Origin of the sequence: Streptomyces sp. NPDC058279 (assembly GCF_042881255.1) — a bacterium.
Classification (GTDB): Bacteria; Actinomycetota; Actinomycetes; order Streptomycetales; family Streptomycetaceae; genus Streptomyces.
In genome coordinates, this window is record NZ_JBHVYA010000004.1 from 1 (window position 1) to 111,671 (window position 111,671).

The window sequence follows — 111,671 nt, forward strand, 5'->3', positions numbered from 1 at the left end:
AACGGGGCTATCCAGGACGGCTCCGACGCCGTGATCACACCAGCCACACCAAGATCATCTCACCCGTGATCAGCAGTTTCGGGACAACCCTTAGGAATGGCTTCCGGCGCATCGCCATACAACCATCGGCGTACACGGAGTACACCCTCACTGAGCCCTTGGTGGCAAGGCGTTGCGGAATCTCGAATTCCTGCGACACGATGGCGATGCCGCGGCCCGGTGAAACGAATCCGGAGGCCACGGTGGGGACATGACCGACACCCGCACCGGAATCTCTGCCTCCGCGAATGTGCCGGAGTGCGCGGCACGCCCCCGGAAATGGGCACCGACCCTCTCACTCCCCTCATTCGAAACGGCAGGGACCGTAGAAATGGATGCTCAGGTGGAAAGGTTGCAGCAGACCACGAAGCTGATCTCCCAGACCCAAGTCTCCGAAGGCGGAGGGGGATGGCACCGCGCCGCCTTCGACGAGATCGCGGCACGGCTCGCCGGTCCGGACTTTCCCTGCGTCTTCTCCCGGAACGCGTTCCGCAAGCAGCTCCTGAGGTTCGCCTTCGTGGAGAGCGCCGACGGTGCGGGCTTCCGGCACCTGGCGGCCGCCCTCACCGAGTACGTCGAGCTCTCCCGCGACTGGGACGGCCAGCTCGACACCGCGTATCCGCTGCTCGTGCTGTTCTCGAAGGACGCCGTCACCGCACGCACCGTCGAGGAGTACCACGCCTTCGGCTGGCGGGTGCTCCAGGAACTGCACCACCTCGATCCCGCGCCCTGGCCGGCCGACGTAGGGCAGGACCCGGATTCCGCATCGTGGTCCATGTGCTTCAACGGAATGCCCTTGTTCTGCAACATGAGCAATCCCGCACACCGGAACCGCCGCAGCAGAAATCTCGGCGAGCATTTCACCATCGTCATCAATCCGCGGGAACGCTTCGACGTGTTCGCCGGCGAGACGCCGAGCGGCCGGAAGGTCCGTGCGAACATCCGCAACCGAATACACCGCTACGACGGAATGAAGCACTCGCCACAATTGGGTTCCTACGGCGTCGGAGCACTCGAATGGCTCCAGTACGGACTCATCGAGGAGAACGCCGAGCGAAAGGGAATCTGCCCTTTCCGGCCCCAACCGGCTTGTGAAAACGAACAGGAGATGCTGACCAAATGATCGAGCTCATCGTGTCCCAGGGTCGGGTGGCCGACCGGGAGCCCCGGATGATCGAGGGCGCCGCCCGCATCGCGCGGGCGCTGGAGGAGCGCTACGGCCTCACCGCCCGCTTCATCGGCGAGCCCGCGCCCCCCGCCGACGACGACTGGAGCGTCAGCCTTCCGCAGGCCCGGGAGACACTGACGGGGCTGCGCCGAGCGGTCACCGACAGCATCGCGAACGGCAGCCGGACGGTCATGATCTCCAACACCTGCTCGGCGAGCCTCGGCACCCTGCCGGTGGTGGCCGAGGAACACCCGGACGCCGTGGTGCTCTACATCGACGGACACGGCGACTTCAACACGCCCGAGACGACGGGCACCGGCTACCTGGGCGGCATGGTCCTCGCCGGCGCGTGCGGACTCTGGGACAGCGGCCACGGCTCCGGCCTGCGCCCCGACCGGGCCGTCCTGGTCGGCTCCCGGGACATCGACGAGGCCGAGGCCGAGCTGATCGCGAAGCACGGCGTCCGGGTCATCCCCCCGGCGCAGACCACGGCGGAGAACATCCTGGCCGCCATCGGCGACTCCCCGGTGTGGGTGCACATCGACTGGGACGTACTCGAACCGGGACACGTGCCGGCCGACTACACGGTGCCGGACGGCCTGCTCCCCGAGCAGATCCGGGCGATCTTCGACGCGATTCCGGCCGAGCAGCTCCGCGGGGTGGAACTGGCCGAGTTCAACGCCCCCTTGGACGACGAACTCAGCGCGCGGGCGGTCGAAACGATCCTCGACATGGTCGCCCCCGCCTTCGAGAAGACCCCGGCCGCGTAGGCCGTCTCGTTCGGAACGCGCACGACGGGCGCGGCCGGTCGCCTGACCCCTGCGGCCGGCCCGCCCGTCGCACCCGCCCTGTCGGAGCCGCCCGTCGAAACCCGCTCCGTCGAACCCGCCCCACCGGACCCGCCCCACCGGACCCGCACTCCACCGATCCCCGCGGACAGCACCGCGGCTCCGCCTGCCAAGGAGACTCTCCGATGCCCCTCCACCACAGCATCCTCGACACCATCGGCCGCACCCCGATCGTCAGACTGAACCGCATGGCTCCCGCGCACACCACGGTCTACGTGAAGGTGGAGTCGTTCAACCCCGGCGGATCGGTGAAGGACCGTCTCGCGCTCTCCGTCGTCCTCGACGCCGAGGCGAAGGGCCTCCTCAAGCCCGGCGACACCATCGTCGAGTGCACCTCGGGGAACGTCGGGATCGCCCTGGCGATGGTGGCCGCGGCCCGCGGCTACCGGTTCGTGGCGGTGATGGGCGACACGTACTCGGCGGAACGGCGCAAGCTGATCCGCGCCTACGGCGGCAAGGTGCTCCTCTTCCCGGGCCACCTCGGCAGCAGCGGCGGCAACCGGATCGCGGACGAACTCGCCGCGAAGCACGGCTGGTTCCGGGCCAACCAGTTCGACAACCCGGCCAACCCCGCGTACCACCGCGAGACCACCGCCTCGGAGATCCTCGGCGACTTCGCAGGCAAGCGGCTCGACTACTTCGTCACCGGCTTCGGCACCAGCGGCACCCTCACCGGTGTCGGGCAGATGCTGAAGACGGCCCGCCCCGAGGTCCGGATCGTCGCCGCCGAGCCGGACAACGCCGCCGTCCTCGCCGGACAGGAGTGGAACGTCCACCGGATCCAAGGCTGGGCCCCCAACTTCGTACCGGGCGTGATGGACGCGAGCGTCATCGACGACCTGGTGACCATCGACGAGGTCGAAGGGCGCGACACCGCGCGCCGGCTCGCCGCCGAGGAGGGCATCTTCACCGGCATCTCGGCCGGCGCCACCCTGGCGACCACGCTGCGCGTCGCGGAGACCGCGCCGGCCGGTTCCGTACTCCTCGCCATGCTCCCGGACACCGGCGAGCGCTACCTGTCCACGTTCCTCATGGAGGGGATGGTCGAGGGATCGGACGACGAGTGGCTCGCCTCCCTGGACACGGAGACGCACACGGACCGGGAGCCGGCCGACAGCGTGGCCTGAGCCGGCGGACGACTCGGCATCCACCACCACGGGCAACACCGCCCCACGCGGCACACCGTCACCACGCGGCACACCTTCACCTGGCAGGAACCAGATCCATGAGGGAATTCATCCCGCCCGCGGCCCGTTTCATCGCCCTCCCCAGCCCCTTCGCCATGCGGCGCGGCGGAGAACTGGCCGGCGCGCGCATCGCGTACGAGACCGTCGGACGGCTCACCCCGGAGCGCGACAACGCGGTCCTGATCCTCACCGGCCTCTCGCCCGACGCCCACGCCGCCTCCCATCCGGCGGACACCGACCCCGGTTGGTGGGAGGCGATGGTGGGGCCCGGCAAGCCCGTCGACACCGATCGCTGGTACGTGATCTGCCTGAACTCGCTGGGCAGTTGCAAGGGCTCCACCGGCCCCGCCTCCCCCGACCCCACCACCGGCGAGCCGTACGGACCCGGCTTCCCGGAGTTGTCGATGGAGGACATCGCCGACGCCGCCGCCCACGCGGTCGGCGCCCTGGGCGTCGAACGGTTGGCCTGCGTGATCGGCACCTCCATGGGCGGCATGAGTTCCCTGTCCCTGCTGGACCGCCACCCCGGCCTGGCCCGCGGTCACATCAACATCTGCGGCGCGGCGAGCGCGCTGCCGTTCTCGATAGCGATCCGCTCCCTGCAACGCGAGGCCATCCGGTGCGACCCGCACTGGAACGGAGGCCGGTACGACGACGGAAACTACCCGCAGCGCGGCATGTTCACCGCGCGCAAGCTGGGGATGATGACGTACCGGTCCGCCCTGGAATGGGACGGCCGGTTCGGCCGGGCCCGCATCGCCCCGCAGGACGGCGGGACCGGCGGGAACAACGGGCACCGCGAAGACCACCAGAACCACGGGAACCACGGGAACCACGGGGACTACCGGGACGGAGATGCGCCCCTCCCCCGTGACCCCTTCGGTCACGAATTCCAGGTCGAGGACTACCTGGAGCGCCACGCCCGCCGCTTCGCGCGCCGGTTCGACCCCAACAGCTACCTCTGCCTCAGCCGCTGCATGGACCGGTTCGACCTCGGCGAGTCCCGCGGTGGCAGCACCGAGGCGGCCCTGGCCCGTATCCGTCTGGAGAAGGCGCTGGTCATCGGTGTGGAGACGGACATCCTCTTCCCCCTGCGCCAGCAGCGGCAGATAGCCGACGGCCTCGCCGCCGGCGGCACCGACGTCACGTTCCTGGCCATGGACTCACCCGAGGGCCACGACGCCTTCCTGATCGACACCGTCCGTTTCGGAGCGCCCGTCGCGAAGTTCCTGACCACGCTCTAGCCACCCGTCCACCGTGCCCCTCTCCCTCCCTCCGTATCCCTCCTCCCTCCCCTTCTCGTGCCTTGGAGACCGCATGTCCGACCCCTCCTCCAGCATCGCCCTCGTCACCGGCGCCAACCGGGGCATCGGCTTCGAGACCGCACGCCAACTCGCCTCCACCGGCGTCCACGTGCTCATCGCCGGCCGCGACCACGCGGCGATCGGCGAGGCCGCGGAGAAGCTGTGCGCCGACGGCCTCGCCGCCGAACCCCTCGTACTCGACGTCACGGACCCACCGACCATCCGGGCCGCCGCCGCGGAGGTCGAGCGCCGCCACGGTCGTCTCGACATCCTCGTCAACAACGCCGCCGTCCGGGTCGAGGAGTACGGGAAGCAGCCGTCCGAGCAGCCCATGCGGCAGTGGCGCGAGACCTTCGACACGAACCTCTTCGGCGTGGTCGAGGTGACCACGGCCTTCCTCCCGCTCATCGGCAGGTCGGCGGCCGGGCGCATCGTCAACGTGTCCAGTCTGCTCGGCTCGCTGACCACGCACAGCGACCCGGACTCGTACGCGTACACCCCCATGTTCAAGTCCCTCCCGGCCTACAGCGCCTCCAAGAGCGCGGTCAACTCCTGGACCGTGCACCTGGCCTACGAACTGCGCGGGACGCCGATCAAGGTGAACGCCGTGCACCCGGGCTACACCAGGACCGCGATGAACGACGGGGCGGGCGACCTCGACGTCACGGACGGCGCCCGGACCAGCGTGGCCATGGCCCTGCTCGACGCCGACGGCCCGACCGGCACCTACACCCACGACGGCCGGACCGTCCCCTGGTAGCCGCCCCGGCCGCCCCCTTCCCACCGTGCTCCCCTCCTCCCCCACCCGTATTGGAGTCACCCGATGGGCAACCATCTGGCCCTGGTCACCGACGAGACCAGCCTCGTCATCGACTACGACATGCCACTGCTGCTCGAAGCCTGCCAAGCCGCCGGCATCCGGGCCGAGATATGTTCCTGGCGCGACCCGGACATCGCCTGGGACCGCTTCGACGCCGTCCTGCTGCGCTCCCCGTGGAGCTACGTGGAGAGCCTCAAGGAGTTCGTGGAGTGGTGCGAGTACGTCACCGACGTGACGTACCTCTTCAACCCGCTCCCGGTGGTGCGGTGGAACCTCGACAAGCACTACCTCGCCGATCTGGCCGAGGCCGGCGTCCCCGTCGTCCCCAGCGGCTTCGTGGCCCCCGGCACCGACCCGGAGGCCGCCCTGCGCTCCTTCCTCGACCGGCACGCGGGGGCCCGCGAGATCGTGGTGAAGCCCACCATCGGCGCCTACTCCCGCGACGTGCAGCGCTTCTCCCGGTCGTCGCGGGCCGAGGCCGCCGCCTACGTCGCCAAGCTGCTCGACCAGGGTTCCCACGTCATCCTGCAGCCCTACCTGGACTCGATCGACCGGCACGGTGAGACCGACCTCATCCACTTCGGCGGCGTCTACAGCCACGCCATCCGCAAGCGCGCGCTGCTCCTGTCGGACGGCACGGTCGACGAGCCGACGCAGGAGGCCCGCACCGCGCGGGACGCCGCCGAGGACGAACGCGCGGTCGCCGCCGCCGCGCTGGACGCCGCCACCGCCCACCTTGAGCTGCGCGAACCGCTGCTCTACAGCCGCGTCGACCTCATCCGCGACGACGACGGACAGCCCCTGGTCCTCGAACTGGAGCTCTGCGAGCCTTCGCTCAGCATGCCGTTCTCGGAACCCTCCGCCACCCGGTTCGCGCAGGTCATCTCCGCCCGGCTCGAAGAAATCGCCCACCACCGCAAGAACGGACAGTCATGACCGCACAACAGGGTTCCCTCGCCCCCGTCACCGCACCGGCGGTCTCCAGCGGCACGGTGTTCGCCGCGCTCGGCGTGCTCAGCTTCTCGTTCAGCTTCCCCGGCACGGTATGGGCCCTCGACGGGTTCGGACCGTGGAGCGCCATCGGCGTACGCGGCGTCCTGGCCGCCGTCATCGCGGTCACCGCGCTCCTCGTCACCCGCGCTCCCCTCCCGGCGCGCCGGGACTGGCCCGCGCTCGCCGTCGTCGCGGGCGGCTGCGCGGTCGGCTTCCCGCTGCTCACGACGCTCGCGCTGCAGACTTCGTCCACCGCGAACTCGGCCGTCGTGATCGGTGCGCTGCCGATGGCCACGGCGGTGTTCTCCGCCGTCATCACCCGGCGCAGTCCTTCGAAGGTCTTCTGGGCCGCGGCCGGAGTCGGAGCCGCGACCGTCATCGTCTTCACGCTGTCGCAGAACCACGGCCGGCCGACCGTCGCGGACCTCTACCTCTTCGGCGCCCTGCTGGTCTGCGCGGCCGGCTACGCCTTCGGCGGCCGGCTCTCCGCGGCCGGCATGCCGGGCTGGCGCGTCATCGCCTGGGGCGTGGTGCTCGCCGCCCCGGTCAACATCGCCGTGTCCCTCTGGGCGCTCCCGCACGAACCCGTGCACCTCACCGCGAAGGCCCTGATCGGCATGGCCTACATCGCCGGCATCTCACAGTTCGGCGGGTTCGTCGTCTGGTACAAGGGCATGGGCCTCATCGGCGTGGCCCGGGCCAGCCAGCTCCAACTGGCCCAGCCCCTGCTGACGCTGGTCTGGGCGGTCCTCCTGCTCGGCGAACACATCACCCCCGCCGTACCCCTCACGGCCGCCATCGTCCTGACCTGCATCGTGGTCACCCAACGCGCCCGCACGTCCTGACCCACCCCGGTGAACCCCGGCGGCCACCCCCGCCGGCTTCACCGCCCCCACCCCAAGACAAGCAAAAGCCCCAGGTCACGGCGAGTGAGTCCTGGGGCTTCCACAGAGCCGCCTTCGGGATTCGAACCCGAGACCTACGCATTACGAGTGCGTTGCTCTGGCCAACTGAGCTAAGGCGGCACCGCTGGTTCGACAAGAATCCCCCCGGAGAGGTGCTCTCATCAGCAGCGGCGCCAAGTCTACAGGGTTGAACGGGGTGCCCCGAACCGGGTTCCGCGGAGGGGGGCGGGGGCGGGTGGAGGGGGTCAGCAGCGCTTGGCAGGGGGTGGCGGGGTGCCGTCCAGGAGGTAGCGGTTGATCGCCGTGTCGACGCAGTCGCTGCCGCGCCCGTACGCCGTGTGCCCGTCGCCGTCGTAGGTCAGCAGGGTGCCCGAGTCGAGCTGCTGCGCGAGGCCCTGGGCCCACTTGTACGGGGTCGCGGGGTCACGGGTGGTGCCGACGACCACGATCGGCGCGGCGCCCTTCGCGGTCAGTCGGCCCGCCGTACCGGTGGCCTTGACCGGCCAGTACGCGCAGTTCAGCGAAGCCCAGGCCAGGCCCGTCCCGAAGACCGGCGATGCCTTCTCGAAGGACGGCAGCGCGGCCTCGACCGCCGCCGGGCCGTCGAAGGCCGGGGGCTGGTCCAGGCAGTTCACGGCGGCGTTCGCGAACATCAGGTTCGCGTACCTGCCGTCCGGCTCCCGCTCGTAGTAGCTGTCCGCCAGCGTCAGCAGGCCCGAGCCGTCACCGGCCAGCGCCGCCGCGAGCGCCTCGCGCAGCTGCGGCCACGCGCTCTCGTCGTACAGCGCCGCGATCACCCCGGTCGTCGCCAGCGCCTCCCCGAGCGGCCGCTTCGCGTCGCCCGTGGGCAGCGGCTGGGCGTCGACCTTGCGGAAGAACTCCTTCAGCCGCTCGGCCACCGCGTCCGGGGCGCCTTGGCCGAGGGGGCAGTCGGGGTGCTTCGCGCAGTCCTTCGCGAAGGAGCGGAAGGCCGTTTCGAAGCCCGCCGTCTGGTCCCGGTTCATCTCCAGCGCGGACCGGGAGGGGTCCATCGCACCGTCCAGGACCATTCGGCCCACACGACCGGGGAACAGGTTCGCGTAGGTCGCGCCCAGGAAGGTGCCGTACGAGGCTCCGACATACGTCAGCTTCTGATCACCCAGCACCGCCCGCAGCATGTCCATGTCCCGGGCCGCGTCGACGGTGGAGACGTGCGGCAGGATGCGCGGCGAGCGCGCCTCGCAGCCCGCCGCGAACTCCTTGAACGCCGCCACCAGCAGCGCCTGCTCCCCCTTGTCGTCCGGCGTCTGGTCCACCTGAGTGAACTTGTCCATCGCCGGTCCGGTCAGGCACTCGACGGGCGTGCTGCGGTCCACCCCGCGCGGATCGAAGGACACCATGTCGTACTGGGCGCGCACCGCCGCCGGGTAGCCGATGCCCGCGTACGCCTGGAGGTACCCGATGCCCGAACCGCCGGGGCCGCCCGGGTTGACCACGAGCGAACCGAGCCGCTTGCCGGGGCCCGTCGCCACCCGGCGGGACACCGCCAGGTCGATCGCCCGAGCCGAGTCGGGAGTTCCCGGGTCCGCGTAGTCCAACGGGGCCTTCATCGTGGCGCACTGGAAACCGGGCACACCGCAGTCGCGCCAGCTCGGCTTCTGCTCGTAGTACGGACGCAGCGCCGCCGGTACGGGGGCCGGTTCGGCGGGGGACGCGGAAGCCCGCGGCTCGCCCAGTCCGCCGGAGGTGCACCCGGAGAGCAGCAGCCCGGCAGCTGCGATCACGGTTCCGGTGGTACGCAGCAGGCGACTGGTGTCCATGCGGCGAGCCTACGACCTGTCGGGCGCCCCGGACGGCCCGGCCGGGGCGCTCACGGCCGGCCGGGCCCGCCGACCGCCCCGCCTCCCAGGGGGAAGGGGACCCGCCGACGGGGGCGGCCGGACCCCTCGTACGGGTGAACACGCAACCGGGTCGGCGTGCTCAGCCCGCCCGCAGCGCCATCGTCATGGCCTCCACCGCGAGGAGCGGAGCGACGTTCCGGTCGAGGGCGTCCCGGCACGCGATGATCGCCTCGATGCGCCGCAGCGTGCGCTCGGGTCCCGAGGCGCGGGCGATCCGGTCCAGGTCCGCCCGTATCTCCTCGTTCGCGATGGCCAGGCCCGAGCCGAGTTGCAGGGCCAACACGTCCCGGTAGAAGCCGGTGAGGTCGATGAGCGCCAGGTCGAGGCTGTCGCGCTGGGTGCGGGTGCGACGGCGCTTCTGCCGGTCCTCCAGTTCCTTCATCACGCCCGCCGTGCCGCGCGGCATCCGGCTGCCCGCGCCCGCTCCGGCGCCGAGCGCCGCCCGCAGCTCCTCGGTCTCCTTGGTGTCGACCTCCTCCGCCATCTGCTTGGCGTCCTCGGCGGCGGCGTCGACGAGTTCCTGGGCCGCTTTCAGGCAGCCGCCCACATCGTCCACGCGCAGCGGGAGGCGCAGCACGGCGGCGCGACGCGACCGGGCGGCTTCGTCGGTCGCCAGCCGGCGGGCCCGGCCGATGTGCCCCTGGGTCGCCCGGGCGGCGGCCGCGGCGACGGCCGGTTCGACGCCGTCGCGCCGCACCAGTACGTCGGCGACGGCGGACACCGGCGGGGTGCGCAGCGTCAGATGCCGACAGCGGGACCGGATGGTGGGCAGCACGTCCTCCAGGGAGGGCGCGCACAGCAGCCACACCGTCCGCGGGGCGGGCTCCTCGACGGCCTTGAGCAGGACGTTCCCCGCGCCCTCGGTGAGCCGATCGGCATCCTCCAGGACGATGACCTGCCAGCGCCCGACGGCGGGCGACAGCTGGGCCCGGCGCACCAGTTCCCGGGTCTCCTTCACACCGATGGACAGCAGGTCGGTGCGGACGACCTCCACGTCGGCGTGCGTACCGACGAGGCTGGTGTGGCAGCCGTCGCAGAAGCCACAGCCCGGCTCTCCCCCGAGGGCGCGGTCGGGGCTGGTGCACTGGAGTGCGGCCGCGAAGGCGCGGGCGGCGGTGGACCGGCCGGAGCCGGGCGGGCCGGTGAACAGCCAGGCGTGGGTCATCTTGGACGCGGCCGGTGGCGGCACTCCGTCCGAGACGGCCGTGACCAGGGTGTCCGCGTCACGGGCGGCGGCGGCGAGCTGCGCCTGCACCCGATCCTGTCCCACCAGGTCGTCCCAAACGGGCATCCCGCCCACCACCCTTCCCTGTCCGTGTGTGCGTACGTGCTTCACATTGTGGCGGTCGCCACTGACAATTCGGCCCGGACCGGCCCGGACCGGACCCAGCCGGACCGGCCTCGACAGGCCCCGCTCAGCGCCGGCGGCGCGGGCGGTCGTCGTCCTCGTCGTCCGGACGCGGTCCCAGCAGTTCGTCGGCCAAGGTCGGCAGATCGTCCAGCGGGGTGGTCTCCGCCCAGTCGGCGGGCTGCCGGCGCGGCCGGCCGTGCTCGTCCAGGGCGGGGAGCTCGCGCGTCACGTCGTTCCCGGCGTCCCGGAACATGCCCGGCGGCACCCGGTCGGCCGGGCTCTCCTGCGAGTGACGGGCCGTGGGACGCGACGCCGAGGGGGCCGACGGGACAGAGGGGGCCGAGGCAGCCGCCGGACCCGACGGGGCCCGTCCCCGTCCGGCGGACCGGTTCGGACGCGGGTCCTCGGCGCCTTGCCGCGGGTCCTCGGGACGGACCGGCGGCAGGACGGAGGTCTCGGCCGTGGGGTCGACCTTCGGCACCGGAACCGTCTGCGTGACGTCGTCCGGCTGGACGACCCGCTTGACCACCGGCGTCTCGATCGTGACGGCGTCGTCCGGATGCGGCCGGGGGGAGCGCGGCTGCTCCGGCTCCTTGCGCATGGACACCGCAGGCGCCTCGGGGGCCGGAGCGGGGGCCGGGTCCGGTCGCGGCGCCGGCTCGACGGCCGCCCGCGCGGCGGCTTCGGCGGCAGCCGCGGCGGCCGATGCCTCCGCGAGCCGACGGGCCTCCTCGGCCCGCAGCAGCGCTTCCTCCGCCCGTCGCTGCTTCTCCAGCCGACGCGCCTCCGCCTCGGCCCGCAGCCGGGCCTCCTCCTCCGCCTGCTTGCGCAGCCGCTCCGCCTCCACGGCGCGCGCCTTCTCCTCGGCTTCCGCCCGCAGCCGCGCGGCCTCGGCCCGGACACGGGCCTCCTCCTCGGCGCGCAGCCGCTCCTCCTCCGCCTTGCGGGCGGCCTCGGCCTCGGCCTTGATCCGGGCGGCCTCGGCCTCGCGGGCCAGGCGGGCCTCTTCCTCGGCCCGCAGCCGGGCCTCCTCGGCCTTGCGCGCCGCCTCTTCCTCAGCCTTGCGCTTGGCCTCCTCCTCGGCGAGCCGCCGGGCCTCGGCCCGGGCGGCGATCTCGGCCTCGGAGAGCGGGAGCATGCGGTCCAGCCGGTGCCGGACGACCGTGGTCACCGAAGCCGGGTCCTGGCCGGCGTCGACCACCAGGTAGCGCCCCGGGTCGGAGGCGGCCAAGGTCAAGAACCCCGCCCGCACCCGCTGGTGGAACTCCGTCGGCTCGGACTCCAGCCGGTCCGGTGCCTCCGTGAACCGCTCCCGGGCCGTCTCCGGCGACACGTCGAGCAGCACGGTCAGGTTCGGCACCAGCCCGCTCGTGGCCCAGCGGGAGATGCGGGCGATCTCGGTCGGCGACAGGTCGCGGCCGGCGCCCTGATAGGCCACCGAGGAGTCGATGTAGCGGTCGGTGATGACCACCGCGCCGCGTTCCAGCGCGGGCCGGACCACCGTGTCCACGTGCTCCGCCCGGTCGGCGGCGTACAGCAGCGCCTCGGCGCGGTTCGACAGCCCGGCGGAGGAGACGTCCAGCAGGATGGAACGGAGCCGCTTGCCGACCGGCGTGGCGCCGGGCTCACGCGTCACGACGACCTCGTGGCCCTTGCCGCGTATCCAGTCGGCCAACGCCTCGACCTGGGTGGACTTGCCGGCGCCGTCGCCGCCCTCCAAGGCGATGAAGAACCCGGTCGCCGCCGGTGCCTGGAGCGGCTCGCCGCCCCGCAGCGCCTCGCGCAGGTCACGGCGCAGCGGCACCCCCCGGCGGTCGTCGGCCTTGGCCAGGACCACCGCGGCGACCGGCAGCAGCAACGCGCCGACCAGCATCAGGGTGAAGGCGGCGCCGCCGTGGGCGAAGACCACCCGGCCGCCGCCCAACCGGTGCGGCCCGATGGCCGCGGCGAGCAGGGGCGCCACGACGGCCCCGGCGGCGACGGCCACCCGGGCGACGGCCTGGAGGTGCTCGGTGACCCGGGCCCGGCGGAACTCCTCGGTCTCCTGGTCGAGCAGGGTGTGGCCGGTACTCGCGGCCACCCCGGCGGCCAGCCCGGCCGCCAGCGAAAGGAACAGGACGGTCGCCGTGTCCGGGACCAGCCCGGTCAGCAGCAGCGCGAGCCCCGTCACCGCGATGGCGAGCGCCAGCAGTCGGCGCCGCGACAGCCCCGGCAGCACCTTGCCGGCCTGCGCGGCCCGGATTCCGAGGCCGGTCCCGCCGACCAGGGCGAGGACCAGCAGGGCGTACGTGGAAGGGCCCCCGCCGAGGTCGAAGGCGTGCAGCACCGCCACGGAGGCGGCGCAGGCCACGGCCGCGGCGACGGCGGCGCACGCCGTGACGAGCAGCGCGATGGCCCCCGTACGCCCCTTCTCGGTCCGGTCCCCCGCCTTGGGAGCCCGCAGGCCCTCCAGCGGCGACCTCGGACGCGGGGTCTTCGTATCGGGCAGTACCAGGGGCAGCAACAGGGACACGGAGGCGGCGAACAGGCCGGCGGCGACGTACGACGCCAGCGCCGACTCGTTCTCGGCGAACCACTCCACGCCCAGTCCGAGGGCCCGACCTATCAGGGTCGCGGCGAGCAGGACGGCCGCGGCGGCGGGCATCGCGACGAATCCCGTACGCAGCGTCAGGCGCCGCAGCGTGTCGAGGTGGTCGGGCAGCGGCCGTACGGTCGCACCCTCCGGCGGCGGCGCGGGCAGCAGGCCGGGGGCGGCGCTCTCCTTCGCCAGCGTCCACAGCCGCTCGGCGACACCGGAGACGAAGACGGTGGCCAGCAGCGCGGTCACGGCCTGCGTCGCGATCCAGTCCAGCCAGAGCGGGGCGACGACGAACAGGGCTATCCGCACCCCGTCGGCGCCGACCATCGTCCAGCGGCGGTCCAGCCCACCGCCCGGGGCGGTCAGCTTGGCCAGCGGGCCGAGGAGCACGGCGCCGAACAGCAGCGTGGCCAGGATCCGGACCCCGAAGACGGCGGCGACCGCGAAGGCGGCACCTCGGTAGCCGCCGCCGAACGCCTCCTCGGAGACGGTCGCCTGGAGCGTCAGCAACACGAGCACCAGCAGGGCGAGGGCATCTCCGATGCCGCTCACGAGCTGGGCGCTCCACAGCCGGCGCAGCCGGGGGGTGCGCAGCAGGGCGCGCACCGCTCGCTCGCGGGAGTCCGCTGCTAGGGCTTCGTCGTAGGTGGGGTCCTCGGGGGCGGTCACGACCGGTGGCTGCTCGGCTCGCGTCATCCGCCCAGCCTATCCGTAACGCCGAGCGACTGCCGGAGGCCTGTGGACAACCCGCGACCGACCCCCTGAAGCCCCGGCCCGCGCCGCCCTGTGCCGCGAAACCGACCGGCCCTCGGTGAACCGACCGGGCCCTCGGTGAACCGACCGGGCCCCCGGAAAACGACCGGACCGGAGAAACGACCGGCCCGAAGAAACGACCGGACCCCGGCGCCACAGCGCCGGGGCCCGTCCATACACTCCTCCGAGCGACCGGAGGCTACTCGTCCGTCGACGCCGGCGCCGTCACGGCCGCCTTCTTCGCCGGGGCCTTCTTCGCAGCCGCGGTCGTCTTCTTCGCCGCCGTCGTCTTCTTGGCGGCGGCGGTCTTGGTCGCGGCAGTCTTCGTCGCCGCGGCCTTCTTCGCGGGCGCCTTCTTGGCCGGTGCCTTCTTCGCCGGGGCCTTCTTGGCCGTCTTCTTCGCCGGCCCCTTGGCCCGCTTCTCCGCGAGCAGCTCGTAGCCCCGCTCCGGCGTGATCGTCTCGACGTCGTCGTCCCGCCGCAGCGTCGCGTTCGTCTCGCCGTCCGTCACGTACGGCCCGAACCGGCCGTCCTTGACGACCACCGGCTTCTCGCTCACCGGGTCCGTACCCAGCTCCTTGAGCGGCGGCTTGGCCGCGGCCCGCCCACGCTGCTTCGGCTGCGCGTAGATCGCGAGGGCCTCGTCCAGGGTGATCGAGAACAGCTGGTCCTCGGTCTCCAGCGACCGGGAATCCGTGCCCTTCTTCAGGTACGGCCCGTAGCGCCCGTTCTGCGCGGTGATCTCCACGCCCTCCGCGTCCACGCCGACGACCCGCGGCAGGGACATCAGCTTCAGCGCGTCGTCCAGCGTCACCGTGTCCAGGGACATCGACTTGAACAGCGAGGCCGTCCGCGGCTTCACCGCGTTCTTGCCCGTCTTCGGCGTGCCCTCGGGCAGGATCTCCGTCACGTACGGCCCGTAGCGACCGTCCTTCGCGACGATCTGGTTCCCGCTCACCGGGTCGGCACCCAGCTCGAACTCACCGCTCGGCTTCGCGAAAAGCTCCTCCGCGTAGTCCGTCGTCAGCTCGTCGGGGGCGAGGTCGTCGGGGACGTCCGCCCGCTGGTGGCCCTCGGCGTCCTTCTCACCGCGCTCGACGTACGGCCCGTAGCGGCCGACGCGCAGCACGATGCCGTCGCCCACGGGGAACGAGGAGATCTCCCGGGCGTCGATCGCGCCCAGGTCGGTGACCAGCTCCTTGAGACCGCCGAGGTGGTCGCCGTCGGCCGGTACGACCTCCGACGCGTCCTCCGCACCGAAGTAGAACCGCTTCAGCCACGGCACGGACTGCGCCTCGCCCCGCGCGATGCGGTCGAGGTCGTCCTCCATCTTCGCGGTGAAGTCGTAGTCGACGAGCCGGCCGAAGTGCGTCTCCAGCAGGTTGACGACGGCGAACGACAGGAAGGACGGCACGAGCGCCGTGCCCTTCTTGAAGACGTAGCCGCGGTCCAGGATCGTGCCGATGATCGACGCGTACGTCGACGGGCGGCCGATCTCCCGCTCTTCCAGTTCCTTGACCAGCGACGCCTCGGTGTAACGGGCGGGCGGCTTGGTCGAGTGGCCGTCCACCGTGATCTCCTCGGCCGACAGCGCGTCGCCCTCGGCCACCTGCGGGAGCCGCTTCTCGCGGTCGTCCAGCTCCGCGTTCGGGTCGTCCGCGCCTTCGACGTACGCCTTCATGAAGCCGTGGAAGGTGATCGTCTTGCCGGAGGCGCTGAACTCGGCGTCCCGGCCGTCCGCGGCCCGTCCGCCGATCTTCACGGTCACCGAGTTGCCGACCGCGTCCTTCATCTGGGAGGCGACGGTCCGCTTCCAGATCAGCTCGTACAGGCGGAACTGGTCGCCGGTCAGGCCCGTCTCGGCAGGGGTGCGGAAACGATCACCCGAAGGTCGGATCGCCTCGTGCGCCTCCTGGGCGTTCTTGACCTTGCCCGCGTAGACGCGCGGCTTCTCCGGCAGGTAGTCGGCCCCGTACAGCTGCGTGACCTGCGCCCGCGCCGCCGACACGGCGGTGTCGGAGAGCGTGGTGGAGTCCGTACGCATGTAGGTGATGAAGCCGTTCTCGTACAGCTTCTGCGCCACCTGCATGGTCGCCTTCGCACCGAAGCCGAGCTTGCGCGACGCCTCCTGCTGGAGGGTCGTCGTGCGGAACGGGGCGTACGGGGAGCGGCGGTACGGCTTCGACTCGACCGAGCGGACGGCGAACGACGTCTCGGCGAGCGCGGCGGCCAGAGCCCGCGCGTTCGCCTCGTCGAGGTGCAGGACCTCGCTCTTGAGCTGCCCGTTCGAGCCGAAGTCACGGCCCTGCGCGACGCGCTTGCCGTCGACGCTGTTCAGCCGGGCCACCAGGGTGGAGGGGTCCGACGGGTCACCGGCGCGGCCGGTGCCGAAGGTCCCGGTCAGGTCCCAGTACTCGGCGGAACGGAAGGCGATGCGCTCGCGCTCCCGCTCGACGACGAGGCGGGTGGCCACCGACTGGACGCGGCCCGCCGACAGCTTCGGCATGACCTTCTTCCACAGGACCGGCGAGACCTCGTAGCCGTAGAGGCGGTCGAGGATGCGGCGGGTCTCCTGCGCGTCGACCATGCGCTGGTTCAGCTCGCGCGGGTTGGCGACGGCGTCGCGGATCGCGTCCTTGGTGATCTCGTGGAAGACCATCCGGTGGACGGGGACCTTGGGCTTGAGGACTTCCTGCAGGTGCCACGCGATGGCTTCGCCCTCGCGGTCCTCATCGGTGGCGAGGAAGAGTTCGTCGGACTCGGCCAGCAGCTCCTTGAGCTTCCTGACCTGGGCCTTCTTGTCCGCGTTGACGACATAGATCGGCTGGAAATCGTGCTCGACGTCGACGCCGAGCCGGCGGACCTCGCCGGTGTACTTGTCGGGAACCTCGGCCGCGCCGCTGGGGAGGTCGCGGATGTGCCCGACGCTCGCCTCGACGACGTATCCCGGGCCGAGGTAGCCCTTGATCGTCTTCGCCTTGGCAGGGGACTCGACGATGACGAGTCGGCGGCCGCCCTTTGCGGTCTCGCTAGTCGGGGACAACTTGGCTCTTCTCTCCGGTCGGCACTCGGTCGCGGTACGGCGACGCTGCGGAGTGTGACGGTACAACCCGCCCCCGTGTCAAACGGCACAAGCCCGCAACGGCCACTCGAACGGTAACCCGACAAGTGCCACTTCTGCCGCCCGGATACCGCGCCGGGCCTTTGGCGATCACCGGGCCGAGTGGCCCCGGGGCCGTCTGGCCGCGCTCCGGGAGCACCCCCCGACCCGTGTGCCGCCGGCGTCCGTGCCCTGGTCAACGGCCTGTCCCCATGTCTCGCGAGGAGCCGGCTCAGGGGCGGTTCGAGGGCCGGTTCGCGGGCCGGTTGACAAGGCGGTCACCGGCCGGTTCGCGGGGTGGTTCACGACACGGCGCACCCGGGCCGCGGCAGCGCGTTCCGTCGTGCCGGCGAGTCCGCCCAGGCCGCCGTGACCGCGCCACAGCAGCCGTACGGCCCTGCCGGGGCACCGGCGCCGCCCCGGCACGGCCCGGCCGGGGCGCACTGCCGGGACCACCGGCGCGCGGCACTCGGCACACGCCCCCCCGGCACGCTCCGCGCGGCCGCCCGACTACCGTCCCGCCACGGTCCGGCTACCGTCCGGGGGCGGCGACGGGCTCCAGGAAGCCCTGCTCCACCAGCATCCGGATCGCCTCCGGAGTACGGTCGCGCAGCACGATCGGATCTTCCTGCATCAGCTGGGCGATCGCGTCCAGGATCCGACCGGCGCTGAGTGAGCCGTCACACACCCCCGCGAAGCCCGCGCCGACCGTGTCGACCTTGGTGGCCCGACGCATCCCGCGGTTCTGCCGCAGCACCACGTGCTCCGGATCCTCCGCCCCGGGCGCGCCCACCTGCTCCTGCACGACCTCCTCGGCCAGCGCGAAGTACCCCGCCAGCAGGGCCGCGTCATCGTGCTCGCGCAAGAAGTCCTGGCGGGCGAAGTGCGCCAGGACCGTATCGCCGAGCGGCTGCTCCACGGAGTGCGGCCACTCCTCCACGACGATCGAGGGCTCGGCCGCGTCCGTCCGGCGCAGGGTGATCCAGCCGAATCCGACCGCCTTGGTCTTTCGGGCCTCGAACTCGTCGAGCCAGTCCTCGTACCGTCGCGCGTACTCGGCGGGGTCGGTGCGGTGGTCGCCGGCGTCCCGCAGCCACAGTTCCGCGTACTGCGTCACGTCCTGTACGTCCCGCTGCACGATCCACGCGTCGCAGCCGCGCGGCACCCAAGACCGCAGCCGGTCGCGCCAGTCCTCGCCCTCCACGTGCTGCCAGTTCCCGAGGAACTGCGCGTACCCGCCCGGGTTGAGCCGGGCGCCGGCCTCCTGGACCAGGGTCCGGCACAGGTCGTCGCCGCCCATCCCGCCGTCCCGGTACGTCAACCGCGCGCCCGGGGAGATCACGAAGGGCGGGTTCGACACGATCAGGTCGTACGTCGCGTCCCCGACCGGCTCGAAGAGCGACCCCGCGAGCAGCTCGGCCTCCGGCGCCCCGGAGAGCGCCAGCGTCAGCCGGGTGAATTCCAGGGCCCTGGGGTTGACGTCGGTGGCGGTGACCCGCGTCGCGTGCTGGGCGGCGTGCAGGGCCTGGATGCCCGATCCTGTGCCGAGGTCCAGGGCGGACCCGACAGGGATGCGGACGGTGATCCCGGCCAGGGTGGTGGACGCGCCGCCCACGCCGAGCACCACGCCCTCCTCGCGGCTGCCGATCCCGCCGGCGCCGCCCACGGCGCAGCCCAGGTCGGAGACGATGAACCAGTCCTCCCCGTCGGGCCCGCCGTACGGACGCACGTCGACGGTGGCGCGGACGGTGTCCTCGCCGTCGGCGGCCCGCGCCGGCCGCAGCCAGCCGTCGGCGAGGGCCGCCTCGACGGGCAGCGCGGCTTCGGCCCGCGCCGCGGGCACCGGCTGCTGGAGCAGGAAGAGCCGGACCAAGGTGGCGAGCGGGGCTTCGGCGTGGTCCCGGGTGGCGCGCAGGGCCGGCACCGTCTCGCTGCGGGCCAGCGCGGCGTAGGCGGGGGCGCCGAGCAGGTCGAGCAGCCCGTCGGCGGTGAAGCCGGCGGCCAGCAGGGCGGTGCGGAGCTCGGCGGCGCGGTCGGGCGAAGGGAGGCTGGTGGTACTCACCCGCCCATTGTGGCCGGTGACTCCGACAATGCGTGTGCCGCGCGGCCGTGTAGCGGCCTGCGGTGAGGACGACGGCCCCACCGATGCCCCCGGGGCACACCGAGGCGCGGTGGTGGGTCCCATGCCCCGCGAGGCGACCGACACCCGGCCCGTGCGCCCGACACCCGGCCCGTGCACCCGGCCGCCCGTCCCCGGCAGCAGCCGGCCGGGACCGGTCGTCGGCCGGCGGGCGTGGTCGGGACGGGCGGCGAGGGCCAAGAGGGCGGCCGGGGGCCGCTTCCGACCCCGGCCGACCGGGTCGACGTACGACGGACAACCGGGGACCCGCCGCCACCGCGCCGGCCCCGCCCCGCGGGCGCTACTTCGCCGACGCGCTCGCCGACGTCTGGACCTGACAGCCCTTCTGGCCGTTCATCGCCTTGTCCAGGCCGCCCGACTTCAGCCGGTCCAGCGCCTCCTTGCCGCCCTGCGTCGCGGTCTCCAGGCCACCGGCGACGTCCTTGAGCCCGTCGGCGAACTTCGTCTGGTCCTTGACGTCGAGGGCGTCCATCTTGACCTTCAGGTCGGCGTAGCCCTTCGACGTCGACTCGAAGCCCTTCACCGCCGTGGTCTGGGTCTCCGCGCCGTTCTTGACGGGCGGAACCCCCGCCGCCGACAGGGCGGCCCCCATCGACTTGTACGAGTCGGACATGACCTGGAAGGCGGCCGAGTCGGTCTTCTGGACCTCCTCCGGCTTGCTGCTCTCCGTGGCCACCCGCTTGATGTCGACGTTGGCGGTCTCGATCTTCGTGAGCTCGGGCTGCCAGGCGTCACAGACCTTCTTGGCCCACGCGTCGGCCTTCTTGTCGCCGTCGTCCCCGCCGCACCCGGACAGCACGAGCATCAGTACCGCACCGCCGGACACCGCGGTCGCAAACTTCTTGTTCACCGGATTGGTCCCTTCGAAGGCTCTCGGCCCGGAAGATACACGCCGGCCAACGGGTGACATGCAAAGGCGGACGGACGGCGCGTCAGTCCGCGCCGCCCGTCCGCCGTTCGGGCGTACCTTCGAGCCGGTCGGCCCGCAGCCCGTCAGCGCAGCCGAGGAGGGCCGCTCAGACCCCCTCCAGGGGCCGGTGAGGCTCCGTCAGGAGACCGTCGCCGCGTCCGCGGACGGCTGCGCCACCCGCTCCGCCGCGCCGCTGTCCGTGTCGTCGCCGACCGCGATGCCGCGCCGCTTCGAGACGTACACCGCGGTGACGATGACGGCGATGGCGAGGACCGCGACGATCGCCCGCACCGTCGCGCTGGTGTCCGCGCCGTAGCTGAACTGCACGACCGCGGGTGCGATCAGCAGCGCCACCAGGTTCATGACCTTGAGCAGCGGGTTGATGGCCGGGCCGGCGGTGTCCTTGAACGGGTCGCCGACGGTGTCGCCGATCACGGTCGCGGCGTGCGCCTCGCTGCCCTTGCCGCCGTGGTGACCGTCCTCGACCAGCTTCTTCGCGTTGTCCCACGCGCCGCCGGAGTTGGCGAGGAAGACGGCCATCAGCGTGCCCGTGCCGATGGCGCCGGCGAGGAACGAGCCGAGCGCGCCGACGCCCAGCGAGAACCCGACCGCGATCGGGGTGAGGACCGCGAGCAGGCCGGGCGTGGCGAGTTCGCGCAGCGCGTCCTTGGTGCAGATGTCGACGACGCGGCCGTACTCGGGCTTCTCCGAGTAGTCCATGATCCCGGGGTGCTCGCGGAACTGTCGGCGCACCTCGTAGACGACGGCGCCGGCGGAGCGGGAGACGGCGTTGATGGCCAGTCCGGAGAACAGGAACACGACGGCCGCGCCGAGGATCAGACCGACCAGGTTGTTGGGCTGGGCGATGTCCAGGCTGAGGTTCATCTCCCCGGCCTTGGCGCCGACCTCCTTCACGGCGGTCGCGATGGCGTCGTTGTACGAGCCGAACAGCGCTGCCGCCGCCAGGACCGCCGTGGCGATCGCGATGCCCTTGGTGATGGCCTTGGTGGTGTTGCCGACGGCGTCCAGGTCGGTGAGCACCTGCGCGCCCGCGCCCTGCACGTCACCCGACATCTCGGCGATGCCCTGGGCGTTGTCGGAGACCGGTCCGAAGGTGTCCATGGCGACGATGACGCCGACCGTGGTCAGCAGGCCGGTACCGGCCAGGGCCACCGCGAAGAGCGCCAGCGTGATCGACGCGCCGCCGAGCAGGAACGCCCCGTAGACGCCGAGGCCGATGAGCAGCGCGGTGTAGACGGCGGATTCCAGGCCGACCGAGATGCCGGCGAGGACGACGGTGGCCGCGCCGGTCAGGGAGGACTTGCCGATGTCCCGGACGGGACGGCGGGTGGTCTCGGTGAAGTAGCCGGTCAGCTGCTGGATCAGGGCCGCGAGCACGATGCCGATGGCGACGGCGACGACGGCCAGGATCCGTGGGTCGCCGCTGTGGTTGGTGATCGCCGCGTTCTCCACGCCGACGAGCTCCTTGTAGGTGGCCGGCAGGTACACGTAGACGGCGACCGCGACCAGTGCCAGGGAGATCACCGCGGAGATGAAGAACCCGCGGTTGATCGCGGCCATCCCGCTGCGGTCGGAGCGGCGCGGGGAGACCGCGAAGATGCCGATCATGGCGGTGACGACGCCGATCGCGGGAACGATCAGCGGGAAGGCCAGGCCCAGGTCGCCGAAGGCGGCCTTGCCGAGGATGAGCGCGGCCACGAGGGTGACGGCGTACGACTCGAAGAGGTCGGCCGCCATCCCGGCGCAGTCGCCGACGTTGTCGCCCACATTGTCGGCGATGGTCGCGGCATTACGCGGGTCGTCCTCCGGAATGCCCTGCTCGACCTTGCCGACCAGGTCGGCGCCGACGTCGGCGGCCTTGGTGAAGATGCCGCCGCCCACGCGCATGAACATCGCGATGAGGGCGGCGCCGAGGCCGAAGCCCTCCAAGACCCTGGGCGCGTCGGCGGCGTAGACGAGCACCACGCACGACGCGCCGAGCAGGCCGAGGCCGACCGTGAACATGCCGACCACACCGCCGGTGCGGAAGGCGATCCGCATCGCCTTGTGGGAGACCTCGGTCAGGTCCTTGGCGGGTCCGCCCTCGACGGGGGTGGCCTCGCGGGCGGCTGCGGCGACGCGGACGTTGGCGCGGACGGCCAGCCGCATGCCGATGTAGCCGGTGGTGGCCGAGAAGAGGGCGCCGACGAGGAAGAAGGCGGACCGGCCGGCCCGCTGGGACCAGTCGTCGGCGGGGAGCAGGAAGAGCAGGAAGAAGACGACGACGGCGAAGACGCCGAGCGTGCGCAGCTGCCGGCCGAGGTAGGCGTTGGCGCCTTCCTGAATGGCGGCGGCGATCTTCTTCATGCTGTCGGTGCCCTCGTCGGCGGCGAGCACCTGGCGGACCAGGATCTGCGCGACGACGAGTGCGGCGAGTGCGATCGCGGCGATCACGATGACGATGAGGCGATTGTCATCGGTGAGCACTGCGGCTGCCAGATCGGGCTTGCCGATCGGCGCGTTGGGGGTGAAGAGCCCCGTCATTCGTCCTCCTTGACGTGATGAGCTCAAGATGTGGACGGATTGTAGGGAGCGCGACCTGATCAAAACAGTGGGCGGGAAACGGAATTGGCCTGCTCTCGCTCCTCACCAATAGATCGCGTCACTCCATTACCCCCGAAAGTAGTAATGGGACAAAGGCATTGACGATTGATCATTATTCGATCGCCGATCTGATCATTCTGCCGGATATTCACGAGACCCTCGCCGACGGCTCGTGCACGGCTCGCTCCGGAAAACGGAAAAGGCCCTGCTCAGCAGGGCCTTGATAAAGATCAGACGATACGATGGCATGCGCGCCCGGCACCACCCCGGCAGCTCGGCACCCCCCGCCCCGGAGCCCAAGGCCGAACGCCATCACCCCACGACCTCCGCCCCGGCGAGCCGAGACCCGCATCACGAGGAGACGGCCGACACCGCCCGGGCGACGCGGAACCCGCCGCGGCGGGCTCGGGACCCCCGACGGGATTTCGACGGGGCAGTTTCACCGCTGCCCGGAACTGATTCACGGGGGCTTGGAGCCGCTTCACGGCCGCTTGAGAGCGCGGCAAAGCGACGGCGCGCGGCGGCAAAGCGACGGGGCGCGGCAGAGCGACGGCAGGCGCGCGCCAGGCGCCAAGACCGCGCCCGGGCCGTGACGTGGCTACGGCAGCGCTACGGCACCGCTACGGCAGGGCGGAGACACGGGCCACCGGCCAGGTCATCCGAATGGTCCCGCCCGCTTCGCCGCTGGTCACCTCGACATCGTCGACCAACCCGCTGATGACGGCCAGGCCCATTTCGTCCTCGCCCTCGATATCGGGGTCCAGGACGGCTTCGATCCCCGGCACGGCTTCCGCCGGTCCGCCGGCCGGCCCGGGCACCTCGTCGCCGACCTCGATGGAGAACAGCTTCTCCTCCTCGGTCAGCACGACGCGGACGGGCGCGGTGAGCCCGTTGCTGCGGTGCAGCCCGACGGCACGCGAGCACGCCTCTCCGACGGCGAGGCGAACCTCGTCGAGGACCGCCTCCTCCACACCGGCCCGGCGCGCCACGGCCGCGGCGACCAAGCGGGCCGTCCGGACGTGTTCGGGCTGGGCGCTGAAGCGGAGTTCAACGGTGGCCATGCGCGTCCCCCTCGGACTACGGGCGCCTAGGAACTACGGCACCACGAACTACGGGCGCGGGCTCGGACGCCGAGCAGGCGTCCGGGCGTGCCTTACAGGGGCCCGGACCGCCCATGGTCCGGCACCCCCGCCCGTCGTCGGCTCCTTGACGGCCGGTCGCCGTCAGGGAGCGTCAGTCGGTGGCGTTGACGGCGTCGTCCACAGTGGTGTGGATCGGGAACACCTTCGTCAGACCGGTGATACGGAAGATCTTGAGGATGCGCTCCTGGTTGCAGACCAGACGCAGCGAGCCCTCGTGCGCGCGAACGCGCTTGAGGCCTCCCACGAGCACACCGAGGCCGGTGGAGTCGAGGAAGTCCACTCGCTCCATGTCGACAACCAAGTGGTAGCTGCCGTCGTTCACCAACTCCACCAACTGCTCGCGCAGCTTGGGCGCGGTATACACATCAATCTCGCCACCGACCTCTACGACCGTGCGGTCGCCGACAGTGCGAGTCGACAGGGACAGGTCCACGGATCCTCCAGCACCTTGCTATCGAGCGGCGCCCCCCAGGGGCCTCCTTACCCGAAGGTAGAGGAGGGATTGGCTGCCGCGATGGCATTCAATCACTTACCGGCAGGCGCGCACGACGCCTTGGGACCATTGTCCCGCACGCCAGTGACACACTCGTTCCAATGGCCAATACTCACGGTCCCGGTCGGCCCACGGCTCAAGCGGACACACGACCCACCCCCGGCACGGTCCTGGACCGGCTGGCAGCGGGGCCTTCCCGGGCTGCGCGCATCACCCATACGGAGCACTTGCCCCCTCGGGCGGGTCGTCATGCGGTCTGGCCGGACCGTATTCGATCAGATGTCGTAGCGGCCATCACGGCCGCCGGGATCCACCATCCGTGGGCCCACCAGGCAGAAGCGGCCGAGCACGCCCTCGACGGCACCTCCGTGGTCGTGGCCACCGGCACCGCCTCCGGCAAATCGCTGGCGTACCTGGCCCCGGTCCTGTCCACCCTCGCGGACGGCGCGCAGGCGCCCAACGGTCGCGGGGCGACGGCCCTCTACCTGGCCCCGACCAAGGCCCTGGCGGCCGACCAGCGCCGGGCGGTCCGGGAGCTGGCCGCGCCGCTGGGCAACGCGATCCGCCCCGCCGTCTACGACGGCGACACGCCGGTCGAGGAACGCGAATGGGTCCGCCAGTACGCGAACTACGTCCTCACCAACCCCGACATGCTGCACCGGGGCATCCTCCCCGCCCATCCGCGCTGGTCTTCGTTCCTCAAGGCGCTGCGCTACGTCGTGATCGACGAATGCCACACCTACCGGGGAGTATTCGGCTCGCACGTGGCGCAGGTGCTGCGCCGGTTGCGCCGATTGTGTGCGCGCTACGGCTCCGAGCCCGTCTTCCTGCTGGCCTCCGCGACGGCCGGCGACCCGGCGGGCGCGGCGTCCAGGCTGACCGGGGTGGCGGTCACGGAGGTCGCCGACGACGCCTCGCCGCGCGGCGAGGTGGTCTTCGCCCTGTGGGAGCCGCCGCTGACCGACCTCAAGGGCGAGCGGGGAGCCCCCGTCCGCCGCACCGCCACGGCCGAGACCGCCGACCTGCTGACCGATCTGGTGGTCCAGGGGGTGCGTACGGTCGCCTTCGTGCGCTCCCGGCGCGGCGCCGAGCTGATCGCGGTGATCGCCCAGGAGCGGCTCGCGGCGGTGGACCGTTCGCTGCCCGGGCGGGTCGCCGCGTACCGGGGCGGGTATCTGCCCGAGGAGCGGCGCGCCCTGGAGCGTGCCCTGCACTCCGGGGAGCTGCTGGGCCTGGCCGCGACGACCGCGCTGGAGCTGGGCGTGGACGTGTCGGGCCTCGACGCCGTCCTGATCACCGGCTACCCCGGCACCCGCGCCTCCCTGTGGCAGCAGGCGGGCCGCGCCGGCCGTTCCGGGCAGGGGGCGCTGGCCGTCCTGGTGGCCCGGGACGACCCGCTGGACACCTACCTGGTCCACCACCCCGAGGCACTGTTCCGCCGTCCGGTGGAGGCCACCGTCCTGGACCCCGACAACCCGTACGTCCTGGCCCCGCACCTGTGCGCGGCCGCGGCGGAGCTTCCGCTGACGGAAACCGACCTGACCCTGTTCGGCCCCTCCGCCGGCGAGCTGCTCCCCCAGCTGGAGGCGGCGAAGCTGCTCCGGCGGCGGGCGACGGCCTGGCACTGGACCCGGCGGGAGCGCGCCGCGGACCTGACCGACATCCGGGGCGGCGGCGGGCGCCCGGTGCAGATCGTGGAGGCCGCCACGGGTCGGTTGCTCGGCACGGTCGACGAGTCCGCCTCCCACACCGCCGTCCACGACGGGGCCGTCCACCTCCACCAGGGCCGCACCTATCTGGTGAAGCACCTGGACCTGGAGGACTCCGTGGCCCTGGTCGAGGAGGCCAGCCCGCCGTTCTCGACGACCGCCCGGGACACGACCTCCATCTCGGTGCTGGAGACCGAGCACGAGGTCCCCTGGGGGCGGGGACGGCTGTGCTTCGGCTCCGTGGAGGTCACCAACCAGGTCGTGTCCTACCTGCGGCGCAAGCTGCTCTCGGGCGAGGTGCTCGGGGAGGCCAAGCTGGACCTGCCGCCGCGCACCCTGCGCACCCGGGCCGTGTGGTGGACGGTCACCGAGGACCAGCTCGACGAGGCCCGGATCAACCCGGAGATCCTCGGCGGCGCCCTGCACGCCGCCGAGCACGCCTCCATCGGGCTGCTCCCGCTGTTCGCCACCTGCGACCGCTGGGACATCGGTGGTGTCTCCGTCCCGCTGCATCCGGACACCCTGCTGCCGACCGTGTTCGTCTACGACGGCCACCCCGGCGGCGCCGGCTTCGCGGAGCGGGCCTTCCACACGGCCCACGCCTGGCTGACGGCGACCCGCGATGCCATCGCCGCCTGCGAATGCGCGGCCGGCTGCCCCTCCTGCATCCAGTCCCCCAAGTGCGGCAACGGCAACGACCCCCTTCACAAGCGCGGCGCGATCCGTCTCCTCACCCGCCTCCTGACGGAAGCCCCCCAACCGGCCGCCCCCCTCGCGCCCGGCGAGCCGCGGGAGCCACGCGGGCCGGGCCGGCCGGAGGAGCCACAGAAGCCGGTTGAGCCGGGCCGGCCGGGCCGTTAGGGAGGCTCAGCCACCCGAACCCGCCGGGAACCCCACCTCCCCCGCGCGTCGACGGGATCCCCCCGAGCCGGGCCCACATCACCCCCGGCCGGTCCGCAAGGGCCTGCGGCGTCAGAGGCGGCCCCGCACGGGCGGTGACGGGCCGGAGCGGCGGCCCGGCACGGGCGGTGGCCGAGGGAGCGAAGGGGCCCATCGGGACGCGGGCTTCGACGTCCACCACCTCCCCCCGCAGCCGGCACCCCGCCAACGTCGCCCCCTGGGCCCGGGCCACCCGGGCCGCCGCGCCGCACGCGACCTCCGGGCCGTGCGCCCACGCCGTCGCCGCCGCGAGGGACGCCAGATCCGCCGCGGCCGCCGCACGGTGGCGGGCCACGACCGCCTGCCCCAGCATCAGCACACCTCCGAACACCGCCCCCAGCACGGTGGTCACCAGCGCGGCCCACACGGTGGCCGAGCCCCGGTCCCGGCTCACGGCGGCGGCCCCACGCTGTCCTCCGCCAAGGCCACCGCCCGCGCCCCCAGCCGGACCGGCAGCCCGCCCGGTCCCGGAGCGGGCGCCGACACACGGACCCGCCAGAGGTCGCCCTCCCGCTCCAACCCCACCTCCGCCCCCGGCGGGGCGGCGGCCTTGACCGCCGCCACCGCCACGTCCGCCGGTTCCGACCGGGCGGCGGCCCTGGCGCCGGCCCGCGCCGCGTCCACGCACCGGATCTGCGCCGCCGCCGCCATCAGCGCCCACACCAGCAGCGCCGCGAACAACACCAACGCCGGGATCACCAGTGCCGCCTCCGCCGTCACATATCCGCGGTCTCCGAATCGCCGCGGATTTTCCTCAGAAGGGCACATCGAGAGCCTTCCCGATGGTCGACTGGAGCGCCGTCGAAACCACCTCGCTCGTCACCACCTTGTACAGAACGGCGGCGAACGCACAGGCCGCGATCGTGCCCATGGCGTATTCGGAAGTCGACATCCCGGCATCACGGTGACGACCGCTCAGCGCCGCCCGTACCCGAATCCACATGATCTTCATGACATGCTCCTGTTGATTACGTTCTTGATCTGTTTTCTGTCGGTGATCTCAACTGCCCGAAAGGAGACCGGAAGCCATACCGATCACCACGGGCGCCACTCCCAGGGCAAGAAACGCGGGGAGGAAACACAGCCCCACCGGGGCGGTGATGAGCACCGCCGCCCGCTGCGCCCTGGCACCGGCCTGCCGCGCCCGGTCCGCCCTCAGGGCCGCCGCCAGTCGGGAGACCGGCTCCGCGGCCGGCGACCCCGTGCGGGCGGCCCGCTCCAGACACTCCGCCAGGGCGCGAGCACCCGGTATCTGCGCCAACCTCCCCCACGCCGAGCCCGGTTCGCCGCCGAGCCGCAGCTCCGCCCCGGCCAGGGCCAGCCGCTCGCCGACCGGGCCGCCCAGCGACTCCCCCACCACCTCGGCCGCTTCCACGGGGGCGGCCCCGGCCGCCAGGCACGCGGCCAGCAGGTCGGCCGCGAACGGCAATTGCCGTTCCGCCTCCGCCGGATCCATCCCGGCCTTCGGGCGGCGCCGCAGCACCCGTCGCACACCGAACGCGGCGCCACAGCCGAGCAACGCCCCCGTCACCCCGCCGACCAGCACCCAGCACGCCACCACCGCTCCGGCGGGCCCGGCCCACTCGACGGCAACGGCACGTATCCGCGCACCCCTCGCGGGCTCCGGCCGGGGCGCCGCCACCGCCAGCAGCGCCACGATCCGACGGCGGGCGGCCCGTTCCCGCATCCGCGCCGCCACCACCGACCCCAGGTACAACACGGCCACTCCGAGGCAGACCGCCATCCCCAGCCGGTGAACCACCGGCCCACCCATCACCGCTCCCCCATCCGGACGATCCGCCGGCACCACACCAGTCCCAGCGCCTCCAACACCCCGCCGGCCAACAGGCACCCCCACCCCATCGACGTGTGCAGCAGGACCTTCAGCGGATCGGCGCCGAGCGCCGTGCCCATCAGCAGTCCCACCAGCGGCAACAGCGCCAGCACCACCGTGGTCGACCTGGCTCCCGCCAACTGGGCCCGCAGCGACTCCTCCCGGTCCCGCTCGGCACGCAACGCCCCTTCCAGTCGCTCCAGTCCGGCGGCGAGTCCCGCGCCACCGTCGACCGACACCCGCCAGCAGGCCGCCAGCCCGGCCAGCCCCTCCGCACCCGGCTCCCGCGCCGCCTCCCTCAGCGCCGCCGTCACATCGCCGCCGAACGCCGCTGCGGCCAGCACCCCGGTTTCCGCCGCGCCGACCCGGCCTTCCGCCGGCGCCGTCCGCCGGATCGCCGCGGTCAGGGCCTGCCCCGGCTGTGCGCCCGCCCGCAGCTCCCCCACGACAGCCCCGCACAGCGCCACGACATCGGCGGCCCGCCCGACCCGGGCACGTTCCCGCCCCCGGATCCGCAGCCATCGCCGCACCACCGGCACCGAGGCGGCACCCAGCACCAGGGGGATCACCGAACCGCCGAGCAACGCGACCAGTAGGCCCAGCCCCAGACCGGCCCACTCCCGCCAACGTGCGGCCCTCACCCGCACCGCGATCACCAGCCGCTCCCAGCGCACCGGGCCGCCCGGCACGACCGGGCCGACTCCTCCCAGTACCAACCGGGCCCGCCGCGACACCTGGTCACCGCCGGCCAGCAGCCACGCCGCGGCCCCGGCACACAACAGCCCGGCGAACACCGGCACCGAGCCCACGACCCCGGCCACCCCGGCGCTCACCGGGTACCGCCCAGCAAGGCGCCGAGCCGGTCCCAGCCGTGCTCCCGCAGGAAACCCCGCTCGCCCCAACGCAGCGCGGGCACCGTGACCACCAGACCGGCCCGATCCCGCTCCAGCACATGCACCTCGGCAACCCGGCGCCGACCCGAGCGATCCCGGACCAGGTGCACCACGAGAGCCAACGCGGCCGCCAACTGACTGTGCAGAGCGGCCCTGTCGAGCCCCGCCGCCGTACCGAGCGCCTCCAGCCGGGCCGGTACATGTGCCGCGGCATTGGCGTGGACAGTGCCACAGCCACCTTCGTGGCCCGTGTTCAAGGCGGCCAGGAGGTCCGCCACCTCGGCTCCCCGGACCTCGCCGACCACCAACCGGTCGGGGCGCATCCGCAGCGCCTGCCGGACCAGGTCCGCCAGGGTGACCAGCCCCGCCCCCTCCTGATTGGCGGGCCGGCTCTCCAGCCGCACCACATGCGGATGGTCGGGACGCAGTTCGGCCGAGTCTTCCGCGAGGACGATCCGCTCTCCCGGGCCGACCAACCCGAGCAAGGCACTGAGCAGGGTGGTCTTGCCCGTCCCGGTCCCTCCGGAGACCAGGAACGAGAGGCGGGCCTCCACCATCGCCGCCAACAGCGTCTGCCCGCCCGGCGGCAGGGTGCCGGCAGCCACCAGCTCGTCCAGCGTGAACGCCTTGGGCCGCACCACCCGCAGGGACAGGCACGCCGATCCGACCGCCACCGGGGGCAGCACGGCATGCAACCGGGTGCCGTCCGGCAACCGGGCGTCCACCCACGGCCGGGCATCGTCCAGGCGCCGTCCCGCGACCGCCGCCAGCCGCTGGGCGAGACGGCGCACCGCCTCCGCGTCGGCGAAGGTCACACCGGTCAGTTCCAGCCCTCCGCCGCGGTCCACCCACACCCGGTCCGGGGCCGCCACCAGCACGTCGGTGACCTCCGGGTCGGCGAGCAGTGCCTCCAGCGGGCCCGCGCCGACCAATTCGGACCGTAACTCCGCGGCCACACCGAGGACTTCCGCGTCCCCGAGCAGTCGACCCTGTGCCCGAAGCGCCGCCGCCACCCTGGCCGGGGTCGGTTCCGCACCGCTCTCCGCCAGCCGCCGGCGCACCGCGTCCAGCAACACCGCGCTCATGCCGGCACCCCCTGCGCGGAACCGAGCGCCCGCTGCCAGAAGCCGTCGCAGAACCGGGCGAGCGCGCTACGCCCCCGCGCCCCCGGCGGTTCGCCCTCGGCCACCCGACCCGGCAGCCCCACCTCGACCGGCACCACTCCCGCCAACGGCGCCCCCAGCAGGTCCGCCACCACTTCGGCGTCGAGCCCGTCGGGGCAGCGGCCCCGTACGACGACGCGGACGTCCCGGGCCACCATCCGCACCCCGGCTGCCACCCGCCGCGCGGCTGCCACGGCCCGCAGCTCTCCCGGCACCACCATCAGCACCAGGTCCAGCTGGGCCAACACCTCGGCGACGGCTTCGTCCACCCTCCGGGGCAGGTCGACCACCACCACCCCGCCGCGACGCCGGGCAGCGGCCACCACCGACCGCATGGCGGCGGGCGGCACCACGACCCGGTCCCCACGGTCCCAGCTCAGCACCCTGAGGGCGTGCAGCTCGGGCAGGGACTCCTCCAGCGCCCCCGCGCCCACCCGGCCCCGCGAACCGGCGAAGTCCGGCCAGCGCAAGCCCTCGGCGCCCTCGCCGCCCAGCAGCACGTCCATCCCCCCGCCGAGCGGATCACCGTCGATGAGGATGGTCCGCTCACCGGCCCGGGCGGCCCTGACGGCGAGGGCGCAGGCCAGGGTGGACGCCCCGGCCCCCCCGCTGCCGCCGATCACTCCCACGGCGAGGGCGGGCCTGCCCGCCCCTTCCACCACATCGGCGATCCGGTCGACGAGCCTGCTCTCGGCATCGGGCAGTCGCAGCACTTCCTCGGCGCCGATCTCCACCGCCCGCTGCCACACTCCGGGATCGTCCAGATCCCGGCCGACGAGGAACACCCCGTCCCGCCGCGGCGCGCCACGCACCCGTCGGGCGGCGTCGTCGCCGACCAGGACGAGGGGGGCCGATTCCCACCCGGTGTCGCCGCTGGAGCGGCCCGTCTCCTCACCGCCGACATCGGCGCTGTTGACGACGTTCGAGCCCTCGTCAGTCCGACCGCTTTCGCCGCTTGCGCCACTTGTGCCACTCACGGCCCATCCGGCTCGCCGGGCACTCACGTCACCGGGCGTTCCGCTTTGCTCGGGCACCGTGTGGTGCACATGCGGTTCGGCGCCCGCCGCGGCGCACAACCGCAGCAGGTCATCGAGCAGCAGCGGATCCTCGGTGATGATCAGGGGCCGCCCGCCACCGGGCACGGGGCCGCCCTCCCGGCTCGGCGCCCTCGTCCCACCCGCCACCGTGAACTCCGGAACTTCACACGACTTCGATCCAGCCACGATCTCCGCCCCCTTCTCACTGCAAATCCGTGAACCGCGGACTTCGCGGCCGGAATCACAGTGCGGCGATCGGGAAAAAGAAGTGGATCTTGCTCGATATCTGTGGACAAGAAAACGCTTGTGGATATCCCCGCCACCCCATCGGGTGAGTTCAGAGCGCGCCGGAACTACTACACACAGTGACGAGTTCGGAGAGGTGAGGGCCTTCTTCAGGCGGGCCCACCGAACGGGAGGGGCCGGGAAGATGTCGATCCGAGACCGGAGGCAAGGGGCGCGAACCGCGTCCGGACATGCGACGACCCCCGCCGGGGGGGAGAGCGGGGGTCGTCCCCACGGTCCGACTCGGGGGGGGAGGAGCCAGACCGGGTTAGCACGGTCGCGAACGATCCGTGACTTCCATGGTGTACCCGAGAGCCTTCTCAGGCAAACCCACGCGCCACACCTTACGCCGAATGGTGGGCGCATATGCTCGGGGCGTGGAAAATCAGCCCTTGCCGCACTCCTCGCCTCGGACCGCTGCCTTCTTCGACCTCGACAAGACCGTCATTGCGAAGTCAAGCGCCTTGACGTTCAGCAAGTCGTTCTACCGGGGCGGCCTGATCAACCGGCGGGCCGTCCTGCGCACCGCGTACACCCAGTTCATCTTCCTGGCCGGCGGCGCCGACCACGACCAGATGGAACGGATGCGGGAGTACCTGTCCGCCCTGTGCAAGGGGTGGAACGTCCAGCAGGTGCGCGAGATCGTCGCCGAAGCCCTGCACGACCTCATCGACCCGATCATCTACGACGAGGCCGCGTCGCTGATCGAAGCCCACCACACCGCCGGCCGTGACGTGGTGATCGTGTCCTCTTCGGGTGCCGAAGTGGTCGAGCCCATCGGCGAGATGCTCGGCGCCGACCGCGTCGTGGCCACCCGCATGGTCGTCGGCGAGGACGGCTGCTTCACCGGAGAGATCGACTACTACGCCTACGGCCCGACGAAGGCCGAGGCCGTCCGCGAGCTCGCGGAATCCGAGGGGTACGACCTCGCCCGGTGCTACGCGTACAGCGACTCGATCACCGACGTTCCGATGTTGGAGGCGGTGGGACACCCGCACGCCGTGAACCCCGACCGGGCGCTGCGGCGCGAGGCGGTGGCGCGGGAGTGGCCGGTGCTGACGTTCAACCGGCCGGTGCGGCTCAAGCAGCGGGTGCCCGGGCTTTCGATGACCTCGCGACCGGCGTGGGTGGCCGCGGCGGCCGTCGGAGCGGCGGCGGCCACCGCGGGCTTGGTCTGGTACGCCAGCCGCCGCCGGGCCACCGCCGCCGCCTGAGCCGGTCGCGCCGCGCCGGCGGCGCCGAGTCGGCGCCACCCATGCGCCGGCCCGGCCCCCGGCCCGGCCCCCGGCGCCACCCCCCGGGTGACGCGACGCAATACCCCGCCCTGTCCCGATATCGGATGTCCGGATCATCCGTAAATGCGAGGAAAGGTAAAGAAGTGAGGCCAGGGGTTTCGCTCCTCTCGGAAGCGGAGTACAAAGGAGTCAACGGCCCGCGAGACCAAAGAACATCCGAGAGGATCATCTTTAAAACGCAGTAAGGCCCACGGACCGAAGCAGGAACGCCGAGCACCCACGCGACGTCGACCCGTCGATTACGGGCCAGCCGCACCAGGCCACGGGCAAAGTTCCCGGCCTGATGGGCAACATCGAGGACGCTTGGTAACCCGGCGGGAATGCCAGCGGCGACACCAAAGCAAGACGGTGTCGCCGCAACCCTGCCCGGCCTGCGCCGCGTTGGCCCCCGGGTGAGTCACGCCGCGCCGCGCTGGAGCGCCTCGCAGACCGCCGTCGACTCGCGCACTCCCAGTTCGACCGCCCGACCGCAGTGGGCGATCCAGGCCGCCATGCCCTCCGGGGTGCCGGACAGGTAGCCCTCGAAGGCCGCCAGGTACGCCTCCCGACCCTGCTCGGCGTGCCCGACCTCCGCCGGGCAGATCGCCTTCGGGTCGAGCCCGCTGTTGATCAGCACGATGCGCTCGGCCGCCCGCGCGACCAGGCCGTTGTGCGTGCCGAACGGGCGCAGGGCCAGGAGCTCGCCGTGCACCACCGCCGCCGTGATCAGCGCCGGGGCCGAACCTCCCGCGATGACCAGGCGGGACAGGCCGTCCAGCCTTCCCGCGACCTCCTCGGCGTCGGGCAGTGGGGCGTCGACCAACGGCTCGTCCACGGGCTCGCCCGCCAGCCGGGGCCGACCCACCGTGTCTCCGCCGCGCCCACCGGCCGTCGTCGCGCCACCTTCCGTCAAGCCCCCCACACCGGGCTCCGCCGCCGGGCTGGAACCCGAGGCGACCAGATGCAGGCGCGCGAGGACCCGTAGCGGCGACTGCCGCCAGATGCTCAGCAGTTGCCCGGCCTCGGCCGTCAGACGCAGGGCCGCACCCACGGTGCGCGCCTGCTCCTCCGCGCCGAAGTCGGTCCGGCGGCGCACCTCCTCCAGGGCCCAATCGGCCCCGGACAGCGCCGCACTCCCCCTGGCCCCGCGCAGGGCGGCCTCCGAGGTGATCTCCGCGGCGCGCCGACGCATCACCCGGTGTCCGTAGACGCGGTCCACGGCCTTGCGTACGGAATCCACGGAATCGGCGACACCCGGCAGCCCGGCCAGTGGGGCCAGCGGGTCAGCAGCGCTACTCATAAGTAAGGAGCCTACGCACTGCGGCCCCCTGGCACCGACCCCTCCTTGGAGTGGTCTTCTTCACTCACCCAAGGCACGGAAAGCAACCGATCCACTACGCTTGGTGAACATGAAGATCGCTTTCGTGGGAAAGGGCGGCAGCGGGAAGACCACGCTGTCCTCCCTCTTCATCCGCCACCTCGCCGCCAATGAAGCCCCCGTCGTCGCGGTGGACGCCGACATCAACCAGCACCTCGGCGTCGCCCTCGGGCTCGACGAGGACGAGGCCGCGGCGCTGCCCGCCATGGGCGCCCACCTGCCGTTGATCAAGGACTACCTGCGCGGCTCGAACCCGCGCATCGCATCCGCCGACACCATGATCAAGACGACACCGCCCGGCACCGGCTCACGGCTGCTGCGGGTCACCGAGGACAACCCCGTGTACGCCGCGTGCGCGCGCACCGTGCTGCTCGACGGAGGGCCCGTACGACTCATGGTCACCGGTCCGTTCACCGAGGCCGATCTGGGCGTGGCCTGCTACCACTCCAAGGTCGGCGCGGTCGAACTGTGCCTGAACCACCTCGTGGACGGCCCCGAGGAGTACGTCGTCGTCGACATGACCGCCGGCTCAGACTCCTTCGCCTCGGGCATGTTCACCCGTTTCGACATGACCTTCCTGGTGGCCGAGCCGACCCGCAAGGGCGTCTCCGTCTACCGCCAGTACAAGGAGTACGCCCGCGACTACGGGATCGCCCTGAAGGTGATCGGCAACAAGGTGCAGGGCCCCGAGGACATCGAGTTCCTCCAGGACGAGGTGGGCGAGGACCTGTTGGTGACCGTCGGACACTCCGACTGGGTGCGGGCGATGGAGCGGGGCCGTCCGGCCGCGTTCGAGCTGCTGGAGGCGACCAACCGGCTCGCGCTCCAGGTGCTCCAGGACGCCGCCGAGGACTCGTACGCGGACCGCGACTGGGTCCGGTACACCCGGCAGATGGTCCACTTCCACGTGAAGAACGCCGAGAGCTGGGGCAACGCCAAGACCGGGGCCGACCTCACCGAACAGGTCGACCCCGGCTTCGTCCTCGACGAGGCGCGCCCCGCCGGATCACAGGAGCAGCCGGTCAGCCCTCGTCCGAACCGGATTCGGCCGGCTCCGCAGCCGGCTTGACCTCGGCCGGGGCGGCCGGCTTGGCCGGCGGCCCCGCCGTCAGGAACTTCGTCCAGCCGTCCTTGGGCGTCTCGCCCACGTCGAGGTGGCGCATCCACTCCAGGACCTTGGGGTCCTGGGCGTCCAGCCAGTCGGCCAGCTCGCGGAACGGAACGCAGCGGACCTCCTTCTGGGTGCACATCGACTTGATGGAGTCCTCGACGGCCTTCATGTAGGTGCCGCCGTTCCAGGACTCGAAGTGGTTGCCGATGATCAGCGGCGCCCGATTGCCCTGGTAGACGCGGTCGAACGCCTTCTGCAGCCCGTCGCGCATCTGCTCGCCCCAGTACGCGTGCTGCGAGGGGTCGCCCTGCGTGGTCGTCCCGGACTGGTTGACCATGTAGTTGTAGTCCATGCTCAGGGTCTCGAAGGCCCGGCCCGGCATGGGCACCAGCTGGAGCGGGATGTCCCAGAGGCCGTCGGTCTTCTTCGGCCAGATCTGCTTGCTGATACCGCTGGAGTCGTACCGGAAGCCCATGTCCTTGGCCGCCAGCATGAAGTTCTTCTGGCCTTCGAGACAGGGGGTGCGGGCCCCGATGAGCTCCTTGTCGTAGTCGAAGGGCAGCGCCTCCATGCCCTTGAGTTCGGGCGAGTTGGTCTTCCAACTCTTGACGAAGGTCTTCGCCTGGTTGATCTCGCTCTTCCACTCCTCGACGGACCAGGTGCCCACGCCGCCGTCCGGTCCGCAGAAGTGACCGTTGAAGTGGGTGCCGATCTCGTTGCCCTCCAGCCACGCCGCGCGGACCTGGGCGGCGGTGTCCTTGATGCTCTGGGGGTCGCCGAAGCCGATGTCCGAGCGGCCCGGCGCATGCTGCGGGGCGGTGTAGAGGGAACGTTTTTCCTCGGGCAGCAGGTACAGGCCGCTGAGGAAGTAGGTCATCCGCGCGTTGTATTCCTTGCCGACTTCGCGGAAGTGGGAGAACAGCTTCTGGCTGTCTTCGCCGGCGCCGTCCCAGGAGAAGACGACGAACTGCGGCGGCTTCTCACCCGGCTTCAGCTTCTGGGGTGGCTGTACGTTCGGCTGCCGGCCGGTGTACGCGGTCGACCCGTCGCCGATCAGCCGGTTGACGCTACCGGGAGCGGCCTCCGGCACCGGGTCCTTCTTGGCGTTCGGACCCCCGAGCGCGGGGGGTTTGGCATGTTCGGGGCTTCCACACCCGGCGGCGCCCAGGACCAGGACCGTGGCGGCCAGGCCGCCGGCGATCTTCTTCGTAGCGGCGATCATCCGCACACCTCTCCCTCGCAGTTCCCACGTGGCACTTCCGGGCGCACCGTCCCACGCGGTCTGCTTTGAAGAAGATGTGACAAGCCGTACAAAATGCTTAATCACCCCTCAGGGGGAATTCCTAGGCTGTTTGCCCCCATTCCCGCCCTTCATTCTTTACTCTCCATTACCATCCATTTACCGAATGTTGACTCCCGCCGCTTCATCCCTCCTCAGAGGAGACGGGAACCATGACAGCCACCTCCGCCACCCCTTCGTCCGCCGCCCACCTCCCCACCACCAGCCCTTCCAGCCGCTCGGACGGCCATCGGGACGGCCGCCCGGACCGACGGCCGGGCAGACGCCTGCCTGACGGTCTTCCCGCCGATCTCTCCGCCTCCGTCGCCGTCTTCCTGATCGCCCTGCCACTGTCCCTCGGGATCGCGTTGGCCACCGGGGCGCCGCTACAGGCCGGCCTGGTGGCGGCGGTGGCCGGCGGAATCGTGGCCGGGCGGCTCGGTGGCGCACCGCTCCTGGTCAGCGGGGCGGCCACCGGACTCACGGTGGTCACCGCCGAGTTGATCCAGCGCTACGGGTGGCGCACCACCTGCGCCATCACCGTGCTCGCCGGCTGCTGCCAGCTCGGGCTCGCGTTCCTGCGCACCGCCCGGTCGGCCCTCATGGTGAGCCCGGCCGTCGTGCACGGCATGCTCGCGGGCATCGGCGTGACCATCGCACTGGCCCAACTGCACATCGTGCTCGGCGGCACCCCGCAGAGCTCCGCCCCGGCCAATGTGCGCGCTCTGCCCGCCCAGTTGGCCGACCTGCATCCGGCCGCGCTCGGCATCAGCGTCCTGACGCTGGTCGTGCTGCTCGGCTGGCCCCGATTGCCCGGGCGGACCGGCCGGGCCCTGCGCAGGGTGCCGGCCGCGCTCGCCGCCGTCTCCGCGGCCACCGCGGTGGCGACCCTGGCGGGGCTCAGCCTGCCCCGGGTGGACCTGCCGTCCTGGCACAGTCACGCGTTGCCCGAGCTGCCCGAGGGGCCGGTGCTGGGCATCGTCGCCGCCGTTCTGACGGTCACCCTGGTCGGCAGTGTGGAGTCGCTGCTGTCCGCCGTCGCCACGGACAAGCTGATCGCCACCGGACGGGGCCGGGACAACCGCCCGCCGCGCGCCGATCTCGATCGGGAGCTGCGGGGGCAGGGCGCGGCGAACATCGTCTCCGGTGCACTGGGCGGGCTGCCCGTCGCGGGCGGGGCGGTGCGCAGCGGGGCGAACGTGCGGGCCGGAGCCGTCAGCCACCGGGCGGCCATACTGCACGGCCTGTGGATCATGCTCGCCGCCGGCCTGCTGGTTCCCGTACTCGACCTGATCCCGCTCGCCTCGCTCGCCGCGCTGGTGATGGTGGTCGGGGTGCAGATGGTCAGCGCGACGCACGTGCGCACCGTCACCCGGCACCGCGAGATCCTGGTCTACCTGACGACGATCGTGTCCGTGGTCCTCGGCGGGGTCCTGGAAGGGGCCGCCATCGGCATCGCGGTGGCCGTGGCCGTCGCGCTGCACCGACTCGCCCGCACCAGGATCACGCTGGAAGAGCTGAACGGCGTCCACCGTGTCTGGGCCCGGGGCCAATTGACCTTCCTCGCCGTCCCGCGGTTGAGCCGGGTGCTGAACCAGATCCCGTACGACGCGCAGGCGGTGATCGAGCTGGACGGCTCGTTCATGGACCACGCCGCCTTCGAGACGCTCCAGGACTGGCGGGACTCGCATGTCGCGCACGGTGGTTCGGTCGAGGTGACGGGCCGCGCCGGCAGCCGGACTCCGGAGAGCGGCCGGGCCGACGGCGGTGGGCCGGCCCAGCGCGGGGCGCACCACTGCTGCCGCCCCTGGACGCCTTGGAAGAACCACTGCGACCACCGCGCCACCGGGCGCGGGGAGGACGGTACGCTTCCCGGCCCGACGGCGGCCGCGGCCACCGCGGCCGAGCCGCGGCGGCGCGGGGCAGGGCAACTGGCCAGCGGGATCACCGCCTTCCAACGCGACACCGCACCGCTCGTGCGGGACGAGCTGGCCCGCCTCGCCCGCGAGGGGCAGCAGCCCTCCCAGCTGTTCCTCACCTGCGCCGATTCCCGGCTCGTGACCAGCATGATCACCGCCAGCGGTCCGGGCGACCTGTTCACCGTCCGCAACGTCGGCAACCTGGTCCCGCCGCCGGGAGCGGAGGCCACGGACGATTCGGTCGCGGCGGCGATCGAGTACGCCGTGGACGTGCTTCAGGTGGACAGCATCACCGTGTGCGGGCACTCCGGCTGTGGCGCGATGCAGGCGTTGCTGAACTCACACCCGGAGGCACCGATGACCCCCCTGCGACGCTGGTTGCGGCATGGGCTGCCCAGCCTGGAGCGGATGCGCAGCCGGCACCACCCGTGGGCCCGGATCTCCGGCCGACTGCCGGCGGACGCCGTGGAGCAGTTGTGCCTGACCAATGTCGTCCAGCAGTTGGAACACCTGCGGGCGCACGAATCGGTGGCGCGCCGGCTGGCCGAGGGGTCCCTGGAGCTGCACGGGATGTACTTCCATGTGGGCGAGGCCCAGGCGTACCTGCTCTCCGAGGGCGACGACTTCTTCGACTGCCGCATCTTCGACAGCGTCGGAGGCCACGCCTGACTTCGGGCGGCGGGGTAGGGAACCGGCCACGCGGGGACCGATGGTGCGCGTGAACCGATAACCTCCCGTATCCGTGCCACCCGGTGGCCCCTTCCCGCGCCCGCAGCGGGGAGGGGTCATTGGCATGGGCCCAGCCGTGCTATAGGTCTAAACCAATTTGCGGCTACCCCTTGTCACCTGGGCCGCTGACTGATGAGCTATGCCCGGGGACACAACGGACACCCTGGGAAAGGGAGATGTCGTGAGCAACGAAAGCCTGGCCAATCTGCTCAAGGAGGAGCGGCGGTTCGCACCGCCCGCCGATCTGGCCGCCGCCGCCAATGTGACTCAGGCTGCGTACACACAGGCCGATGCGGACCGGCTGGGCTTCTGGGCCGAGCAGGCCCGGCGGCTGACCTGGGCCACCGAGCCGACCGAGACGCTCGACTGGAGCAACCCGCCCTTCGCGAAGTGGTTCGCGGACGGCAAGCTGAACGTCGCGTACAACTGCGTCGACCGGCACGTGGAGGCCGGCAACGGCGATCGCGTCGCCCTCCACTTCGAGGGCGAGCCCGGCGACAGCCGCGCGATCACCTACGCCGAGCTGAAGGACGAGGTCTCCAAGGCCGCCAACGCCCTGACCGAGCTCGGCGTGCGCGCGGGCGACCGGGTCGCGGTGTACCTGCCGATGATCCCCGAGGCCGTCGTCGCGATGCTCGCCTGCGCCCGCGTCGGCGCCGCGCACTCGGTGGTCTTCGGCGGTTTCTCCGCCGACGCCGTCGCCTCCCGCATCCAGGACGCCGACGCCAAGCTGGTCATCACCGCCGACGGCGGCTACCGCCGCGGCAAGCCCGGCGCGCTCAAGCCCGCCATCGACGAGGCCGTCGCCAAGTGCCCGCAGGTCGAGCACGTCCTCGTGGTGCGCCGCACCGGTCAGGACACCGCCTTCACCGAGGGCCGGGACGTCTGGTGGCACGACATCGTCGACCGCCAGTCCGCGGAGCACACCCCGCAGGCGTTCGACGCCGAGCACCCGCTGTTCATCCTCTACACCTCGGGGACCACGGGTAAGCCCAAGGGCATCCTGCACACCTCCGGCGGCTACCTGACGCAGGCCGCCTACACCCACCAGGCGGTGTTCGACCTCAAGCCGGAGACGGACGTCTACTGGTGCACCGCCGACATCGGCTGGGTGACCGGGCACTCCTACATCGTCTACGGCCCGCTCGCCAACGGCGCCACCCAGGTGATGTACGAGGGCACCCCGGACACCCCGCACCAGGGCCGGTTCTGGGAGGTCGTGCAGAAGTACGGCGTCACCATCCTCTACACCGCCCCCACCGCGATCCGGACGTTCATGAAGTGGGGCGAAGACATCCCCGCGAAGTTCGACCTGTCGAGCCTGCGGATCCTCGGCTCGGTCGGCGAGCCGATCAACCCCGAGGCATGGATCTGGTACCGCAAGCACATCGGCGGCGACCGCTGCCCGATCGTGGACACCTGGTGGCAGACCGAGACCGGCGCGATGATGATCTCCCCGCTGCCGGGCGTCACCGAGACGAAGCCGGGCTCGGCGCAGCGCGCGCTCCCCGGGATCAGTGCCACGGTCGTCGACGACGAGGGCCGCGAGGTCCCGAACGGCGGGGGCGGCTACCTGGTGCTCACCGAGCCGTGGCCGTCGATGCTGCGCACCATCTGGGGTGACGACCAGCGGTTCATCGACACCTACTGGTCGCGCTTCGAAGGCAAATACTTCGCGGGCGACGGCGCGAAGAAGGACGAGGACGGCGACATCTGGCTGCTCGGCCGGGTCGACGACGTGATGCTGGTCTCCGGCCACAACATCTCGACCACCGAGGTCGAATCCGCGCTCGTCTCCCACCCCTCGGTCGCCGAGGCGGCGGTGGTCGGCGCGAACGACGAGACGACCGGGCAGGCCATCGTCGCCTTCGTCATCCTGCGCGGCAGCGCGTCCGAAACGCAGACACTGGTCGCCGAACTGCGCGACCACGTCGGTGCCACGCTCGGCCCGATCGCCAAGCCGAAGCGCATCCTGCCGGTGCAGGAACTGCCGAAGACCCGCTCCGGCAAGATCATGCGCCGGTTGCTGCGCGACGTGGCGGAGAACCGGGCGGTCGGAGACGTCACCACGCTGGCCGACTCCTCCGTCATGGACCTGATCCAGAGCAGGCTGCCGGCCGCCGGCAGCGAGGACTGAGCAGGGCGGTACGGGTCCGATCCGGGCCCCGGGGGCCATTCGGCGCGACGCGCCGGATGGCCCTTTCGCGCATAAAGTGAAGATCGCCGGATACGCCCTTGCGCACCGCCTGTAAAGTATTGAGAACGTAAAGAAATACTCAGGGTGCGCCGGGAAGTCTGGTCGGCAAAGAGCTTCGCCATGCCGTCCAACCGACCCGGAGGTCCCCCCGTGGCCGCGCCCAGCCCCACCGACCACCAGAGCCGCAAGCTGCTCGGCCGGCTCTCGCTGCCCGAGCGCCGCTACGTCGCCGACGCCCTGCGGACCGAAACCGTCGGTGGCGTGCTCCTCCTGGCGGCCGCGATCGCCGCACTCGTCTGGGCCAACATCCCCGCTCTCGCGAGCAGCTACGACAGCGTCCGGTCCTTCCATCTCGGCCCCGCCGCGCTCGGCCTCGACCTCTCCCTCCAGCACTGGGCGGCGGACGGCCTGCTCGCCGTCTTCTTCTTCGTCGCCGGCATCGAGCTCAAGCGCGAACTCGTCGCGGGTGACCTGCGCGACCCCAAGGCGGCCGCCCTCCCGGTGATCGCCGCGATCTGCGGCATGGCGATGCCCGCGCTGGTCTACGTACTGGTCAACCTGCTCGGGAACGGCTCGACGGACGGCTGGGCCGTCCCGACCGCCACCGACATCGCCTTCGCGCTCGCGGTCCTCGCCGTCATCGGCACCTCCCTCCCCTCGGCCCTGCGCGCCTTCCTGCTGACCCTCGCCGTCGTCGACGACCTGTTCGCGATTCTGATCATCGCGGTGTTCTTCACCAGCGACATCGACTTCCTGGCGCTCGGCGGCGCCGCGGTGGGGCTGGTGCTCTTCTGGTTCCTGCTCCGCGTCGGCGTCCGCGGCTGGTACGTCTACGTCCCGCTCGCCCTGGTGATCTGGGGCCTGATGTACAACAGCGGGGTCCACGCCACCATCGCCGGTGTCGCGATGGGCCTGATGCTGCGCTGCACCCGCAAGGAGGGCGAGAGCACCTCTCCCGGGGAGCACGTCGAACACCTCGTACGCCCTCTGTCCGCGGCCCTCGCCGTCCCCCTCTTCGCCCTGCTCTCCGCCGGCGTGTCGCTATCCGACGAGGCCATCACCCAGGTCTTCACCCGGCCGGAGACCCTCGGCGTGGTGCTCGGCCTGGTCGTCGGCAAGACGATCGGCATCTTCGGCGGGACCTGGATGGCGGCCCGCTTCACCAAGGCCGAACTGAACGAGGACCTCGCCTGGCCGGACGTCCTCGCGGTCGCCTCGCTCGCCGGCATCGGCTTCACGGTGTCCCTGCTCATCGGCGAACTCGCCTTCGCGGGCGACGAGACCCTCACCGACGAGGTCAAGGCGGCCGTGTTGATCGGCTCGCTCATCGCCGCGATCGTCGCGGGCGTGCTGCTCAAGCTCCGCGACCGCAAGTACCGGGCGCTGACGGAGGCCGAGGACCGCGACGAGGACCGCGACGGCATCCCGGACATCTACGAACTGGACAACCCCGAGTACCACCTGCGCATGGCACGGATTTACGAGGAGAAGGCGGCCGAACACCGCCGCCTCGCGGCAGCCGCCGCGACGCTCGCGAACGACGAAGCCGCGGCCGGGTCCAGCGCAGAGCGCGACCGTCCGGCATGATCTGACTGACGGAGGACAGCCGTCGACGACGGACGACGTAGGGAGAGAGCGATGAGCGCGTTGGACCAAGGGGCGCAAGGAGCCGAGCGCACACTCGGCCGGCTGGTCGCCTCGGCGACCGCGGAGATGTCCGCCCTGGTGCACGACGAGATCGCCCTCGCCAAGGCGGAACTGCGCCAGGACGTCAAGCGCGCGGGCATCGGCGGCGCCGCGATTTCCGTCGCGGGAGTGTTCGCACTCTTCTCCCTGCCGGTGTTGAGCTTCGCCGCGGCGTACGGGATCCACAACCTGGGGCTGGGGCTCGCCTGGTCCTTCCTCATCGTCGGCGGAGCGTTCCTGCTGCTCGCCGGCGTGCTCGCGCTGCTGGCCGTCTCGAAGTTCAAGAAGGTCAAGCCGCCGGAGCGGTCCATCGCCTCCGTCAAGCAGACGGCGGCGGTCATCGGCACCGTCAAGCCGCATCCCCGACCGGTCAGTGACACGGCTGTGGGTGTGGCACGCTCGTCCTCATGACAGCGCCCTCGCCGGCTTCCGGCACCCCGCCCACGGCCGCCTCGGCGGTACGGCTCGACATCCCCGGCGGGAAAGAGGTGACGCACCGGGACGTCGCCGCCAACGGCGCGCGGTTCCACGTCGCCGAGCTGGGTGACGGGCCGTTGGTGCTCCTGTTGCACGGCTTCCCGCAGTTCTGGTGGACCTGGCGGCACCAGCTGACCGCACTCGCCGACGCCGGTTACCGCGCCGTCGCGATGGACCTGCGCGGGGTGGGCGGCAGCGACCGCACACCGCGCGGCTACGACCCGGCGAACCTGGCGCTGGACATCACCGGTGTCATCCGGTCCCTCGGCGAGCCGGACGCCGCGCTCGTCGGGCACGACCTGGGCGGCTACCTCGCCTGGACGGCCGCCGTGATGCGGCCGAAGCTGGTCCGCCGGCTGGTGGTCTCCTCGATGCCGCACCCGCGCCGCTGGCGCGCGGCGATGCTCGCGGACTTCGGGCAGACCCGGGCGAGTTCGCACATCTGGGGCTTCCAGCGGCCGTTCGTCCCCGAACGGCAGCTCGTCGCCGACGACGGGGCGCTCGTGGGCCGACTGATCCGGGACTGGTCCGGTCCGGTGCCGCCCGACGACGCCGATGTCGAGGTGTACCGGCGCGCGATGTGCATCCCGTCCACCGCGCACTGCTCGATCGAGCCGTACCGCTGGATGATGCGCTCGATGGCCCGGCCCGACGGTCTCCAGTTCAACCGGCGCATGAAGCGACCGGTGCGGGTGCCGACGCTGCACCTGCACGGCTCGCTCGATCCGGTGATGCGTACGCGGAGCGCGGCGGGCAGCGGGCAGTACGTCGAAGCCCCGTACCGTTGGCGGCTGTTCGACGGGCTGGGGCACTTCCCGCACGAGGAGGACCCGGCGGCCTTCTCGGCGGAACTGGTGAACTGGCTCAAGGACCCCGAACCGGACCGCTGAGCGGACCACTGAGCGCGCCGTCGCGCGGGCGTTGTGCGGTTGTTGCGCGGGCGGACCCGACAGTCGGTCGATCATTCATACGACCGTGTGATGGTTGTTCAATTGCCCGGCGCATAGGCCAATTGGCCGCCGAGTACGGGATTACCGACCTTGGGGCCCGGGCACAGCTCGGAGTATGGGCTGGACGCACGACTACCGTGACACCGCATACGAACGCCGCTCGGCCACCGCGCCGGGCACCCACGAGGGGGAAGGCCGCGACGGCCACGACCCTCGACTCGGGATTCCGCGCATCCTGCGCCGCCGGGCCCGCTGGGTATCGGCCCGGCTGCGCCATCCGCGGATGTAGAACCCCCCAGGCCCCCGCGCTGCCGCCAGGACCGACACCCCTTACAGGGCGCAGCCCTGGCTGTCGACGCGCCGTTCGGCGGTCTTCCCACTCTTGATGTCCTCGCGGATCTCGTCCGCCGTCAGGGCGTAACCGGTGTTGGGGTCGTCCAGTGACTTGGCGAAGACGACCCCGTACACCTTGCCCTCGGGCGTCAGTAGCGGCCCGCCGGAGTTGCCCTGGCGAACCGTCGCGAACAGGGAGTACACGTCGCGTCGGACCGTGCCGCGGTGGTAGATGTCCGGGCCGTTGGCGTCGATCCGGCCGCGGACGCGCGCCGCACGGATGTCGTACGCGCCGTTCTCCGGGAAGCCGGCGACGATCGCGTCGCTGCCGCTCGCCGCGTCCTTCTCGGTGAACTCCAGCGCGGGCGCCTTCAGCTTGGGCACGTCCAGGACGGCGATGTCCCGCTCCCAGTCGTAGAGCACCACCTTGCCGTCGTAGAGCTTGCCTTCGCCGCCCACCTGCACGGTCGGCTCGGTGACCCCGCCGACGACGTGCGCGTTGGTCATCACCTTGCCGGGAGCGAACACGAAGCCCGTGCCCTCCAGCACCTTGCTGCAACTGGGGGCGGTGCCCACGACCTTCACGATCGAGCGCTTGGCCAGGTCGGCGACACCGCTGCGGGCGAGCGCCGGGTCGGGCGCCTTCACATCGGTGATCGGCTCGTTGGCGAACGGGGTGAAGACCTGCGGGAAACCGTTCCGCGTCAGGGTCGAACTGAAATCCGAGAACCAGGTGTTCGCCTGCGCCGGCATCACCCGCGACACGCCGAGCAGCACCTTGGAGTTGCGGACCTCCTTGCCCAGGGTGGGCAGCGAGGTCCCGGCGAGCGCGGAACCGATCAGCCAGGCCACCAGCAGCATCGCGACGACGTTCACCAGCGCCCCGCCCGTCGCGTCGATCGCGCGGGCCGGGGACCAGGTGATGTGCCGTCTGAGCCGGCTGCCCAGATGGGTGGTGAGGGCCTGGCCGATCGAGGCACAGATGATGATCACGACGACGGCGATCACCACGACGGTGGTGGACACCTGGGTGCCGTTGTCCGTGACCCGGTCCCAGATCAGAGGCAGCAGGGACACGGCGATGAGACCACCGCCCAGGAAGCCGATCACCGACAGGATGCCGACGACGAAGCCTTGGCGGTAGCCGACGATCGCGAACCACACGGCGGCGACCAGCAACAGGATGTCCAGCACGTTCACGTGGGCCACCGTCTCATGCGCGCCAGTCGATCGTGACCTCACGTGATCGGTCCCACTCGCGCTCCCACCCCGCGAAGTGCAGCAACCGGTCGATCACCCCGGCGGTGAAACCCCAGACCAGAGCCGATTCGACCGTGAAAGCCGGGCCCAGGTGACCGCTTGGATGTACGGCCGTCACGCGGTGCGCCGGATCCGCGAGATCCGCGACCGGCACCGTGAAGACCCGGGCCGTCTCCGCCGGGTCCACGGCGCCGACCGGGGTCGGTACCCGCCACCAGCCGAGCACCGGCGTCACGACGAACTCGCTGACCGGGATGTAGAGGCGGGGCAGCGCCCCGAAGAGCTGGACCCCGGCGGGGTCGAGGCCGGTCTCCTCCTCGGCCTCCCGCAGGGCGGCGCGCAGCGGGCCCGTGGTCTGCGGATCGCCGTCCTCGGGGTCGAGCGCGCCGCCCGGGAAGGACGGCTGGCCCGCGTGCGAGCGCAGGCTCCCCGCGCGTTCCTGGAGCAGCAGCTCCGGACCCCGGGGACCCTCGCCGAAGAGGATCAGCACCGCGGACTGGCGGCCCCGCCCGTCCTCGGGGGGCAGGAACCGGCTCAGCTGGTGGGGCCGTACCGTACGCACGGCCTCGACCACCGGATCCAACCAGCCGGGAAGCCCCCGGGTGCTCAGGGTCACGCCGTCGCGGGGGCCGACGTAGGACTCATGGCCCCGGACCCCCGACGCGCCCACCGGCGCGCCCGTCACGCTCTCGTCCCTCGTACCCCGCGTCATAGGCACCCCTGCTCCCCGCATCCGCATCCCATCCGCATCCGTGCTCCACCTCGGCGACCGTGACACCCGCTCAACGCGGGCCGGCGCCGGTTTCGTTCCTCCGCGAGCCACCCCGCGGCGCCCGCGACCGTACTCAGGGCGCCGGGGCGCCCAGCGGTGGCGCGGGCAGGCCCGGGTAGTCCGCCGGCGGGCTCAGCCGCTGGCCCGGTTGGCCGCCCTTCTCGTACTTGAGCAGCTTCCGCGCCTTGTCCGGGTCGGTCTCGCCCTCCCCGTACGACGGGCAGAGCGGGGCGATCGGGCAGGCACCGCAGGCGGGCTTGCGGGCGTGGCAGATCCGACGGCCGTGGAAGACGACGCGGTGCGAGAGCATCGTCCACTCGCTCTTGGGGAAGATCGCGCAGATCTCCTCCTCGACCTTCTCCGGGTCCTCCTGCTCGGTCCACTTGAAGCGGCGCACCAGCCGGCCGAAGTGGGTGTCGACCGTGATCCCCGGGACGCCGAAGGCGTTGCCGAGCACCACGTTGGCCGTCTTGCGGCCCACACCGGGCAGGGTCACCAGGTCCTCGATCCGGCCCGGCACCTCGCCGCCGAAGTTCGCGCACAGGGCCTGCGACAGGCCGAGGAGGGACCGCGACTTCGCCCGGAAGAAACCGGTCGGCCGGATCAGCTCCTCCAGGTCCTCCGGCGCCGCCGCCGCCATGGCCTCGGGCGTCGGGTAGGCGGCGAAGAGGGCGGGCGTCGTCTGGTTCACGCGCAGGTCGGTGGTCTGCGCGGAGAGGACGGTGGCGACCAGGAGCTCGAACGGGTTGCGGAAGTCCAGTTCCGGGTGGGCGTACGGGTACACCTCCGCCAGTTCCCGGTTGATCCGGCGGGCCCTGCGGATCATCGCGAGGCGGGATTCCGGCTTCGGGGCCCTGACGGGCTTCGCGGACGCGACCTTCGCCGGTACGGCCTTCGCGGGCGCGGCCTTCACCGCCTTGGCGGCCTTGGCCGTCTTCGCCGGTGTGCCCGGCTTCGCGGCCCGCCCGGGTGCTTGTTTCTTGGTCGAACCTTTGCCCTCAGGGCTCGGAGGAACCTCCGAGGGAGACGTTCCGGGGCCTTGTTCGCCCACGGCTGAATTCTGGGCCGCCGTCACTCCCGCGGACCCCATGGCCTGTGCTCTCACCGGCTTATTGGACACCCGGCCAGCCTAAGGCCGGCCGCCGACAGCCGCCCGGACCTCTGGTAACACCACCCCGATGGGGCTCTCGCCACACAGCACACCCGTACGTCCGGCATCCTTGTGATTGATCGCACTGTTTCAGCCGTCCGGCAAAATGGGGAGCGGTCCCCTGAGCCGGTCGACATAGGAGAGAGACTCGTGGACGACGTTCTGCGGCGCGCCCCGCTCTTCGCGGCGCTCGATGACGAGCAGGCCGCGGAGCTCCGCGCCTCCATGGGCGAGGTGACCCTCGCACGCGGTGACGCCCTGTTCCACGAGGGCGACCCCGGTGACCGGCTGTACGTCGTCACCGAGGGCAAGGTGAAGCTGCACCGCACATCCCCCGACGGCCGCGAGAACATGCTGGCCGTCCTCGGTCCCGGCGAGCTGATCGGCGAGCTGTCGCTGTTCGACCCGGGCCCGCGCACCGCCACCGCGACCGCGCTGACCGAGGTCAAGCTGCTGGGTCTGGGCCACGGCGACCTCCAGCCGTGGCTGAACGCCCGGCCCGAGGTCGCGACGGCGCTGCTGCGCGCCGTGGCGCGGCGCCTGCGCAAGACCAACGACCAGATGTCCGACTTGGTCTTCTCCGACGTTCCGGGCCGTGTGGCCCGGGCCCTCCTGGACCTGTCGCGCCGCTTCGGCGTGCAGTCGGAAGAGGGCATCCACGTCGTGCACGACCTCACGCAGGAGGAGCTGGCCCAGCTCGTCGGCGCCTCCCGCGAGACCGTGAACAAGGCGCTGGCCGACTTCGCCGGCCGCGGCTGGCTGCGGCTGGAGGCCCGTGCGGTGATCCTGCTCGACGTCGAGCGGCTGGCGAAGCGCTCGCGCTGACGCCACCCGCCACAGCCGGTGCGAAAGGGTCCTGCCCCCAGGGGGCGGGGCCCTTCCGTCGTTCGCCGTGCGCGGCGGGGCGGGGTCGTTGGCGGGATCACCGGCCGGACCGAGGCGTGACCCGCCCGGGGCCGAGGCGTGACCGGCCCGGGGCCGAGGCGTGACCGGCCCGGGACCTGGGCCGGGGGCGGAGCGGGGGCTCGGGTCCGGCCGGGTTCTGAGCGGCCCGGGGCAAGGGGGGTCGCTGGTGCTGTGGCCGGGAAGGTGTGCCGGATCGCGGTTCCCCCGGCTACCGCCGGGAGGTGCCCCCAGGTGCGGTGCATCGCAAGGCGGAGGGCCGCGGCTCGTACCGGAGGTACTTTGCGTGGTCCGACAACGCAGGGAGGTGCCGTGCCGGGCGCCGCGACCCGGTGGACCTTTCCGGTCACAGCGCTAGGACGCCGGCCGGTCCGTGAGGGCCTCGACCGCCTGCTTGGCCTCCGCGAGGCCGGAGCCGGTGGCGCGGCGGTGGGCGCGGATGGCCTCGATCGTGCGGCCGTCTCGGGCCAGGGCCCGTACCGCGTCCATCCCCGCCGGCTCGGGTTCCTCGATGCCGAAGTGGTCCAGCACCAGGCCCAGGCGGTGCTCCAGGCGGTCCGCCCGGCGTTCGAGGGCCTTCATCCGCAGGGTCACAGTCGAGGTGATCCACGCGGCCGTGGCGATCAGTGCGAGCAGCAGGAAGAGCGTGGTCATTCGGGTCCCCCCGGGATCAGTCCGTGATCTTGAAGGTACTCGAGCTGGGCCCGGACGGACCACTCCGCTATCGGCCAGAGTGAGCGGTCCACATCGGCGTAGACGTACGCCACCACCGCCTCGGGGGTGAGGAAACCGTTCTCCACCGCGGTCTCGACCTGGGCCAGCCGGTGGGCGCGGTGGGCCAGGTAGAACTCGACGGCCCCCTGCGCGTCGTCCAGGACCGGACCGTGGCCCGGGAGCACCGTGTGGACCCCGTCGTCGACCGTGAGGGAACGCAGCCGGCGCAGGGAGTCCAGGTAGTCGCCGAGCCGGCCGTCGGGGTGCGCGACGACCGTCGTACCGCGCCCGAGGATGGTGTCCCCGGTCAGGACGGCCCGGTCGGCGGGGAGGTGGAAGGAGAGCGAGTCGGAGGTGTGGCCGGGCGTCGCGACCACGCGCAGCTCCAGGCCGCCGACGTGGACGCCCTGGCCCGCCGACAGGCCCTCGTCGCCCAGCCGCAGCGCCGGGTCCAGGGCGCGCACCTTGGTGCCGGTGAGTTCGGCGAACCGGCCGGCGCCCTCCGCGTGGTCGGGGTGGCCGTGGGTGAGCAGGGTCAGGGCGACGCGCTTGCCGGCCTCCTCCGCGGTACGGATGACGGCCCGCAGGTGCCCCTCGTCCAGCGGGCCCGGGTCGATGACGACGGCCAGGTCGGAGTCGGGCTCGGAGACGAGCCAGGTATTGGTCCCGTCCAGGGTCATCGCGGAGGCGTTGGGGGCCAGGACGTTGACCGCGCGGGCGGTGGCGGGCCCGGAGGAGACCACTCCTCGGGGCTGCCCGGGCAGGGCTGCGGCGTCGGTCATGCGGTGGCACCTCCGGGGCGTCCGAGGCGGACGCGCTTGGTGAACTCATCGTGCCCCGGCCAGCTGAGCACCACATCCCCGCCCTCCAGGGCGGCCTGCGCGAGGACCGGGGTCAGGTCCTGGTCCACCGCTCCGGCCAAGGCGTGGGCGGCGCTCTCGTACGGCTCCAGGGAGCGCAGCGTGGAGATGGTGGGCGGCATCATCAGCAGCTCGCCCTTGTCGTAGCCGGCGGCCGCCTCCTCGGGGCGGATCCACACCGTCCGGTCGGCCTCGGTGGAGGCGTTGCGGGTGCGCTGACCCTCCGGGAGGGCGGCGACGAAGAACCAGGTGTCGTACCGGCGGGGCTCGAACGCGGGGGTGATCCAGCGGGCCCAGGCACCGAGCAGGTCCGAGCGCAGCAGGAGGCCGCGGCGGTCCAGGAACTCCGCGAACGACAGCTCCCGGGCGACGAGGGCCAGCCGGTCGGCCTCCCAGTCGTCACCGGTGGTGTCGCCGACGACGGTGTCGGGGGCTTCGCCGGCGAGCAGGACGCCGGCTTCCTCGAAGGTCTCCCGGACGGCTCCGCAGATGATGGCCTGGGCGGTACGGGGGTCCGTGCCGAGCCGGTCCGACCAGTCCGCGAGGCTCGGTCCGGCCCAGCCGATGCGGTGGTCCTCGTCGCGGGGATCGACCCCGCCGCCGGGGTAGGCGTAGGCGCCCCCGGCGAAGGCCATGGAGGTGCGGCGGCGCAACATGTGCACGGCGGGACCGGCGTCGGTGTCCCGCAGCAGCATCACGGTGGCCGCGCGTCTGGGTTCGACGGGGGTGAGGGAGCCGTCCGCGAGCGCGCGGATGCGGTCGGGCCACTCCGGGGGGTACCACTGGCCCCCGACCGGGGTGGCCTCCTGCGGGTGCGACTGCTGTTGTCCCTGCTCACCGTTGGGCATGGCCGGATGCTACGGCCATACGTGGCGATGTTCGAGGGGCACCCGCCCCGGAACGCCCGGCGCGGCTGCCCCGGGCGCCGGGCGGGGGCGCTCCCTCGGGAGCGGGCGCTACGAGTGCCCCTCGGCCGGAGCCCGAACCGGGGTTGCCGAGTAGGCGAGCGGCCGGGCTGCGCCCGGACCCCCGGAACTCCGCCGGGAGCCCGCGCCTCGGCGCCGGCGCACCCGGATATCCCGGGTGCGCGGTGCGCGGAACCCGTGGCCGGGGCCGCCGGGCGTTCGGAAGACCGAGACCGGCAGCCCCACGGGGTCGGAAGGCCGGGCCCGGGGGCGCGGCGGGGATCAGGCTCCGGCGACCAGTTCGACCTGGATCTCGACCTCGACCGGGGCGTCCAGCGGCAGCACCGCCACGCCGACCGCGCTGCGGGCGTGTACGCCGCGCTCACCGAGCACCTCGCCCAGCAGCTCGCTCGCACCGTTCAGCACGCCCGGCTGCCCGGTGAAGTCGGGGGCGGAGGCCACGAAGCCGACGACCTTCACGACCCGCGCGATCTTGTCCAGGTCGCCGATGACCGACTTGACGGCCGCCAGCGCGTTCAACGCGCAGGTCGCGGCCAGCTGCTTGGCCTGCTCCGCCGAGACCTCGGCGCCGACCTTGCCGGTGACCGGCAGGCTGCCCTTGACCATCGGGAGCTGTCCGGCGGTGTACACGTACGCGCCCGACCGCACGGCCGGCTGGTACGCGGCCAGCGGCGGCACCACGTCCGGCAGGGTCAGGCCGAGTTCGGCCAGCTTCGCCTCGACCGTCCCGCTCATGCGGACTTCTCCCGCTTCAGGTAGGCCACGAGCTGCTCGGGGTTGTTCGGCCCGGGCACGACCTGGACGAGCTCCCAGCCGTCCTCGCCCCAGGTGTCCAGGATCTGCTTGGTGGCGTGGACCAGCAGCGGGACCGTCGCGTATTCGAACTTCTTGGTCATGGGAGCGAGGGTAGTGCCTGTCGCGGGGGCCTCTCGCGCGGCCTCGTTCCCGGCCCGGAACACGAACCGTCCGGCCGACTCGTTAGGCTCGGACGCTGTGAGCAGGCTCCAGGTGGTCAGCGGCAAGGGCGGCACCGGCAAGACCACGGTCGCCGCCGCACTCGCGCTCGCCCTCGCGCGCGAGGGCAGACGGACTCTGTTGGTGGAGGTCGAGGGCAGGCAGGGCATCGCGCAACTCTTCGGGGCGGAGCCGCTCCCGTACGAGGAGCGGAAGATCGCCGTCGCGCCCGGCGGTGGCGGTGAGGTGTACGCGCTCGCCATCGACGCCGAACGCGCGCTGCTGGACTACCTCCAGATGTTCTACAAGCTCGGCTCGGCCGGCCGCGCGCTCAAGAAGCTCGGCGCGATCGACTTCGCGACGACCATCGCACCCGGCTTGCGCGACGTCCTGCTGACCGGCAAGGCGTGCGAGGCGGTCCGGCGCAAGGACAAGGCCGGCCGGTACGTCTACGACCACGTGGTCATGGACGCCCCGCCGACCGGGCGGATCACCCGCTTCCTGAACGTGAACGACGAGGTGGCCGGGCTGGCCAGGTTCGGGCCGATCCACAACCAGGCGCAGGCCGTCATGAAGGTCCTCAAGTCGCCGGAGACGGCCGTCCACCTGGTCACCCTGCTGGAGGAGATGCCGGTCCAGGAGACGGCGGACGGGATCGCCGAACTGGAGGCGGCCGGGCTTCCCGTGGGCCGGGTCGTCGTCAACATGGTCCGACCGCACCACCTGGACGAGGAATCCCTGGGCGCGGCGGCCGGCGAGCGCCGCGCCGACGTGGCGAAGGCCCTGTCCCGCGCGGGCCTGGGCGGGGCGCGCCGGGGCGGTCTGGCCGAGCGGCTGGTGGACCCGCTGCTCGCGCAGGCCGCCGAACACACGAGCCGGGTACGGCTGGAGCGCGAGCAACGGACGGTACTGGAGGGGCTGGACGTGCCGACGTACGAACTACCCCTGCTCGGCGGCTCGGGCATGGACCTGGCCGGGCTGTACGAGCTGGCGACGGAACTGCGCAAGCAGGCGGTCGACGCATGACCGAGCGCGACACGGCGGCGGAGGAGCGGACGGCCGCATCGCCCATGACCGAATCGCCCACGACCGAGAAGCTGGTGGCTGACGAGATGGGCCTGGACACTCCGCCCGTGCTGGCGGTCGACGCCCTGCTGGACGACCCGGACACCCGGATCATCGTGTGCTGCGGGTCCGGCGGAGTCGGCAAGACGACCACCGCGGCGGCTCTCGGCGTACGGGCGGCGGAACGCGGCCGGAAGGTGGTCGTGCTGACCATCGACCCGGCGCGCCGGCTGGCCCAGTCGATGGGGATCGCCTCGCTGGACAACACGCCGCGCAAGGTCGCCGGCGTTTCGGGCGACGGCGGTGAACTGCACGCCATGATGCTCGACATGAAGCGCACCTTCGACGAGATCGTCGAGGCGCACGCGGAGGGCGAGCGGGCCCGGGCCATCCTGGCGAACCCCTTCTACCAGTCCCTGTCGGCCGGTTTCGCGGGCACGCAGGAGTACATGGCGATGGAGAAGCTGGGCCAGTTGCGGGCCCGGGACGACTGGGACCTGATCGTGGTCGACACCCCGCCGAGCCGGTCCGCGCTGGACTTCCTCGACGCGCCGAAGCGGCTCGGGTCGTTCCTGGACGGGAAGTTCATCCGGGTGCTGATGGCCCCGGCGAAGGTCGGCGGCCGGGCCGGCATGAAGTTCCTCAACGTCGGCATGTCGTTGATGACCGGCACGCTGAGCAAGCTGATGGGCGCTTCGCTGCTGAAAGACGTACAGACCTTCGTGGCGGCGATGGACACGATGTTCGGCGGCTTCCGCACCCGCGCGGACGCGACCTTCCGGCTGCTCCAGGCCCCGGGCACGGCCTTCCTCGTGGTCGCCGCGCCCGAGCCGGACGCCCTGCGCGAGGCGGCGTACTTCGTCGAGCGGTTGGCGGCGGAACGGATGCCGCTGGCCGGCCTGGTACTGAACCGGGTCCACGGCAGTGAGGCCGAACAGCTCTCCGCGGAAAGGGCGTTGGCCGCCGCAGAGAATCTTGAGGACGCCGGCATTGTGGATCAGGAGTCCGGGAAAGCTGGACTTCGTGACTCGGACGCGGACACCGGCACTCCCGAGACGTGCTCCCCCGGCGCCGTCGACGCCGACGTGGACGAGATCACCGCGGGACTGCTGCGTCTGCATGCCGAGCGGATGCAGGTGATCGCGCGCGAACAGCGCACGCGTGACCGCTTCACCTCACTGCACCCCGAGGTGGCGGTGGCCGAGGTGGCCGCCCTGCCCGGCGATGTGCACGACCTCGCCGGGCTACGGGCCATCGGAGAGCGACTCGCGACCGGGGTTCCGGCCGGAGCGTAGGCGTTCGTACGTGCGGCTGGGGCGGTTTACCCGGCTGCCGCGTAGGTCTCGTACGGAACGTCGATCTCCGCGTCGACATCCATGGTGAGGATGCCCGTACTGCGCTCGTACTCCGTGCGGGCGGTTTCGAGCAGCCGTCGCCACGAGGTGACGGTGGGACGCCGGCGCAGCAACGCGCGACGCTCCCGCTCGGTCATTCCGCCCCATACTCCGAACTCGACACGGTTGTCGAGCGCGTCGGCCAGGCACTCGGTCCGCACCGGACATCCGGTGCACACCGCCTTGGCCCTGTTCTGTGCCGCTCCTTGAACGAACAGTTCATCCGGATCGGTAGTGCGGCAGGCTGCCTGCGCACTCCAGTCGGTAACCCAGCCCATCCCGGCGCCGTCCTCTCCCGAATCGAGGCTCCCCCACGGCGGTAGCGGCATATTCACCGCTGCCAGTTGAGGACGTTACGGAAGGCGAGCACAGCGCAACACCCCCGACGGGCCCAATCTTGAATGGTCCGAACGGACTATGGGTAAGCGGCAGATCACCCGACGGAGTGATCGGACGACATGCCCGACCATTCCGGCGATCCGGGTGAAATCGGGGAATCATCACCGGGCGCCGTCCGAGCGAACGGCGGGATTCGGACATCAGTCCACCGCATTCGGCAAGGGTGAAAATCAAGCCGAGGGGTTGATGTCGCGCCGCACTGCTGTGACAGTTGGGGCCAGCTTAGGCCAAGGCATTCGCGCGTGTCCGGTGAATGAGAACGTAGGCTGCCCTCCATGGGAAAGAAGCGCTCGGGCGGCGGGCTCACGGGGCCGCAACAGGCCGCCAAGTTCCTCGGGGTGTCGGTCCTCTCCGGAGTCGTACTGGCCGGCATCGCGATCCCGGGCGCCGGCGCCCTGGGCCTCGCCGCCAAGGGGACGGTCGAGGGATTCGACGAGATCCCGGCCAATCTCAAGACACCTCCGTTGAGCCAGCGCACCACGATTCTGGACGCCGAGGGTGGCCTGATCGCCACGGTCTATTCGCGCGACCGCCAGGTCGTCCCGCTGACGGCCATCTCCCCGTACATGCAGAAGGCGATCGTCGCCATCGAGGACTCGCGTTTCTACGAGCACGGCGCGGTCGACCTCAAGGGCATCCTGCGCGCGGTCAACCGCAACGCGCAGGAGGGCGGCGCCGCCCAGGGCGCGTCCACGCTGACGCAGCAGTACGTGAAGAACGTCTTCGTCGAGGAAGCCGGTGACGACGAGTCGAAGGTGCGCGAGGCGCAGGAGAAGAGCCTCGGGCGAAAGATCCGCGAGCTGAAGTACTCGATCCAGGTCGAGGAGGAACTCGGGAAGAAGAAGATCCTCGAGAACTACCTCAACATCACCTACTTCGGCCAGCAGGCGTACGGAATCGAATCCGCCTCCCAGCGCTACTTCAGCAAACCCGCCAAGGACCTGACCCTGGAGGAGTCCGCGCTGCTGGCCGGCGTGGTGCAGTCGCCGACCCGCTTCGACCCGGTCAACGACTCGCAGGAGGCGATGAAGCGCCGCAACGTCGTCCTCCAGCGGATGGCCGACATGAAGGACATCTCGCAGGCGGAGGCCGACGAGGCGAAGCAGAAGCCGGTCACGCTGAAGGTGACCCGACCCAAGAACGGCTGCATCACCGCCGTGAAGGGCGCCGGTTTCTTCTGTGACTACGTGCGCAACACGTTCCTGACCGACCCGGTGTTCGGCAAGACCCGCGAGGAGCGCGCCAAGCTCTGGAACCGCGGCGGTCTGACGGTCCGTACGACGCTCGACCCGCAGTCGCAGGACTCGGTCAACGAGTCCATCAAGGAACACGTCCACCAGGACGACAAGGTCGCAACGGCCGTCACGCTCGTCCAGCCCGGCACCGGCCGGGTGCTCGGGATGGGCCAGTCCAAGCCGTACGGCTTCGGCAAGGACGAGACGCAGATCAACTACTCCGTGGACAAGCGGATGGGCGGCTCGAACTTCGGCTTCCCGACCGGCTCCACCTTCAAGCCGTTCGTCGCGGCCGCGGCCATCGAGCAGGGCATGCCGCCGACCAAGATGTACGCCTCCCCGCACGACATGGAGTACCCGAGCGGCGTGCAGACCTGCGGCGACAAGCCCTGGGTCAACGACAGCAAGCCCAAGGACCGGGTGGAGAACGAGTCGGAGTCCGAGGTCGGCCCGTACGGGATGAGGGAGGCGATGGCCAAGTCGGTCAACACCTACTTCGTCGAGATGATCAGTGACATCGGGCTCTGCCCGGTCACCGAGATGACCACGAAGCTCGGCGTCGTCCCGGCCGACGGCGCCAAGCTGCCGGAGGTGCCCGCCATCGCGCTCGGCACCCAGGGCATGTCCCCGCTGACCATGGCCAACGCCTACGCGACCTTCGCCAACCGGGGTGTCCGCTGCACCCCGATCGCCATCGAGTCGATCACCGACGCGCACGGCAAGGCGCTCTCCGTCCCGAAGTCGCAGTGCGAGCGGGTGATGTCGGAGAAGACCGCCGACACCATCAACACGCTGCTGCTCGGCGTGGTCGACTCCGGTACCGGTGCCCAGGCGGGTCTCACCGACCGGCAGAGCGCGGGCAAGACGGGTACGACCGAGAACCGCTACAACGCCTGGTTCGTCGGGTACACCCCGAACATGTCCGGCGCGACGTGGGTCGGCTCGGCGGGCCTCAAGCAGGTGTCGATGGAGAACATCACCATCGGCGGCGAGTTCTACGACAAGGTCTACGGTGGCGGGCTGCCCGGCCCGATCTGGAAGCAGGCGGTGACGGGCGCGCTGGCGGGCCGGGAGAACCAGAGCTTCCAGACGGTGTTCGTCGGGGACACCGCCTCCCCGTCCGGGGGCGCCCGCGGCAACCAGCCGACGCAGCCGAGCAACCCCGCCCCGGCCAAGCCGCGGAAGCCGGGCAAGCCCGGCCGTGACGGCAAGCCGGGCGACGGCGATCCCGGGGCGACGGTCGCCGGGGCCACCGGGGGCGGCCTTCCCACCGACCCCTTCCCCGGCGTCCCCATCCCGCCGGGCGTGATCGGCGGCGGCGGCGACGTCCAGTAGCCCGCGCGGGGAGCCCGCGTAGAGAGGGAGAGGCCCCCGCCGGATTCCGGCGAGGGCCTCTTTTCCGTATCCAGGACCCCCAATCCCGGCTCCTTGGAGCGGGACCGGGACCTGTCGACCTAGACGAGCCGCTGCTTGACGGCGGCGGCGACGCGGCCGCCGTCCGCCAGGCCGGCGACCTTCGGGTTCACGATCTTCATGACGGCGCCCATCGCGCGCGGCCCCTCGGCCCCCGCCGCCTTCGCCTCGGCGACGGCCTGCGCGACGATCTCGCCGAGCTCCTCGTCCGTGAGCTGCTTGGGCAGGTACTTGTCGAGGAACTCGCCCTCCGCGAGCTCCCGCGCGGCCGACTCGGCGCGACCACCCTGGCTGAACGCCTCCGCGGCCTCGCGGCGCTTCTTCGCCTCCTTGGCGATCACCTTGAGGACTTCGTCGTCGGACAGCACCCGTGCTTCCTTGCCCGCGACCTCCTCCTTGGTGATGGCGGCGAGGGTCAGTCGCAGCGTGGACGAGCTGAGCTCGTCGCGCGCCTTGATGGCAGCGGTGAGGTCTTCCTGGAGCTTGGCCTTGAGCGTGGTCATGCACCGAGTCTGCCAGGTGCGGCGGCGTCGGCGCCCGCCGGTTTTCCGCCGGGGGGACGCGGGGTGCGACGATGGGGTCATGCGCGCGCGTTACGGAGTACCCCTGAAGGTCGGTGCCGGGATCGCGGCGGTGGGGGCCGCTGGTGTGGCCTACGCGGCCGGATTCGAGGCACGGTCGTTCCGGCTGCGCCGGGTGACGGTTCCCGTCCTCCCCACCGGCATGCGACCCCTGCGGATACTGCAGGTGTCGGACATCCACATGGTGGGCGGGCAGCGCAAGAAGCGCGCCTGGCTCCAGTCGCTCGCCGGGCTGCGCCCGGACTTCGTGGTGAACACGGGCGACAACCTGTCCGACACCGAGGGCGTGCCGGAGGTGCTGGACGCCCTCGGGCCGCTGATGTCGTTCCCCGGCGTGTACGTCTTCGGCTCGAACGACTACTACGGGCCGCGGCTGCGCAATCCCGGGCGCTATCTGATCGAGAAGGCCCAGGGCAGGCACGGGTTGAACGGCAACAAGCCGGTTGTCGGCGCCGTCCACAACCCGTGGGAGGAGCTGCGCGACGCCTTCGACGCGGCCGGCTGGCTGAACCTGACCAACACGCGGGCCCGGATGAAGCTGGACGGACTGGAGATCGCCTTCACCGGTCTGGACGACCCGCACATCAAGCGGGACCGCTACGCGATGGTCGCGGGCGGCCCGGACGCGGACGCCGACTTCTCGATGGCGGTGGTCCACGCCCCGTACCTGCGCGTCCTCGAAGCGTTCACCGCCGACCGCTACCCGCTGATCCTGGCCGGCCACACGCACGGCGGGCAGCTGTGCGTCCCGTTCTACGGGGCGCTGGTGACCAACTGCGACCTCGACACCGACCGGGTCAAGGGCCTGTCCACGCACACGGCGAACGGCAACCGCGCCTACCTCCACGTCTCGGCCGGCTGCGGCACCAACCGCTTCACCCCGGTCCGCTTCGCCTGCCCGCCGGAGGCCACCCTGCTGACGCTGACCGCGCGGCAAGCCGGCTGACCATCGCGCGGGGCACCCCGCGGGCCCGGGCGCCCCGCGAAAACCGGATTTCGTCTCCGGCCGACGGTCCGCTAAAGTAATCGATGTCGCCAGGACAGCACACGCTGCACAGGCGGCGATCGGGGTGTAGCGCAGCTTGGCAGCGCGCTTCGTTCGGGACGAAGAGGTCGTGGGTTCAAATCCCGCCACCCCGACTTCGTAAGCAGACAAGGGCTTGATCCGCATCGCGGGTCAAGCCCTTCCTGCGTCTCCGCTTCTTCTTCGCGCGCCCGGTCGTCGGTGGGGTGCGCCCGAGCCCGAGGTTCGTGTCGTCCTTGTCTTCCTCAGCCGTCTCCGTGTGCTCGCGCCTGCCCGGTCTCCTTCGGCCGGGGTGGCGGCCCGTCCGGATGTCGCCGACGGTGCTGCGGACCGAGGTGCTCGGCGGGCTCGTGGTCGCGCTGGCGCTGGTTCCCGAGGCGATCTCCTTCTCGATCATCGCCGGGGTCGACCCGGCCGTCGGCCTGTTCGCCTCGTTCACCATGGCGGTGGTGATCTCGATCGTCGGCGGCCGGCCGGCGATGATCTCGGCCGCGACGGGCGCCGTCGCGCTCGTGATCGCACCGCTCAACCGCGAGCACGGCTTCGGCTATCTGATCGCCGCGGTGATCCTGGCCGGTGTCTTCCAGATCGTGCTCGGCGCGCTCGGGGTGGCGAAGCTGATCCGTTTCATACCGCGTTCGGTGATGGTCGGCTTCGTCAACTCCCTCGCCATCCTCGTCTTCATGGCGCAGGTCCCACAGGTGCGTGACGTGCCGTGGGCCGTGTATCCGCTGGTCGCCGGCGGGCTCGCGCTGATGGTGTTCTTCCCGAGGGTCACCAAGGTGGTCCCGGCCCCGCTGGTGTCCATCGTCATCCTCACGGCGATCACCGTCGCCGCCGGCATCGCGGTGCCCACCGTCGGGGACATGGGCGCGCTGCCCACCTCCCTGCCGGTCCCGGGGCTGCCGGACGTGCCGTTCACCCTGGACACCCTGACGCTCGTTGCCCCGTACGCGCTCGCCATGGCGGTGGTCGGGCTGATGGAGTCGCTGATGACGGCGAAGCTGGTCGACGAGATCACCGACACCCGCTCCGACAAGACGCGCGAGTGCGTCGGCCAGGGCGTCGCGAACATCGTCACCGGCTTCCTCGGCGGTATGGGCGGCTGCGCGATGATCGGCCAGACCATGATCAACGTGAAGGTGTCCGGCGCCCGCACCCGGCTGTCGACCTTTCTCGCCGGCGTCTTCCTGATGGTCCTCTGCGTCCTGTGCGGGCCCGTCGTGTCCCGGATCCCGATGGCCGCGCTGGTCGCCGTCATGGTGATGGTCTGTTTCGCGACCTTCGACTGGCACTCGGTGGCCCCGAGGACCCTCAAACGGATGCCGGCGGGCGAGATCACCGTCATGGTGCTCACCGTCGCCTGTGTCGTCGCCACCCACAACCTCGCGGTCGGCGTCGTCGCCGGGTCGATCACCGCGATGGTCATCTTCGCCAAACGCGTCGCGCACCTGGCCACCGTCACGTCCGTGACGGACCCCGACGGCGGGGAGGTCGTCTACCGCGTGGCGGGCCAGCTCTTCTTCGCCTCCTCCAACGACCTCGTGGGGCGGTTCGACTACGCCGGAGACCCGGAGCGGGTCGTCATCGACCTGTCGTCCGCCCACATCTGGGACGCCTCGTCCGTCGCCGCCCTCGACGCCGTGGAGGTCAAGTACCGACAGCGCGGCAAGACCGTGGAGATCACCGGTCTGAACGAGCGCAGCGCGCGGCTGCACGGGACGCTCAGCGGCGAACTGTCGGCGGGTCACTGACGCCGCCGCCCGCCGCGATCCCCGTCGCGCCCGCCGCTGATCGGCCGGGGCGGCTCAGGTCGTCGGTGCGGCTCAGGTCGTCGGGTCGGCGAGGGCGGCGAGTTCCGCGCGGGTCAGGGCGAGCAGGTCGGGCGAGGGGTGGTCGGGGTCCACGCCGCGGGCGCGGGCGAGTTCGGTGAGATGGGTGAGGACCGTTTCGACCGAGGGGAAGGGGCCGGGCGGGCGCAGGAGCCAGACGCGGCCGCGTGGGCGGGGAGGGAGGCCCAGGGCGGCGATGACCTCGGCGGCCTCGGCTTCGAGGAGGTCGAGGTCCGGTCCCGCGAGCGGGGCGCACTCCACCTCCACGACGTGGCCGTGCCCGTCCAGGCGGGTTTCGACCGCCCAGCGGGTGCCGCGGTCCGGGACCCAGGTGCGGGCGGTTGGGGGCCATACGTACGGGAGGAAGATCCAGGCGTACGTCTCAGGCGCGGGCTCCCAGCCGAGCGCCTCCAGCTCCCGCACCTCGGGCAGCCGGTCGGGTTCCTGCTCGCTGTGGCCCGAGCGGCGTTCCGCGAGGGGGTGCGGCGGGCCGCTCTCGTCCCAGGACATGCGGGCACGCTATCCGACGCGAGAGGGGATCGGGGTGACCTCCGGGAGGCGTCGCGCGGACGGCATGTGGACGACGTCCACATGCCTTTGTAGGCTGCTCGGAAGTAGACGCCGTCCACATCACCGCCCACGCCAGGGGGCAACGCCTCACATGTCGGCACCCGACACCGGGCCGCCCCGGCCGGAAGCACCGCGGAAACGCAGCACCTACCGGCACGGCAACCTCCGCAACGCCCTCCTCGACGCGGCCCTCGAACTCGCGCGCGGGGGCGGCCCCGACGCCGTGTCGCTCCGCGAGGTGACCCGGCGCGCCGGGGTCTCGCCCAACGCCGCCTACCGGCACTTCGCCGACCGAGGGGCCCTGGTCCGCGCCCTGTCGCAGGCAGCCATGGCGCGGGTGGCCCTCGCGATGGAGGCCGAGCTCGACGGCCTGCCGGCCGCCGAGGACCCCGTCGCCCGCGCCCGGGCCCGCTTCCGCGCCGTGGGCACGGGGTACGTCCGCTTCGCCGTCACGGAGCCGGGTTGGTTCCGTACGGCCTTCCACGTCCCCGCAGACATGACCTACGCCACCGACGCCACGGCCGCCGGGGTCGCCGGGCCGACCCCGTTCGAGCTGCTCGGAGCCACGCTGGACGCCCTCGTGGAGACGGGCGCCCTGCCGGCCGAGCGCCGGCCCGGGGCGGAGCTCCTCGCCTGGTCGGCGGTCCACGGGCTGGCGGTCCTGGTCATCGACGGACCGCTGCGCGGGGTGACGCCGGAGCAGGCGCACGCCGCCGGCCAGGACGTGATCGCCATGATCGAGCGGGGGATCTGAGTCCCGGCCGGACTCAGCCGCGGTGGTCCAGCGGGTTCGCCGCGATCCGGGCCGCCGCGCCGCCCGCGACGTAGGCCGCCGCCGCGCAGTCGGGCTTGCGCACCGCCTGGTCCTCGACCAGCGTCAGGAACGCCTTGCCGAAGTCGAGCCGCGGATACTCCGCGAGGAGGTCGGCGAGGAACGACTCGGGGAACTCGCCCACCCGCAGCCCCGACACGTCCGCGCTCGTCCCGACCTGGAGGAGGTGGCTCTCCACGTCCCGGGCGGCCGTGACGTCGTCCCGCATGTGCAGGACGATCACTTCCTCCGCCCGCGCCCGCCGGGCGACGGGCCAGCCCAACCCCGCCGTCAGGACGCGCGCGACATGGCCGCCCGCCTCCTCGAACGGCAGCGTGTGGCTGTCGAACGGGGCGGTCAGGCCCAGGTCGTGCAGCAGCGCGCCGACGTAGAACAGCTCGGCGTCGTAGGTCAGGTCGTGCTGCCGCGCGTACCACGCACCGAAGGCGTACGAGCGGATCGAATGGTTCAGCAGGGTCGCGTCCGCGTACTCGGACGCGATCTCCAGCGCGGCGCGCCCTGCATCGGTGTCAAAGGTCCAGGTCATGAGCGCAGCGTAGGGCCCCGGCATCGAACTCCCTTACTACTTCCGGGTGAAGTCCACTTCCGCCGGCCCCTCCTCCCCCGGCCAGGACAGCAGCCGCGTCACCGCGGGCGGGCTCTCGGCGAGGACGCTGCCGCGCGCGACGACGTACCGGGGGCGGACCTGGCGGCGGATCGCCTCCTGCGGCGACTCGGCCGGGAGCAGCAGGAACGAGGCCGCGGCGCCCGGCGCGATGCCGTACTCCGCCTCGGACAGGCCGAGCACCCGCGCCGCGCGGTCCGTCACCATCGAGAACGCCACCGGGATCTCGTCGGCGCCCGTCAACTGGGCCGCGTACAGGCCCACCAGGGCGGTCTGCAGCGGGTTGGCGGTCCCGAGGGCGTTCCACGGGTCCATCACGTCGTCGTGGCCGAAGGCCACGTTCACGCCCGCCGCCAGCATCTCCTTGACCTGGGTGAGGCCGCGCCGCTTGGGGTAGCCGTCGAAGCGGCCCTGGAGGTTGAGGTTGGCGAAGGGGTTCGCGACGAGGTTGATCCCGGAACGCGACAGCAGCCGTTGCAGTTTGAAGCTGTACCCGCCGCCGTAGGAACCCATCGCCGTCGTGTGGGAGGCCGTCGCGCGCTCCCGCAGGCCCGAGCGCAGCGCGAGCGTGGCCAGCACCTCCACGAACCGGGACTGCTCGTCGTCGATCTCGTCGCAGTGCGCGTCGACGCGCAGCCCGTGCTCCTCGGCCAGCGCGAAGGCGGTCGCCAGCGAGGCGATCCCGTCCTCCCGGGTGTCCTCGAAGTGCGGGATCGCGCCGACCACGTCCGCGCCGCGCCGGACCGCCTCGCGCAGCAGCGCCGCGCCGTCCGGGAAGGAGACGATGCCCTCCTGCGGGAAGGCCACGATCTGGAGCGTCAGCACGTCCCGCACCCGGTCGCGGACCTCCAGCAGCGCGTCCAGCGCGGTCAGCGCCGGATCGGTGACGTCGCAGTGGGTGCGCACGTGCAGCACGCCCTGGGCCGCCTGCCAGCGCAGCACCTCCGTGGCGCGGGCGATCACGTCCTCGCGGGTCAGGGTCTTCTTGCGCTCGCTCCAGCAGGCGATGCCCTCCCAGAGGGTGCCGGACGCGTTGGGCCGCGGCTCGCCGGCGGTCAGGGCGGTGTCCAGGTGGATGTGCGGTTCGACGAAGGGGGGCGTGAGCAGCCCGCCGTGCGCCTCGATCAGCACACCGGTCGCCGGTGGTTCCTTCTGATCGTCGTACGGGACGACCCGTGCGATCCGTCCGTCCTCGGACACCTCCACGTCGGACAGGCCGTGTGCGTTCAGCAGCCGGGCGCCCCGGACGATCATCCGCATGAGGCCAGCGTAGGGGCGCTCGCGTGCGCCGGCCACGATGCGCCCGTTCGGCCTACTCGGCATCCCGGCGCCCGGTACGGCAAGGTGGGGCCATGACCAGCGACACCGATGTGACCTGCGCACCGTCCCCCGAGATGCCCGATTGGGAGAAGCGCTTCCGGGCCCCGCGCGTCGGGCTCCCCGAATGGGCCGAGGACGCCCCGGACCGCTCGCTCTTCGTCTCCAACGTGACGGGGACCTACGAGCTGTACGCGTGGGATCGCGCCACCGGCGCCCGGCGGCAGGCCACGGACCGCCCCAACGGCACCACCGACGGCACCCTCTCCCCCGACGGCGAGTGGATCTGGTGGTTCTCCGACACCGACGGCGACGAGTTCGGCACCTGGGTGCGCCAGCCCTTCGCGGGCGGCCCCGACGAGCCGGCCACCCCCGGCCTCGAGCCCTCGTACCCGGCCGGCCTGGCCATCGGCCGGGACGGCACGGCCGTCGTGGGCCGTTCCACGGACGAGGAGGGCACCACCCTCCACGTCGTGCGGCCCGGCGGGGGCGAGCCGACCCTGATCTACCGGCACCGCGAATCGGCGGGCGTCGGCGACCTGTCCCGGGACGGCACCCTGATCGCGATCGAGCACACCGAGCACGGGGACGCGATGCACTCGTCGGTGCGGGTGGTCACCCTCGACGGCGCCACCGTCGCCGAGCTGGACGACTCCGCGGGCGGCAGCAAGGAGCTGGGCCTCGGCGTGCTCGGCTTCGCACCGGTCGCGGGCGACACCCGGCTGCTCGTCGCGCACCAGCGGCGCGGTCGCTGGGAGCCGATGGTGTGGGACGTGGCGACCGGCACCGAGGAGGAGTTGGCGATCGACCTGCCGGGCGACGTGGGCGCCGAGTGGTACCCGGACGGGTCCGCGCTGCTGATCCACCACGGGTTCGAGGCGCGCAGCGAGCTGTGGCGGTACGACCTGGCGGCACGGGAACTCGTCCGCGTGGACACCCCGCCGGGGTCGGTCTCGGGGGCGACGGCCCGGCCGGACGGGACGGTGGAGTACCAGTGGTCCTCGGCCGCCGAGCCGGCGACGATCCGGTCCACCGCGGGCGGGATCGTGCTCGACCCGCCCGGTTTCCGGCCGCCGGGCTCGGTCCCGGTGGAGGACGTGTGGGTGGAGGGCCCGGGCGGGCGCGTCCACGCGCTGGCGCAGCGGCCCGTCGGCCACGGCGACGGGCCCTTCCCGACGGTCTTCGAGATCCACGGCGGCCCCACCTGGCACGACAGCGACGCCTTCGCCGCCACCCCGGCGGCCTGGCTCGACCACGGCTTCGCGGTGGTGCGGGTCAACTACCGCGGCTCGACCGGGTACGGGCGGGAGTGGACCGACGCGCTCAAGCACCGGGTCGGGCTGATCGAGCTGGAGGACATCGCGGCGGTCCGCGAGTGGGCCGTCGACTCCGGCCTCGCCGACCCGGCCCGGCTCGTGCTGTCGGGCGGCTCGTGGGGCGGGTACCTGACCCTGCTGGGCCTGGGCACGCAGCCGGACGCCTGGGCGGTGGGCCTGGCCGCCGTACCCGTGGCGGACTACGTGACGGCCTACCACGACGAGATGGAGGCCCTGAAGTCCCTGGACCGCACCCTCTTCGGCGGCACGCCCGAGGAGGTCCCCGAGCGGTTCGAGGCGTCCTCGCCGCTGACCTACGTGGACGCGGTGACGGCGCCCGTCCACATCGCGGCGGGCGTGAACGACCCGCGCTGCCCGATCCGGCAGATCGACAACTACGTGGAGCGGCTCGCGGCGCGCGGGGCGGTGCACGAGGTGTACCGGTACGACGCCGGGCACGGCTCGCTCGTGGTGGAGGAGCGGATCAAGCAGGTCCGGATGGATCTGGAGTTCGCCCTCAAGCACCTTCCCGCCTGACCCGACACCGGTGATCCGGTGCGCCCCCCGTACGGTGGTGGGGTGCACCGGTTTCTCCTGACCCCGCGCTGGTGGGGGATCAACGTCTTCGTCGCGCTCGCCATCCCCTTCTGCCTGTTCATGGGCACCTGGCAGCTCGGCCGCTTCGAGGACCGCGTCGGCGACCACCGGGAGGCCACCGACCGGCGGCCCGACGAGCAGGCCGCCGCGCCGCTGGACTCGCTGCTCCCGGTGGACAAGAAGACCTCCGGACGGCTGGCTTCCGCGGCCGGGGTGTACGGGGAACAGCTGCTGGTCCCCGAGCGCGATCTCGACGGCAGGAACGGCTTCTACGTCCTGAACCTGCTCAAGACCGACTCCGGCAAGGCCCTCCCGGTGGTCCGGGGCTGGCTGCCGGGCGACGCGGACGCGGCGAAGGCGCCGGCCGCGCCGGGCGGTCGGGTGGAGGTCACCGGGGCGCTCCAGGCGTCCGAGAACTCGGGGACGAAGGGCGTCCACGCGCAGGGCGGCCTGCCGGCCGGGCAGCTCGGGGTGATCGGCGCGGCGACGCTGGTGAACCTGGTGCCGGAGCCGCTGTACGACGCCTGGCTGACCGTGCGGACCCCGTCGGACGGGATGCTCGCGGTGCCCGCGAAGGCACCGGACAACACCGGGCTCGACCTGAAGGCGTTCCAGAACCTCGGCTACACCGGGGAGTGGTTCGTCTTCGCCGCCTTCGTGCTGTTCATGTGGTTCCGCTTCTACCGGCGCGAGGTGGAGACCCTGCGGGACGCGCAGGCCGGCCTGGTGCCGGAGCGGCCCCGGCCGGCGGCTACGGCTTCGACGGCGTCGGCAGGGGAATGACGCCCGTCCGGTAGACCGTCCCGCCGCAGGCCGCCGGGATCGTGGCCTGCGTCGTGGGGGCGCCCGCCGCCGGCGTGTGGGACACCTCCACCCCGGTCGGTACCGGGTCGGGGCCCGCGCCCAGCGGGTCGGAAGCCGGGGCACCGGCGCCCGCGGTACCGGCCGCGCCGCCGTCGCTCCCGGAGGGCTTCGCCGACGGGTCGGCGGTCCCCGCCGGGCAGGAACGTTCCGAGGGCACCCAGGCGAACCGGACCTCGTACGCCGCGTTCGGCTGGAGCACGACCACCGGGGACTCCGCGGACGGGTCGGGCAGCAGCGCGCTCGCCGGGTCGCCCGCGGTGTGGTCGACCACGGCCACCGCCGCGCTCCGCCCGGGCGGCCGGGGGGTGGTCGCGGGGGCGGCGGTCACCGTGTCCGGGCCGGAGGCCAGGCAGCCCCGGTCCGAGACGTTGGTGACCTTGAAGCTGCCGTACACCGTGCCGTCGGCCCCGGGCGTGCGGGCGCCGCCCCGGACCCCGAGCTGCGCGGCGGTGCACTCGGGAACGCCCTGCACCGCGCCGATCGGGGGCAGCTGGGAGTTGCGGCTCTCGTGGCCGGTGGTACCGGCCGAGGCGCCGCCGGTCGGGCCCGCGCCCGCGCGGTCCGTCGGGGAGCCGCTCGGGTGCGGGGCGGGACCGCCGCCGGTGTCGCCCGCCCCACGATCGCCGCCGGTGGGGGCCTTGGAGAAGGCGTGCGTCCCCGAGCCGTTCTGGTGCGGGTCCGAGGAGCCGCCCGTCTTGCCGCCCTGGGCCTGCCCGTGCCCGGCCATGGCCGGGTGTCCGGCGGCGCCGCTGCCCGCGGTACCGGTCAGGCGCAGGACCGTCGGGACGGCGGCCCCGGCCAACAGCACGGCCGCGGCCGCGCCGACGAGGGCGCGACGCTTGCGGGCGCGGCGGGCGGGGACCGCGTGGCGCAGCCGCTCCAGCGCGTGCTCGGAGGGCTCCAGGCCCCCTACGGCGCCGCTCAGCAGGGCGCGCAGTTGCCGCTCCGCCATGGCGTCGGGGCCGGCCGGGCGGCTGGTGTGGTCGTCCGTCATGACTGCGCAGCCTCCATCGCCACCCGCAGCGCGGCAATGCCCCGCGAACCGTACGCCTTCACCGAGCCGAGCGATACGCCGAGCGTCTCGGCGACCTGGGCCTCGGTCATGTCCGCGAAGTACCGCAGTACCAGTACCTCGCGCTGCCGTCGCTGGAGTCCCCGCATCGCCTTGATCAGGTCGTCGCGCTCCAACCGGTCGTACGCGCCCTCCTCCGCGCTCGCCATGTCCGGCATGGGCTTGGAGAGCAGCTTCAGGCCGAGGATGCGGCGGCGCAGCGCGGAGCGCGACAGGTTGACGACGGTCTGGCGGAGGTACGCCAGCGTCTTGTCGCGGTCGCGGACCCGGTTGCGGGCCGAATGGACGCGTATGAACGCCTCCTGGACCACGTCCTCGCAGGACGCGGTGTCGTCGAGGAGCAGCGCGGCGAGCCCGAGGAGGGAGCGGTAGTGGACCTGATAGGTCTCGGTGAGGTGGTCGACCGTGGTGCCCGCGACGACGGCTTTCCCGGCGGGCGACCCGGCGGTCTCTCCCGCGGCCCGCACGGTCGCGCTCCCGGCGGATTCCGCGCTCTCGCGGGGCGCGGGCACCCGACCGCCCCGGGTCGGCAGCGCCGCCGCCGGTACGCCGGTCGGCGGCACGGGAAGGATCATCGGGAAGCCGCCGGGTGCGGGGGAGCGACGTCGCGCGGGAGCGGTGCGCGCCGGAGCGACGGTGAAGTCGAGCAATGCCTCTGCCACGCCCGTTGGACACGCGTGGCCCCCCGGGGGTTGTACGCGCGGGGCGCGGTGGTCGGCCAATTCCCCGTTGCCCTCATGCGCACCTGATCTTCCCGTTCGCCCCGTTTATCCAGGCGGCAGTCGGGCCATCACCTTGATCAAGGGATCGTCACCGATCCTACAAAGCGATTTACGCGAATTCACCCGCGATCAGTTCCGAGATCTGCGTCGCGTTCAACGCCGCGCCCTTGCGCAGGTTGTCGGCGCAGACGAAGAACTCCAGGGAACGGTTGTCGTCGAGCGACGCCCGCACCCGGCCCACCCAGGCCGGATCGGTCCCGGCCGCGTCCACCGGCGTCGGGAACTCCCCCGCCGCCGGATCGTCCACGAGGACCACCCCGGGTGCCGTTTCCAGCGTCTTGCGGGCCTGCCCGGCGTCCACTTCGCGCTCGAACCGGGCGCGTACGGTCAGCGAATGCCCCTCCAGCACGGGAACCTGTACGCAGGTCACCGCGATCGGCAGCTCCGGCAGGTCCAGGATGCGCCGGGTCTGCGACCGCACGGCCAGCTCGTGCGAGGACCAGCCGCCCTCGCGCAACTCACCCGACCAGGGCACCACGTTCAGCGCGAGCGGCGCCGCGAAGGGCCCGGTGTCGTCGCCCACGACGCGCCGCACGTCCCCGGGTTGCTCCCCCAGCGAGGTCCCGGCGACCAGCGAGAGCTGGCGGCGCAGTGCCTCCGTACCGGCCCGGCCGGCGGCGCTCGCGGCCTGGTACGAGGAGACGGCCAGGTCGACCAGCCCGTAGTCGGCGTGCAGCGCGCCCACGGCGGCGATCATGGTGGCGGTCACACAGTCGGGCCCCGCGACGATGCCGCGCGGCCTGACCCGTACGGCGTGCCCGTTCACCTCGGGCACCACCACCGGCACATCGGGGTCGTCACGGAAGGCAGCCGACTGGTCCACGGCGACGGCACCGCGCGCCGTCACGGCGGGAGCCCACTGCGCGGACACCCCGGCCGGTGTCAGGAACAGCACGACATCGCCCGTCCCGAGGCCGTCGAAGGCGTCCTCGTTGAGCGCGAGCACCTCGGTCTCCCGGCCGCGCACGGCCAGCACCCGGCCGGCGGAGCGCGGCGAGGCGATCAGGCGGATGTCGCCCCAGACGTCGGCGCGCTGGGACAGTATCCGCAGGACGACGGAGCCGACCGCTCCGGTCGCCCCGACCACGGCGAGCGCCGGGGCCGGGGCCGACCGGGTGCCGGTCATCGTCCGGTGCCTCCGTAGACGACGGCCTCGTCGCTGTCGGAGTCGAGGCCGAAGGCCGTGTGCACGGCGCGGACGGCCTCGTTGACGTCGTCCTGGCGGGTCACGACCGAGATCCGGATCTCGGAGGTCGAGATCAGCTCGATGTTGACGCCCGCGTCGGACAGCGCCTGGAAGAACGAGGCGGTGACGCCGGGGTTCGTCTTCATGCCCGCGCCGACCAGGGAGATCTTGCCGATCTGGTCGTCGTAGCGCAGCGAGTCGAAGCCGATCGCGCCCTTCGCCTTCTCCAGGGCGTCGATGGCCTTGTGGCCCTCGGCCTTGGGGAGGGTGAAGGAGATGTCGGTGAGCCCCGTCGAGGCCGCCGACACGTTCTGCACGATCATGTCGATGTTGATCTCGGCGTCCGCGATCGCGCGGAAGATCGCCGCGGCCTCGCCCGGCTTGTCCGGGACGCCCACGACCGTGATCTTGGCTTCGGAGACGTCGTGCGCGACTCCGGAGATGATGGCGTGCTCCACCGGCTCGTCCCCTTGCGGATTCTCGTTGCTGACCCAGGTGCCCGGCAGTCCGGAGAAGGACGAGCGGACGTGGATCGGGATGTTGTAGCGGCGCGCGTACTCGACGCAGCGGTGCAGCAGCACCTTGGAGCCGGAGGCCGCCAGCTCCAGCATGTCCTCGGAGGAGATCCAGTCGATCTTCCGGGCCTTCTTCACGACGCGGGGGTCCGCGGTGAAGACGCCGTCGACATCGGTGTAGATCTCGCAGACCTCGGCGTCCAGCGCCGCGGCCAGCGCGACGGCGGTGGTGTCCGAACCGCCGCGGCCCAGCGTGGTGATGTCCTTGCTGTCGGCCGACACACCCTGGAAGCCGGCGACGATGGCGATGTTGCCCTCGTCCAGCGCGGTGCGGATACGGCCCGGCGTGACATCGATGATGCGCGCTTTGTTGTGGACCGAGTCGGTGATGACACCTGCCTGGCTGCCGGTGAACGACTGGGCCTCGTGGCCCAGGTTTTTGATCGCCATGGCCAGCAGGGCCATGGAGATCCGCTCTCCCGCCGTCAGCAGCATGTCGAACTCACGACCGGCAGGCATCGGGGATACCTGCTCGGCGAGATCGATCAGCTCGTCCGTCGTGTCGCCCATCGCGGATACCACGACGACCACCTGGTGGCCGTTCTTCTTGGCATCCACGATCCGCTTGGCGACACGCTTGATGCCCTCGGCATCGGCTACGGAGGAGCCTCCGTACTTCTGCACGACAAGGCCCACGTGCGCTCCTCGCTCAATCCATTACTGCGGTCAGTCACGCAGTCTAACGAGCGACCGGAATCCGACCGCCACGTACCACATCATGAGACCACCCGGAAGCGGCCGGCCCGGTGGCCCCGGCCCGGTCATGATCCGTCAGGCCCCCCTAGGCGCGCCCGATGCCGCCCAGTTCCTGCGCCATGACCTCGCCGGCCTGCTCCGCGAGGTCGTCCTCGGCGAGGTCCTCGTCCGTGTCCAGGCCGTCGAGGGCGTCCAGCGGCTGGTCGAGGCGCACGTGGGCGACCAGCGACTGGAGCGCGCGCAGGGTGGCCGAGGCCGTCGAGCCCCAGTTGGAGAAGTAGGAGAACTGCCACCACCACAGCGCCTCGGCGGTCCGGCCCGCGCGGTAGTGCGCGAGCCCGTGCCGCAGGTCGGCCACGACATCGGCGAGGTCGTCGGAGATCCGGTGCGCGACCGGCGCCTTGCGCGGCTCGTAGGGGTCGAAGACCTCCGAGTACACGTCGACCGGGTCGAGCATGTACGCGAACCGCTCGCGCAGCTCGTCCACGTCCGGCTCGGGGCCCAGGTCGGGCTCGTACCGCTCGTCCGGCAGGACGTCCTGGTACGCGCCCAGCCGGCCGCCCGCCAGCAGCAGCTGCGAGACCTCCAGCAGGAGGAAGGGCACCGCGCTGTCCGGGTCCTCGCCCTTGGCCACCTCGGTGACCGCGACGATGAAGGAGTCGATCTGGTCCGCGATCTGGACGGCGAAGTCGTCCGGATCCTGGCCCAGAGCGTGCAGCGTTGCGTCAGACATCGAGAAGTCGCCTTCCTTCAAAGGCCCGCCCGAGCGTGACCTCGTCCGCGTACTCCAGATCTCCCCCGACGGGGAGTCCGCTGGCCAGGCGGGTGACCTTCAGGCCCATGGGCTTGATCATGCGGGCGAGGTAGGTGGCGGTCGCCTCGCCCTCGAGGTTCGGGTCGGTGGCGAGGATCAGCTCGGTGACCGTGCCGTCCGCGAGGCGCGCCAGCAGCTCGCGGATGCGCAGGTCGTCCGGGCCGACGCCCTCGATCGGGCTGATCGCGCCGCCGAGGACGTGGTACTTCCCCCGGAACTCGCGCGTCCGCTCGATCGCGACCACGTCCTTGGGCTCCTCCACGACGCAGATCACCGACGGGTCGCGGCGCGGATCGCGGCAGATCGCGCACCGCTCCTCCTGCGCCACGTTCCCGCACACCGCGCAGAACCGGACCTTGTCCTTCACTTCGAGCAGCGCGTGCGCCAGCCGGCGGACGTCGGTGGGCTCGGCCTGGAGGATGTGGAAGGCGATCCGCTGCGCGCTCTTGGGACCGACGCCGGGCAGCCTGCCCAGTTCGTCGATGAGGTCCTGGACCACGCCTTCGTACAACGGACTGCCTTCTTTCGATGTCTGGCTTTGCGTTTACTTCGATGTCTGCGTTTACACGGGCTGGAGGGTTACAGGGCCTGAGGGGTTACAGGGGCTGAGGGCGTCAGAACGGAAGGCCGGGGATGCCACCGCCGCCGAAGCCCTGGGCCAGGGGGCCCAGCTTCTCCTGCTGGAGGGCCTGCGCGTTCTCGTTGGCCGCCTGGACCGCGGCGACCACCAGGTCCGCGAGGGTCTCGGTGTCCTCGGGGTCCACCGCCTTCGGGTCGATGACGAGGGCGCGCAGCTCACCGGAGCCGGTGACCGTGGCCCTCACCAGGCCGCCGCCCGCCTGGCCCTCCACCTCGGCCTGCGCCAGTGCCTCCTGGGCCGCGGCGAGATCCTGCTGCATCTTCTGGGCCTGCTGGAGCAGCTTCTGCATGTCGGGCTGGCCACCACCGGGAATCACAGGGCACTCACTCCATAGCTACGGATGCTTCTCAACACTCGGTCAATCCGAGCCTACGTGCTCCCCGCGCGCAGCGCCCTACGCCGTGAGGACCAACTCTTTCGAGTGAGAGAGCCGGGGTGCGCGCACCTGCTGGAGCCCTCCTTGTGAGCGGAAATCGCGGGATTCGTTGTCCATCGCGCGTCATTCGAAGGTAGGAAGTGCATGCGCACCATTGCGCACACGCGCACCACCACACGTCAGCGCAGGCAGAGGGAGTGCCGGTGAGTCAGCCGGAGATGCAGCCCGAGGGCCCACCCCGGGATCCCGCAGAGGACGGCGACCTGACCGGCCGGCCGTTTCCTCTCGGGGACTGGGGCGAACCCGCCGAGCGGCTCGACGAGCTCTACCGGCGGGTCGAGGCCGACGCCCTGCGCACCGCCGAGTGGTACCTGGTGGATCGGACCTGGAAGCGGCGCGGCGCGCGCACCCTGCGGGTGGGCGCGGCCCTGGGCGCCGTCGCGGGCGCCTCGATGCCGCTGCTGGAGGTGACGGGCTCCGCGCCGGGGGCGGCCTCGTACGGCTACCTGTGCCTGCTGCTCGGTGCGGCCTGCCTGGCCTGCGACCGGTTCTTCGGCCTGACCTCGGGCTGGATGCGGGACGTGGCCACGGCGCAGGCCGTACAGCGCCGGCTCCAGACCCTCCAGTTCGACTGGGCCTCGGAGAACGTACGGGAGGTCCTGGGCCCGACCGAGGGCACGGCGAGCGAGGCGGCCGAGCGCTGCCTGACCGTCCTGCGCCGCTTCTCGGAGGACATCACGGAGCTGGTGCGCTCCGAGACCGCGGACTGGATGGTCGAGTTCCGGGCCGGCCCGGCCCCGCTGGTCATGCAGTCCCTGGGCGCCGCGGCCGGCCGGCCGGAGCCGGGCATCCCCCCGGCGCGTTTCGCCCTCCCCCCGGGCACCCGCCCGAACATGCCGCGCCAGCGTCCCCCGGAACAGCCCCGCTGAGGCCGGGCCGGGGGCACGACCGGCGCGCTCAGCTGAAGATGATCATCGAACCCTGGCCCAGGCTCCGGGTCGCCGCGGCGTGCAGTCCGAGCCACACGTGCCGTTCCCGGGCGAAGGGACTCTCGTCGTACGGCATCGGTCCCGCGGGCTCCTCCAGGGACGTCGGACGGCCCGGCGGCGCGGGCGCGGCCGGCGGATTGCCCGGGTCTATCCCGATGGCGGGCGCCACGAAGGCCAGCTCCCGCAGCAGCCCCTGGGCGGAGCCCAACGGTCCGCCCCCGGCCAGCAGCTCCTCGTTGGCCAGCGGAGCGGGGAAGTCCACGGGCACGTAGGCCCCCGCGTGGTCGTAGTGCCACACGAGGTGCGACTGCTGGGCCGTGGGCTCGAACATCTCCAGCAGCTGCTCGTAGTCACCGCCCAGCTCGTCCACCGGCGTGACCGGGAGCCCGCAGATCCGGAGCAGGTACGCCCGGCGCAGGAAGTGCAGGGCGTCGTAGTCGAAACCGGCCACCGGGGCGACGTCGCCGCTGAGGCCCGGCATGTAGGCGAACACCGGGACGGACGGCAGGCCCGCCGCGCCCAGCGCCTTGTCGTACGAAGCGATCTCTTCCGCGAAGGGGTTGTCGGGGCTGTGGCACAGCACGTCGACAAGGGGGACCAGCCACAGGTCACAGGCCACGCGGGCTCCGATCAGTCGTTGCCGCCGATCGGGCCAGCGTAGTGCGCCGAACACGCTCCGCGAAGGGGTCGGTGGGCACCGGCCCACGGCGGGCCGGCGGGGTGGGGGGTGCGGGGGTGTGCGTGGGGCGTGGGCAGGGCGGGGGTGGGCGTCGGCGGGGTGGGCGCCGTTACAGCCCGGCGGCCCAGTCCAGCCCGTGCTGGTTGTAGGCGTGCACGATGCGGCGTACCTCCCGGGCGTCCGACCGCGTCACCGCGTCCACCAGCTCACCGTGGCCGTCCCACAGGGCCCGCCGCATCTCCGCCGCCGTCGCCTTCTGGAGGTGGGGCACGGAGAAGACCCAGCACTGGACGCGGATGCGGTGCAGGAACTCGGTGATGTAGGTGTTGCCGACCAGCCCGCTCAGCTCCCGCCAGAAACGCAGGTCGTAGCCGATCAGGATGTCGAGCGAACCGCTCCGCGCGGCCCGCCGGGCCTCCTCGGCGCGGCGGCGCACGGAGACCAGCGGCTCGGCGGAGCCGACCGCGGTGCCGCGTTCGACGAGCCGGCGGAAGATCCCGTCGACGACCAGGACCCGGGCCTCGACCATGCCCCGGAAGTCCTCGACGCTGTAGGTGCGCACCCGGAACCCACGGTGCTGCACCGACTCCAGCAGGCCCTGGGCCGAGAGGTCCACCAGCGCCTCGCGCACGGGGGTGGCGGAGACCTCGTACTTCTCGGCGATCTGCTTGACCGTGAACTCGGTGCCGGGAGGCAGGCGCGCCGCGAGCACCTCGTCGCGCAGCGCGTCCGCTATCTGCTGACGAAGTGTGTTGCGGGTGACAGCTCCGCTGCCTGGCATAGGGGTCCGTCTCCTCCGTGGGACTTCGGACACCTTAGACCGGCCGGTCCGGCCGAAACCGATCGGTGGGCAGGCAATAAACGGACATAGCGCCCGAACATCGGACGCCATGTCACGCGGATCGCGGGCGGGGGCGCGGGGGTGGGCCCGGGCCCGGGCCTGGGCGTGTGCGGGGGCGTGTGCGGGGGCGCAAGGTCGCGTGCGCCAGGCCGGGTGCGCCGGGTCCTGTCGCCTAGCCGGCCGTCGTGTGGCGGTCGGCGACCTCCAGCGCCGCGTCCAGCAGGGCCAGACCCTCCTTCGCCTCCGTCTCCGTGACGGTGCAGGGCGGGACCACATGCGTCCGGTTCATGTTCACGAAGGGCCACAGACCGGTGGCCTTGCAGGCGGCCGCGAACTCGGCCATCGGCGCGTTCGCGGCGCCGGCCGCGTTGTACGGGACGAGCGGCTCGCGCGTCGCCTGGTCCCGTACGAGTTCGACGGCCCAGAAGGCACCGAGGCCCCGGACCTCCCCGACCGACGGGTGCCGCTCGGCGATCGCGGCGAGCCCGGGGCCGATCACGTCCTCCCCGATGCGGGCGGCGTTCTCGACGATGCCCTCCTCCTCCATCGCGTTGATCGTCGCGACGGCGGCGGCGCAGGCCAGGGGGTGGCCGGAGTAGGTCAGGCCGCCCGGGTAGGGGCGGGTGGCGAAGGTCTCGGCGATCGCGCCGGAGATGGCCACGCCGCCGAGCGGCACGTACCCGCTGTTGACGCCCTTGGCGAAGGTGATCAGGTCCGGGGTGACGCCCCAGTGCTCGGCCGCGAACCAGGTGCCGGTGCGGCCGAAGCCGGACATGACCTCGTCCAGGACGAAGACGATCCCGTACCGGTCGCAGAGCTCGCGCACGCCCGCGAGGTAGCCGGGCGGCGGGGTCATGATCCCGGCCGTGCCCGGAACGGTCTCCAGGATGATCGCCGCGATGGTCTGCGGTCCCTCGAAGACGATGGTGTCGGCGAGGTGGGCGAGGGCGCGCTCGCACTCCTCGGCCTCGGTCGTCGCGTGGAAGGGCGAGCGGTAGAGGTAGGGGCCCCAGAAGTGCACGACACCGGCGGCGGCCGTGTCGGAGGGCCAGCGGCGCGGGTCACCGGTGAGGTTGATCGCGGCGGCGGTGGCGCCGTGATAGGAGCGGTAGGTGGAGAGCACCTTCTGCCGGCCGGTGTGCAGCCGGGCCATCCGGACGGCATTCTCGACGGCCTCGGCGCCACCGTTGGTGAAGAAGATCTTGTCGAGGTCGCCGGGGGTGCGCTCGGCGATGAGGCGTGCGGCCTCGGAGCGGACGTCCACGGCGAAGCCCGGGGCGAGGGTGCAGAGCCGGGCGGCCTGCTCCTGGATCGCGGCGACGACCTTGGGGTGCTGGTGGCCGATGTTGGTGTTGACCAGTTGGGAGGCGAAGTCGAGGTAGCGGTTCCCGTCGTAGTCCCAGAAGTACGACCCCTCGGCGCCGGCGACGGCCAGGGGGTCGATCAGGGCCTGGGCGGACCAGGAGTGGAAGACGTGGGCGCGATCGGCGGCCTTGACTGCCGCGCCGGTGACATGAGGGGTCATGCGGTCACGCTAGAAGTGCGCAGGTAGGGCGGTACATCGGCGGACTGTATGGGGGTGGCCGTCCGTCCTCGGCAGTCTGTCGGCGTCGCGCGCGGGGATGGACAGCTTCCTGCCAAGATGACAGCATGTTGTCATATCGGCTGGGCTCCGGTCCCTTCCGGTCCTTGCGCCAGTGCATGCGAGGGGCCGATGCATGCGAGCACCCGGCCACAGCGCGTGGCGGCCCAGGGGAGTCGGGGCCGCACTCACCAGGAGGCGAGCACCATGAGCGACACCTCGCGCGGGACCCCGCGCAAGCCGGTCCACCTGGCGGTGTACGACACGTACGCCGACTGGGAGAGCGGCCACACCACCGCGCACCTCGCCCGGCGCGGCCACCGGGTCCTGACGGTCGGTCCCGCCGCCGGGCAGCCCGTCACCACCATGGGCGGCCTCCGGATCCGGCCCGACCTGCCCTTGGCGGACCTGCGCCCCGAGGACTCTTCTCTGCTGATCCTCACGGGCGCCGACCTCTGGGACACGGGGGACGACCTCGCGCCGTTCGCCGCGAAGGCGCGCGAGTTCCTGGCGGCGGGAGTACCCGTCGCGGCGATCTGCGGAGCGACGGCCGGTCTCGCCCGCGAGGGCCTGCTGGACGGGCGTCGACACACGAGTGCGGCAGCGGCGTACCTGGCGCCGCAGCCCGGTTACGCGGGCGGCCCGCACTACGTCGAGGCCGACGCGGTCACGGACGGCGACCTGATCACGGCGGGGCCGACCGAGCCGGTGGCATTCGCCCGCGAGGTCTTCGCCCGGCTGGAGGTGTACCCGTCGGAGGCCCTGGACGCCTGGTACCGACTGTTCCACGACTCGGACGCCAGTGCGTTCCCGGTCCTGATGGCCGCCACGGCCTCCACAGCCTCCACGGAAGCGAACTCCGCCGATGCCTGAGCCGGGGCACGTCGGCGCGCCGGTCGCCCCGGAGCTTTCCGTACGGGGCCGGCAGGACCTGCTGAGCCGCGCCGCCCTCGGCGTCTTCCGGCTGAACGGCCAGTTCCTGGCCGTTTCGGAGGATCTCGCGCGCCCGGCCGGTCTGACGGCGGCGCGCTGGCAGGTGCTGGGCGCGGTGCTCCGCGAACCGCTGCCGGTCGCCGGGATCGCGCGGGTCATGGGCATCACCCGCCAGAGCGTCCAGCGCGTCGCCGACCTGCTCGCCACGAACGGGCTCGCCGAGTACGTGCCGAACCCCGCCCACCGGCGCGCGAAGCTGCTGCGACCCACGGAGGAAGGGCGGGCGGCGATCGCCCGTATCGCGCCCGGGCACGCGGCGCTGGCCGGGCGGCTGGCCGAGCAACTCGGCGAGGACGCCTTCGCGGAGGCGGTCCGCGCCTTGGAACGGCTGTCCGCCGCGCTCGACGTGCTCGACGCACTCGATGCCGGGGGCGCACGGGGCGCACGGGGTGCGGGCGGCGCCCCGGAGTAGTCCGACGCCTATTGTGTCGAAGTCAATAAGCCTGCAGGCAAAGCTTGTTGCCTGCCGGGACCCCGTCGCAGACTGCCGCACATGGAGCCGTTGAACGTAGTGGCACGACTGTGGGAGCGGATCGAGGCACGCGACTGGGACGGCATCGGCAAGTTGGTCGCCGAGGACGCGGTGATCGAATGGCCGGTCAGCGGTGAGCGCATCGTGGGCCGGGCCAACTTCATCGCCGTCCTCGCCGAGGACGACGACGGGGACGACGACGGGGACGGGGTGGCCGTGGAGGTCCTGCGCCTCCTCGCCGACGGGGACCTCGTCGTCACCGAGGTGGAGATACCTCAGGACCACGTGGTCTACCGGGCCGTCTCGCTGTGGACCGTGCGGGACGGGGAGGTCGTCGGGGCCCGGGAGTACTGGACCAGCCCGGGACAGGACCCGGCGCCCCGCTGGCGGGCGGGGTACGTCGAACCATTGGTGGCGGACTGAGACGCGAAGACGGAGCCACGGTCGGCATGGCGGGCCGAGTCGAGGTCGCGCCACGGGCCGGCTCGGAGGTCGAGGTCCGGGCCGAGTCGCGGTCGAGTCGGAGGTGCCAGACTGGCCGGGTGTACCCCCAGCTCCTCACCGCTACCGGCGTACTGGCCCTTTTGACCCTCGTGCCCGGGCCGGACATGGCGATCGTGACGAAGCGGGCCGTCTCGCGCGGTCGCGCCGACGGGCTGCGCACGGTCGGCGGGATCGCCCTCGGCCTGCTGCTGTGGGGCGCCCTCACCGTCGCCGGGCTCGCGGCGCTGCTGGCCGCCTCCGCCGAGGTGTACCTGGTGGTCAAGCTCGCGGGTGCGGGCTACCTCTGCTTCCTCGGCGTCCAGTCGTTGCGTCACGCGGGCGGCGGGCCGGCCGTACTGCCCGTACCGGACGAGGCGGCGGCGCCGGGCGGCGGGCGCTCGGGCGGCGGGCGGGCTGACGGGCGCTCGGGCGGCGGGCGGGCTGACGGGGGCGGCGGAAGCGCCTGGCGCACGGGCCTGATCAGCAACGCGCTCAACCCGAAGATCGCCGTCTTCTACACGGGCCTGCTGCCCACGCTCGCCCCGGCCGGTCTGCGCCCGGCGGCGGGCATGGCGCTGCTGGTGGGGGTCCACGTCCTGCTGACCCTGCTCTGGCTGGGCACGTACGTCTACGTCCTCTCCCGCGCCCGGCACTTCTTCGCGCGCCCGCGTGTCCGCAGGACCCTGGACCGGGTGACGGGTGCGGTCCTGATCGCCTTCGGCGTCCGGGTGGCGACGGCGGCCTCGTAACCCGCCGCCGGACCGGCCGAGCCAAGTCCCGTGCTGTCGGTCGACGCTGAGGGGCCGTCACCAGGCAGGTCACCGGTCCGCAACATGGCTCGCAAGTAGCCCGTCTCATACCTGAGAGCTACCTGGGAAGGCCGCTCCACAGCGGGACGCCGACGAGGCAGGTCGGTTCCTAACTTCGGCACCAGAGAAGAGCACCAGGCTCTCCGGACTCCGAAGGACACCCTCATGAACACCACTGTCAGCCGCCTGCGCCGCACCCTGCCGGCCGGCCTCATCGCGGCGGCCGTGGTGTTCCCCGTCTCCGCCGCCGCCTCCCCCGACGTACCGGCGCCGAAGCCCGCACCCTTCACCGCTACGGCCACCCCGCACACCCGGTACGCCGCGAACCTCGACAACATCGCCGTGGCGGCCCGGATGGCGCAAGGCGCGGGGCGTACCGGCCGGGCCGCGAAATTGCGTGCCATGGCTGCGGGTGCGGGCGGGGGCGGGTTCCTCGCCTTCGACGGTCGGGGCAAGGGCCGGGCCGTCGAGGTGCTCGGCGATCTGGAGAGCGCCGACCGCGTCACGGTCCTGGTACCCGGGTCCGACACCACGCTGGACAGCTACCAGAGATTCCGTGCCGGGGCGGTCGCCCTTGAGCAGCGCCTCCAGGCCGAGCACCCGAACTCCGCCGTGGTCGCCTGGCTCGGGTACGACACCCCCGGCACGGTCAGCACCACGGTCCTGACGACCTCCCGCGCCGACGAGGCCGCCGCCCAACTGGGTCCCTTCCTGTCGGACATGGAGGCCCTCAGCCGCCCGGACACCCGGATATCCCTGCTCTGTCACTCCTACGGTTCCGTGGTCTGCGCCCGCACGCGTACCGGCCCCAAGGTCACCGACCTGGTGCTCTACGGCAGTCCCGGTACCGGGGCCGATTCCGCCGCCGCGCTGCCCACCCGGGCCCAGGTGTGGAGCGGGCGGGGCAGCCGCGACTGGATCGGCCGTGTCCCGCATGTGCGGCTCGGCGGCGTCGGGTTCGGCACCGATCCCGTCGACCGGGCCTTCGGCGCCCGCTCCTTCAACGCCGGGGACGCGGGACACAGCGACTACCTGAAACCGGGCACCGCGTCCCTCGACAGCCTGGCCCGCATCGTGCTGGGACCGCCTCCCACGGCAGTCCCGCTCCCCGGGAACGCGACCACGCCCGCCACCATGCCGGAGGTCCGTCATGCGTAACGCCTACGCACGTTGGTCCCGGCTCGCGGACCGCGTTCATGCCGAGACCCCCGCTTCCCGAGACCGCTCCGTGGACGCGTTGCGCGCCCTGGCCATCCTCGGTGTGGTGCTGGGCCACTGGCTCGTCACCGCGCTGACCGCGGCCGACGGGGGACTGAGCACCACGAGCCCGTTGACGCGCATGCCCTGGCTGGCCCCGGTCTCCTGGGTGTTCCAGACCCTCGCCGTGTTCTTCCTCGTCGGCGGCCATGTCGCCGCCCGGGGGTACGCGTCGGCCCGGGGGCGTGGGATTCCGTACCGCACCTGGGCAGGGCAGCGGCTGGGCCGGCTGTTCCGGCCGGTGGCCGCGGTACTCACACTGTGGGGCGTCGCCTCCGTCGGGATGCTGCTCGGCGGGGTGGCACCGGACACCCTCCACACCCTGCTGAAGCTCGTCTTGTCCCCGCTGTGGTTCCTGCTGGTCTTCGCGGCGCTCACCGCCGTGACGCCGCTGGTGGCGCGGCTCAACCCGGTGTGGCCCTTGGTCGTGGTCGCCGGGGTGGATGTCTGGCGGTTCGGCTTCGGGAGTCCCGAATGGATCGGCTGGGTCAATGTCCTCGCCGGCTGGCTGGTTCCCTTCACACTGGGCGCCGCCTGGTCCAGGGGCGCGTTCTCCCGCCGTGCCCCCGCCGTGGTCTTGCTCGCGGGAGGCTCCATGGCCACGGCCGCACTGGTCCTGTGGGGTGGGTATCCCGCGTCGATGGTGGGGGTGCCGGGCGCCGCGATCTCCAATTTGAACCCGCCCACGCTCGCCGCCGTGAGCTTCGGCCTGGCCCAGTGCGGGCTGGCCCTGCTGGTCCGTGCGCCGCTCGCCCGGACCATGCGACGGCCCCGGGCGTGGGCGAAGGTGGCCTTGCTGAACCTGTCCGCCATGACGGTCTTCCTCTGGCACCAGACCGCGATGATGGCCGTCACCTCCCTCGGGCTTCTCGTCTCGGCGGACCTGCCCGGCCTGCACACCGTGCCCGGCTCTCCGGAGTGGATAGCGAGCCGGCTGCTGTGGCTGCCGCTGTTCGCCGCCGCGCTCGCCGTCTGCCGGCTGGCGTTCCACCGGTACGAGCAGGGCGCGTCCCGGCGCCGCGCCCCCGTCGTCGGAGCCCCGCCGGTCTCCCGCGGTCTCCGAGGGGGTCCGATCAAGGAAGTCAGCCATGCCTAGGCTGGCCGGTGTGAATGCGCAGAGCGAGTCTTCGGGCCCGGCCCCCGCGACGGCCGGCCGTGCGCGGGACGGTCTGGCACGGGAGTTGTTCACCTTGCGGAAGGATCCGCTCCCACCGATGGCGCGGCCCCGTTGGCTGGCCCGGTTGCCCCACGTCCTCGTCGTGTACGTGGCGGTGTTCTTCGGCGCGCTCACCTCGGCACAGCTCCAGGACCACTACGACGTCCACGACCCGAGCATCGTCCTGCTGTCACTGTTCACCGGCTTCGCCATCGTGATCGCCATGTTCCGACCCATCGCCGCCTGGTGGCTGGGCCTGATCAGCGCCGGTTTCATCGCCTGGACGATCCGCGACCACGTCGGACAGGGTCAGACCTGGCCCTGGACGGGCATCGGCCCGTTCGCCTCGGCGTCGCTGATCCTGCTGGTCGCCCTGCGCGTACCGCCCCGCGTGACCATCGCGGTCACCGGTGTCTCCGTCGCCTGCACCATCGTGGCCGAAGGCCTCTTCAAGCCGGAACACAGCCGGAGCAGCATCGTCATGGCGCTCCTCGTCTTCGGTTTCGCCGCGCTCCTCGGTTACGCGCTCCGGGCGACGCGGCTGGCCCGTCGCCAACTCGTCGCACAGGAGACCCTGACCGAGGAGGAGCGGGCGCGGCGCACCCTGCTGGAGGAGCGCAGCCGCATCGCCCGTGAGCTGCACGACGTGGTCGCCCATCACATGTCGGTGATCTCCATCCAGGCGCAGGTCGCACCGCACCTGGTGGAAAACCCGTCGCAAGAGCTGAAGGAGAACCTGGCGGGCATCCGGGAGAACGCGCTGGAGGCCCTCACCGAACTGCGCCGCGTGCTCGGTGTGCTGCGCTCGGAACACCCCGACGATCCGGCGAACCCGCACCATCCGCAACCCACGCTCGCCGAACTCGACGCCCTCGTGGACAACGTGCGCGCTGCCGGGTTGGAGGTCACCACGGAGATAGCGGGCATACGCCGGCCGCTGACCCCGGGCACCGAGCTCACCGCGTACCGGATCGTGCAGGAGGCGTTGAGCAACTGCCTGCGCCATGCACCGGGTTCCCGGGTCGAGGTGGGGATCGCCTACGGGCCCCGCGAGTTGCACCTGTGCGTCGCCAACAGCGCACCGACGCGCGCGGCCGCGCCGTCCCCCGGGACCGGACACGGGCTGCTGGGAATGCGCGAACGGGCGGGCATGCTGGGCGGTGAACTGGCCGCCGGCCCGCGTCCCGGCGGCGGGTACGAGGTGAGCGCCGTACTGCCCATGGATCTGCCCGGGAGCGCCGCGTCCGGGACCGACGAGACGGAGAGCACCTCATGACCGCCCCGATCAAGGTGATGATCGCCGACGACCAGATGATGGTGCGGCAGGGTTTCACCGTGCTGTTGAACGCCCAGCCCGACATAGAGGTCGTCGGCCAGGCCGTGGACGGCGCCGAAGCGGTGGCGAAGGTCGCCGAGCTTGGCCCCGACGTGGTGCTGATGGACATCCGCATGCCCGGCATGGGCGGCATCGAGGCGACGTCCGTCATCACCGCCGACTCCGCGTCCGCCGTGAAGGTGCTCGTCCTGACCACCTTCGACCTGGACGAATACGTCTACGAGGCCCTGCGCGCCGGGGCCTCGGGGTTCCTCCTCAAGGATGCCTCGGCGGACCAGCTCGCGGAGGCGGTACGGGTGGTGGCGGCCGGTGAGGCACTGCTGTCGCCGAACATCACCAAGCGGCTGATCACCGAGTTCTCCCGGCTGGGGGCACCCCGGGCGCCGTCCCGGGCGCGGATCGACGAGCTGACGGAGCGGGAGACGGAGGTGCTCTCACTGATCGCGCAGGGCCTGTCCAACGCGGAGATCGCCCGGCATCTCGTCCTGGCCGAGCAGACCGTCAAGACGCATGTGAGCCGCGTCCTGGTGAAGCTGGGCCTGCGCGACCGGACACAGGCCGCGGTGTTCGCGTACGAGACGGGTCTGGTCCGTCCCGCGGGCTACCGATAGACCGCCGTAGTACTTGAGAGGGAGCTCCGGAGATCCCCATCAGCGGCGACGCTGATGACGGGGACGCGGACCTACGGTTCGTACATGACCGAGACGACCGCCGGGGGGACAGCCCGGACACCGGAACTGACAATGGCTTCGGGACTCCTGAAGATCCTGCGCCAAGACCTGATCAGCGGCGCGTTCGCCTACCGGCCCCTGCCGCCTATGCGCACGGACGGCCCGCTGCTGCGGCTGCTCCCGGCGGGCATACGCGCGAAGGCCGGGTACCTTCCGCACGCCCTGGTCGGGCTCGTGGTGGTGGTCGTGCTGCTGAGCAGCAGTTTCAACACCTACGGTGTGCCACACGCCCTGCGCCTCTTCATAGGTCTGATAGCGGCGGTGCCGGTCGTGATGACGCTGGTGCGACCCATGGGGGCGTTCTGGGTGGCCTTGGGCACGACGGCGGTCCTCGCGGTCGTCCAGGACCGCGACATCACCTGGCCGTGGTCGCCGGCGAGCTTCGTCGCCTACCTCGCGGTGGTGACGGTCGTGGCCATGCGGAGCCGGCCGCGGGTGGCCTGCTGGCTGTGGGTGATCACCATCCTGTTCGGGACGGCGATGCCGGTGCTCACGAGCACCTACGAGTCGGTCAACGTGGGCCCCATGGCGTTCGTATCCGCTCTCACCCTGCTCACGGTCACCGTCCGCAACACCCGCCGCCAGGCGCAGCGGGAGGTCACCGCGCAGCAGCAGGTGACGGCCGTCGAGCGGGACCGGCGCACCTTGTTGGAGGAGCGTACGACCATCGCGCGCGAGCTGCACGACGTGGTCGCGCACCACATGTCGGTGGTGGCGATCCAGGCGGAGGCCGCGCCGTACCGGGTGAAGAATCCGCCGGCCGAGCTGGAGGCGGCGTTCGTCACCATCCGGGAGAACGCGGTGGCGGCGCTGACGGAACTGCGGCGGGTACTGGGGGTCGTGCGCTCCTCGGACTACGAGGCGCCGGACGCGCCGCAGCCGACGCTGGCCTCGCTGGACGGGTTGCTGGCCAATGTGCGGGAGGCCGGGCTGAGCGTGGAGAAGACGGTCACCGGAGCGGTACGGGAACTGCCGCAGGGGGTGGAGCTGTCGGCGTATCGGATCGTCCAGGAGGCACTGAGCAACTCGTTGCGGCACGCCCCGGGCGCGGCGGCCGGGGTGGAGGTGTCGTACGTGCTCGGCGGCCTGGGGATACGGGTCGTCAACGGCCCGTCGACGGAGAAGGTGCTGCGGTCGCCGGGCGCGGGGCACGGGATCACAGGGATGCGAGAGCGGGTGGCCATGCTGGAGGGTGAGATGACGGCCGGGGAGACGGAGGCCGGCGGGTACGAGGTGGCGGTGTTCATACCGGTGCCCCGGACTCAGGAGCGACCGGAATGACGATCAAGGTGCTGATCGTCGACGACCAGATGATGGTCCGCGAGGGTTTCTCCGTCCTGCTGAACGCGATGGAGGGTATCGAGGTGGTCGGCGAGGCGGTCGACGGCCTCCAGGCCGTCGCGCGGGTGAGCGCGCTGCGGCCGGATGTGGTGCTGATGGACATCCGGATGCCGGAGATGAACGGGCTGGAGGCGACGCGCCGGATCGTGGCCGCCGACACGGGCGCGAAGGTGTTGGTCCTGACGACCTTCGACCTCGACGAGTACGTGTACCAGGCGCTGCGGGCGGGGGCGTCGGGGTTCCTGCTGAAGGACGCGTCCGCGCGGCAGCTGGCCGAGGGGGTGCGGGTGGTGGCGGGCGGTGAGGCACTGCTGGCGCCGTCGGTGACCAAGCGGCTGATCTCCGAGTTCTCGAAGCTCGCGGAGTCACCGAAGCTCGCGGATCCGGCGGGGGTCGCCCAGCTGACGGAACGGGAGACGGAGGTGCTGATCCTCATCGCCCAAGGGCTGGCGAACGCGGAGATAGCGGCCCGGTTGGTCGTGGCGGAGTCGACGATCAAAACCCATGTGAGCCGGATCCTGGTCAAGTTGGGTCTGCGGGACCGTACCCAGGCGGCGGTGTTCGCGTACGAGACCCGGCTGGTGACACCGGGCTGAGGGGAGATCGGGCGGAGGGAAGGGGGCCGGCGGTCGCGGCGGCGAGGGTGCGGGAACGTGATCTCGATCTAGGCTGCGGGGATGCGCTTTGATCCGTGGGATGCCGCGTTCGTAGCCGACCCGTACCCCGCCTACCGGGAGTTGCGGGAGTCGGGGCGGGCGGTGTGGTCGGAGGCGACCGGCCAGTGGTTGGTGCCGCACTACGCCGATGTCAGCGCGCTGCTGCGGGACCGGCGGCTGGGGCGCACGTACCTGCACCGTTTCACGCACGAGGAGTTCGGTCGGCAGGCCCCGCCGCCGGAGCACGAGCCGTTCCACGTCCTCAACGGCAACGGGCTGTTGGACTTGGAGGACCCGGCGCATGCGCGGGTGCGGCGGCTCGTGGCGAAGGCGTTCACGCCGCGCACCGTGGAGGGGCTCGCGCCCGCCGTCGGGCGGCTGGCCGGGGAACTGGCGGGCGCCCTGCTGGCCGACGGGGGCGGCGACCTGCTGACCGCCGTCGCGGAGCCGCTCCCGGTCGCGGTGATCGCGGAACTGCTCGGGATCCCGGAGTCCGACCGCGCGCTGCTGCGGCCCTGGTCGGCGGACATCTGCGGGATGTTCGAGCTCCGCCCCGACGAGGAGACGGCGCGGCGGGCCGTCCGGGCGAGCGTCGAGTTCAGCGACTACCTGCGCGCCCTGATCACCGAGCGGCGGGGGCGTCCCGGGAGCGATCTGATCTCCGGCCTGATCGCCGCGCATGACGAGGAGGGCCGGCTCAGCGAGCAGGAGATGATCTCCACTTGCGTCCTGCTGCTCAACGCGGGCCACGAGGCGACGGTCAACACCACCGTCAACGGCTGGTGGGCATTGTTCCGCAATCCGGGGCAATTGGACGACCTTCGACGCCATCCCGAAAAGTTGTCCACAGCTGTGGATGAACTGATGCGATACGACACACCCCTACAAATGTTCGAACGCTGGGTGCTGGACGAGATCCGGATCGGGGACTCCGTGATCCCGCGCGGCGCGGAGGTGGCGTTGCTCTTCGGGTCGGCCAACCGGGACCCGGCGCGCTTCGAGGACCCGGACACGCTGGACCTCGTACGCGCCGACAATCCGCACCTGTCCTTCGGCGCGGGAATCCACTACTGCCTGGGGGCGCCGCTGGCCCGACTGGAGCTCCGGGCTTCCTTCGGCGCCCTGCTGGCGCCCGGAGCCCCGCCGCTCCGGCTCGTGGAGGAGCCCCGGTGGCGGGACGGCTACGTCATCCGGGGTCTGCGGGAGCTGCTGGTCACCTTCTAGCGCTGTGGCCGGATACCCGGCCGCCGAGCCGCCCCCGCCGGGTCAGCGCGGCACGGTGAGGGACCAGGCAGCCGGCCGCAGCGTCCAGGTGCGGCGGCGCAGCGGGCCCGTCACCGTCGCGTGATCGGCGCGGTAGCGGAAGTCCGCGCCCGATACCGTCACCGTCACGGCCCGCCGGGTCAGCGCCGCGCATCCCGCCAGCCGGACCACCACCTCCGCCGGGCCGCCCGGCTCCCGGGTGACCAGCGCGACGTCCTGCACCGGGTGGTCCACATCCGCCAGCACCACCCCGTCCGCCTCCACCCTCAGCCGGTGCACCGGGCCCACGCCCGGCTGCCCGACCGCCGGCGGGCTCGGCAGCAGCATCCGGAGCAACGAGCGGTAGCTCCGTACGGGTGGAACCTGCTTCCGCACGGGCGGCGGAATCCGCAGACCGCCCAGCACCACCCCGTCGCTGTCGTCCACCAGCAGGTCACGCACCTGCACCACCCCGTCCAGCGCCGCCCGCGCCGCCATCACCGCCGACAGCGGCACGCCCAGCGAGCCCGCCAGCGCGAGCGAACCGACGGGCCCCACCGGGATCAGCGACAAGGGCTCCCCCGACAGGTCACGCGAGCGGTGCAGCAGGGTCACCGTCCGTAGCAACGCCCGATCGTCGCCCACGATCACCGGGCGCCGATGACCCCGGCGGGCGAGCGCCCGCGCAAACTCCTCCGGCGAGTCGGGAAGAGAAACTTTCGCCGTCGCGCCGGCGCACAACACATCTTTCGCGATCCGCACGGACTCGCCGTCAAGACGGCGGGCGACCGGGTCGACGAGCACGAGCAGGCCGCCTACCGGCGCGCCCGCATGGCTCATGGTGGGCTCTGGAGCCGACACCTCGGTCCTTCCTCGGGTAGCATCTTTGTGCAAGAGGCCCTTGCGCTATTGCGCCAGGGCCTTCGTCTATTCCGGGGTACCGGTCCGACGGCTCAGCCTGCGGTGTACATCGTCGTACGCCCCCTGACCTTGGACATGCCCCATCCGGAAGAGGTGTACGCCTGTGCCCGCTCTTGTGCTGCTCGGAGCTCAGTGGGGTGACGAGGGCAAGGGAAAGGCCACCGACCTGCTCGGTGGATCCGTTGACTATGTGGTGCGCTACCAGGGCGGCAACAACGCCGGCCACACGGTCGTCGTAGGCGACCAGAAGTACGCGCTGCACCTTCTCCCTTCCGGCATCCTCTCCCCCGGATGCACCCCGGTCATCGGCAACGGCGTCGTCGTCGACCCGGCCGTACTCCTCTCCGAGCTGCGCGGGCTCAACGAGCGCGGCATCGACACCTCGAAGCTGCTGATCAGCGGTAACGCGCACCTGATCACCCCGTACAACGTCACCCTCGACAAGGTGGGCGAGCGCTTCCTCGGCAAGCGCAAGATCGGCACGACCGGCCGCGGCATCGGCCCGACGTACGCCGACAAGATCAACCGCATCGGCATCCGCGTCCAGGACCTCTACGACGAGTCGATCCTCCAGCAGAAGGTCGAAGCGGCGCTGGAGGGCAAGAACCAGCTCCTCGCGAAGCTCTACAACCGCCGCGCGATCGACGCCGCCGCGATCGTGGAGGAGATGCTCCAGTACGCGGAGCAGATCAAGCCCTACGTCGCCGACACCACCCTGATCCTCAACGACGCGCTGGACGAGGACAAGGTCGTGCTGTTCGAAGGCGGCCAGGGCACCCTGCTCGACGTCGACCACGGCACCTATCCCTTCGTGACCTCGTCGAACCCGACCGCGGGCGGCGCCTGCACCGGTACCGGTGTCGGCCCGACGAAGATCAGCCGGGTCATCGGCATCCTCAAGGCGTACACCACGCGCGTCGGCGCGGGCCCGTTCCCGACCGAGCTGTTCGACCAGGACGGCGAGGACCTGCGCCGGATCGGCGGCGAGCGCGGTGTGACCACCGGCCGTGACCGCCGCTGCGGCTGGTTCGACGCCCCGATCGCGCGCTACGCCACGCGCGTGAACGGCCTGACGGACTTCTTCCTCACCAAGCTGGACGTGCTGACCGGCTGGGAGCAGATCCCGGTCTGCGTCGCGTACGAGATCGACGGCAAGCGCGTCGAGGAGCTCCCGTACTCGCAGTCGGACTTCCACCACGCGAAGCCGATCTATGAAAACCTTCCCGGCTGGTCCGAGGACATCACCAAGGCGAAGACCTTCGCGGACCTCCCGAAGAACGCCCAGGCGTACGTCAAGGCGCTGGAGGAGATGTCGGGCGCCCCGATCTCCGCGATCGGCGTCGGCCCGGGCCGGACCGAGACGATCGAGATCAACTCGTTCCTGTAGGTCCTGCCGCAGGAGATCCGCCGGCCGGAGGGGGTCGGGTGCCACCGCGCACCCGGCCCCTTCGGCGTATCAGGTGGAACGGTGGATCAGGAGGAGGGTGTAGGTGCCGGTGACCGTGTCGTGGACCGCGGTCAGCGCCGGGGTGTTGCGGCTGTCGTGCTCGTCGAGGTCGGTGCCCTCGTCCCAGGTCCTGCCGTCGAAGACCGCGTGGCGCAGCCGGTCCTCGCGGGAGGACGGGTACACCGCGTGCAGCCTGCCGTCGTACGAGGCCACGGCCGCGCCGCGGCGGCTCGTGTGGCCCTCGCCCAGCGGGACGGGTTTGTGCCAGGTGTCGCCGTCGTAGACCGCGTGCATCAGGCGGGCGTCGTCCGTGCCGAAGCGGTAGACGAGGTGGACGCTGCCGTCGTGGACGGTGGCGGACAGGTTCGCCGGGTAGGGGCCGTTCTTGTTCCAGACGCGCAGCATGCCGTACGCGCTGTCGCCCTCGATCGGTTTCTCCCACGGTCCGCGTGCCGACCGCGCCGTCCTGTGGATGATCTTGCCGTGCCGCGGTGCGACGGCGAACAGGTGCAGCGCGTCCCGGTACGAGACCAGCGCCGGGGCGATCCCGTCCTCCAGGGCGACGGCGGGCGCCTCCGGCACCTCCCCGGCGAGCGGGGTGACGGCGATACATCGGCGGCCCGAGGGTTCGGCGAGGGTGTGCGCGAGATGGAGTGCGCCCCCGTGGGCGGTCAGGGCCGGCGTCTCGACCGCCTCGCCGAGCAGCCGTTCCTCCGTGATCTCGCCCCGCAGGACGTCCAGCAGTTCCGGCGCGTACGTGGTCACCCGCAGCGGCCGGTACCCCCCGTCCTGCCGGCGCGCGCCCCGGTGTGCGCAGTAGAGCTTGCCCTCGTTGACCGCGATCGTGGGCGCGGCCACGCACGTCCGGTCGGCGAAGACCTGGTCGGCCTGCCAGCCGCCCGCAGTGCTGTAGACGGAAAGCCAGAGCTTCCGCTCGTCCTCGTCCATGCATGCTCCCCTTCGCTCGACCGGACGGGAAACCGGGACCGTCCAGAGGGCAACGGCGGGACGTCCCGCGCCTCGATCGACCGTAGCCAGGCGGGCATCACCAGCCAACCCACCTGCCGGATACCGGCCACGCCGAAAGATCAACAAGGCCAGAACCAGCCCCTTGGGCCACTTTTGTCCCGCCCGGCCCCGCTCCTCGGGCCGCCTGCGGCCCCGCTTCTCGGCCTCGCTACCAGGCGAGTTGTGAGATCTCCTCGGCCACCACCGCGCAGGCGTCGGCGGCCGGGTCGATGAGCGGGAAGTGACCGACGCCGTCCAGGAGGGTCAGGCCGACCAACTCGCCCGCCTTGGCCGCCGCGGCGACGTACGCCTCCGCCACCTCCTCCGGGACCACGATGTCGTCCCGGCCCTGCACCACGGCCGTCGCGATGCCCGTCGGAAGCAGGGCGGCCGGGTCCGCGTACGGCAGCCGCTCGTCCCAGTACCGCCGGCCACCCAGCAGTTGCGCCGACGCGCCCCCGCAGACGCCCAGCCGCTCCGCCACCGCGAAGTCCGCGATCGGCGCCAACGCCACCACACCGCGCAGCGGCGGCGGGGCCGGCAGCCGCCAGGGGCTGCCCTCCGGCAGGACGTGCCGGGCCGCGGCCCACAGGGCGAGGTGACCGCCGGCGGAGTGACCCGTCACCACGATCCGCCGCACATCGGCCTGCGGAAGCGCCTCGGTCGCGAGCCCCGGCAGCGCGTCCATGGCGGCGGCGACATCGTCGAAGGTCTCCGGCCAGCGTCCGGCGACCGGATCGCCGCCGCCCTGGTGCGGCAGCGAACTCCCGCGCCGGTACTCGACGTTGGCGACGGCGAAGCCCCGTCGGGCCAGGAAGTCCGCCAGCGGGGTGACGTGCTGCCGGTCGTACGGAGCACGCCAGGCGCCACCGTGCAGGAGCACGACCAGCGGGGCCGTACCCCGCGCATCACCGGACGCGGTGCCGACGCGCGGGGCGTAGAAGTCGACCACCTGGTCGGGGTGTTCCCCGTAGCCGGCGCTCGCGTCGGGCTCGATCGGCGGATGGGAGAAGGCCGAAGCGGACTCGGCGGCGTCCCGTTCGACTGCGGGGTCCGTCATCGGCTCAACCTCTCGGTAACGCATGGGGCAAGGGTGAACATGAGCAGCGGGAGTTACGTCGGGGGCACGTGTTCCGGTGTTCCGGCAGAGCGGGACCGTATCAGGCTTGAACACGCCGTTACGTGGCACCCCGAGGCAATGGGGACGCGGGCGGAGCCGAAGCTCCGCCCGCGCCGTGTCATGCCCCGCGATGTGACGTTTCTCCGCCAGATCACCCGAAGATGTGACCCAGCGTCCGGGCCGCGCGCTCCGCGTCGGTGAACGAGACGTAGAGCGGCGTGAAGCCGAAACGCAGGACGTCGGGTGCCCGGAAGTCCCCGATCACGCCCCGCGCGATGAGTTCCGTCATGACCGCGCGGGCGTTCTCCGTCCGCAACGAGACCTGGCTGCCGCGCCGGGCGTGCTCGTCGGGCGTCACCGACTCCACGGTGCCCGTCGGCACGTAGGCGGCCACGCACTCCAGGAAGAAGTCCGTCAGGGCGAGGGACTTGGCGCGCACCGCCTCGACGGACACCCCGTCCCAGGCGTCGAGGGCCGACTCCAGCGCCAGCATCGACAGGATGTCCGGGGTGCCCACCCGGGCCCGCGCCGCGCCCGCCGCCGGGAGGTACTCCGGCGTCATCGCGAACGGGTCCGCGTGCCCGTTCCAACCGGGGAGCGGGGAGTCGAAGGCGGCCTGGTGCCGTTCGGCAAGGTACAGGTACGCGGGCGAACCGGGTCCGCCGTTGAGGTACTTGTACGTACAGCCCACCGCGAGGTCGACCGCGTTCTCGTCCAGGCCCACGGGCAGCGCCCCGGCGGAGTGGCACAGGTCCCAGACGACGACCGCGCCGGCGGCGCGGGCCGCGGCGGTGAGGGCCGGCAGGTCGTGCAGCCGCCCCGTGCGGTAGTCGACGTGGTTGAGCAGGACGACGGCGGTGTCCGTCCCCAGCTCCGCGGCGGCCCGCGCCGGGTCGACCGGAACGACCGTCAGGCCGGTCATCCGGGCGGCCGACGCGGCGATGTAGCCGTCGGTGGGGAAGGTGGAGGCGTCGACCAACAGCCGGGTGCGTGCGGGGTCCGTGCCCGCCAGGCGGGCCGCGCCGACCAGCGCCTTGAACAGGTTGACGCTGGTCGAGTCGCCGACGGTCACCTGGCCGGGCGCCGCCCCGATCAGGGGGGCGATCTTGTCCCCGATGCGCTCGGGGGCGGTCCACCACCCGGACTCGTCCCACGAGCGGATGAGCAGTTCACCCCACTGGCGGTTCACCACGTCGGCCGTGGCGGCGGCGACACCGGCCGGGAGCGCGCCCAGGGAGTTGCCGTCGAGGTAGACGACGCCCTCGGGCAGGGTGAAGCGCTCGCGGAGCTTGCCGAGCTCGTCGGCGGCGTCCAGCGCCGCGGCGCGGGCGGCGAGCTCCCCGGGGCCGGGCCGGGTTTCGGTCGTCGTCGGCTCAGACATGGCTGCGCGCCGTCCACAGCTCGGGGAACACGTTCTTCTGCGCGCGCTTCTCCAGCCAGGTCACGCCCGCGGAGCCGCCCGTACCGGTCTTCGCGCCCATCGCCCGGCGGGTGGCCACCAGGTGGTCGTTGCGCCAGCGCCACACCAGTTCCGCCACGTCCGTCAGCACCTCGCCGAGCCGGTGCAGGTCGGGCTGCCCGTCCGGGTCGGCGTACAGCTCCGTCCACACGGCCTCGACCTGCGGCGAGGGCTCGTAGCGCTGCGACAGGTCCCGGTCCAGCACGGACGCGGGCACCGGCAGGCCGCGGCGCGCGAGCAGCCGCAGCACCTCGTCGTAGAGGCTGGGCTCGTGGAGCGCCTTCTCCAGCTCCGCGTGGACGCGCGGGGCGCCCCGGTGCGGCACCAGCATCGACGCGGACTTGTCGCCCAGCAGGAACTCCATCCGGCGGTACATCGCCGACTGGAAGCCGGAGCCCTCGCCGAGCGCGGAGCGGTACGAGTTGAACTGCGCGGGGGTCAGCTGCGCCAGCGGGCGCCACGAGGCGTTCAGGGCCTCCAGCTCACGGAGGGAACGTTTCAGCGCGTCCATCGCGGCCGGGATCCGGTCCTCGCGGAGGGCCTTCGCGGCCGTCTCCCACTCGTGGACGATCACCGTGAACCACAGCTCCATGACCTGGGTCGTCACCAGGAAGACCATCTCGCCGGGGTCGTCCGAGCGAAGGTGCTGGAGGTGGGTGAGGACGTCCGCCTGGACATAGTCCTCATAAGGGGTGGTGCCGGCGAAGTCGAGGTTCGGGGTGTCCGAACCGGCTCCGGAGGCATCAAGGGCGTGCGACATCTCTGTCTCCTCGACACGTGCTTCCGGGTAGCGGTCCGCTCCTTCCGGTGAGGTAAGTGGAGCCCCGGTCCCCTGCTCGCATCATAAACAGGAGTTCCGGGGCCCCTCTAGGCCGGCAGGCCAGGGCGTTATGCGAGCGTGTCCGCCGCCGTCTCGGAGGAGTCGCGCAGGAAGGTCGAGCAGCGCTCGTACTCCTCCTTCTCGCCGATGGCCCCGGCGGCGCGGGCCAGGGCGTGCAGGGCGCGCAGGAAGCCGCGGTTCGGCTCGTGCTCCCACGGCACCGGGCCGTGGCCCTTCCAGCCGGCGCGGCGCAGGGCGTCCAGACCCCGGTGGTAGCCCGTTCGGGCGTACGCGTACGACTCGACGGTGCGGCCGGCCGCGAAGGCCTCGTCGGCCAGGGTGGCCCAGGCCAGCGAGGACGTCGGGTGGGCCGCGGCCACCTCGGCGGCCGGGGTGCCGGCGGCGAGGGCCTCGCGCGGGGCGGGCTCGTCGGGCAGATGGGTGGGGGCGGGGCCCCCGAGCAGGTTCTGGTGAATCGACATGCGCCCAGTCTGGGGTATCGGGCCGGGTCCGTGCCGCCCGGTGGTGGGCGCCCCACCGCGGCGGGCGGCAGGGGTGTGCCCGGCGCACCTCCCCGCGGGGCGGGCCGGGGACGGACCGTGGGAAGGTCGTCGACGGAGGGGGTAGCGCGTGAACACCGGCACCGGCACGGGGGTCGGCCGGCCCGACCGCGTGGAGGAGGTCGTCGAGGAGTTGTGCGCCGCGGTGTTCGCGCCGCTGCGCCGCCGGGACCAGCGCGACCGGGGACGCCAGTACGTACGGGGGCTGCTGGCCGCCGAGGGACGCAAGTCGATCCGCAACATGGCGCTCCAGACGGGCTCCGGCGGGGCGGCCGAGGAGCAGGCGCTGCACCACTTCATCGCCGGTTCGACCTGGGACTGGGAGCCGATCCGGGCCGCGCTGGCGCGCTACCTGGCCCGGTCGGCGCCGCTCGGCGCGTGGGTGGTGCGGCCGATGGCGATCCCGCGCGGCGGGGAGCACTCGGTGGGCGTCGGCAACCGCTTCGACCCGTACCAGGGGCAGATGTTCCGGGGTCAGCAGGCCTTCGCCACGTGGTTCACCTCGGGCGGCGGGGCGACACCGGTGGCGTGGCGGCTGTTCCTGGGCGGCGAGGGGCCGGTGGAGTTCCCCGACTCCTACGAGGCGTGCGCGGTCGCGGGGGTGCCGGAGCTGGCGCGGCGGTCCGAGGCGGGCTTACGGCCGGTCGTGCTCGATGTCCCCGACATCGCGACCCGGGCCACGCTGAGCCGTTTCGCGGCGGCCAGGGTGCCGGTGGTGGCGCGGATCGGCCCCGGCGCGCGGCTGGGGGTGGCGGACCAACGGCTGCCCGGTCACGGCGCGTCGCCGATGGCGGCGCGGGACATCCTGCAGAACGTGCGGGGGATGCGGATGCCGGTGGAGTGGGCGGAACCTGACCGGCCGGGGGTGCGGCGCAGCTCGCTGGTCGCGGCGGTACGGGTGTTGCTCGCGGGGCGGGAGATGCTGCTGTTCGGGGAGTGGTCCGATGCGCGGCGGCTGCCGGGTGCGATGTGGGTCACGGACCTGACCCGGGTGGCGCCGGGGGCGTTGGTGCGGCTGACGAAGGAGGCCGGGAAGGTGGCCCGGGCGGCCGGGTCGAGCATGGACCGGGTGGGGCTACGGGACTTCGCGGGGCGGTCCCTGTCCGGGTGGCACCGACACGTGACGCTGGCCTCGGTGGCGCACGCCGGGCTGTGGCTGGGCGGCGGGCTGCCGCCGGCCTCCCCGCACCCCGACCCGGGCGTACGGGCGCACCGGCCCCTCGCGGTCCTGGCCAACCGCTGACGCGGCGGGGCCGGCGGCGGGGCCGGGGGCGACGCGTCCGGCCGTGAAGACGCGTCCGGCCCTGCGACCGGTGCGGTGCTGTGCCGGGAGCGGCGGGGGGCGGCCTCAAGGCCTGTTCGGGTCGCGCGGGTCCGTCGAACGGCGGGCGTGGAGGACCGCGCGGGTCTTGCGCAGCCGGAGCGCCATCTGGATCTCCAGGGCCCGTCCGGGCTTCTGCCAACCCTCCCCCAGGAGTTCCGTGATCCGCTCCAGCCTCCGCGACACCGTGTTCGGGTGGACGTGCAACGCCTCCGCCGCGTGCGTGGGGCTGCCGCCCGAGGCGAAGTACGCGTCCACTGTCCGCGTCAGGTCGGTCAGGCGGTCCGCGTCGTACTCCAGCACCGGGCCGATCGTGGACGCGATGTACGCCTCCACGTCGTGATCCGCCGACAACAGCAGCCCCACGAAGCCCAACTCGCGCAGCGACGCGGTGCCCCCCGCCCCGTCGAGCGCGGTGAGCGCGTCCAGGCAGCGCACCGCCTCCGCGTACACCCGGGCCACCTCCCCCGGCCCCTCCGCCGGCCCGGCGGCGCCCGTCGACACCGCGTGGCCCAGCAGCGGCGACAACTCCCCGGAGACCCGGTGCGCGGCGGCGGAGGCGTCCGTCCCGGGCAGCAGCAGCACGATGCAGCCCCGGCGGACGCCCTTGAGACCGCCCATCCGGTACGCGTACGAGGACGCCCAGGCCACCGCGCGGCCCAGTTCGCCGCCCTCCGGCCGGGCCACGACCACCACGTGCGGCCGGTCGAGGTCGACGCCGAGCCGCCGGGTGCGGTCCGAGAGGCGCAGGTCGAACGAGTGGGGCCGCTCCAGCAGATCGGCCAGCAGTTCGTCGTGCACGGGCCCTTCCGCCGCCGCCGTACCCCGCTGGATCAGCATCAGCGAGGCCACCGACTGCGCCGCCAGTCCGAGCAGCCGTACGTCCTCCTCCGCGAGCGGCGCGGACGCGCTCAGCAGCAGCACCCCGAGGTCCTCGGCGCCCGCCAGCACCGGCGCCAGCCACACCTCCCCGGCCAGTCGGACGGGTCTGCGCCCGGTCAGCGCCTGAAGGGACGCCTTGGTCACCGACTCCTCGTCCGGCTCGGGGAGTTCACCGGTGACGGCCAGCACCCGGCCGCCGGGGTCGCGTACTTGGAGCACGCCGTCCAACGCGTCGGCGGTGGCGTGGGCCAAGGTCCCCAGCCCGGCGCCGTCCAGGACCAGCCCGGCCAGCCGGGCATGGCACTCCCACAGGTGACGGACGCGGGTGAGGGCGGTGTTGGTCCGTGTGCCGAAGGCCGCCAGTTCGGTGACCTCCTCGCGGGTCTGCTCCAGCAGGCGCGCCTTCTCCAGGGCGACGGCGGCCAGGTCGGCGAGGGAGAGCAGCAGCCCGATCTCGTCGGGGGTGAACCGGCGCACGCGGCGGTCGGCCCCGTAGAGCGCGCCGAGCGTGGAGTCCCCGCGCCGCAGCGGTACCGCGATGATCGCGTGCAGGCTCTCGGCCCGGACCACGGCGTCGATGCCCGGCGCGTGCGCGATCGTGTCGTCGTTCAGGTAGTCGGCGGTCCAGACGGGGGAGCGGCGTTCCTGGGCGATGCTGCCGAGTCCGCTTCCGGCGCGCAGTTCGAGCCCGATGTTGAGGGCGGTGGTCTCGCCCTCGGAAGTGCGTACGTACGCGGACCCGTCCGGGCGGCTCAGCGACAGCCACGCCATGTCGAAGTCGAGCAGGCGCCGGGCCCGGCGGGTGATCAGGCGCAGCAGGCCGTCGATGTCGTAGGGGGAGGTCAGGTCGTGTGCGGTGTCGACGAGCGCGGTCAGCGCGGCCTCGCGCTGCTCGCGACGGCTCGCGCTCGCGCGGACGGAGCGGGCCAGTGCCACCGCACGGGTCAGCCCGGCGATCCGGGCGGGGTCCGCTTCCGAGCGCCCGGCGTCCTCCAGCAGGGCGTCGTAGGCGCTCTGCGGTGCCTCGTTCGCGAGCAGTTCCAGTACGGCGAGTGCGGCATCGTCGGCGGCCCCGTCCCGCGTCCCGATCTCCCCCATATGTCGCTTCCCCCGTCCGACCTGCCGTTTTCAGCCCGGATCGTGAACCTAGGTTCCGCGCGGCGGAGGGTCAAGCGCCGCACGCCACGGGCGAACCGGACCGGGAGCGGGTGACGCGATGGGCCTCGACGCGTTCCTCGGCGCGGCGCACGCCTTCCAGGAAGGCGCCACCGACCCGTCCCCCGCCGCCGGCGCCGCGCAGGCCGGCCAGTTCGAGCCGCAGCTCGCGGCCTCGGCCCAGCGCCAGTTCGGCCTCGACCCACTGCTCCAGCACCGAGCGCCGGTCGGCGGCGAGCAGCGCGACGCGGGCGCCGAGCCAGGGGCCCACCTCGATGCCGTCGAGGGCGGGTCCGGTCCACAGCGCGAGGGCGCGGCGCAACCGGCGGGCGGCCTGCTCGAAGTCGCCGCGGCTCATCGCGCGGTAGCCGGCGCCCGCCTCGCGCTCGAACTCCCGCACGTCGGACCGGCCGCCGCCGGTGTCGAGAACGTACCCGCCGGGCCTCGCGGACAGCACGGTCTCGGGAGTACGTACCGAACCGGCCCCCAGCACCTCCGCCAGCCGTTCGCGCAGGCGGCGTACGGCGGTGGGCAGGACGGCGTGGTGGTAGGGCGAGGACGTGCTGTGCGCCAGTTCGTCAGCGAGGACGGTCTCCGGCACGACTCGGTCGGGGGAGGCGGCGAGCGACGCCAGGAGATGTCTGGCCTCGGGTGTGGGCGCTGTGATGAGAATGCCGTTCTCGGTGACGCGCGGCTCGCCGAGCAGCTGAATCTCCACAGTCTTCTCCCCCTGGCCCGGGGCTGCGCCCCCGAAAAATAATACCCGGAAGCATTTTTTTGGGAAGGGGAGAAGGCGAGGGGAAGTGGTCCGTGGGACGGAAGGGATCGTCAGGCGCCCGGCGTCGCCGCCGCGTTGACACCCGGTCCGGTCACCGCGTCGCCTGCGCCCGGGGCCGCGCCACCGTGTCGTCCCCCGCCGTGTCGTCGCCCACCGTGTCGTCCTCGCGCGGCGCCACGCCCGTGGCGCAGCCCTCCCGGCACTCGTGGGTGCCCCGGTCGCCGAAGAGCGCCCGCGCGCCCCGCCCCGGGGCGGTGTCCAACCGGATCGCCACGGCGGGGACCACCACGCTCGGCATGACGTGCGCGTACAGCTCCGAGACCTGCCGGTCCATGTCCAAACCGAGCGTCTGGGACATGGTGTTGAGACCGGCGTACGCGCCCACGATCAGCTGCGAGGGGACCACCGGATCGACGCCCGGCAGCAGTTCGCCGCGCCGCTTGGCCTCCGCCAGCACCTCGGTGTGCAGGGCGATCCACATCTCGTAGGGAGCCGCCTTGTCGAGGGCCTGGCCGGCGCGGTCGAGGGTCAGCCGGACGCCGGCGCGCATGAGCACGTCGTGCCGCAACTGGTGGCAGAAGACCATGCCCATGTCCAGGAACTCCTGCGCCTTGTACTCCTGCGGCAGGGCAGGGGGCTGCCCCTGGTTCTGGGCGTCGATGACGGCCTGCGCCAGGGCTTCCTTCGAGCCGAAGTGGAAGTACAGGGCGCCCTTGGTGACCTTGGCGATGTTGACGATGTCGGAGAGCTTGGCGGTGTCGTACCCGTACTCCTCGAACACCGTCGCGGCCGCCCGCAATATGGCCTGCCGGGTGCGTACCGCCCGGTCCTGTTTCACCGGCGGGCGCTCTGTTCTCATGGGGGGACCTCTCCTGACCCCCGGATTTACATGCCCGGGAGTACGTTCTTGTGAGGTGATTGCACACCATCACGGAGCAGCAGTCCACCGCCGTATGTCACCTCCGGCCATCCCGCCAGGAAACGGACATGCGGCAGGGGCCCGCCCGCCCCTGGAGGACGGCCGGGCCCCTGTCGTGGAGCCGGTCACGGACGCCGCCGTGACGGAGGGGTCACTTCAGCCGGGTGCCCGTGGAGCGCAGGTTCGCACACGCCTCGGTGACACGTGCGGCCATGCCCGCCTCGGCGGCCTTGCCCCAGGTACGGGGGTCGTACTTGGACTTCGTGCCGACCTCGCCGTCGACCTTCAGGACGCCGTCGTAGTTGCGGAACATGTGGTCCACGACCGGGCGGGTGAAGGCGTACTGGGTGTCGGTGTCGAGGTTCATCTTCACGACGCCGTTCTCCAGCGCGGTGGCGATCTCCTCGGCCGTGGAGCCCGAGCCGCCGTGGAAGACGAAGTCGAACGGGGACGCCTTGCCGTACTTCTCACCGACACCGGCCTGGAGGTCCTTGAGGAGCTCCGGACGCAGGACGACGTTGCCCGGCTTGTAGACGCCGTGCACGTTGCCGAAGGAGGCGGCCAGCAGGTAGCGGCCCTTCTCCCCGAGGCCGAGGGCCTCGGCGGTGCGGATCGCGTCCTCGACGGTGGTGTAGAGCTCGTCGTTGATCTCGTGGCTGACGCCGTCCTCCTCGCCACCGGTCGGGGTGATCTCGACCTCAAGGATGATCTTGGCGGCGGCGGCCTTGGCGAGCAGCTCCTGGCCGATGGCCAGGTTGTCGGCCAGGGTCTCGGCGGAGCCGTCCCACATGTGCGACTGGAAGAGCGGGTCCAGGCCGCGGCTCACACGCTCGGCAGAGACCTCCAGGAGCGGACGTACGTAGCCGTCCAGCTTGTCCTTCGGGCAGTGGTCCGTGTGCAGCGCGACCGTGATGTCGTACTTGGCGGCGACGATGTGCGCGAACTCCGCCAGGGCGACGGCGCCGGTGACCATGTCCTTGTTGTACTGGCCACCCAGGAATTCGGCACCACCGGTGGAGATCTGGATGATGCCGTCGCTCTCGGCCTCCGCGAAGCCGCGAAGCGCAGCGTGCAGGGTCTGGGACGAGGTCACGTTGATGGCGGGGTAGGCGAACTTGCCTGCCTTCGCCCGGTCCAGCATCTCGTTGTAGACCTCGGGGGTTGCGATGGGCATCTGTCCGCTCCTTGGATGTGCGGGGAGTGTGCGATTGCTGGCCCTGACCTGGGGGCGACGTTGCCGTCGCGCCTATCTTTCCAGACTCGCTACCCGCCTCTACCCGGGCCCGGTGGACGTTTCACGTGAAACATCCGGCCGAGCCCGAGGGCGGACGGAAAACAGCAGGTCAACGGCCACCGCCCCGGAAGGCCGGGTTCCACCGGGCGTCTCGCCCCGTGGACGCCCGGCCTCCGCCCACGCGTGACGAGAGGGTCGGACGGGGTCGGACAGGACCTAGGACAGGCCCAGGTCCGAGAGCCGGTAGCCGGTCAGGTAGGGCAGGCCCGCCTCGGCGATCGCGTCGGCCGCGCCGCGGTCCACGATCGTCGCCACGGCCACGACCTCGCCGCCGGCCTCACGGACCGCCTCGACAGCGGTCAACGGCGATCCACCGGTGGTCGAGGTGTCCTCGACCACCAGGCAGCGCTTGCCCTTCACGTCGGTGCCCTCGATCCGGCGCTGCATGCCGTGCGCCTTCTGCGCCTTGCGGACGACGAAGGCGTCCAGGCGTCCGCCGCGCGCGGCGGAGGCGTGCAGCATCGAGGTCGCCACCGGGTCGGCGCCCAGGGTCAGACCGCCGACGCAGTCGTAGTCGAGGTCGGCGGTCAGGTCGAGCATGACTTGACCGACCAGTGGGGCGGCCTGACCGTCCAGGGTGATCCGGCGGAGGTCGATGTAGTAGTCGGCCTCCCGCCCGGAGGACAGGGTCACCTTGCCGTGCACGACGGCCTTGTCCTTGATCTGCTGCAGAAGCTCATCGCGTACGTCACTCATGGTTCTGAGCTTAAAGGGAGGCCGGCCCCCGCCTCGACGACGGCGCTTGGCACGCCCCTAGGCCAGGCGGCGCCAGGTCCAGGTGGTGGAGACCTCCAGCGGGTCCACGGGGGTGACCAGCCGCGGCAGGCTGTTCAGACCGTTCGGCGGCCCCGACTGGGGTTCGACGCAGATCGCCTCCGGCTCCTCGTCGTAGACGACCACCCACTCGGCCCGACTGGTGATCCTCAGCTCCAGCGCGCCGGGCCACGTCAGGGTGACGTCCACCCCGTCGGGCATCCCGAAGCAGTCGTCCCACGGACCCGGTTTCGGGTCGATCCGCCGGCCGGTCGGGATGTGGTCGGGGCCGCGCTCCTCCTGCCAGGCCGGGGCGAAATCGAGCTTCGCCTCCGCGCCGTCGGGCGTGAGACTGCGGTGGAACCAGGGGTGCCAGCCGGCCTGGGCCGGGAAGGAGTCCCCGTACGTCTCCACGCCCATCGTGAGCGTCAGCGCGTCCTCGTCCAGCCGGAAGACCTGGGTCACCCGGCCCGGGTACGGCCACGGGTCGCCGAGGTCGTACGTGAACACGGCCTCGGTGCCGGTGCCCAGGGCCGGACGCCAGGCGGCCTCGCGACCGAAGCCGTGGATGGCGTGCGGGGGGTGGTTGAGCGGCAGCCGGTGGACGGCCGCCCCGTCGCGGAACCGCCCGTTCGCGGTGCGCCCGCACCACGGGACCATGGGGAACGCCCCGTACTTGGGGCCCTGCCGCAGCAGCTCGGTCCCGTCGACGCGCAGACTGCTGATCCGGCAGCCGTTCTCCTGGTCGATCGTCAGCTCGGCGCCGCCGGCGCTCAGTCGCGTACTCATACGGCCGACCCTAAACGGCCGGGGCCGTCCCCGTGGTCAAGGTCGTACCCGTGAAACGGCGCCGCCCGGCGGGCCCTTCAGCGCCGCCGGCGCAGGACGCGGCCGACCACGACGGCCGAGGCGACGGCCAGGGCGGCGGCCGGCGCGATCCAGCGCAGGCCGACTCCGGCGGCGGCCGAGGAGGGGGCCGGAACGGGGGCGTAGCGACCGCGCGGCGGCGCGTGGTCGACTTCCTCGGCACTGCGGCCGATCATCGTGCGGCGGGCGTGGGCGGCTTCGGCGGGGGGCCGCGCGGATCCGCCGAGCGCACCGGTTTGGTCGAGGTGCTCGAAGCCGCCTTCGAGGAAGGGGTCGAGGGACGGGGGCGGGACCTCGGCGTCGAACACCGACTCGGTGATCTCGGTGATGCCGTCCCCCTCACCGTTCCCGGCGGAGTCCCCCTCACCGTCGCCGGCGGAGTCGGCAGCGGCGGAGACGGCGCCGAGTTCCGCCTCCTCGGCGTCCGCGACGGGATCGGCGACGGGCTCGGCCGGCGACTCCGACCCGGCTCCCGGCTCGGCCGGCGGCTCCGACCCGGACCCCGGCTCCGCCACCAAACCCCGCTCCGGGTCCGGCTCCGCCACCCCGGCCGCCGCAGCGGCGAGGTTCGCGGCGGTGCGGTCCAGCAGCCGCTGCACGGCCGCCGCGGTGACGTCCGGCGCGAAGCCCGCGGCGCGCCCGTCGGCGGAGCCCTCGCCGGAGATCTCCAGCCGGGTGCCGCCCTCGTGCGGGGTGAGCCGCAGCGTCAGCGCGAGCCTGACGGTCCCGCTGCCCCGCACCTCGGCGCCCTCCCCCTCCACGGCGAAGCGCCCCGGGTCCCGCTCCGTGACGGCCAGCGCCCCCCGGTAGGTCACGGTGTGTCCGCCCACCCGCACCCTGAGCCGGCCCGCCAGGGGCCCGGACGCCGTGTCGGCGTCCTGCTGGAGCCCGGGTACGCAACGGGCCACCCGGGCGGGGTCGCGCAGCACGGCGCGAAGGTCGTCTGCGGGTACCGGAACGAACACCTGATGCTCCATGCGGACGAGCCTACCGACGAGACCGGTTCCTGTACCCGGTCCTGCGCCGGCCCGGGCCCTACGTGTACCTCGGGTGCGGGAGCGTCGAGGGCGGCAGGCCCGGCACCCGGGTGCGCTCGGCCTCCCGGGCCGCCTCCTGGAGGGCCGGGGTGGACACCGAGCGCAGCCCCGGCGTGTCGCGGTCGACCCGCAGCCGCGGCGCGGCGTCCCGCGCGGCGAGCACGAAGCCCCAGTCCTGCGGTCGGGCGCCGGTGCCGCCCTGCGCGCGGTCGGGGCCGGCGGTGAACCCGGAGAGCCGGCCGCCCGCGCTGTAGGGCGTGGTCCGCAGACCGGCCGCGCGCAGGGTGGCGTCGACCGTCCAGTAGGTGCGCGGCCGGGTGGCCAGCGGCCCCGCGTGCACCGCGATCCGGCCGCCGGGGCGCAGGGCGCGGGCGGCCAGCCCGTAGAACTCCTGCGAGTACAGCTTCGTGCTGGGCGTGATGCCCGGATCGGGCAGGTCGGAGACGATGACGTCGAAGCGGTCCCGGGCGGCCGGGCCCCGCAGCCAGTTGAAGGCGTCCTGAGTGACGACGCCGAGGCGGGGGTCCTCGTACACCGCGCCGTTCAGCTCGGACAGCATCGGGTCGGTACGGGCTAGCCGGACCACACCCGGGTCGAGCTCGACGACGGTCACGGAGGTGACGTCGGGGTAGCGCAGCACCTCACGGGCGGCGAGCCCGTCCCCGCCGCCCAGGACCAGGACCCGGGCGTGCGGGCCGGCCATCGCCGGGTGGACGAGGGCCTCGTGGTAGCGGTACTCGTCGTAGCCGCTGACCCGCAGCCTGCCGTCGAGGTACAGGTCGAGCGAGCGCGGTGACCCGGTGGCCGGTCCGGTCAGCACCAGCTCCTGTACGTCGGTCTGTACGGCGACCCGCACGTTGCCGCCGTAGACGGCGCCGCGCGCGATCCGCTCGAAGTCGTGGGCCAGGAGGGCCGCGGAGGCGAGGACGGCGAGGACGGTCACGTTCGCGGCGATCAGCAGCCAGCGGCAGCGGCGGCTGAGGTCGCGGCGGAACAGCCACAGGACGAGTCCGCCGCCGACGGTGGCGTTGACGGAACCGGTGAGTACCGCGCCGCCGAGCTGGCCGAGCACCGGCAGGAGCAGGAAGGGGAACGCGAGCCCGCCGACCAGGGCGCCCACGTAGTCGGCGGCGAACAGGTCCGCGACCGCGCCGCCCGCGTCCTGCCGGTGGATGCGCTGGATCAGCACCATCAGGAGCGGGATCTCGGCGCCGATGAGCACGCCGATGGAGAACGAGAAGGCGACGAGCGCGGGCCTCGACTCCCCCAGCCAGGCGAAACTCGCGTACAGGGCCATCGCCGACAGCCCGCCGAGCAGGGCGAGCGCCGCTTCGACGGCGGCGAAGCCGAACGCGGGCCGGCGGCGGAGCCGTTTGGCGAGCAGGGAGCCGACGCCCATGGCGAAGACCATCACGGACAGCACCACCGACGCCTGGGTGACGGAGTCCCCGATGAGGTAGGAGCCGAGCGCGAGCAGTTCCAGTTCGTAGACGAGACCGCAGGCGGCGCAGACGAAGACGGTGGCCAGCACGAGGAGTCGCCCGGTCCGGGGCCGTACGGGCAGGGCGGCCGGGACGGTCGCCACGCCCCGCGGCCCCGGAGCCGGCAGCACCCGGCGCGGTACGGAACGGTCGATCATGAGGCGAACCGTACGTCACCGACCGCTCGCACCCCGTCACTCACATGGGTGTAAGTGGTGCGTCGATTCAGCCGATCGGAGTAATCGCGAGCCGGCTCCGCACCCCCTCACAGCGACGCCACGCCCACCGCCTCGGAGGCTCCCGCGTCCGTGCCCGTCCGTACCCCCACCCGGGTGCGGGTGGCGACCAACTGGCCCTCCTGCGGGTACGCGTGCCAGGTCCGCCACCGCACCTGGCCCTCGTGGCGCTGCGCCAGCAGGGCGGTGAAGGCGTGCGGGCTGCCGGGAAAGGTCCCGGCGAGTCCGTTCGGGTGATCCGCGACCAGCGCGAGCAACTCCTGGGCGCGCCCGGCGAACGAGCCGCGCGAGAGCGTCTCGACGCGCGCGGCGAACTCGTACTCCCAGTCGCCCACCCGCTCGGCCACTCCCAGCGGCAGCGGGGTGCTGCTGCCGGGCATGCAGGCGACCGTCTCCGAGCAGAGCACGTCGCCTTCCTCCATGAGCACCTGGTGGGAGGCGCCGAGCAGGCGCAACTCCACCTTCGCGCCCGCGAGCTGGAGGTTGAGTACGGCGAGGGCGGGCAGCCGGTCCCGTCCCAGGGCCCAGGCGAGATCGGCGGCACGCGTGTCGGTGTAGGTGGTCTGGAGGGTCGTGAGCATGAGTCGGCTCCGCAAACGCGCGAGGGAGGTGGGCCGGGGACCGCCAGCGGTTGGTCAACGGGTGGGGGGACACCGGCACGGGTCCACAGGAAGTCCAGGGAGGTCCGAGGACTGGTCTACTCAACCGAGGGAATCATGAAAGGCACGGCACTCACAGCGTTTTTACCCAACTTGATTGGGTTTACATCCCCCCGGGGGCTACCCGGTTCACGTGTTCAACCACATGCCGCCCGTACGTCGTAACGCGGAGGCGAATGCGGTACCGGCAGGGTGTTGACGTGGCGTTGTCGAGGAGTTGACGAGGTGCTAACAAGGGGACGCCCAAGGGAAGTTGTCCCCGCTGGGCGTCCCGTTTACGCGGTCCCGGCCGTACCGATCCTCAACTGGATCCGCATCCGCCGCCACCGCAGGAGGAACCCGAGGAACCGCACGACGACGAGGACCCGCAGGACGAGCCGCCGGAGCAGCCGCCCGAGGACCCGTCGGAGCCGCTCGCGGCCCACCAGCTGCTGTCACTTCCACTGCCACCGCTGCCGCCGCTTCCCCCGCCCGCGGCCTTGACGGCCACCGCGACGACGATCCCGACGAAGACGACACCCAAGAGCACTACGGCAAGAACCATGTCCCGCCCCTCTCCGAACCCCCGGATCCCCGGGGTACGGGACCCCCGTGTCCCGTGTGCGGGGGAGATGCCCGCCGGCCACGCGCGCCAAAGCACACTTGAGCAACTCCAGAGGTTCCGCGCAGGATGGCCGCCATGAGCGCACCCGTGGGCGGCAGCCGCCCCTTCCTGAACCGCCGGCTGGCGGACTTCGGCACCACGATCTTCGCGGAGATGTCGGCCCTGGCCACCGCCACGGGGTCGATCAACCTCGGCCAGGGTTTCCCCGACACGGACGGTCCGGCGGAGATCGCCGAGGCGGCCGTACGCGCGATCCGGGACGGCAGGGGCAACCAGTACCCGCCGGGCCCCGGCGTCCCGGAACTGCGGGTCGCGATCACCGAGCACCAGCGGCGCTTCTACGGGCTGACGTACGACCCCGACACGGAGGTCCTGGTCACGGCGGGCGCCACGGAGGCCATCGCGGCCGCCCTGCTGGCCCTGCTCGAACCGGGTGACGAGGTCATCGCCCTGGAGCCCTACTACGACTCCTACGCCGCCTGCATCGCCATGGCCGGCGCCGTCCGGGTCCCGCTGACACTGCGCGCCCCCGACTTCCGCCTCGACGCGGACGCCCTGCGCGCCGCCGTCACCCCCCGGACCCGGCTGCTCCTGCTGAACACCCCGCACAACCCCACGGGCACGGTCCTGACCCCCGCGGAGCTGGCGGCCGTCGCCGAACTGGCGATCGAGCGGGACCTGCTGGTCGTCACCGACGAGGTCTACGAACACCTCGTCTTCGAGGGGTCGCACACCCCCCTCGCCGCCCTGCCCGGCATGCGCGAGCGCACGGTGACCATCTCCTCGGCCGGCAAGACGTTCTCCTTCACCGGCTGGAAGGTCGGCTGGGTCACCGCACCGCCCGCGCTGGTCGCCGCCGTCCGCTCGACGAAGCAGTTCCTCACGTACGTCTCCTCGGGCCCCTTCCAGCACGCGATCGCCGAGGCCCTGGCCCTGCCGGACACGTTCTACGAGACCCTCCGCGCGGACCACCTCGCCAAGCGCGACCTCCTCGCCGACGGGCTCGCGGCGGCGGGCTTCGAGGTGTTCCGCCCGCAGGGCACGTACTTCGTCACCACCGACATCACCCCCCTCGGCGAGAAGGACGGCCTCGCCTTCTGCCGCGCCCTGCCGACGCGCTGCGGCGTGGTCGCCATCCCCAACCAGGTCTTCTACGACGACCGGTCCGCCGGCGCCACCCAGGTCCGCTGGGCCTTCTGCAAGCGCACCGAAGTCCTCCGGGAAGCCGTCGCCCGGCTCGGCCGCCTGTAGGGCGCCGGCGGGGGGAGGCACCCGAACGGGCGCGGCGGGGTCCCCCGAAAGACTTCCGCGCGGGAGCCCCGCTCGGGCGCTTCACCTGGGGAAACGGCGGTTTGGGCGGGTGTCGGCCGGGAATCGGCGCGGGGGCCGGCCTCGTAGGGTTGGCCCGTCGTGGGGAGGCCGGCCGGGAGCCCCTTCCACCGCGGGCTCCGGGGTGATCGGCGCCGGAGCGAGGCTGACGCACGCGAACGCGCCGGAAGCGCCGGCGGGAAGACCGGGAGACATGGCTGCGGTTTCGACGGGTCCGACGCTGTCCCCGCACCCGCACCCGCACCCGCCCCGGACGCGCACCGACGGCCCGTCGCCCGCCCTCCTCGCGCTCGGCGTGTTCGCCGCCGTGCGCGGGGCCGGGGTGCTGATCATCACCGCCGGCGCCTGGTGGGCCGGGCGGGACCCGGCCCGGGTCCTCGGCGGATCGTGGGACTCCGTCTGGTACCTCGGCATCGCCGCCCACGGGTACGGCCGGACCCAGATGTGGGCGGACGGCTCCATCCAGAGCGACTACGCCTTCTTCCCGCTCTACCCGGCCCTGGTGCGCCTCGCGGGCGGCGGCGCCCTGGCCGCGCTGGCGGTGGCGTGGACCGCCGCGGCCGGAGCCGCCCTCGGGGTGTACCGGGTCGGGGAGCGACTGCTGGGGGCCCGGGGCGGGGTGCTGCTGGTCGCCCTGTGGGCCGTGCTGCCGCACGCCGTGGTGCTGAGCGCCGGTTACACCGAGGCGCTGCTGGCCGCGCTGGCCGCCTGGGCCCTGTACGCGGTGTTGCGGGAGCGCTGGCTCTGGGCGACCGCGCTGGCGGTCCTCGCCGGGCTGACCCGGCCCACCGGGATCGCCGTCGCCGCCGCGGTGTCCCTCACGGCCCTGCACGCGCTCGCGGTACGCGGCCGGCGGGCGCCGGAAGTGTGGGCCGCCGCGCTGCTGGCCCCGGCGGGCTGGGCCGCGTACGTCCTGGCGGTGGGGGCGCGCACCGGGCATCCCGTCGACGGGTACTTCACCGTCCAGCGGCGCTGGGGGTCCCGATTCGACTTCGGCGTGGGCACGCTGCGCGACGCCGAGAAGGTGCTGACCGGCGGCCCCGTACCGTTCGCGACCAGCTTCACCGTCGCGGTGCTGGTGGTGGCGGCGCTGCTGGCGGTGCCGCTGCTGCTGGACCGGGCCCCGCTGGCGCTGCTCGCGTACACCGGCGTACTGATGCTGATCACCTACGGCGGGGGCGGTTTCTTCGAGTCGAAGCCGCGCTTCCTGCTGCCCGCGTTCCCGCTGCTGCTGGTGCCCGCCGCCGTGATGGCCAAAGCCCGGCCCCGCACCGCGGTCGTGGTGACCGCGGGGCTGGCCGGGCTCTCGTACGGCTATGGGGTGTACCTGCTCCTGGTGGCGCGGGTACCGCTGTGACGGGTCAGTTCTCCTCGTCGCCCTTGTCGTCCCCGCCGTCGGCGGAGTCGGCGTCCTGCTCCAGGCCGAGCTGCTCGACGAGCCACTTGTCGAACTCGATCGAGGCCCGGACCCAGCTGACGGTGGAGGACACGAAGTGCTCCAGGTTGACGCCGGTACCCACCAGCATCTGCGCTTCGCCGATCAGGCGGACGGAGCCGTCGTCGTGCGTGTGGCTGTAGACCTTCGGCCACAGGGTGCGGCGGTTCCAGTCGTCGATCGTCTCCAGCAGCTGCGGCTTGTCTTCGATGCCGTGCGGACGGTCGTAGAAGGTCCGCACCGAGAAGACCTGCTGCTCGCCGTCGCCGCGGAACATGAAGTACGTGCGGAACTCCTCCCACGGCGCCGCGAGGTCACCCTCGTCGTCGACGACGTACTTGAGCTCCATCTGCTCCAGCAGCTGCTTGACCAGATCCTGGTCGGGGACGACGGGGCCCGCCGGTCCTGTGGCCTGCGGATCGGGCTGCTGCCCTCCGAAGTTCGGAATCGAGGCCGGGTCGATGCTCACCGTGTACTTCCCTTCGTGCGGATAGTGTCATCCTCCCCCATCGGTCCCACCCCGTGTCCAGCCCCGCACGCCCGATCCGCTCCGGGCGGACACGAGTAGGGCTCCGGTAAGGACGGGCAGGGACCGGGGCCCCGCGCCCGGGGCCCCGTCCGGTGTCACAGCGCCTTGCCGACCAGCAGGTCCTCTCCCGCCACGTCCACGCGCACGGTGTCGCCCTCGCGGACCTCGCCCGCCAGGATCTCCTTGGCGAGGCGGTCGCCGACGGCCGTCTGGATCAGCCGGCGCAGCGGTCGGGCACCGTAGGCCGGGTCGTTGCCCTTGTCCGCCAGCCAGGCCAGGGCCTCCGGCGTGACGTCCAGCGTCAGCCGGCGGTCGGCCAGCCGCTTGGCGAGCCGGCCGATCTGGAGCTCGGCGATGTG

The 111,671-nt window shown here is 72.2% G+C and carries 99 protein-coding genes, 2 tRNA genes and 1 pseudogene (1 of these 102 running past the window's edge); 42 read left to right on the plus strand and 60 right to left on the minus strand.

Annotated features, from left to right (window positions below; all coding sequences use genetic code 11):
- Positions 1 to 250: 250 nt before the first annotated feature.
- The 7 genes from ACFVXJ_RS09735 (at position 251) to ACFVXJ_RS09765 (ending at position 7,204) form a co-directional block, all read left to right on the plus strand.
- On the plus strand, positions 251 to 1,162 hold the full coding sequence (locus tag ACFVXJ_RS09735; protein WP_389661036.1) for a YqcI/YcgG family protein: 912 nt from the start codon (positions 251 to 253) through the stop codon (positions 1,160 to 1,162).
- Positions 1,159 to 1,977, plus strand: a complete 819-nt coding sequence (locus ACFVXJ_RS09740; protein ID WP_389661038.1) for an arginase family protein — start codon at positions 1,159 to 1,161, stop codon at positions 1,975 to 1,977. Before ACFVXJ_RS09735 ends, ACFVXJ_RS09740 begins: the two co-directional genes overlap by 4 nt.
- Positions 1,978 to 2,180: 203 nt before the next feature.
- Complete coding sequence (gene cysK / locus ACFVXJ_RS09745; RefSeq protein WP_389661040.1) at positions 2,181 to 3,182, plus strand: cysteine synthase A; 1,002 nt, start codon at positions 2,181 to 2,183, stop codon at positions 3,180 to 3,182.
- A gap of 98 nt (positions 3,183 to 3,280) precedes the next feature.
- Positions 3,281 to 4,486 (plus strand): homoserine O-acetyltransferase, encoded by a 1,206-nt coding sequence (locus tag ACFVXJ_RS09750; protein ID WP_389661042.1) that lies wholly within the window; start codon positions 3,281 to 3,283, stop codon positions 4,484 to 4,486.
- Positions 4,487 to 4,559: 73 nt separating this feature from the next.
- On the plus strand, positions 4,560 to 5,306 hold the full coding sequence (locus ACFVXJ_RS09755; RefSeq protein WP_389661044.1) for an SDR family oxidoreductase: 747 nt from the start codon (positions 4,560 to 4,562) through the stop codon (positions 5,304 to 5,306).
- A gap of 63 nt (positions 5,307 to 5,369) precedes the next feature.
- Positions 5,370 to 6,302, plus strand: a complete 933-nt coding sequence (locus ACFVXJ_RS09760) for a RimK family alpha-L-glutamate ligase (RefSeq protein ID WP_389661046.1) — start codon at positions 5,370 to 5,372, stop codon at positions 6,300 to 6,302.
- A complete protein-coding gene (locus ACFVXJ_RS09765) occupies positions 6,299 to 7,204 on the plus strand; it encodes a DMT family transporter (protein WP_389661048.1) in 906 nt (301 codons plus the stop codon). Before ACFVXJ_RS09760 ends, ACFVXJ_RS09765 begins: the two co-directional genes overlap by 4 nt.
- A 106-nt stretch (positions 7,205 to 7,310) precedes the next feature.
- Here the strand turns inward: ACFVXJ_RS09765 and ACFVXJ_RS09770 are convergent.
- The 10 genes from ACFVXJ_RS09770 to bldG all read right to left on the minus strand — a co-directional run bounded on the left by ACFVXJ_RS09770 (position 7,311) and on the right by bldG (position 24,155).
- Positions 7,311 to 7,384: transfer RNA gene (locus ACFVXJ_RS09770), tRNA-Thr, on the minus strand.
- A gap of 125 nt (positions 7,385 to 7,509) precedes the next feature.
- Positions 7,510 to 9,063: an alpha/beta hydrolase gene (locus ACFVXJ_RS09775; protein ID WP_389661050.1), complete on the minus strand. Its 1,554-nt coding sequence runs from the start codon at positions 9,061 to 9,063 to the stop codon at positions 7,510 to 7,512.
- A 160-nt stretch (positions 9,064 to 9,223) separates the two neighbouring features.
- Positions 9,224 to 10,435, minus strand: a complete 1,212-nt coding sequence (locus ACFVXJ_RS09780; protein ID WP_389661052.1) for a DNA polymerase III subunit delta' — start codon at positions 10,433 to 10,435, stop codon at positions 9,224 to 9,226.
- A gap of 124 nt (positions 10,436 to 10,559) precedes the next feature.
- Complete coding sequence (tmk, locus tag ACFVXJ_RS09785) at positions 10,560 to 13,769, minus strand: dTMP kinase (RefSeq protein WP_389661054.1); 3,210 nt, start codon at positions 13,767 to 13,769, stop codon at positions 10,560 to 10,562.
- A 256-nt stretch (positions 13,770 to 14,025) separates the two neighbouring features.
- Entirely contained in the window at positions 14,026 to 16,869 is a 2,844-nt protein-coding gene (gene topA / locus ACFVXJ_RS09790; RefSeq protein ID WP_389661056.1) for a type I DNA topoisomerase, read from the minus strand.
- Between the two features lie 589 nt (positions 16,870 to 17,458).
- The gene (locus ACFVXJ_RS09795; protein WP_389661058.1) at positions 17,459 to 18,988 is read right to left on the minus strand and encodes a methyltransferase; all 1,530 of its coding nucleotides are present in this window, start codon (positions 18,986 to 18,988) and stop codon (positions 17,459 to 17,461) included.
- Between the two features lie 358 nt (positions 18,989 to 19,346).
- Positions 19,347 to 19,916, minus strand: coding sequence for a small secreted protein (locus ACFVXJ_RS09800; protein WP_389661060.1), 570 nt, complete (start codon positions 19,914 to 19,916; stop codon positions 19,347 to 19,349).
- A 198-nt stretch (positions 19,917 to 20,114) separates the two neighbouring features.
- Entirely contained in the window at positions 20,115 to 22,520 is a 2,406-nt protein-coding gene (locus ACFVXJ_RS09805; protein WP_389661062.1) for a sodium-translocating pyrophosphatase, read from the minus strand.
- 680 nt (positions 22,521 to 23,200) lie between these two features.
- Positions 23,201 to 23,641, minus strand: a complete 441-nt coding sequence (locus ACFVXJ_RS09810; RefSeq protein ID WP_361317893.1) for an ATP-binding protein — start codon at positions 23,639 to 23,641, stop codon at positions 23,201 to 23,203.
- 172 nt (positions 23,642 to 23,813) lie between these two features.
- Complete coding sequence (gene bldG / locus ACFVXJ_RS09815; protein WP_030028781.1) at positions 23,814 to 24,155, minus strand: anti-sigma factor antagonist BldG; 342 nt, start codon at positions 24,153 to 24,155, stop codon at positions 23,814 to 23,816.
- A gap of 81 nt (positions 24,156 to 24,236) precedes the next feature.
- On the opposite strand from bldG, the pseudogene ACFVXJ_RS09820 reads away from it, so the two are divergent.
- Positions 24,237 to 26,704: pseudogene (locus ACFVXJ_RS09820) on the plus strand (DEAD/DEAH box helicase); the annotation flags it as partial.
- Here the strand turns inward: ACFVXJ_RS09820 and ACFVXJ_RS09825 are convergent.
- The 7 genes from ACFVXJ_RS09825 to ssd are packed head-to-tail and all read right to left on the minus strand — an operon-like array spanning position 26,655 to position 31,895.
- On the minus strand, positions 26,655 to 27,257 hold the full coding sequence (locus ACFVXJ_RS09825) for an Rv3654c family TadE-like protein (RefSeq protein ID WP_389661065.1): 603 nt from the start codon (positions 27,255 to 27,257) through the stop codon (positions 26,655 to 26,657). The pseudogene ACFVXJ_RS09820 and the gene ACFVXJ_RS09825 sit on opposite strands and share 50 nt — an antisense overlap.
- Positions 27,254 to 27,631, minus strand: a complete 378-nt coding sequence (locus ACFVXJ_RS09830) for a TadE family type IV pilus minor pilin (RefSeq protein WP_389661067.1) — start codon at positions 27,629 to 27,631, stop codon at positions 27,254 to 27,256. The genes ACFVXJ_RS09825 and ACFVXJ_RS09830 overlap by 4 nt, the downstream gene beginning before the upstream one ends.
- Positions 27,618 to 27,806 carry a DUF4244 domain-containing protein gene (locus ACFVXJ_RS09835; RefSeq protein ID WP_389661561.1) on the minus strand — a complete coding sequence of 63 codons (189 nt, stop codon included), beginning with the start codon at positions 27,804 to 27,806 and terminating at the stop codon, positions 27,618 to 27,620. The genes ACFVXJ_RS09830 and ACFVXJ_RS09835 overlap by 14 nt, the downstream gene beginning before the upstream one ends.
- A 57-nt stretch (positions 27,807 to 27,863) precedes the next feature.
- On the minus strand, positions 27,864 to 28,637 hold the full coding sequence (locus tag ACFVXJ_RS09840) for a type II secretion system F family protein (RefSeq protein WP_389661069.1): 774 nt from the start codon (positions 28,635 to 28,637) through the stop codon (positions 27,864 to 27,866).
- Complete coding sequence (locus ACFVXJ_RS09845) at positions 28,637 to 29,530, minus strand: type II secretion system F family protein (RefSeq protein ID WP_389661071.1); 894 nt, start codon at positions 29,528 to 29,530, stop codon at positions 28,637 to 28,639. The genes ACFVXJ_RS09840 and ACFVXJ_RS09845 overlap by 1 nt, the downstream gene beginning before the upstream one ends.
- Positions 29,527 to 30,675: a TadA family conjugal transfer-associated ATPase gene (locus ACFVXJ_RS09850; protein ID WP_389661073.1), complete on the minus strand. Its 1,149-nt coding sequence runs from the start codon at positions 30,673 to 30,675 to the stop codon at positions 29,527 to 29,529. Before ACFVXJ_RS09850 ends, ACFVXJ_RS09845 begins: the two co-directional genes overlap by 4 nt.
- Positions 30,672 to 31,895: a septum site-determining protein Ssd gene (gene ssd, locus ACFVXJ_RS09855; RefSeq protein WP_389661075.1), complete on the minus strand. Its 1,224-nt coding sequence runs from the start codon at positions 31,893 to 31,895 to the stop codon at positions 30,672 to 30,674. Before ssd ends, ACFVXJ_RS09850 begins: the two co-directional genes overlap by 4 nt.
- Positions 31,896 to 32,428: 533 nt before the next feature.
- On the opposite strand from ssd, the gene ACFVXJ_RS09860 reads away from it, so the two are divergent.
- Positions 32,429 to 33,289, plus strand: coding sequence for an HAD family hydrolase (locus ACFVXJ_RS09860; RefSeq protein WP_389661077.1), 861 nt, complete (start codon positions 32,429 to 32,431; stop codon positions 33,287 to 33,289).
- Positions 33,290 to 33,767: 478 nt separating this feature from the next.
- Here ACFVXJ_RS09860 and ACFVXJ_RS09865 read toward each other — a convergent pair whose 3' ends face one another.
- Positions 33,768 to 34,649 (minus strand): oxidoreductase, encoded by an 882-nt coding sequence (locus ACFVXJ_RS09865; RefSeq protein ID WP_389661079.1) that lies wholly within the window; start codon positions 34,647 to 34,649, stop codon positions 33,768 to 33,770.
- Between the two features lie 109 nt (positions 34,650 to 34,758).
- Here ACFVXJ_RS09865 and ACFVXJ_RS09870 point away from each other — a divergent pair, with 109 nt between their 5' ends.
- On the plus strand, positions 34,759 to 35,796 hold the full coding sequence (locus ACFVXJ_RS09870) for an ATP-binding protein (protein ID WP_389661081.1): 1,038 nt from the start codon (positions 34,759 to 34,761) through the stop codon (positions 35,794 to 35,796).
- On the opposite strand, the gene ACFVXJ_RS09875 is transcribed toward ACFVXJ_RS09870, so the two are convergent.
- Complete coding sequence (locus ACFVXJ_RS09875; protein ID WP_389661083.1) at positions 35,750 to 37,060, minus strand: hypothetical protein; 1,311 nt, start codon at positions 37,058 to 37,060, stop codon at positions 35,750 to 35,752. The two genes, ACFVXJ_RS09870 and ACFVXJ_RS09875, sit on opposite strands and share 47 nt — an antisense overlap.
- A gap of 230 nt (positions 37,061 to 37,290) precedes the next feature.
- Between ACFVXJ_RS09875 and ACFVXJ_RS09880 the strand changes: the two genes are divergently transcribed.
- The 6 genes from ACFVXJ_RS09880 to ACFVXJ_RS09905 all read left to right on the plus strand — a co-directional run bounded on the left by ACFVXJ_RS09880 (position 37,291) and on the right by ACFVXJ_RS09905 (position 45,364).
- Complete coding sequence (locus ACFVXJ_RS09880) at positions 37,291 to 39,705, plus strand: SulP family inorganic anion transporter (protein ID WP_389661085.1); 2,415 nt, start codon at positions 37,291 to 37,293, stop codon at positions 39,703 to 39,705.
- A gap of 199 nt (positions 39,706 to 39,904) precedes the next feature.
- Positions 39,905 to 41,902: an acetate--CoA ligase gene (gene acs, locus ACFVXJ_RS09885; RefSeq protein WP_389661087.1), complete on the plus strand. Its 1,998-nt coding sequence runs from the start codon at positions 39,905 to 39,907 to the stop codon at positions 41,900 to 41,902.
- A 210-nt stretch (positions 41,903 to 42,112) separates the two neighbouring features.
- Entirely contained in the window at positions 42,113 to 43,549 is a 1,437-nt protein-coding gene (nhaA, locus tag ACFVXJ_RS09890; RefSeq protein ID WP_389661089.1) for a Na+/H+ antiporter NhaA, read from the plus strand.
- 51 nt (positions 43,550 to 43,600) lie between these two features.
- Entirely contained in the window at positions 43,601 to 44,059 is a 459-nt protein-coding gene (locus tag ACFVXJ_RS09895; protein WP_389661091.1) for a phage holin family protein, read from the plus strand.
- Positions 44,056 to 45,015: an alpha/beta fold hydrolase gene (locus ACFVXJ_RS09900; RefSeq protein ID WP_389661093.1), complete on the plus strand. Its 960-nt coding sequence runs from the start codon at positions 44,056 to 44,058 to the stop codon at positions 45,013 to 45,015. Before ACFVXJ_RS09895 ends, ACFVXJ_RS09900 begins: the two co-directional genes overlap by 4 nt.
- A 175-nt stretch (positions 45,016 to 45,190) precedes the next feature.
- Complete coding sequence (locus ACFVXJ_RS09905; protein ID WP_361317862.1) at positions 45,191 to 45,364, plus strand: hypothetical protein; 174 nt, start codon at positions 45,191 to 45,193, stop codon at positions 45,362 to 45,364.
- Positions 45,365 to 45,405: 41 nt separating this feature from the next.
- Here the strand turns inward: ACFVXJ_RS09905 and ACFVXJ_RS09910 are convergent, their stop codons facing one another.
- From ACFVXJ_RS09910 to nth, 3 genes are all read right to left on the minus strand, one after another.
- On the minus strand, positions 45,406 to 46,608 hold the full coding sequence (locus ACFVXJ_RS09910; RefSeq protein WP_389661095.1) for a MarP family serine protease: 1,203 nt from the start codon (positions 46,606 to 46,608) through the stop codon (positions 45,406 to 45,408).
- Positions 46,609 to 46,621: 13 nt separating this feature from the next.
- A complete protein-coding gene (locus ACFVXJ_RS09915; RefSeq protein WP_389661097.1) occupies positions 46,622 to 47,380 on the minus strand; it encodes an NUDIX hydrolase in 759 nt (252 codons plus the stop codon).
- A gap of 133 nt (positions 47,381 to 47,513) precedes the next feature.
- Entirely contained in the window at positions 47,514 to 48,515 is a 1,002-nt protein-coding gene (gene nth / locus ACFVXJ_RS09920) for an endonuclease III (protein ID WP_389661562.1), read from the minus strand.
- A 225-nt stretch (positions 48,516 to 48,740) separates the two neighbouring features.
- Here nth and ACFVXJ_RS09925 point away from each other — a divergent pair, with 225 nt between their 5' ends.
- Positions 48,741 to 49,415, plus strand: coding sequence for a Crp/Fnr family transcriptional regulator (locus tag ACFVXJ_RS09925; protein WP_003981529.1), 675 nt, complete (start codon positions 48,741 to 48,743; stop codon positions 49,413 to 49,415).
- Between the two features lie 432 nt (positions 49,416 to 49,847).
- On the opposite strand, the gene ACFVXJ_RS09930 is transcribed toward ACFVXJ_RS09925, so the two are convergent.
- The 5 genes from ACFVXJ_RS09930 to ACFVXJ_RS09950 all read right to left on the minus strand — a co-directional run bounded on the left by ACFVXJ_RS09930 (position 49,848) and on the right by ACFVXJ_RS09950 (position 52,889).
- Positions 49,848 to 50,147, minus strand: a complete 300-nt coding sequence (locus ACFVXJ_RS09930; protein WP_389661099.1) for a hypothetical protein — start codon at positions 50,145 to 50,147, stop codon at positions 49,848 to 49,850.
- Positions 50,144 to 50,989, minus strand: a complete 846-nt coding sequence (locus ACFVXJ_RS09935; protein ID WP_389661101.1) for an MBL fold metallo-hydrolase — start codon at positions 50,987 to 50,989, stop codon at positions 50,144 to 50,146. Before ACFVXJ_RS09935 ends, ACFVXJ_RS09930 begins: the two co-directional genes overlap by 4 nt.
- Positions 50,986 to 51,915 carry an NUDIX hydrolase gene (locus ACFVXJ_RS09940; RefSeq protein ID WP_389661103.1) on the minus strand — a complete coding sequence of 310 codons (930 nt, stop codon included), beginning with the start codon at positions 51,913 to 51,915 and terminating at the stop codon, positions 50,986 to 50,988. The genes ACFVXJ_RS09935 and ACFVXJ_RS09940 overlap by 4 nt, the downstream gene beginning before the upstream one ends.
- 339 nt (positions 51,916 to 52,254) lie before the next feature.
- Positions 52,255 to 52,728, minus strand: a complete 474-nt coding sequence (locus ACFVXJ_RS09945) for a RidA family protein (RefSeq protein WP_389661105.1) — start codon at positions 52,726 to 52,728, stop codon at positions 52,255 to 52,257.
- Positions 52,725 to 52,889 (minus strand): DUF4177 domain-containing protein, encoded by a 165-nt coding sequence (locus ACFVXJ_RS09950; RefSeq protein WP_107089134.1) that lies wholly within the window; start codon positions 52,887 to 52,889, stop codon positions 52,725 to 52,727. The genes ACFVXJ_RS09945 and ACFVXJ_RS09950 overlap by 4 nt, the downstream gene beginning before the upstream one ends.
- Before the next feature lie 97 nt (positions 52,890 to 52,986).
- Between ACFVXJ_RS09950 and ACFVXJ_RS09955 the strand changes: the two genes are divergently transcribed.
- Positions 52,987 to 53,973 carry an ArsA-related P-loop ATPase gene (locus ACFVXJ_RS09955; RefSeq protein ID WP_389661107.1) on the plus strand — a complete coding sequence of 329 codons (987 nt, stop codon included), beginning with the start codon at positions 52,987 to 52,989 and terminating at the stop codon, positions 53,971 to 53,973.
- A gap of 86 nt (positions 53,974 to 54,059) precedes the next feature.
- Positions 54,060 to 55,307, plus strand: coding sequence for an ArsA family ATPase (locus tag ACFVXJ_RS09960; protein ID WP_389661563.1), 1,248 nt, complete (start codon positions 54,060 to 54,062; stop codon positions 55,305 to 55,307).
- Between the two features lie 26 nt (positions 55,308 to 55,333).
- On the opposite strand, the gene ACFVXJ_RS09965 is transcribed toward ACFVXJ_RS09960, so the two are convergent.
- Positions 55,334 to 55,684 (minus strand): WhiB family transcriptional regulator, encoded by a 351-nt coding sequence (locus tag ACFVXJ_RS09965; RefSeq protein ID WP_053676911.1) that lies wholly within the window; start codon positions 55,682 to 55,684, stop codon positions 55,334 to 55,336.
- Between the two features lie 396 nt (positions 55,685 to 56,080).
- Between ACFVXJ_RS09965 and ACFVXJ_RS09970 the strand changes: the two genes are divergently transcribed.
- Entirely contained in the window at positions 56,081 to 58,375 is a 2,295-nt protein-coding gene (locus tag ACFVXJ_RS09970; protein WP_389661109.1) for a transglycosylase domain-containing protein, read from the plus strand.
- A 119-nt stretch (positions 58,376 to 58,494) separates the two neighbouring features.
- Here the strand turns inward: ACFVXJ_RS09970 and ACFVXJ_RS09975 are convergent, their stop codons facing one another.
- The gene (locus ACFVXJ_RS09975; protein ID WP_389661111.1) at positions 58,495 to 58,956 is read right to left on the minus strand and encodes a GatB/YqeY domain-containing protein; all 462 of its coding nucleotides are present in this window, start codon (positions 58,954 to 58,956) and stop codon (positions 58,495 to 58,497) included.
- A gap of 79 nt (positions 58,957 to 59,035) precedes the next feature.
- On the opposite strand from ACFVXJ_RS09975, the gene ACFVXJ_RS09980 reads away from it, so the two are divergent.
- From ACFVXJ_RS09980 to ACFVXJ_RS09990, 3 genes are all read left to right on the plus strand, one after another.
- On the plus strand, positions 59,036 to 59,980 hold the full coding sequence (locus ACFVXJ_RS09980) for a metallophosphoesterase (RefSeq protein WP_389661113.1): 945 nt from the start codon (positions 59,036 to 59,038) through the stop codon (positions 59,978 to 59,980).
- Positions 59,981 to 60,100: 120 nt separating this feature from the next.
- A tRNA-Pro gene (locus ACFVXJ_RS09985) sits at positions 60,101 to 60,174 on the plus strand.
- Positions 60,175 to 60,366: 192 nt separating this feature from the next.
- Positions 60,367 to 61,812, plus strand: a complete 1,446-nt coding sequence (locus tag ACFVXJ_RS09990; RefSeq protein ID WP_389661115.1) for a SulP family inorganic anion transporter — start codon at positions 60,367 to 60,369, stop codon at positions 61,810 to 61,812.
- A gap of 72 nt (positions 61,813 to 61,884) precedes the next feature.
- On the opposite strand, the gene ACFVXJ_RS09995 is transcribed toward ACFVXJ_RS09990, so the two are convergent.
- On the minus strand, positions 61,885 to 62,400 hold the full coding sequence (locus ACFVXJ_RS09995; RefSeq protein WP_389661117.1) for a DUF5956 family protein: 516 nt from the start codon (positions 62,398 to 62,400) through the stop codon (positions 61,885 to 61,887).
- A 151-nt stretch (positions 62,401 to 62,551) separates the two neighbouring features.
- Between ACFVXJ_RS09995 and ACFVXJ_RS10000 the strand changes: the two genes are divergently transcribed.
- Entirely contained in the window at positions 62,552 to 63,214 is a 663-nt protein-coding gene (locus tag ACFVXJ_RS10000; RefSeq protein WP_389661119.1) for a TetR/AcrR family transcriptional regulator, read from the plus strand.
- Positions 63,215 to 63,227: 13 nt separating this feature from the next.
- Here the strand turns inward: ACFVXJ_RS10000 and ACFVXJ_RS10005 are convergent, their stop codons facing one another.
- Both ACFVXJ_RS10005 and codA read right to left on the minus strand, forming a co-directional pair.
- Complete coding sequence (locus ACFVXJ_RS10005) at positions 63,228 to 63,818, minus strand: HD domain-containing protein (protein ID WP_389661121.1); 591 nt, start codon at positions 63,816 to 63,818, stop codon at positions 63,228 to 63,230.
- A 36-nt stretch (positions 63,819 to 63,854) separates the two neighbouring features.
- The gene (codA, locus tag ACFVXJ_RS10010) at positions 63,855 to 65,156 is read right to left on the minus strand and encodes a cytosine deaminase (RefSeq protein ID WP_389661123.1); all 1,302 of its coding nucleotides are present in this window, start codon (positions 65,154 to 65,156) and stop codon (positions 63,855 to 63,857) included.
- 92 nt (positions 65,157 to 65,248) lie between these two features.
- Between codA and ACFVXJ_RS10015 the strand changes: the two genes are divergently transcribed.
- Positions 65,249 to 67,066: a prolyl oligopeptidase family serine peptidase gene (locus ACFVXJ_RS10015; RefSeq protein ID WP_389661125.1), complete on the plus strand. Its 1,818-nt coding sequence runs from the start codon at positions 65,249 to 65,251 to the stop codon at positions 67,064 to 67,066.
- A gap of 42 nt (positions 67,067 to 67,108) precedes the next feature.
- Positions 67,109 to 67,909: an SURF1 family protein gene (locus ACFVXJ_RS10020; RefSeq protein WP_389661127.1), complete on the plus strand. Its 801-nt coding sequence runs from the start codon at positions 67,109 to 67,111 to the stop codon at positions 67,907 to 67,909.
- Here the strand turns inward: ACFVXJ_RS10020 and ACFVXJ_RS10025 are convergent.
- The 7 genes from ACFVXJ_RS10025 to ACFVXJ_RS10055 form a co-directional block, all read right to left on the minus strand.
- Entirely contained in the window at positions 67,878 to 68,984 is a 1,107-nt protein-coding gene (locus ACFVXJ_RS10025) for a hypothetical protein (protein ID WP_389661129.1), read from the minus strand. The two genes, ACFVXJ_RS10020 and ACFVXJ_RS10025, sit on opposite strands and share 32 nt — an antisense overlap.
- Positions 68,981 to 69,724 (minus strand): SigE family RNA polymerase sigma factor, encoded by a 744-nt coding sequence (locus ACFVXJ_RS10030; protein WP_389661131.1) that lies wholly within the window; start codon positions 69,722 to 69,724, stop codon positions 68,981 to 68,983. Before ACFVXJ_RS10030 ends, ACFVXJ_RS10025 begins: the two co-directional genes overlap by 4 nt.
- A gap of 169 nt (positions 69,725 to 69,893) precedes the next feature.
- Positions 69,894 to 70,970 (minus strand): aspartate-semialdehyde dehydrogenase, encoded by a 1,077-nt coding sequence (locus ACFVXJ_RS10035; protein ID WP_389661133.1) that lies wholly within the window; start codon positions 70,968 to 70,970, stop codon positions 69,894 to 69,896.
- Positions 70,967 to 72,241 (minus strand): aspartate kinase, encoded by a 1,275-nt coding sequence (locus ACFVXJ_RS10040; RefSeq protein WP_361130288.1) that lies wholly within the window; start codon positions 72,239 to 72,241, stop codon positions 70,967 to 70,969. Before ACFVXJ_RS10040 ends, ACFVXJ_RS10035 begins: the two co-directional genes overlap by 4 nt.
- 145 nt (positions 72,242 to 72,386) lie before the next feature.
- Positions 72,387 to 73,034, minus strand: a complete 648-nt coding sequence (locus ACFVXJ_RS10045; RefSeq protein ID WP_389661135.1) for a DUF5063 domain-containing protein — start codon at positions 73,032 to 73,034, stop codon at positions 72,387 to 72,389.
- The gene (gene recR / locus ACFVXJ_RS10050; protein WP_361317820.1) at positions 73,027 to 73,626 is read right to left on the minus strand and encodes a recombination mediator RecR; all 600 of its coding nucleotides are present in this window, start codon (positions 73,624 to 73,626) and stop codon (positions 73,027 to 73,029) included. Before recR ends, ACFVXJ_RS10045 begins: the two co-directional genes overlap by 8 nt.
- A gap of 103 nt (positions 73,627 to 73,729) precedes the next feature.
- A complete protein-coding gene (locus tag ACFVXJ_RS10055) occupies positions 73,730 to 74,071 on the minus strand; it encodes a YbaB/EbfC family nucleoid-associated protein (protein WP_361317818.1) in 342 nt (113 codons plus the stop codon).
- A 278-nt stretch (positions 74,072 to 74,349) separates the two neighbouring features.
- Here ACFVXJ_RS10055 and ACFVXJ_RS10060 point away from each other — a divergent pair, with 278 nt between their 5' ends.
- Positions 74,350 to 75,060 carry an SLATT domain-containing protein gene (locus ACFVXJ_RS10060; protein WP_389661564.1) on the plus strand — a complete coding sequence of 237 codons (711 nt, stop codon included), beginning with the start codon at positions 74,350 to 74,352 and terminating at the stop codon, positions 75,058 to 75,060.
- A 28-nt stretch (positions 75,061 to 75,088) separates the two neighbouring features.
- Here the strand turns inward: ACFVXJ_RS10060 and ACFVXJ_RS10065 are convergent, their stop codons facing one another.
- The 3 genes from ACFVXJ_RS10065 to ACFVXJ_RS10075 all read right to left on the minus strand — a co-directional run bounded on the left by ACFVXJ_RS10065 (position 75,089) and on the right by ACFVXJ_RS10075 (position 78,165).
- Positions 75,089 to 75,739 carry a hypothetical protein gene (locus ACFVXJ_RS10065; protein ID WP_389661138.1) on the minus strand — a complete coding sequence of 217 codons (651 nt, stop codon included), beginning with the start codon at positions 75,737 to 75,739 and terminating at the stop codon, positions 75,089 to 75,091.
- A gap of 169 nt (positions 75,740 to 75,908) precedes the next feature.
- Positions 75,909 to 76,580, minus strand: coding sequence for a GntR family transcriptional regulator (locus ACFVXJ_RS10070; RefSeq protein ID WP_389661140.1), 672 nt, complete (start codon positions 76,578 to 76,580; stop codon positions 75,909 to 75,911).
- Positions 76,581 to 76,812: 232 nt separating this feature from the next.
- On the minus strand, positions 76,813 to 78,165 hold the full coding sequence (locus ACFVXJ_RS10075) for an aspartate aminotransferase family protein (RefSeq protein WP_389661142.1): 1,353 nt from the start codon (positions 78,163 to 78,165) through the stop codon (positions 76,813 to 76,815).
- Positions 78,166 to 78,429: 264 nt separating this feature from the next.
- On the opposite strand from ACFVXJ_RS10075, the gene ACFVXJ_RS10080 reads away from it, so the two are divergent.
- From ACFVXJ_RS10080 to ACFVXJ_RS10130, 11 genes are all read left to right on the plus strand, one after another.
- Positions 78,430 to 79,095, plus strand: coding sequence for a DJ-1/PfpI family protein (locus tag ACFVXJ_RS10080; RefSeq protein ID WP_389661144.1), 666 nt, complete (start codon positions 78,430 to 78,432; stop codon positions 79,093 to 79,095).
- The gene (locus ACFVXJ_RS10085) at positions 79,088 to 79,627 is read left to right on the plus strand and encodes a MarR family winged helix-turn-helix transcriptional regulator (protein WP_389661145.1); all 540 of its coding nucleotides are present in this window, start codon (positions 79,088 to 79,090) and stop codon (positions 79,625 to 79,627) included. The genes ACFVXJ_RS10080 and ACFVXJ_RS10085 overlap by 8 nt, the downstream gene beginning before the upstream one ends.
- 81 nt (positions 79,628 to 79,708) lie before the next feature.
- A complete protein-coding gene (locus tag ACFVXJ_RS10090) occupies positions 79,709 to 80,110 on the plus strand; it encodes a nuclear transport factor 2 family protein (RefSeq protein WP_389661147.1) in 402 nt (133 codons plus the stop codon).
- Positions 80,111 to 80,229: 119 nt separating this feature from the next.
- Entirely contained in the window at positions 80,230 to 80,919 is a 690-nt protein-coding gene (locus tag ACFVXJ_RS10095) for a LysE family translocator (protein WP_389661149.1), read from the plus strand.
- A gap of 225 nt (positions 80,920 to 81,144) precedes the next feature.
- Positions 81,145 to 82,137: an alpha/beta hydrolase gene (locus tag ACFVXJ_RS10100; protein ID WP_389661151.1), complete on the plus strand. Its 993-nt coding sequence runs from the start codon at positions 81,145 to 81,147 to the stop codon at positions 82,135 to 82,137.
- Positions 82,130 to 83,332 carry an acyltransferase gene (locus ACFVXJ_RS10105; RefSeq protein ID WP_389661153.1) on the plus strand — a complete coding sequence of 401 codons (1,203 nt, stop codon included), beginning with the start codon at positions 82,130 to 82,132 and terminating at the stop codon, positions 83,330 to 83,332. The genes ACFVXJ_RS10100 and ACFVXJ_RS10105 overlap by 8 nt, the downstream gene beginning before the upstream one ends.
- 118 nt (positions 83,333 to 83,450) lie before the next feature.
- Positions 83,451 to 84,668 carry a sensor histidine kinase gene (locus tag ACFVXJ_RS10110; RefSeq protein ID WP_389661155.1) on the plus strand — a complete coding sequence of 406 codons (1,218 nt, stop codon included), beginning with the start codon at positions 83,451 to 83,453 and terminating at the stop codon, positions 84,666 to 84,668.
- A complete protein-coding gene (locus ACFVXJ_RS10115) occupies positions 84,665 to 85,339 on the plus strand; it encodes a response regulator (protein WP_389661157.1) in 675 nt (224 codons plus the stop codon). Before ACFVXJ_RS10110 ends, ACFVXJ_RS10115 begins: the two co-directional genes overlap by 4 nt.
- A 54-nt stretch (positions 85,340 to 85,393) precedes the next feature.
- Positions 85,394 to 86,740: a sensor histidine kinase gene (locus ACFVXJ_RS10120; protein WP_389661159.1), complete on the plus strand. Its 1,347-nt coding sequence runs from the start codon at positions 85,394 to 85,396 to the stop codon at positions 86,738 to 86,740.
- On the plus strand, positions 86,737 to 87,396 hold the full coding sequence (locus tag ACFVXJ_RS10125) for a response regulator (RefSeq protein ID WP_389661161.1): 660 nt from the start codon (positions 86,737 to 86,739) through the stop codon (positions 87,394 to 87,396). The genes ACFVXJ_RS10120 and ACFVXJ_RS10125 overlap by 4 nt, the downstream gene beginning before the upstream one ends.
- Positions 87,397 to 87,477: 81 nt before the next feature.
- Positions 87,478 to 88,680: a cytochrome P450 gene (locus ACFVXJ_RS10130; RefSeq protein ID WP_389661163.1), complete on the plus strand. Its 1,203-nt coding sequence runs from the start codon at positions 87,478 to 87,480 to the stop codon at positions 88,678 to 88,680.
- A 42-nt stretch (positions 88,681 to 88,722) separates the two neighbouring features.
- On the opposite strand, the gene ACFVXJ_RS10135 is transcribed toward ACFVXJ_RS10130, so the two are convergent.
- On the minus strand, positions 88,723 to 89,538 hold the full coding sequence (locus tag ACFVXJ_RS10135) for a diacylglycerol kinase (protein ID WP_389661565.1): 816 nt from the start codon (positions 89,536 to 89,538) through the stop codon (positions 88,723 to 88,725).
- 184 nt (positions 89,539 to 89,722) lie between these two features.
- Between ACFVXJ_RS10135 and ACFVXJ_RS10140 the strand changes: the two genes are divergently transcribed.
- Positions 89,723 to 91,006: an adenylosuccinate synthase gene (locus ACFVXJ_RS10140; protein ID WP_389661165.1), complete on the plus strand. Its 1,284-nt coding sequence runs from the start codon at positions 89,723 to 89,725 to the stop codon at positions 91,004 to 91,006.
- Positions 91,007 to 91,075: 69 nt separating this feature from the next.
- On the opposite strand, the gene ACFVXJ_RS10145 is transcribed toward ACFVXJ_RS10140, so the two are convergent.
- The 5 genes from ACFVXJ_RS10145 to ACFVXJ_RS10165 form a co-directional block, all read right to left on the minus strand.
- Positions 91,076 to 92,014 carry a hypothetical protein gene (locus ACFVXJ_RS10145; RefSeq protein WP_389661167.1) on the minus strand — a complete coding sequence of 313 codons (939 nt, stop codon included), beginning with the start codon at positions 92,012 to 92,014 and terminating at the stop codon, positions 91,076 to 91,078.
- A gap of 229 nt (positions 92,015 to 92,243) precedes the next feature.
- A complete protein-coding gene (locus ACFVXJ_RS10150; RefSeq protein WP_389661169.1) occupies positions 92,244 to 93,134 on the minus strand; it encodes an alpha/beta hydrolase in 891 nt (296 codons plus the stop codon).
- Positions 93,135 to 93,345: 211 nt separating this feature from the next.
- Positions 93,346 to 94,575, minus strand: a complete 1,230-nt coding sequence (gene kynU / locus ACFVXJ_RS10155; RefSeq protein WP_389661171.1) for a kynureninase — start codon at positions 94,573 to 94,575, stop codon at positions 93,346 to 93,348.
- A complete protein-coding gene (locus ACFVXJ_RS10160; protein WP_389661173.1) occupies positions 94,568 to 95,413 on the minus strand; it encodes a tryptophan 2,3-dioxygenase in 846 nt (281 codons plus the stop codon). Before ACFVXJ_RS10160 ends, kynU begins: the two co-directional genes overlap by 8 nt.
- A 128-nt stretch (positions 95,414 to 95,541) precedes the next feature.
- Entirely contained in the window at positions 95,542 to 95,955 is a 414-nt protein-coding gene (locus ACFVXJ_RS10165) for a DUF3151 domain-containing protein (protein WP_361318794.1), read from the minus strand.
- A gap of 148 nt (positions 95,956 to 96,103) precedes the next feature.
- Here ACFVXJ_RS10165 and ACFVXJ_RS10170 point away from each other — a divergent pair, with 148 nt between their 5' ends.
- Positions 96,104 to 97,276: a transposase gene (locus ACFVXJ_RS10170; RefSeq protein WP_389661175.1), complete on the plus strand. Its 1,173-nt coding sequence runs from the start codon at positions 96,104 to 96,106 to the stop codon at positions 97,274 to 97,276.
- Positions 97,277 to 97,381: 105 nt separating this feature from the next.
- Here the strand turns inward: ACFVXJ_RS10170 and ACFVXJ_RS10175 are convergent, their stop codons facing one another.
- From ACFVXJ_RS10175 to ACFVXJ_RS10220, 10 genes are all read right to left on the minus strand, one after another.
- Positions 97,382 to 99,334, minus strand: a complete 1,953-nt coding sequence (locus ACFVXJ_RS10175; protein ID WP_389661177.1) for a GAF domain-containing protein — start codon at positions 99,332 to 99,334, stop codon at positions 97,382 to 97,384.
- Positions 99,335 to 99,404: 70 nt separating this feature from the next.
- Entirely contained in the window at positions 99,405 to 100,109 is a 705-nt protein-coding gene (locus ACFVXJ_RS10180; RefSeq protein ID WP_389661179.1) for a BTAD domain-containing putative transcriptional regulator, read from the minus strand.
- A 151-nt stretch (positions 100,110 to 100,260) separates the two neighbouring features.
- Entirely contained in the window at positions 100,261 to 101,028 is a 768-nt protein-coding gene (locus ACFVXJ_RS10185) for a ScbR family autoregulator-binding transcription factor (RefSeq protein ID WP_389661181.1), read from the minus strand.
- Between the two features lie 211 nt (positions 101,029 to 101,239).
- A complete protein-coding gene (gene fbaA, locus ACFVXJ_RS10190) occupies positions 101,240 to 102,262 on the minus strand; it encodes a class II fructose-bisphosphate aldolase (RefSeq protein WP_389661183.1) in 1,023 nt (340 codons plus the stop codon).
- Positions 102,263 to 102,538: 276 nt separating this feature from the next.
- The gene (gene pyrE / locus ACFVXJ_RS10195; protein WP_361318806.1) at positions 102,539 to 103,078 is read right to left on the minus strand and encodes an orotate phosphoribosyltransferase; all 540 of its coding nucleotides are present in this window, start codon (positions 103,076 to 103,078) and stop codon (positions 102,539 to 102,541) included.
- Between the two features lie 57 nt (positions 103,079 to 103,135).
- Complete coding sequence (locus ACFVXJ_RS10200; RefSeq protein ID WP_389661185.1) at positions 103,136 to 103,924, minus strand: aldose 1-epimerase; 789 nt, start codon at positions 103,922 to 103,924, stop codon at positions 103,136 to 103,138.
- 77 nt (positions 103,925 to 104,001) lie between these two features.
- Complete coding sequence (locus ACFVXJ_RS10205) at positions 104,002 to 104,979, minus strand: SRPBCC family protein (protein WP_389661187.1); 978 nt, start codon at positions 104,977 to 104,979, stop codon at positions 104,002 to 104,004.
- Positions 104,980 to 105,037: 58 nt separating this feature from the next.
- Positions 105,038 to 106,678, minus strand: a complete 1,641-nt coding sequence (locus ACFVXJ_RS10210; RefSeq protein WP_389661188.1) for a polyamine aminopropyltransferase — start codon at positions 106,676 to 106,678, stop codon at positions 105,038 to 105,040.
- Between the two features lie 107 nt (positions 106,679 to 106,785).
- A complete protein-coding gene (locus ACFVXJ_RS10215; protein WP_389661189.1) occupies positions 106,786 to 107,337 on the minus strand; it encodes a DUF2617 family protein in 552 nt (183 codons plus the stop codon).
- A 379-nt stretch (positions 107,338 to 107,716) separates the two neighbouring features.
- The gene (locus tag ACFVXJ_RS10220; RefSeq protein ID WP_389661191.1) at positions 107,717 to 107,959 is read right to left on the minus strand and encodes a hypothetical protein; all 243 of its coding nucleotides are present in this window, start codon (positions 107,957 to 107,959) and stop codon (positions 107,717 to 107,719) included.
- Positions 107,960 to 108,085: 126 nt separating this feature from the next.
- Here ACFVXJ_RS10220 and ACFVXJ_RS10225 point away from each other — a divergent pair, with 126 nt between their 5' ends.
- Positions 108,086 to 109,270: a pyridoxal phosphate-dependent aminotransferase gene (locus ACFVXJ_RS10225; RefSeq protein ID WP_389661192.1), complete on the plus strand. Its 1,185-nt coding sequence runs from the start codon at positions 108,086 to 108,088 to the stop codon at positions 109,268 to 109,270.
- 271 nt (positions 109,271 to 109,541) lie between these two features.
- Positions 109,542 to 110,705 carry a hypothetical protein gene (locus ACFVXJ_RS10230; protein ID WP_389661194.1) on the plus strand — a complete coding sequence of 388 codons (1,164 nt, stop codon included), beginning with the start codon at positions 109,542 to 109,544 and terminating at the stop codon, positions 110,703 to 110,705.
- Positions 110,706 to 110,709: 4 nt separating this feature from the next.
- Here ACFVXJ_RS10230 and ACFVXJ_RS10235 read toward each other — a convergent pair whose 3' ends face one another.
- Together ACFVXJ_RS10235 and clpB are read right to left on the minus strand one after the other, a co-directional pair.
- A complete protein-coding gene (locus ACFVXJ_RS10235) occupies positions 110,710 to 111,252 on the minus strand; it encodes a YbjN domain-containing protein (RefSeq protein ID WP_136210059.1) in 543 nt (180 codons plus the stop codon).
- Positions 111,253 to 111,407: 155 nt separating this feature from the next.
- A protein-coding gene (gene clpB / locus ACFVXJ_RS10240) for an ATP-dependent chaperone ClpB (protein ID WP_389661195.1) crosses the window boundary here: on the minus strand, positions 111,408 to 111,671 show its final stretch. It continues 2,337 nt past the right edge of the window; the window shows 264 of its 2,601 coding nt (coding positions 2,338-2,601); the start codon falls outside the window, past its right edge — the gene reads right to left on this strand; its stop codon occupies positions 111,408 to 111,410.

What these genes read in the sequence shown, in the direction of transcription:
- ACFVXJ_RS09805 (WP_389661062.1), bottom strand. Translation starts at nt 22,520, where the DNA reads ATGACGGGGCTCTTCACCCCCAACGCGCCGATCGGCAAGCCCGATCTG.
- ACFVXJ_RS09775 (WP_389661050.1), bottom strand. Translation starts at nt 9,063, where the DNA reads ATGGACACCAGTCGCCTGCTGCGTACCACCGGAACCGTGATCGCAGCT.
- ACFVXJ_RS09935 (WP_389661101.1), bottom strand. Translation starts at nt 50,989, where the DNA reads ATGACCGACGCCGCAGCCCTGCCCGGGCAGCCCCGAGGAGTGGTCTCC.
- ACFVXJ_RS10115 (WP_389661157.1), top strand. Translation starts at nt 84,665, where the DNA reads ATGACCGCCCCGATCAAGGTGATGATCGCCGACGACCAGATGATGGTG.
- ACFVXJ_RS10205 (WP_389661187.1), bottom strand. Translation starts at nt 104,979, where the DNA reads ATGGAGCATCAGGTGTTCGTTCCGGTACCCGCAGACGACCTTCGCGCC.
- ACFVXJ_RS09880 (WP_389661085.1), top strand. Translation starts at nt 37,291, where the DNA reads ATGACAGCCACCTCCGCCACCCCTTCGTCCGCCGCCCACCTCCCCACC.
- ACFVXJ_RS09945 (WP_389661105.1), bottom strand. Translation starts at nt 52,728, where the DNA reads ATGAGCGGGACGGTCGAGGCGAAGCTGGCCGAACTCGGCCTGACCCTG.
- ACFVXJ_RS09755 (WP_389661044.1), top strand. Translation starts at nt 4,560, where the DNA reads ATGTCCGACCCCTCCTCCAGCATCGCCCTCGTCACCGGCGCCAACCGG.
- ACFVXJ_RS09850 (WP_389661073.1), bottom strand. Translation starts at nt 30,675, where the DNA reads ATGAGCGCGGTGTTGCTGGACGCGGTGCGCCGGCGGCTGGCGGAGAGC.
- ACFVXJ_RS09900 (WP_389661093.1), top strand. Translation starts at nt 44,056, where the DNA reads ATGACAGCGCCCTCGCCGGCTTCCGGCACCCCGCCCACGGCCGCCTCG.
- ACFVXJ_RS09995 (WP_389661117.1), bottom strand. Translation starts at nt 62,400, where the DNA reads ATGTCCTGGGACGAGAGCGGCCCGCCGCACCCCCTCGCGGAACGCCGC.
- ACFVXJ_RS09810 (WP_361317893.1), bottom strand. Translation starts at nt 23,641, where the DNA reads ATGGCCACCGTTGAACTCCGCTTCAGCGCCCAGCCCGAACACGTCCGG.
- ACFVXJ_RS09940 (WP_389661103.1), bottom strand. Translation starts at nt 51,915, where the DNA reads ATGCCCAACGGTGAGCAGGGACAACAGCAGTCGCACCCGCAGGAGGCC.
- ACFVXJ_RS10145 (WP_389661167.1), bottom strand. Translation starts at nt 92,014, where the DNA reads ATGGACGAGGACGAGCGGAAGCTCTGGCTTTCCGTCTACAGCACTGCG.
- fbaA (WP_389661183.1), bottom strand. Translation starts at nt 102,262, where the DNA reads ATGCCCATCGCAACCCCCGAGGTCTACAACGAGATGCTGGACCGGGCG.
- ACFVXJ_RS10035 (WP_389661133.1), bottom strand. Translation starts at nt 70,970, where the DNA reads ATGACCGGCACCCGGTCGGCCCCGGCCCCGGCGCTCGCCGTGGTCGGG.
- ACFVXJ_RS10090 (WP_389661147.1), top strand. Translation starts at nt 79,709, where the DNA reads ATGGAGCCGTTGAACGTAGTGGCACGACTGTGGGAGCGGATCGAGGCA.
- ACFVXJ_RS09765 (WP_389661048.1), top strand. Translation starts at nt 6,299, where the DNA reads ATGACCGCACAACAGGGTTCCCTCGCCCCCGTCACCGCACCGGCGGTC.
- ACFVXJ_RS10210 (WP_389661188.1), bottom strand. Translation starts at nt 106,678, where the DNA reads ATGATCGACCGTTCCGTACCGCGCCGGGTGCTGCCGGCTCCGGGGCCG.
- ACFVXJ_RS09895 (WP_389661091.1), top strand. Translation starts at nt 43,601, where the DNA reads ATGAGCGCGTTGGACCAAGGGGCGCAAGGAGCCGAGCGCACACTCGGC.
- ACFVXJ_RS10150 (WP_389661169.1), bottom strand. Translation starts at nt 93,134, where the DNA reads ATGACGGACCCCGCAGTCGAACGGGACGCCGCCGAGTCCGCTTCGGCC.
- ACFVXJ_RS10000 (WP_389661119.1), top strand. Translation starts at nt 62,552, where the DNA reads ATGTCGGCACCCGACACCGGGCCGCCCCGGCCGGAAGCACCGCGGAAA.
- tmk (WP_389661054.1), bottom strand. Translation starts at nt 13,769, where the DNA reads ATGACGCGAGCCGAGCAGCCACCGGTCGTGACCGCCCCCGAGGACCCC.
- cysK (WP_389661040.1), top strand. Translation starts at nt 2,181, where the DNA reads ATGCCCCTCCACCACAGCATCCTCGACACCATCGGCCGCACCCCGATC.
- ACFVXJ_RS10015 (WP_389661125.1), top strand. Translation starts at nt 65,249, where the DNA reads ATGACCAGCGACACCGATGTGACCTGCGCACCGTCCCCCGAGATGCCC.
- ACFVXJ_RS09860 (WP_389661077.1), top strand. Translation starts at nt 32,429, where the DNA reads ATGGTGGGCGCATATGCTCGGGGCGTGGAAAATCAGCCCTTGCCGCAC.
- ACFVXJ_RS10215 (WP_389661189.1), bottom strand. Translation starts at nt 107,337, where the DNA reads ATGCTCACGACCCTCCAGACCACCTACACCGACACGCGTGCCGCCGAT.
- ACFVXJ_RS09735 (WP_389661036.1), top strand. Translation starts at nt 251, where the DNA reads ATGACCGACACCCGCACCGGAATCTCTGCCTCCGCGAATGTGCCGGAG.
- ACFVXJ_RS10105 (WP_389661153.1), top strand. Translation starts at nt 82,130, where the DNA reads ATGCGTAACGCCTACGCACGTTGGTCCCGGCTCGCGGACCGCGTTCAT.
- ACFVXJ_RS10200 (WP_389661185.1), bottom strand. Translation starts at nt 103,924, where the DNA reads ATGAGTACGCGACTGAGCGCCGGCGGCGCCGAGCTGACGATCGACCAG.
- pyrE (WP_361318806.1), bottom strand. Translation starts at nt 103,078, where the DNA reads ATGAGTGACGTACGCGATGAGCTTCTGCAGCAGATCAAGGACAAGGCC.
- ACFVXJ_RS09970 (WP_389661109.1), top strand. Translation starts at nt 56,081, where the DNA reads ATGGGAAAGAAGCGCTCGGGCGGCGGGCTCACGGGGCCGCAACAGGCC.
- ACFVXJ_RS10175 (WP_389661177.1), bottom strand. Translation starts at nt 99,334, where the DNA reads ATGGGGGAGATCGGGACGCGGGACGGGGCCGCCGACGATGCCGCACTC.
- kynU (WP_389661171.1), bottom strand. Translation starts at nt 94,575, where the DNA reads ATGTCTGAGCCGACGACGACCGAAACCCGGCCCGGCCCCGGGGAGCTC.
- ACFVXJ_RS09840 (WP_389661069.1), bottom strand. Translation starts at nt 28,637, where the DNA reads ATGGGTGGGCCGGTGGTTCACCGGCTGGGGATGGCGGTCTGCCTCGGA.
- ACFVXJ_RS10160 (WP_389661173.1), bottom strand. Translation starts at nt 95,413, where the DNA reads ATGTCGCACGCCCTTGATGCCTCCGGAGCCGGTTCGGACACCCCGAAC.
- ACFVXJ_RS10070 (WP_389661140.1), bottom strand. Translation starts at nt 76,580, where the DNA reads ATGCCAGGCAGCGGAGCTGTCACCCGCAACACACTTCGTCAGCAGATA.
- ACFVXJ_RS10125 (WP_389661161.1), top strand. Translation starts at nt 86,737, where the DNA reads ATGACGATCAAGGTGCTGATCGTCGACGACCAGATGATGGTCCGCGAG.
- ACFVXJ_RS10025 (WP_389661129.1), bottom strand. Translation starts at nt 68,984, where the DNA reads ATGACGGACGACCACACCAGCCGCCCGGCCGGCCCCGACGCCATGGCG.
- ACFVXJ_RS09980 (WP_389661113.1), top strand. Translation starts at nt 59,036, where the DNA reads ATGCGCGCGCGTTACGGAGTACCCCTGAAGGTCGGTGCCGGGATCGCG.
- acs (WP_389661087.1), top strand. Translation starts at nt 39,905, where the DNA reads ATGCCCGGGGACACAACGGACACCCTGGGAAAGGGAGATGTCGTGAGC.
- ACFVXJ_RS10005 (WP_389661121.1), bottom strand. Translation starts at nt 63,818, where the DNA reads ATGACCTGGACCTTTGACACCGATGCAGGGCGCGCCGCGCTGGAGATC.
- ACFVXJ_RS10085 (WP_389661145.1), top strand. Translation starts at nt 79,088, where the DNA reads ATGCCTGAGCCGGGGCACGTCGGCGCGCCGGTCGCCCCGGAGCTTTCC.
- ACFVXJ_RS09965 (WP_053676911.1), bottom strand. Translation starts at nt 55,684, where the DNA reads ATGGGCTGGGTTACCGACTGGAGTGCGCAGGCAGCCTGCCGCACTACC.
- codA (WP_389661123.1), bottom strand. Translation starts at nt 65,156, where the DNA reads ATGCGGATGATCGTCCGGGGCGCCCGGCTGCTGAACGCACACGGCCTG.
- ACFVXJ_RS09960 (WP_389661563.1), top strand. Translation starts at nt 54,060, where the DNA reads ATGGGCCTGGACACTCCGCCCGTGCTGGCGGTCGACGCCCTGCTGGAC.
- ACFVXJ_RS09975 (WP_389661111.1), bottom strand. Translation starts at nt 58,956, where the DNA reads ATGACCACGCTCAAGGCCAAGCTCCAGGAAGACCTCACCGCTGCCATC.
- ACFVXJ_RS10120 (WP_389661159.1), top strand. Translation starts at nt 85,394, where the DNA reads ATGACGGGGACGCGGACCTACGGTTCGTACATGACCGAGACGACCGCC.
- ACFVXJ_RS10110 (WP_389661155.1), top strand. Translation starts at nt 83,451, where the DNA reads ATGGCGCGGCCCCGTTGGCTGGCCCGGTTGCCCCACGTCCTCGTCGTG.
- ACFVXJ_RS10225 (WP_389661192.1), top strand. Translation starts at nt 108,086, where the DNA reads ATGGCCGCCATGAGCGCACCCGTGGGCGGCAGCCGCCCCTTCCTGAAC.
- ACFVXJ_RS09750 (WP_389661042.1), top strand. Translation starts at nt 3,281, where the DNA reads ATGAGGGAATTCATCCCGCCCGCGGCCCGTTTCATCGCCCTCCCCAGC.
- ACFVXJ_RS09780 (WP_389661052.1), bottom strand. Translation starts at nt 10,435, where the DNA reads ATGCCCGTTTGGGACGACCTGGTGGGACAGGATCGGGTGCAGGCGCAG.
- ACFVXJ_RS09760 (WP_389661046.1), top strand. Translation starts at nt 5,370, where the DNA reads ATGGGCAACCATCTGGCCCTGGTCACCGACGAGACCAGCCTCGTCATC.
- ACFVXJ_RS09830 (WP_389661067.1), bottom strand. Translation starts at nt 27,631, where the DNA reads ATGTGCCCTTCTGAGGAAAATCCGCGGCGATTCGGAGACCGCGGATAT.
- ACFVXJ_RS09835 (WP_389661561.1), bottom strand. Translation starts at nt 27,806, where the DNA reads ATGTGGATTCGGGTACGGGCGGCGCTGAGCGGTCGTCACCGTGATGCC.
- ACFVXJ_RS10165 (WP_361318794.1), bottom strand. Translation starts at nt 95,955, where the DNA reads ATGTCGATTCACCAGAACCTGCTCGGGGGCCCCGCCCCCACCCATCTG.
- ACFVXJ_RS09950 (WP_107089134.1), bottom strand. Translation starts at nt 52,889, where the DNA reads ATGACCAAGAAGTTCGAATACGCGACGGTCCCGCTGCTGGTCCACGCC.
- ACFVXJ_RS10135 (WP_389661565.1), bottom strand. Translation starts at nt 89,538, where the DNA reads ATGAGCCATGCGGGCGCGCCGGTAGGCGGCCTGCTCGTGCTCGTCGAC.
- ACFVXJ_RS10220 (WP_389661191.1), bottom strand. Translation starts at nt 107,959, where the DNA reads ATGGTTCTTGCCGTAGTGCTCTTGGGTGTCGTCTTCGTCGGGATCGTC.
- ACFVXJ_RS10075 (WP_389661142.1), bottom strand. Translation starts at nt 78,165, where the DNA reads ATGACCCCTCATGTCACCGGCGCGGCAGTCAAGGCCGCCGATCGCGCC.
- ACFVXJ_RS09870 (WP_389661081.1), top strand. Translation starts at nt 34,759, where the DNA reads ATGAAGATCGCTTTCGTGGGAAAGGGCGGCAGCGGGAAGACCACGCTG.
- ACFVXJ_RS09990 (WP_389661115.1), top strand. Translation starts at nt 60,367, where the DNA reads ATGTCGCCGACGGTGCTGCGGACCGAGGTGCTCGGCGGGCTCGTGGTC.
- ACFVXJ_RS10130 (WP_389661163.1), top strand. Translation starts at nt 87,478, where the DNA reads ATGCGCTTTGATCCGTGGGATGCCGCGTTCGTAGCCGACCCGTACCCC.
- ACFVXJ_RS10045 (WP_389661135.1), bottom strand. Translation starts at nt 73,034, where the DNA reads ATGTCTGACGCAACGCTGCACGCTCTGGGCCAGGATCCGGACGACTTC.
- ACFVXJ_RS10080 (WP_389661144.1), top strand. Translation starts at nt 78,430, where the DNA reads ATGAGCGACACCTCGCGCGGGACCCCGCGCAAGCCGGTCCACCTGGCG.
- ACFVXJ_RS10185 (WP_389661181.1), bottom strand. Translation starts at nt 101,028, where the DNA reads ATGAGAACAGAGCGCCCGCCGGTGAAACAGGACCGGGCGGTACGCACC.
- ACFVXJ_RS09875 (WP_389661083.1), bottom strand. Translation starts at nt 37,060, where the DNA reads ATGATCGCCGCTACGAAGAAGATCGCCGGCGGCCTGGCCGCCACGGTC.
- ACFVXJ_RS10060 (WP_389661564.1), top strand. Translation starts at nt 74,350, where the DNA reads ATGCAGCCCGAGGGCCCACCCCGGGATCCCGCAGAGGACGGCGACCTG.
- ACFVXJ_RS09905 (WP_361317862.1), top strand. Translation starts at nt 45,191, where the DNA reads ATGGGCTGGACGCACGACTACCGTGACACCGCATACGAACGCCGCTCG.
- ACFVXJ_RS09740 (WP_389661038.1), top strand. Translation starts at nt 1,159, where the DNA reads ATGATCGAGCTCATCGTGTCCCAGGGTCGGGTGGCCGACCGGGAGCCC.
- ACFVXJ_RS10100 (WP_389661151.1), top strand. Translation starts at nt 81,145, where the DNA reads ATGAACACCACTGTCAGCCGCCTGCGCCGCACCCTGCCGGCCGGCCTC.
- ACFVXJ_RS09930 (WP_389661099.1), bottom strand. Translation starts at nt 50,147, where the DNA reads ATGACCACGCTCTTCCTGCTGCTCGCACTGATCGCCACGGCCGCGTGG.
- ACFVXJ_RS10230 (WP_389661194.1), top strand. Translation starts at nt 109,542, where the DNA reads ATGGCTGCGGTTTCGACGGGTCCGACGCTGTCCCCGCACCCGCACCCG.
- ACFVXJ_RS09915 (WP_389661097.1), bottom strand. Translation starts at nt 47,380, where the DNA reads ATGACGCGGGGTACGAGGGACGAGAGCGTGACGGGCGCGCCGGTGGGC.
- ACFVXJ_RS09865 (WP_389661079.1), bottom strand. Translation starts at nt 34,649, where the DNA reads ATGAGTAGCGCTGCTGACCCGCTGGCCCCACTGGCCGGGCTGCCGGGT.